We start from the raw sequence: 88,428 nt of genomic DNA, 5'->3' as shown, positions 1-88,428 counted from the left end.
CTGGGTGGTGAAACGGCTAGATGAACTTTTTCGCTGCCCGCTGTTTCCATATCATCGGGAGGAGCAGGTTCAGGACGTCATCGACGGTGATGATCCCTCGCAACTCCCCCCCCTCATCTACCACCGGCACGGCCATCAGGTTGTACTTGGTGAAGGTCTCCGTGATCTCGCGCAGGCCGGTCTCCGGTCGAACACTGATGATCTGCCGCTCTATGATCTCACCAAGTCGCTGGCTCGGGTCGGCCAAGATCAGCTCCCGAAGGCTCAACACCCCCAGGAGCCGATCCAGGTCATCGGTCACGTAGATGTAATAGATCGTCTCGGCCTCGGTCCCCTCTACGGATCGGAGCCGACCAATCGCTTGGGCCACAGTAAGGTCGAGCGGTAGAGCAAACGCCTCCGTCGTCATGAGCCCGCCGGCGGTATCTTCCTCGTGCGTGAGCAGCTCAACCACATCCTGAGCCTCCTCTTCCTCCATCGTCTCGAGAAGCTCCTGGGCCTTGGCCTCCGGTAGATCGCTCAAGATGTCCGCCGCCTCATCCGGCTCCATGCGCTCCAGGATGTCCGCAGCCTGCTCGCTCTCCATCATCTGTACCATCGAGCTCTGGACCTCCGGCTTCGTCTCGGTCAGCGTCTCAGCGGCGGTCTCCTCGTCTAAGGACGCCAGCACGCCAGCACGCTCGCTCGGGTTCAGCTCCTCGAGGATATCGGCGATGTCGGCTGGATGGAGCTTCGCCAGTTTGGCATAGGTTGCGCGTCGCTTGGCCTTGGTCAGCGCGGTTTCCACCGGCTCGACTACCTCCCAGGCAATCGTCTCTCGTTCCAGGCGGATATCGAACAGGCGCGCGATCCGTTCAGCCATGGCCTCGGAGCCGAGATGCCTGAGCAGGCCACGCAGGCCGGCCTCTACGGCCACAAGCTGCAGCCGCCCTTCCACCTCCTGAAATTCCAGGTCGTTGACCCGGATCACCTTGCGGTGCTTGGTATCCACCACCTTCCGGTCCAGGAGGCTCTGCGCCAACTCCATCTCCTCAGGCCGCAACGGGACCGGCTGAAGCGCCTCACCCGCATAACCCAGATGAATCGCCGCCGGCTCCCGCTCTATACGCGCCACGGCCTCCCACGGCAGGATCAGCTCTTCCTTCTCGGATGTCAGGATCACGAGCTTGGTCACTGGGGGCAGCACCCCCAACGGCAAGAGGATCAGGTCTCTGAGGTGACCCACGAGCCGCCCCTCGGCATCAAGGACCGGACAGCGTCGCAATGTGGAAAAGAGGAGAGGCATGGTTTTCATAGTGCGTACGGCGTTTGTTGCGTGCGGCGTTTGTTGCGTCTATTGCATGCAGCGTTCGTTGCGCGTGGCGTGACGCTGAACACTGTAGGCGGAACGCTGAACGTACTCAATGGGCGCGGCTGGTCTCCGCCTTCGTGGCCGCCACGGGCTCTTCCTCTACGATCGAGCCTCGCTTACTGAAGACCACCGACAGTCCCAGGATGGTCACGCAGGCCAGAACGATCATCGCCCGAGTACCAAACCCAATTTGACGGATGGCCAAGGGTGCGATCAGAATTGCGACCAGGTTCATGACCTTGATCATCGGGTTGATGGCCGGCCCGGCGGTATCTTTGAACGGATCGCCGACCGTATCGCCGATGACGGCAGCCTTGTGACAGTCGGTCCCCTTCCCGCCGAACAGCCCCTCCTCGATCTTCTTCTTGGCATTGTCCCAGGCGCCGCCGGTATTCGACAGGAACACCGCCATGAGCTGACCGGTCAGAATCGCTCCGGCAAGGAAGCCGCCCAGCGCCGGCGCGCCAAACGCGAAGGCGACAAGGATCGGGCTGACGATCGAAAGAACGCCTGGTCCGAGCAACTCCTTCTGTGCCGCGGCGGTCACGATCTCTACGCACCGCCCGTAGTCCGGCTTCTCCTTGAACTCCATGATCCCCGGCTTCTCTCGGAACTGTCGCCTTACCTCCTCAACTAGGAGGAAGGCAGCCCGGCTTACCGCCTGGATCGCAAAGGAGGAGAACAGGAACGGGACCGCCCCCCCGATCAGGAAGCCGATGAAGACCTCCGGTAGGTTCACCTGGATCCCCTGCTCGAAGAGATGCGCCTCGTCGATGAAGGAGCGGAAGAGGGAAACAGCCGCGATAACCGCGGTGGCGATGGCCAGCCCTTTCGTCAGGGCCTTGGTCGTATTGCCGACCGCGTCGAGCTTGGCGACAATCCGATGAGCCTCAATTCCAGACGGTGTTCTCGGATTATTTTTCAACGCGCCGGACATCTCGAAGATGCCGTTAGCGTTATCGGAGATAGGACCAAAGGTATCTTCGGCCAGCACAAAGCCGGTCGTTGCCAGCAGTCCCAGGCCGGCCAGCGCGATCCCATACGCCGACAGCGAAAAGCTTCCGCCGAAGATGCTGTAAGAGCCAAAGATGGTCGCAGCAATGGCCAAGGTGGCCCAGACGCTCGACTCGAGACCTGCAGCGAATCCGGAAAGGATCAGCGTCGCCGGACCGGTTCGACTGGAATAGGCAATCTCGGTCACCGGCTTCTTATCGGTCGCGGTGAAATACTCCGTCAGCCACTGAATCAGCAATGCCAGGGCAATTCCCATGACATTGGCCAGAAAGACGCGCCACCAGATGGCGCCGTACTTCTCGCTGACGATGTCGCCAAGATAGAGGTAGCTCACGACCCAGAAGCCGACGACGGAACTCAGGGCTGCCACCCAAAATCCGACGTTAATCGGCTTCATCGGGTTCATGTCCGGATCGTCCTTGCCCCGAACGCACCACGTCCCGAGGATCGAGCCGAAGACGCCCACGGCGCGAATTAAGAGCGGGTAGATGATCAGGGCCAGAACAACCCTGGAGGCGCTGGCGGCCCCGCCGAACGACTCGACGAAGTCTTTATCCAGCATCGCCCCAGCGCCCAGGATAATGGCCGCGACCAGCGTCACCTCGTACGACTCGAAGACGTCGGCCGCCATACCGGCGCAGTCCCCGACATTGTCGCCGACATTGTCGGCGATCGTGGCGGCATTACGCGGATCATCCTCTGGAATCCCTTTCTCAACCTTGCCGACCAGGTCGGCGCCCACGTCAGCCGCCTTGGTGAAAATGCCGCCCCCCATGCGCATGAACAGGGCGGCGAGCGACCCACCAAAGCCGAAGCCTACCAAGATCTTCATCGCATTCTCTTTGAACAGCAGGAAGATGATGGTCGCGCCCAGGAGCCCAAGGCCGACGGTGAACATCCCCGAGACGGTTCCGGCCCTGAAGGCGATCTCCAGCGAATACTTAAAGCTGTGCAGGGCTGCTGCTGCGGTCCGCACATTGCCCTTTACGGCCAGCAGCATCCCGACATACCCGGCCCCATAGGAGGCGCCGACCCCCATGAAGAAGGCGAGCGCCACGCCAAGCGGCAGGAGCATCCCCTCATAGAGCCCACGATACATGAAGAAGAGGCCGATTGTGATGGCGACGACGAACCAGATCATCGTCTTGACCTGGCGCGCAAGATAGGCCAGCGCCCCCTCTTCAATCGCCCTGGCCACATCCTGCATCGCCTGGCTGCCCGGGTCTTCCCGGATGGTCTTTTTCGCCAGGAAGGCGCCGTATCCCAGGGCGATGAAAGCCGAAACCAGGACAAACCAGAGGATCTTCCATTCCTGCGGACCAAAGGTTGGCAATACGATACTGGCTTCACTCATGCAACGTGTCTCCTATCCTGGGGATTCATGGTCAGTGATCTAGCGTATGCCGCTTGCGGGCATTCAAACGACGATCTTTCTCCTTAAGAACCTAAAGGGTTTGCTCGTGAGTTCGGCATGCCGAGTCGTCGCAATGCCTGGGGAATGGTTTACCAGATCCCAGAAGGGATGCGCCCCCTCCCCTCGAGCAGGATGTCTATCAATCCCCGCGGACACAATGCGAGGACAGTCGCACAATTGAACGAGTCGGTTTGTGGAGCACAGGCGGGATCAATGTTTTTCCTCTTGGGATGAATAGGCTGAGAGGCCTCACGGGCCTTCTCTAGTTCTCAAAGAGACGGAGTTGCTCTTGATCCTCCTCGGTAAAGGAAACCGGGTAGCAGCCGGTGAAACACGCGTTGCAGAAGCCGGTCGCCCCCTGGTTCTCCTTCCCGGCGGCCTGTTGTAATCCTGTCAGGCTCAGATAGCCGAGGGTGTCGGCGCGAAGGTACCGCCGAATCTCCTCTGCGTCGTGCGTAGAGGCGATAAGCTCCTTGCGCGTCGGCGTGTCTATTCCATAGTAGCAGGGAGCAATTGTCGGGGGAGAGCTGATCCGCACATGAACCTCCGTCGCCCCGGCTCCTCGAAGCATCGACACGATCTTTCGGCTGGTAGTCCCACGGACAATAGAGTCATCTACCACCACGACGCGCTTCCCCTCGAGCACCTCCCGAATAGCATTGAGTTTGATCTTGACCCCGAAATGTCTGATCGCCTGCTTCGGCTCAATAAAGGTCCGACCGACATAGTGATTACGGATAAGGCCATGCTCAAACGGCAAGTGAGCCTCTTCGGCAAAACCCAGCGCTGCCGGCACTCCGGAATCGGGAACCGGAATGACCACATCGGCCTCGACCGGGTACTCACGCGCCAATTGTCTGCCGAGCTCTTTACGAATGCCCGCCACAGATCGACCAAATAAGAAGCTGTCCGGCCTGGAGAAATAGACATACTCAAAGATGCACTGAGACTTCGGCGCGGGTGGAAACGGAAAAAATGAGTGAACGCCACTTTCATTGATCCGGATGAATTCGCCCGGCTCGATGTCGCGGACAAATGTTGCCTCGATCAGATCGAAGGCGCAACTCTCGGACGCCAGAATCCACGCGTCACCCAGCTTTCCCAACGACAGGGGGCGAAAGCCATGGGGATCCCGGATCCCCAGCAATTCAGTCTCGTTCATGATGACCAGCGAATAGGCGCCACGAACCTGGTTCAGCGCATCAACCGAAGCCTCCAGTAGGTTTGGCTCCCGTGAGCGGGCGACCAGGTGAACGATCACTTCGCTGTCGGTCGTGGAGCTGAAAATGGATCCTTGCGCTTCGAGATCATGACGGATCTTCTCGGCATTTGTCAGATTCCCATTGTGCGCAAGGGCAATCTGGCCCCGCAGGTAGCCGGCCAGCAGCGGCTGCGCGTTCTTGACCTGCGAGGTCCCGGTCGTCGAGTAGCGGACATGGCCAATAGCAAGCGCGCCTTTGAGGCGGCGAAGCTTGGTCTCAGAAAAGACGTCGGCAACCAGCCCCATGGCCTTCTCCAAATGCAGCGACCTGCCGTCAGAGGCTGTAATGCCGGCGCTTTCCTGTCCTCTGTGCTGGAGCGCATACAGCGCCAGATAGGCGAGGTTGGCGGCCTCCGGATGGCCATAGATCCCCACCACCCCACATTCCTCACGAAACTTATCCAACCGAACCTCACCCATTTCAGCGCCTAGCGTTCGCTTAGAGTACTCGCTTGAGCCCGTGGATGGCTTGGCGAGTCCGGTGTTCGTTTTCCACTAGGGCGAATCGCACGTACTCGTCCCCGTACTGTCCGAACCCGATCCCAGGAGACACGGCGACCCTTGCCTTGTCGAGGAGGAACTTCGAAAATTCCAGGGATCCCATAGCCCGGTATGCCTCGGGAATCTTTGCCCAGACGAACATGGTTCCTTTCGGCTTCGACAGATTCCATCCGATCCGGTTCAGCCCATCCACCAGCGCATCGCGTCGCGTCCGGTAGGTCTCAACCGTCTGTCCCACGCATCCCTGCGGGCCGTTCAGCGCGATGATCGCCGCGATCTGGATCGGCTGGAACATCCCATAATCCAGGTAGCTCTTGAGCCGCGTCAGGGCCGCAATAATCCGCGGATTGCCGACGCAGAACCCAACCCGCCAGCCCGGCATATTGTAGCTCTTGGAGAGCGTAAAGAACTCTACCCCGATCTCTTTTGCCCCAGGGACCTGCAGGAGACTCGGCGCCTGATAGCCGTCAAAGGTCAAGTCCGCGTAGGCAAGGTCGTGGACCAGAAACAGGTGGTGCTCCTGCGCGAACGCCACGACCTTTTCGAAAAAAGCAAGGTCTACAGTGGCGGTAGTAGGGTTGTGGGGAAAGCTGAGGATCAGGAGCTTAGGCGGCGGCCAACTTTCCCGGTGGGCGGCCACAAGCGCCTCGTAGAAATCGGTTCCCTCTTCAAGGCGGACGCTGCGGACGTCCCCCCCCGCGATGATTACTGAGTAGGGATGGATCGGGTAGGTCGGACTCGGCACCAAGGCGACATCCCCCGGTTCTACAATCGCCAGGGCCAGATGCGACAGTCCCTCCTTAGCGCCGATGGTCGCAATCGCCTCCCGCTCTGGGTCGATCTCAACATCATATCGTCGCCGATACCAATCAGCGATGGCCAACCGGAGTTTCGTAATTCCACGCGATGCCGAGTATCGATGATTACGAGGGTTCCTGGCTGCCTCACAGAGCTTCTCGACGATGTGCGGAGGGGTCGGCAGATCGGGATTGCCCATCCCGAAATCGATAACGTCCTCACCACGAGCCCGCGCCTGGACCTTCAGCTCATTGACGATGTTAAAAACATACGGCGGCAGCCGACTGATTCGGTGGAACTCCTCCATCCGCGCTCCTTTCGGTCACCGTGGCGACCGCTCATCTCGATGATAAACTCGCCCCTTCACGCTACCAAAAGGGGACCGCACTGTCAATATGAAACCGGGTCTTTATGAGGGGGAGAGCGATACGGCAGTCGCGGCGAAGCGCGAGGTATTTCAGAGATAGAGCACGTCGAACTCGCCTAGGCCCCCAGGGAACCGCTTGGCTACACGAGTCAAGGCGTCAGCAATGCCCTTCACATCGAAACCCCGCATGCTCGGTGGGCACAGAATGATCCCGGCATGCGCTTCTTGCCGCCGGATGGCCTCCTGGGCAAGGATGATAAAGTGCCGAACATTCCTGGTCACGAGGGATCGGCCCTCTCTGGCGGCACAGGCAAGCTGCTCTCGGTCTGAGAGCTGGAGGTTCCCAGTCTCAATGGCACTCACCGCGTCAATTCCCTTCTTTCGAAGCCGCTCGGCAATCTTGGGAGACACGTCCTCGTCCAAGTAGAATTTCACGCAGGCGACACCAAGCCGCGAAACCTGGCCTGAATCACCCTGGGCGTGAGGGTCGCATTCTCCCGGATTTCTGCGTCAATCTCCCGAGGATACCTGCGGTAATACAGCAGGCACGCCTTGACTTGGGCAGCCGAGAGCTGGGGCAGCGCTTTCCTGAGCGTGCGTTCGTCGCGTCCGGCGGCCACATAGTCTCGTAGGACCTCCCACACCCCGAGGCCGCTACCGGCGACCTTGGCTTCCCGTCCTCCAGGTTCATCGGCGAAGTAGATTCCCGGACACTCCCGCATTCGCAACGCCTCCTCGATCAGGTCCTGCGTGACCTCCGAAAAAGTACGGCGCGTACGCCGGGCAATCCGATCAATCTCAGCCCGAAGCTGCGACCGCAGCCGCAGTGTCTTCGTTGGCGTAATCATAGGCAGACCTCCATATTTGGGTTCTGCATCACAGTGTACCACACTGTATTCTCACTGTCAGCTTTCGGACCTCATCCAGAACTCGGAATTTGAAGCTTCGTGACGGAAACTACATCCGCTCCGGAGCGGAGACGCCCAGCAAGCCAAGCGCGTTGGCCATGACCACGTGAAGGGCGACCACTAGCGCTCAGGCCATCTCTTAAAACTCTAAGCCTCTCAATGCCACGACGATGCTATGACCTTTCAGCTTTTTCACCATGACCTCATCTGCCGTGATGAGCGGGTATCCCAGTTGCTCGGCAAGAGCCACATAGAGAGCGTCATAGATGGTGATCTTGTAGGCCCAGGCAATGGCGTTGGCTTTTCGCAGTAGTTGAAAATCGGTCTCTGTGACATTGAGATTTAGCCCTTCAAGCCCGACGATAGCTCTTGCGCCATGCTCTTCCTTGGCCTTTGAACCGAAGCGAATCGCGTTGAGTACCTCCAGGAGGGTGAGCTCCGTAACATAGATGGTGGAGCGCCCTGATATATGGAACTCTTTGAGCGCCAGAGCCCGGTTTCGGTCAGGTTCATCGTGCTCAACAAACCATTTGGTGAGAACCGACGCATCTACCACGTAACCCTGGTGATAGGCGGGGATCATCGATCTCCCTTTAAATTGGTATCGCGGAAGCGACGAATGATCGCTACGGGATCCCAATCCCCAAGCTCTTTAGCCAGATCGTCAATCCTGCGGGAGGCCTCTTTCATCTCTTTGCGCTTTTCCGCTTCTTCCCGCTGCTTCCGCTTTGCCTGCAAGTATTCTTCTAGCGCAGTCTGAATGAGAGCGCTGCGATTGGTTCCCTCATCTTTCGCTTCCGCGTTGATTTCGTCGAGTAATTCATCTTTCAAGAACACGTTTACGCGCGCCATAACGTACCTCCTGTAACACCACTAAAGCACATCACTGATGTGTTGTCAAGTACGTTCCGACGCGACAATTCCTGACTGAAGAAATGCTTAAGGAGTTTAAGAAGTTGAGTGGGGGGCAACCACAGATGGCGATCGTGACGGTGTCGCTACATCCGTTCGGGGGCGGAGACGCCAAGCAAGCCAAGCGTGTTGGCCATGACTACACGAAGGGCGGCGACCAGCGCCAGGCGTGCGCGTGTGAGATTCCTGTCGGCGGAGATTATCCGATGGCGGGTATAGTAGCCGTGAAACTGCGCAGCGAGGTCGTGCAGATAGGTGGTGAGTCGGTGCGGCTCCAGCGCCTGCGCCGCCCCGATCACTAATTCCGGGTAGAGCGCCAGTTGCTTGATCAAGCCGATCTCTTCCTGCAGATCGAGCGGCGTGAGGTCGTCCTCTGAAACGGGAGCTGGAAGCTGAGCCTTTGCCGCCTCCCGGAGAATGCTGCACAGACGTGTGTGAGCGTACTGCACGTAGTAGACAGGGTTTTCCTCAGACGCCGACTTGGCAAGCTCCAGGTCGAAGTCCAAATGGCTGTCGCATCGTCTAGTGAGGAAGATGTAGCGCGCCGCGTCACGGCCCACCTCCTCAACCAGCTCGTCCATCGTGACGAACTGCCCGGATCGCTTGGACATCCGGACCTGCTCGCTCCCTCGCATGAGACGGACAAGCTGCACGATGAGTATCCTGAGCGCCTCGGGAGGATGGTTAAGCGCCTGCATGGCAGCCCGCATCCGCGCAACATAGCCGTGGTGGTCGGGCCCCCAGAGGTCGATCACCTGATCAAACCCTCGATCGAACTTATCCTGGTGATAGGCGATGTCCGGAAGAAAATAGGTAATCTCGCCGTCGCCCTTCACGAGGACCCGGTCTTTATCATCGCCAAAGGCGGTCGAGCGAAACCACAGCGCCCCCTCATGCTCGTAGAGGAAGCCGCGTTCCCGCAGTGACTCCACAACTCGTTCCGGCTCGCGGCGCTCCCGCAGCGCTCGCTCGCTGAACCACCCGTCAAAGGTGACTCCATACGCCTCAAGCGAGGCCCGCTGCCACTGAAGGATCTGCTCGACCGCAAAGCGACCCAGTCGATCGCGGCGCTCCGGTTCCGGCGCCGAGAGCGTTTCCGGTCCGTGCCGCTCAAGATATTCGCAAGCCAGATCGATCAGATAGTCGCCCGGATACGCCTCCTCGGGCATGGGGCAGTCCTCGCCAAGGTGCTGACGGCACCGCACCTCCATCGCCAACGCGAGGTTGCGGAATTGGTTTCCCGCATCGTTCACATAGAACTCGCAGTGCGGCCGATGCCCGATGGCCTCTAAGAGCCGAGCGATGGCGTCACCGATCGCCGCGGCCCTGGCATTAACCACGACGAGCGGGCCGGTCGGATTCGCGCTGACAAACTCCACGAGCACCCGGCGTCCGCCGCCGACATCAGCCCTTCCGTACATCGGTCCAGCTCGGAGGATCTCCTGAACCAGATGACGCCAGAACGGCCGGGCGATAAAGAAGTTCAGATAGCCTGCGCCCGCCACCTCGACGCGATCGACCAGTTCGGAAGGGAACACCGCTGAGGCGGCAATCTGCAGCGCGATCTCGCGAGGCTTCCGCCTCAGCGTCTTCGCCAGGCCGAAGGCCAGCGTGGTTGAGAGATCGCCGAAGGCCGGGTCGCCTGGATATTCCCACGTAAGCGATGCGGGAGCATCCTGCGGGAGCCCGGCTTCTAAGCCAGCCTGTTTGATGGCGGTCAGAAGCGACTCGATCAGTTTAGCTTTAAGAGCATCAATCATGAGCTTGTCCTGCAAACCTCCGTTCACCTTTCGACACGCTCAGGGCGAACGGAATAGGTATCGAAAAGATTAGTGTTTTCCCGTTCGTGCTGAGCCCGTCGAAGCACAGTAGGTTCAACCTACTGTTCCCTCTGAATCGTGTCCGCGTAGGTCTTCGCCCAGTCGAGTAATCGAGAGACCTGACCCTGCGTCGGCGCCTCGGCGTAGAGGCGAAGCACAGGCTCTGTCCCTGACGGCCGGATGAGCAGCCAGCCTCCGTCTGTCCCGACCAGCTTTACACCATCCAGGGTCTGCACCTCTTTCACCCGCCACCCATCGATATGGGCGGGTGGGTCGCTTCCGACGCGCCTTCCGAGTTCGCGTCCATCTTCCGGTCGAGCCAGCCTCAGGTCCAGGCGCCGATAGCAATGGGGTCCCACCTTCGCCTCCAGCTCCTGGAGTAAGACTCCGAGCGGTTTCCCTTCAATCGCCAGACACTCCAGCAGCAGCAACGCACTGACGATTCCATCTCGTTCAGGGATGTGTCCGGCAACCCCGATCCCCCCACTCTCCTCTCCTCCGATCAGAAACGGCTCTCCCCGCATGACCTCGGCAATATGCTTGAACCCGATCGGGGTGATCGCAAGCCGCAAGCCATGGCTCGCAGCCAACCGGTCGATCATCGTAGTAGTGGAAACGGTCTTGATGACCGTACCGGAGAGTCCGCGCCTGGTGACCAGATGCTGCAACAGCACTGCAAAGACCTGGTGCGGCGTGACATACGTTCCGGTCTCATCGATGGCCCCCAGGCGATCGCCGTCGCCATCAAAGGCCAGCCCAATCTTTTTCGACGTGTTCAAACCCCTGACCCGTTCGGCGAGCTCTCCAAGGCTGGTGCGCATCGGCTCAGGAGACACCCCCCCAAACCAGGGGTTGATCTCCGCGTGGATCTCCTCCACCTCAAGACCGATCTGCCGGAGCAGACCCGCCACTATGCCCTGCGTCGCCCCATACATCGGGTCGAGGACGACGTGAAGGCCAGAGCGGGCGACACACTCCATATCGACCAGGGCACGCAGCCGCTCCTGATACAATGGGAGGGGATCGAACAGCTCAATCGCACCCGCGCTGGTCCGATCCATTGCAGGCAAGATGCCCGCGGTCGATCCATTATGATCATCCGAAAGGCGACGGATCTCGGCCTCGATCTGATCGGTCAAGGTCGTAGTCGCGGCACCACCATCGGCTATACGAACTTTCAATCCGTTATAGGATGGAGGGTTGTGGCTGGCGGTAACCATCAGCCCACCCCGCGCCTTGAGAGCTGGGATAGCGCAGGCCAATACAGGGGTAGGAACGTGAGAGGTCGTGAGGCAGGTTTCTATGCCGAGCGCAACCAAGAAATCGGTCGCCGTCTGCGCAAACCGGCGAGAGAGAAAGCGAGTATCGTGACCGACGGCAACGAGGAAACGTTGGTCTACAGGTTGACTCGCTCGAAAGGTCGCAGCCACAGCGCCGGCAACCAGTCGAACGCCCTCGAAGGTAAAATCTCTGGCGATGACCCCGCGCCACCCGTCTGTCCCGAACCGAATCCGTGGCGGCGTCGGCATCAGCGCCCGCAGTCAGGTGACAGGAAACGGATCGTGATCATCGCGTGAGGGGGAAGCCTTGCTTGAGCCAGGCTTTGGTTCCCCCTTCAAGGTTGTAGATCTGCGTCTTGCCGATGGCTGCCGCAACCTCGCAGGCCACTGCGCTCCTGATCCCTTCGGCGCACACGAAGATGATCCCGTCCTGCTGGAGCAGATCCCGCGGACGGCTCATCAGCGTTCCCAGCGGGATATGCACGGCCTCGGCGATATGCCCCTGACTCCACTCCGCCGACTCGCGCACATCAACCACGACCACGCCCCCTTTATCGATCAGCCCCTTGGCCGTCTCAGGATTGAGGCGCTCAAATGGATCTCGAATCTCCTCTTTCGATATCATAACTTCCCTTTCCAAGCTCGACGATCTATCGTTCAATTATCCGCAACGGGGGAACCCGCATATCCTGATCGTGACTCAATATTATTATCATAGCGCATCGTCCGCTCCCGCTTCAAGGACGATGCATGGCTTCACTCTTCCAGGAAGTTCTGAACGCCACGAAACAGCAAGAGGCGGTTCTTCTCCAGCATAGCGTAATGGGTTGAATCCCCGATGTCCAGGCGCCGCTTGGATGGCGCCGACGTGAGCTTCTGGAGGAGTTCCTCAGCCGCCTCGTTGCTTATCAGCTCTTCGGCGCTCCCCCGAACGATCATGGTCGGCGCCTTGATCCTCGCTGGATCGAACAACGACCGGCCCGCGTGGATTTCGTGCCAATCGATGTACGGGCCGTTGGGAACCTGGATCGATTCCGGGCTGCGTTGTTTGGCTGTGGGATCGGAGCTGAAGAGCGTGCTGATCCAGGTGTCGATGACCTCCCTGTCTCGCCATTCATCCTGGAACTCGGGCTTGATCCACCCATCCCACTGGTCAAGGATCTCCTTCCGGGACAGATAGCGATAGGCGCCCATTTCATAATGCGGCCGGTCCTGGTTGGTCGGGTCACCAAACGCACTGACGAAGGTGGAATTCTTCCCATAAACCGCCCCGTACATCACCAGCTTGTTCACCTTTTCCGGGTGCAGCGTCGCATACAGGGCGGACCAAGAGGCGCCAATGGAGTATCCGATGATGTTGACTTTCTCCACCTTTCGCTTGGAACGGATGTAATCGACAGCGACATCAATATCCCGCATCACCTGATCTACCCGAACCAGAGGAAGGTTCTGATTCGGGGATTCCTTCATCTCCGCCGGCTTGGTCGAGCGTCCGAATCCCCTGATATCCACAGTAAAAGCGTCAAAGCCGCGTTCGGCCATATACTCCAACCAGGAATACCCGGGAAGCGCAAGGTCAAAGATGACTGAAGCGGGGCTTGGAAGACCGTGGACAAACAGTACCACGTTCTCTTTGGTAATCTTCGGCAAGTTCGCAAGTCGCTTCTCCCGAACGAACAGCTTAACCCCCTGGTCCCTGCCCTGCACCAAATATTCCTCCTTGCCGATGGCGTTCTCCTGCTCTGCTGCGCCCACGGCAGAGGCACTTATCGCGACAATGGCGACCGTCATCCGGCACATGATGCCGATTCGCGACCAGTGTTTCATCCTGCGCTCCTTTCTCCATACATAAATGATGTCGAAGCATTAATTTCTTCTCTCACGAAAGTTCATTACTATAACGCCAGGAGAGGCGGGAGTGTCAACTCCTTTTCACGCTGCAACGCCATGACACTGAGACCAGCCATCGGCCGTTTGCCTCCGGGGCCTGATTTTCCTATAATACGATCTATGAATCAGGTGAATGACCTTCAGACCAACAGCCGCACGATCACCCGGCAGAGCGGTTCAAATTTCTATTATGCATTTCTTTTCCTCCCAAAGCCAAAACGGGAAGCGCTCTACGCCGTGTACGCCTTCTGCCGGCTGAGCGACGATCTGGTAGATGATTCACAGGCTGGAGGTGATCCAGCGGCCGCACTGACCCGATGGCGCAAAGCGCTCGATACCTACTTTCAGGACGGCGTTGGCCCCCCTGTCATTACTACTGTTGGACAAGCCGCGCGTCGGTTTCATATCCCGAAGGTCTATTTCGAAGAGTTGCTCAATGGCATGGAGATGGATCTGACGCGCGCCAGATATGCGACGTTCGAGGAACTCTACCCGTACTGCTACCGAGTGGCGTCGATTGTGGGCCTCATCTGCATCGAAATCTTCGGCTACACCAATCCGCAGACAAAGATCTACGCCGAACAACTGGGTATCGCCTTTCAACTGACCAACATTCTTCGGGATGTGGGAGTTGATGCACAACGAGGACGGATCTATCTTCCGCAGGATGAATTGAAGCGATTTGGATATTCTGAAGAAGAGCTGCTGGCTGGGCGTTACAACCGCGCCTTCATGGAGCTGATGCAGTTTCAGTGTGCGCGAGCCCGGGACTTTTTTCGAGCGGCTTCAGCCGCGTTGTCGGCAGAAGATGAGCGATCGCTGCTGGCCGCAGAGATCATGCGGGCCATTTACTACCGTCTGTTGCTCAGGATCGAAGCGCAGCAGTACGATGTCTTCCACAAAAATATCACCATCGGCAAACCCCGGAAGCTTTTGTTAGCCGGCGGCCTGTGGCTACGATCGGCGCTGCGCTCGCGGCCATAACAGGCCTCGAAGGCATTGGTAAACATCTGCATAGGGAGACAGGGTCACGTCCCGGTTAGCCACCGGCGCCGTGATGGTCGATCCCGATGTGGGCCTTGATGAACTTGACGATGCGCGCCTCGTCGAACTCGTCGAACTTATCAATGCTGCCCCATGCCGTCAGCGCAATCTTTCGATCCATGTCGGTGTATGGCGCAAGGATGATACGATCGTAGCGCTCGGCAATTGCCGTAAGACGTTTGACCAGGTCAGGGCAATCCTGACAGGAGTAGTTGATCGCCACCCCGCCGTCTTCGAGGTTGTGAACCTGCATCTCCTTAGGAACCGGCTCGGCATGAATCCCCCACTGAGCCAGTCCGGGAGCATGGGGTCCTGAGGTGGGTGGATCGCTATTGTACGGCGGATGCGGCATACCGAGTGGGACGTGGGGACTCGGCAGGATCGCGACAGAGGTCCAGGATACCTTTTCCGTCATCTTGCCGTAGCCCCAATAGCCGCCAACCAGTAGGACGGCTGCAATGGCAGCATAGAGCCCGATCCGCCCCCCAAGCCCTTGACGACGCTTCGCTTTTTCCGTCTCAGCCCGTTCCTGTTGTGCCTTTTGCTTCGCCTCTTTCTTGACCTGTGATTTCGCGCTCTGCGGCTTTGCCATCGCTCCCTCTGAGTGTTCTCGCTATGAGACTGGCCTGGAATGCCAGATTACTTTCTTCCCCCGCTTTTTCGACGAGTGCCGGTACCCTTCCGCTCGGTCGGCTGCGACGTGTCAAGTACAGCAACGAGGGTCAAGACCTCGCTCGCCGCCTCCTCAATCGATTTGTTGGTCATATCGATAACCGGCCAGCCCGCCTTACGGAAGAGCGACCGGCTGTATGAAAGCTCAGTGCGCACCTCCTCCAGCTTCGCGTAGGCTTCGGCCACAGGCGCATGTTTGCGTTCGAGCCTGGCCCGCCGCAGTTCCACCAACCGATCCACCGCAACAATGAGTCCAACAATTCGGCCCTGCTCGATCGTCATCAACCGGCCTGGCAACGGAAGATGTAAGATCACGGGGACGTTTGCAACCCGCCACCCCTTTCCGGCCAGATAGATGCTGAGCGGCGTCTTGGAGGTCCGCGAGATCCCGACCAACACGATGTCGGCGCGGTTGAGGCCAAGCGGGTCCTGACCGTCGTCGTGCTTCACAGTGTAGTCGATCGCCTCGATCCGCTGAAAGTACTCCTGCCCCAGTTGTCGGAACAGACCGGGCTGCATGAGTGGCGGACTGTGCAACAGATCGCTCAGGCGAAACAGCAGCGGTCCGATCAGGTCAATGGTCTCTACCCCCCGCTCCCGCCCCTCCAGTAACACGGCTTGGCGAAGCTCCTCTGACACCAGGGTATGCACGATAACCCCTTTACTCGCTTGGGCCGTCTCAATCGCCCGTCGCACCTCACTTACCGTCCGGATATTGGGAAGACGCACGATCTCGACCTCAGCCACCTGAAACTGGGCCAGCGCGGCTCGGACGACCAGTTCCGCGGTGGAGCCAGTGGCGTCGGAGACGGCAAAGATCCGATAACGGCCTTCGGCTGATGCTCGGTCCATAGCAGTTATCTTTTTATTCCCATTACAGTTCGAGGAGAACCGCCACCTCGTCGCAATAATCCCACTTGCTGCACCGGCGACAATCCTTCCATACCTTCTCCGGCAGTGTAAGCTTATCAACCACCCGAAATCCCAGGCGCTCAAAGAAGGCCGGCTTATAGGTCAGGGCGAAGACTCGCCTGATCAGGAGATCTCTCGCTGTAGCGATACACGTCTCGGTTACTGCTCGACCGATCCCCTTCCCCTCATACTCCGGCCAGACGGCCAGCGATCGGATCTCCGCCAGGTCTGGCCCGTAGACGAAGAGGGAGCAGACCCCGGCAATCTTCCCGTCCTGCTCAAAGACCTGAATATCGCCGATCCGCTTGTCGATCTCTTGCAGCGTCAGCGGCAACAGATCGCCCTTACCGGCGTACACATTCACCAGGCGCGCAATCGCCTGGACATCGGTCGTCGTAGCCTTCCTCACCATGCGCTGCCTCAGGCGCGAGCCACCGCGATCCTCTCCCGTGAGGAAACGTTCATCCCGGCCCCATCGATGCTGAGTCGCCCCGGCCCATCGGGCTGACCTTCAAGTGATACCTCTATCGGCAGAAACTGCTGAATTGTCCAGAGATTCGTGAGCAGATGCCGGCTCACGCGCGCCGTGGTGAGGACGGAGCGACCATTCGCCAGCGCGATGAGCACGGCGAGTTGATCGGCCAAATAAGGGTCGGTGGCGGCATCTCCGGCGAGAAAGTTCAGCAGGCCATCCGCCGCCTCATCGGCCACGCGCTCGGCGGGTTTGCCACGCTCGCCAAGCGCGCCAAATCCCGCCCGAGCCTGCTCGAATTCAGCCCATACAAATACGGTATCGCCCGGGCAGGCGGCATCGAATTCGGCAATCTCGATCTCGATCTTATGCCCGGCGTCGGCGAACCGATCTCGAACTCGATTGGCCTGTCGCTCGGCGATCCCTCTGGGGAGTCCGGCCACAGCAGATATAACGCGGATAGCCAACAGCGCCCCGCGATTCGTGAGGTCAATCGAGCTCAGTCGCCCCAGCGGTTGCACGATAGCCCGCACCTCACCACCCCCCTTTGGGTAAAAGCCGCCCCGACGTACTTGCCAGGTGGCGCCCAGCCCCATCCTCTCCACCATCGGCAGGAAGACCTCGGAGATGTATGGGGCCGGCGGACTCCAAGGGACGTGCGTTCCACCCGTGATCGTCAGCGCGGACGACGTGTTCGCATACGCGAGCGGCGCCAGGATCGCCTGAAACACGAGGGAGGTGGCCCCGGCTGTCCCGACATCGATTCGATGCGATCCTCCGGTGATCGGTCCAGGGGCAAAATGCAGGCAGGAAGAGCCAAGCTCCGCTCCATGTACCTCAGCGCCAGTGATCGTCGCGAGCGCCTTGACACAGGAGAGATGCTGCGGTTGCAGGCCGGGACTCTTTCGGCCCGCCCGAATCTTGAACAATTCTACGGGTCTGCCAAGGACGGCGGACAGGGCCAAGGCCGTCCTGAGAATCTGCCCGCCTCCCTCACCGTATGATCCGTCTATACTAAGAACGCTACTCGCCACTATGCTCATATCATCCTCGCCACCGCGAGGCCTAGTCCGCATCCGGAAGGGTATTATTTGCCCGGCGACGGAAACTGTCAAGGGAACTCTTGGGTGGCAGATCCAACAGCTTGACTCACGCGGTCGTCACCCTTCCCGCCTTTTTTCCAGCTTTTTCGTGAAAGCGCGTAAGGTCAACGACGACCCGCTCGTGCTGACACTCGGCAATCTTCTCCACCTCGTCGAAGGCCTCGATCCGGAAGATGAGACGCCGCCCGTCAATCCGCGTCAGCGTCGCCACCACCTTCACCAGAAGCCCGATCGGGGTTGGCGCCAGGTGCGTCATCTTCATGACACTGCCGACTGTGCCCTGCCCCTCCGACAGATGCGGCTGCACACCGGCTGTCGCCACCTCCTCCATCCACTCGACCACAACCGGCGTGGTGAGTACATGAATGAACGGGTTGCCATGCCGATCGGCCGCCTCGGCGCCAGTCACCCTCCAGGCTCCCTCAAACGTCATCCCTTCATATAGGCTCATCGGTTTCTCCCATGCGGAATAATGCTTGACAGGCTCAGGCAGAGTGGCTAGATTGAGCCGGTTTTGCTGAACTCCATACCCTGCGTGCTCCATGCTATCACACATACAGACCTGTAAGAGCGAAGGTCTTCATGGTATCCGCCAACTTGACGAATTACGCTGACCGGGATAGCATTCCTGCAGGCGTATTGGCGCCCAGGTGACCATCCAGCCTCGCTGATCCTACAACACTGTACCGTGAGGCCATCTGTGCCTACAATTGAGGAAGAGGGCGGAACGACCGTCGTGCGGCGAACCGCCGAATATCAGCCGCCTCGCTCGTGGCGGACCTGGCTGATCGGCCGACCGCTCCGGACCGCCGATGCGCCCCATCAGGCCATTGGCAAGACGGTCGGTCTGGCTGTTTTCGCCTCTGACGCGCTCTCCTCCACCGCATACGCCACCGACGAGATTCTGTTCGTCCTGGCTGCTGCCGGGGCGACAGCGTTCGTCTATGCCCTTCCGATCTCGCTGGCCATCGTAGCGTTGCTGACTATTGTCACGCTCTCATACGAGCAGACCATCCATGCTTACCCTGGTGGTGGTGGAGCCTATATCGTCGCCCGTGACAATCTGGGAGAATTCCCCGCTCAGATTGCCGGGGCGTCGCTGCTGACCGACTATATCCTCACCGTGGCCGTCTCGGTCGCTTCTGGCGTAGCCCAAATTACCTCGGCCTATCCGTCCCTTTTTTCCTATCGGGTACCATTGGCGATTGGGCTGGTACTGTTCATGATGCTGGTCAACCTGCGCGGCGTGAGAGAATCCGGCGCGGTGTTTGCCGTGCCCACGTACTTCTTTCTCGGAATGCTGTTTTTGACCGTAGGGAGCGGTCTCGCCCAGTACCTGATGGGGGGTCTTGGTGCTGTGGAGAACCCCCCGCATCTCGGAAAAGAACCCCTCATGCAGTCAGTCACCCTGTTTTTGCTTCTCCATGCCTTCTCCAATGGCACAACGGCCCTCACCGGTGTGGAGGCCATCTCGAACGGGGTCCCTGCGTTTAAGGAGCCACGTAGCCGCAACGCAGGGATCACGCTGATCTGGATGTCCGCCGTCCTGGGCGTGTTGTTCTTTGGTATCACCTTCCTGGCCGGCAAGATTGGCGCCATTCCCTCAGAGGCAGAAACGGTGATCTCCCAACTCGCACGCACAACCTATGAGGGACGGGGCTTGCTGTACCTGGCCACTATTGCGGCTACAACCCTCATCCTGGTCATGGCGGCCAATACGGCGTTTGCCGACTTTCCGCGGTTGAGCGCCCTGCTGGCGGCAGATGGCTTTTTGCCCCGGCCCCTCACGTATCGGGGAAGCCGACTTGTCTACTCGCGCGGCATTGTGGCGCTGGCCCTCATTGCCTCACTCCTGATCTGGCTGTTTCAGGCCAACGTGAACGCACTAATCCCGCTCTATGCTATCGGTGTGTTCCTCTCCTTCACGCTGTCACAGGCCGGTATGGCGCACCGCTGGTGGAAGGCCGGACATCTCTCGACAGGGCAGGAAGCACAAGAGCGTGGCTCAATAGTCCGTCACGACCCGCGCTGGGTGTTGAAGATGGCGATCAACAGCTTTGGAGCGCTCTGTACGGCGGTAGTAATGTTGGTCTTTGCTATGACAAAGTTTGCCGATGGGGCGTGGATCGTGATCCTACTGGTGCCAATTCTTGTCGCGATGTTCACTGCCATCCATTACCATTACCGGGATCTGGCCGCCCACCTGTCATTGGAACAGTATGGTGGGCCGCCTCGAATCTCGCGTCAGCGTGTGATCCTGGCCGTCAGTGGCGTCCATCGCGGTACGCTGGCGGCGCTCCGCTATGCCCGCACGATCTCCGACGATATCACGGCCGTGCATATCTGCACCGATCCCGTCGAAGCCGAGACGCTGAACCGGAAATGGGGATCGTGGGGCGATGGAATCCGCCTGGTCGTGCTGGATTCTCCCTACCGGTTGTTCCTGGAACCCTTATTGGGGTATATCGAGGAGATTGCCGCGCGACGTCAGCCGAACGAGATCATCACCATCATTGTGCCGCAGTTTGTTCCCCGCCACTGGTGGCACAATCTCCTGCACAACCAGACCGCGGTGCTGCTGCGACTGATGCTGTTGTTCAAGCCGGGGATCGTGATTATTGACGTACCCTATCAGATAGAGTAACGACGCCAGAGTATCGGAGGAACAGAATACGCTATGAATTTCATTATCGTGGGGTGTGGACGGGTAGGCGCGGAGTTGGCGTACCGCCTGTTCCAGAAGGGGCATCAGGTGGCCGTCATCGACCAGGTGGCCGCTGCGTTAAATAATCTGCCTACCGACTTCCGCGGACGTACAGTAGAAGGCGAGGCACTGGCCACTGATGTGCTGCGCCGAGCGGGGATTGAACAAGCCGACGGTTTGGCCGCCGTCACCAACTCCGACTCGCTCAACGCGGTCGTCGCGCACGTGGCAAAGACCGTCTACCATGTGCCCCAGGTGGTCGTCCGCAACTATCATCCGCGCTGGCGAGCTTTGCATGAGGCCTTTGGCCTCCAAGTCGTCAGCTCGACCAGTTGGGGCGCACAGCGCATCGAAGAGCTGCTCTACCCCGCCTTCGCCAGGAGCGTGTTCTCGGCCGGCAACGGCGAAGTCGAGATCTATGAGCTCTCGGTGCCTGAGGCCTGGCACGGCCGTACCCTCCAGGATCTCCTGCCCGCAGCCGAGTGTCTGGCCGTGGCGTTGACCCGCGTAGGCAAAGCTATCCTCCCCTCCCCTGAGAACCGTCTCGAGGCGGGCGATATCGTGCACCTGAGCGCCACGCTGGTAGCGATCGACGCGTTGCGTGAGCGGCTGCAGACGCCGCAAGGGAGGTAACATGTTTGTGTTGATCGCCGGCGGAGGCCGAACCGCAGCACACCTAGCCAGCCTCTTACTGACTCGCCAGCACGAGGTCCGAGTGATCGAGCACCGACGGGACATCCTCTCACGCCTTCACCACGAACTACCCACCGAGGTGATCTACGAAGGCAACCCCATCGATCCGCACGTATTGGAACAAGCCGGTATCCGTCGGGCGAAGGTGTTGGCTGCGTGTACCTCTGCCGATGAAGACAATCTCGCGCTCTGTTTCTTTGCGCGCACCCACTACGATGTCCCTCGTATCATCGCCTGGGTAAACAATCCCCGCGCCGCCTGGCTCTTCGACGAGAAGTTCCACGTAGATGTGGCCCTCAACCAGGCGCAGATTTTCAGCAGTCTGATCGAAGAAGAGATGTCGCTCGGCGATATGATGACACTACTGAAGCTGCGGAGGGGCCGCTACTCCCTGGTGGAGGAGAAGATTCCCCCGGGAGCCCGCGCCCTGGGTATCGCTATCAAGGATCTGCGCCTGCCTCCGGATTCGGTGATCGCCACCATCATCCGGCACGGACAGATCCTCATTCCGCGCGGGGACACTCAATTTGAAGTCGGGGATGAGGTGCTCGCGATTGCAGATCGTGAAGCCGCCGAAGAGCTGGCCGGCCTGTTCGGCCGACCGGATGCGCAACAGAAGACGTAACTGCTTAGGCGTTTAGACTGAAGGCTGAAGGTTCTACATGAGCTCGCACAGCACGAACCACGCCATTTAAGACCTTCGGTACCCCTAGCAGCCTTCAGTCTTCAGCCTATCTACCTGAGTAGTTACCAGAAGACCTCTTAACAGCCCAGCCGCTCGAGGAAAGTTTCAATGCTTCGGCTCACCTCGTCCGGCTGTTCCAGCATGACCATGTGGCCGGCAGCGGGAACGAGTTGGAACTGCGATCCGTTGATCTGATGATGCAGATACTCGCCGTATTTGGATGGCGCCATCAGATCGTCGGTCCCGCAGATCACCAGCGTTGGGAGGGTGATCGCTTTCACCTGCTCCATGAGATCAAAGGCATCGCACGCCAGAAGGTCTCCCTCGATGACCGGGATCGAGGTGCGCAGTATCGCGTCGATATCCTGCTTGAGCACCTCCGCTGTAGCACCGGGCGCACGCGCCAATTTGGTGATCTGCTCAACCGTTCCTGCTGGATCCTCTTGAAGGCGAGCGAATATCTGCGGATGAACGCGGAGTTTCGCTCCGGTCCCAACCAGCACAATCGCTGCAAGAAGACCGGGGTCATCCAATGCAATACTCTGGGTGATCGCTCCGCCCATCGAGTGGCCCACCATGACGGTACGGTCGAGACCCAAAGCCGCTAGAAACTCTTCGATGACGTCGCGATAGATCTCGATCCGATCGGCTCCGCTCCCACCCGAATGGCCATGCCCAGGGAGGTCTACGGCGATGGCCTTTCGCCGCCGCCCCAATGTCCTAAGCTGCTGGAGCCACACCTGATGACTTCCGCCAGCCCCGTGGATGAAGACGATCGGTGGCAGAGGACTCGCCGGACTCGGACCGTGTTCAACGAAGTGGATTCGAGCGCGCCCAACCTGCACGTATGGCACGTCCGCCCTCTATACCTCTTCAGATTTCAACACCCTACCCAGGAGACTCGCTACCGCCTCCTTCGGCGATCGATGTTCAAAGAGGACCGCATAGGTCTCCTGGCAAATCGGCATGTCAACAGAGAAGCGACGGGCAAGATCGACGGCGCCTTTCGAGGCGTTGACCCCTTCCTTCACCGTCGGGCTGCGCTCCAGCAGCTCGGACAACGCCGCGCCCCTGCCCAGCGCCAGTCCAAGTTGCCGATTTCGTGAGAGGTCCCCGGTGCATGTCAGCACGAGGTCCCCAAGCCCCGCCAGCCCAGCGAATGTCTCGGCGCGCGCGCCCATCGCGACACCCAGCCGGGTCATTTCATGTAACCCGCGGGTGATGAGGGCGGCCAGCGCATTATGCCCGAGTCCAAGGCCGTCTACTATCCCGGCGGCGATGGCAATCACGTTCTTGATCGCCCCCCCCAACTCTACGCCCAATGGATCGCTTCCGGCATACACGCGAAAGGTTGGCGTGCTCAGCAAGCCCTGAACCCGTAATGCTACGGCAGCCTCCGCTGATGCCGCGACCGCCGCCGTAGGCAGTCCCCTGCTCACCTCTTTCGCAAAGGTGGGACCTGAGAGCACAGCCAGCGTCCGCATGGACGGAGCAACCTCATGTAGTACCTGCCACATAGTCATGCAACTATTTGGTTCCAGCCCTTTAGTTGCAATGATGAAAAGTGGCGATTCTCGAATGAAAGGCAGCAGGTCCGTAAATACGGAACGAAAGACATGCGAAGGGGTGACCAGCAGAATGGCCGAGCAGCCTCGGGCGACCTCAGCAAGGGAGGTCGTGACCTCAAGTGCCTCGGGTAGTTCAATCCCCGGCAGGTAGAGACTGTTCTCGTGCTCCCTCGCCATTGTGACGGCGAGTTCACGCTCCCGCACCCAGAGAGTGACCGCGTGCCCTTTTTCGGTTAACAGTTTGGCAAGCGTGGTCCCCCAGGCCCCGGCTCCGACGACGCCGATATGTTCCATCGGCGTATCCCTATCGGTGCTGAGGCCGCTTGGACGCAGTACGCAACCAGGCGAGTCCGACAAGTGAGAGGGCGATCAAGCCGAGGCTCACAACCTGCGCCGCGCGTAAGGGCCCCAGCATCAGACTATCGATGCGGAGCCCCTCGACGAAGAACCGGCCGACAGAGTACAGCCCAACGTAGCAGAGCAACAGCGCGCCAGGGGTATGCTCCAGACGCCGGCGAAGCAGGCAGTAGAGAATCGCGAAGACCAGGAAGTTCCACAGCGATTCGTACAGGAACGTCGGATGGAAATACTCATAGGTGACCAGATGGGGCGGCCGGTGGTACGGTTCGATATAGAGTTTCCACGGCAGGTCAGTTGGAGTCCCGAAAGCCTCCTGATTAAAAAAATTCCCCCACCGACCGATCGCCTGCCCAAGCGGGGCCGAAGGGGCCATGATATCCAGGTACGTCAACACAGGCAACTTCTTCCGGACGGCATAGATGACCGTAGCCAATCCCCCAGCCAGGAGACCACCGTGGATCGCCAGCCCCCCCTCCCACACCGCCAAAATCTTCATCGGCCTCGCGCCGTAGTAGCCCCAATTGAACAGGACATAGTAGAGCCGCGCGCCTATTAAGCCAACCATCACACCGAACACGATGACGTTCAGAAGCTGATCAGAATCTTCCCCACGGCGGATCGCCTCGCGCTGCGCCAGCCAGGTCCCCAGCAAAACAGCGGTGGCGAAGAGAAGGCCATACCAACGAATCGACAGCGGGCCGATCTGCAGAACGAACGGACCAGGCGATGCGAACATACGGACCTCAGTAGGGGTTGACGTCAGATTACTTAAGTGATGAAATTACACAATGGCTCGCAAATACGCAAGTCCTTTATCAAAGCTATCTGAGCCTGCCCCGCAGATTCCTTATTGCGCTTCGACAGGCTCATCTATTATTTCTTCTTCATGCCGGGAGTTGATAGCTCAGCATCTATGGCTTCGCTTGCCCCTCGGTCGGAAGTTGAGCACTTTCTCCTTGCACACAATTCGGGTATCCGACAAGATGGGGGGTGGAAATCAAAGCGATGGTCAGGTGAACCCAGAGCCGCTGTTAGGTAAGCACCCTCTCAGCGAGACCTGTGAGTGCGCGGCCTGGACCGTCTGTACGTACCGTGCTGGCATAATGGAGGAGATCTCAATGGGACGAATCGATTGGAGGTACCACCGCCCCGGGTGAAAGAGCTGCGCCAAGTCGCAAGAGTTTCTTGCGAAACATCGTATCGAAATTGCGTTAGAGGTGGATGCAAAGAAAAAGACCCTGAAGGACAAGGAAGCGCTCGCACTGGTCCGAGAGGTAGACGAGATCTACGCAACGAAAGGGCAGAAGCTTATCTATGTTGACCTGCGGAAAGACAAGCCGGACAGGGCGCAACTCCTGGCGCTCCTGCTGGGACCGACCGGAAACCTGCGAGCCCCGACCCTCCGGAAGGGTCGCACGCTCATGGTCGGCTTTGACTCGGCGACCTACGAGCAATTGCTTCGCTAGACGCTCCCTGGAGGCTCTTTGACGTGCCACATATGGCCAAGGTCATCCCCTTCGTATTTGCCGCGTTCGTATTCCTGCTTCCGACGGCCTCTTTCGGGGCCGGTGAGTCCGCGACCAGCGGACTTACGGCCGGTGAATTAATCAGGATGGAAAAGGGCGGCGTGGTGCTGAAGGCAAAAGACCATCCCGCTGAGGACGGCACGAGCAGCGCCAGAATCAAAGCCTACTGCGTCATCAACAGGCCACCAGAGGCCGTGTGGGCGGTCATGTTGAACTATCATACGTTCAGCGAATTTATGCCGCGGCTTGAGAAGGTTGAGGTCCTTGAAAAAACCCAAGGCACCATGAAGGTTACCGAGACGGTTCACGTTCCGCTTGGCGTGATCGTTTATACGATCGATCTGATTTTCAAACCTGAGCAGCAAACAGTGAGCTGGACGCTGGATAAATCGAGGAAACACGACATCGCGGAGACGTTCGGTACCTGGGAGTTTCTCCCGTACGGCCATGGTAGGACTATGCTTCGATATACAACGAGCTTGGACAGCGGCATGTTTATCCCCAGATTCGTGGAAGATATGATGATTAAAAAAGACTTGTCGAACGCGCTGTTGAGCCTGAAGCGGCGCACCGAATCCGACGGAACGTGGAAGAAGAAGAAATAGGACTCGCGCGTCGCTTCTACTCTATTCGATGTAGACGATAAGCTGGACGCCCATCAGGATCACGAAGAGAGCCGGAACCAAGCCCCACCAACGTTGTTTCATAATCCCCAGCGATCCTATGAGATACGTCATGCCGGCAAGGATCGCGGTGACCCCCTCGGTCGTGTGAGGTGAATTGGTTCGCCCGACGTAGTTGAAGTTGCTGATCGGATGCAGATGGAATAACAGGGTCACTCCACCCATGATGGCAAGCCAGGGAAAGATCATTCCCCATATCCAGTGAGAGAGTATGCGGCGTGCCCGCAGCCATTCCACGGATCCCATGGCGAGCACGATGATCCCGGAAAGCTTGTGCTCAATCGCCTCCCGGTCACCCAGGAGCTCCGTCAGCGTCCGTGGGCCGAACGGCCAATACTCCGGGTCGCTTCGGTACAGGATAAAGAGCGCTACGCCAAGCGTCAGCATCGGCCACAAATGAGCATACCTGGACTTCTGACCTCCCCAGAGGGCGGAGCCTGTCATCGCCATCCCCATGACGAGCACCAACCATCCGGAAAAGTGATGGTTAAAGTTCGAGAACTCCGTATGCGCTTTCCACGTCTCCCAGCTTCCTGCTTCGTCCGGCGGGATCATGTGATCATCGAACGGCGCCAGAAGAGGGTTCATGCCGGCGAACAACCCGTACGGATTCGGATACCAGATCCAGAGACGGATGACCCACGTGTCCGGATACCAGACAGTGAACGCGCTCTTTGTTTCAGGGTGAACCTTCGGGCAGGCTTCTTGGGAGGGCGATCGAAATTCCTGCCAGTCCGCATAACGGCAGATCGCCAAGCTCCGCTCCCAATCGATCCCCTGAAACGGGGTCTTAGCGGGACGGACTCCCGAGGCGATATACTTCAGCCCAACCAGTTGCCAGCGCCCTTCTCTTTGCGCGTAGAGGAGCGTGGAAGGGTGATGATAATCAAATTGCGTGTTCCCTGCCTTACGAAAATTATAGCCTTCTAACGGCACATTCCCCGATATCTGCACATAGCCATCCGCTTGGGCCTGTTTCAGATCCTGATACTGCGACGTGGACGTCCGAATATCGGCGATGAGCCTGGCGAGAGCGAAGTCCTTTTCCGGCTCCTTGGCATACCAGTGGTCGTGGCTCATGAACCATTCAGAGCTCAAAGCCAGCCCGGCAGCCAGCAGCGTCACGACCGCAAACGCAATGAATTGCCTCTTCACGTGCTATTCCTCCTCATTAGAGCCTATCCTGCAAACTCTCATGGACCCTTCGACACGCTCAGGGTGAACGGAATGGGTATTGAATACATTGACCTTTTCCCGTTCGTGCTGAGCCCGTCGAAGCATGAACGGGGGTTTGCTGGACAGGCTCATTAACCTGTTGAAACCCTGTCTTGCAACCTCTTGTTCACCCCTCAGCCTGTGCCGTTCGCTGCCCGGCGGCCGCTGGAGCATGAACGAAGAGCTTGGCCTGCGTCGGCTTGACAGCCTGCTTATCCGGCGGCGGGGTCAACGCATACGTCATCTCTTTAAAGTGGTCACCGTACTGCCGCTCCGGATTGTAGACTCGCGGGAACTTCCAGAGCATCCGAACGAAGTTCGTCTGACCCTGTAGAAGCAAGCTGGAGGCGGTGGAGAAGGTCCCCCGGACCGCGGCCCAGCCCAGGTGCTTGCGATTCAAGACCGCCTGGGTCTTGACCAGCTCTTCATAGAACTGCTTCAGAGGAAGCGTCGTCGGCAGGACGGCATGTTGGACGTCGAACAGCCGGTAGTCGAGGGAGGTCAGCTTCCTCGACTCTGTGTGCCAGGTCTCCGTCCCGGGGTATGGGGTATTCACGGTCAGGTGGACGATCTCGGGGACACCGGCGGCCCACTCGCGAACGATTCGAAACCTCTCTTCGTCCCATCCCGAATCGGCGATGATGTTGAGGGCCACGGTAAATCCCAGCCTCCGCGCCACCTCCAGGGCCTGAAAGTTCTCGCTGGGCGTGGCCCGCTTCCGAATCGCCTTCAACCCTTCCTCGTCGAGGGCCTCCAGGCCGAGGAACATGTACCGAAGCCCGAGACGCTTCCAGTAGGCAAAGACCTCCTGATTGCGGAGCAACACATCACACCGGGTCTCCAGGTAATACTGCTTGCGGATCCCCCGACGCTCGATCTCCCGGCCGATCGCCATCCCGTCCTCCGGATGGATGAAGGCCACATCGTCGACTAAGAAGGCATTGGGCTCCTGCATCCTGGCCAGATCCTCCCCTATCACCTCGGGAGAGACCTTGCGGTAGCTTCGACCGTAAAAGGTCCACGCGCTGCAAAACGAGCAGTCCCAGGGGCAGCCGCGGGTAAACTCAATCGAGGCACAGGGATCCAGGACCCCGATAAAGTATTTGTGCCGTCTGCGGGCAAGGTCTCGCGCCGGCAACGTGCGGTCCAAGTCGTGGAGCATCAGCGGCGGGGGGCCAACGCCGTGGGCTGTCACCACCCCTGGAAGCGTTTCGAGTCCTCCATCCAGGATGGCATCCAGCAGGGACGGCATGATCGGCTCCCCTTCTCCGCGCACGATGCAGTCAATAGCGCCCTCCGCATGATCGAGAAGCTCCTGCGGGATAAAGGACGCGCTATGGCCTCCGACAAAGACAAAGCAGGTGGGGAGGAGGCGTTTGGTCTCCTTTGCCAGTTCCACCACCTCCGGAAGATTGGCTAAAAAGTTCAGCGAAAAGCCAACGGTCTGCGGGTGAAAGTCGCGGAGCTCTTGCAGGTAGTCCTGACGGTGAAAGACCTGAAGGTCAAAGAGCCTGACCTCGTGGCCCGCCATTCTGGCGGCCTGAGCCACCCGCTCCAGCCCCAGCGGCTCAAGCCGGAGGAAGATCTCAGCATACATCAAGGAACTTGGATGCACCAACAGGACTTTCACTGCACTCCTCCGCTAATAAGCTGTCAGCTTTCAGCCCTCAGCTATGAGCTATTCGCTGTCTCACGAAATTACCACACTCTGCGTGAAGAGGGAAAAAGAGCGTGCGCGGCCCTCGCGGATGGCCTGCTCAAGTAGGGCCTTGGCTTCATGTGTCTTCGCCTTGGGCAGCACCGCCTCGAAGAACTGAATGTAAAAGTCGTCAGGCACCACGACGACGGAGGCGCGTAGCGTGAGCCCCGTCCGGTCGATGGTTCGCGCATAGCGAACGGCGTGACTCTTACCAGGCGCAATCCTGGTGTCGAAGAGTTCTTGCGTCAGGTCAAGCGTAACCTCTCGTCCGATCCGTTCCTCTTGCATGCTCTCATTCACCCGCTTGCCGTCCGCATCGACCAACTCCCATCGGATCACGATCTTCGGCGTCACGTAGGTGGGGAAGTGATGCCCAACACCGGTATTGGCCAGTGTGATCTCAGCGCGCACTTGCTCGCCGACCTGGTAGCGCGCCTTGTCCAGCGCAAGGTGGACGGACACTCCGTGCTTGACCATCTCAGGATCATGGATCCCCCGCCATAGATGCCGCCGCTCCGGCATGTGGCAGCTCTGGCAGGTCTTGCCGTCCTGCGCATACGGCCCTTCTTTCCATTCATTATAGGTGTTTTCGAGCAGCTTGCCGTTCAGCGCATACCCGTCCCGCTCGAACTGGTGACACCCTTTGCAGAACTCAGCTCGCTCAAAGGCCGCCGTCCTGATCGCGCCACCGTGGGGAAGCTGGGCCGCCGGAGCGGCATTCTCAAGCGAGCCGTCTCGTTTCGGCGGCCCGAAGCGCTGGTGCCCCCGGACATGACACCCGGCACAGGCCAGACCCTTTTGCTGCAGCGAGGCCGAAAAGGCGTGATTCCTCTTCAACTTCAATGCGGCGTCGGCCTCGTTCGGCGGAACGCCAGGCGGCGACGCCAAAAAGGTGCGATGCCTCTTAAAAATAGAGGGGCGGCTGCCTGTATCCACGCTCTTTTCCTGTTGCTCGGTGAGAGGGGCATGGCAACCGTAGCAGCGGAGCGCCGTCTTGGGATCGTCATGGATCAACTCCATTGTCTGGCCTCTCACCCCTGGCCCCATGCTTTTGCTGTGCAGGCTGCTGCCCCAGTCCTCGTACTGAGCTCGATGGCAGACGGCGCAACCTTCCGCGTCAAGCGATGCCTCCATCGGCGAGAAATGGGCGGGCGGCCTGCCTTGAAGCGGGATGGGCGTCTGCCAATGGCGCTTGAGGAACTCGATCTGGGCTTGGTCATCGGCTGTCGGCGGCGGGTCGCTCACTGCCCATGCTCCAACCGAAAGCCCCAGGGATGCGCTCACCACTGCACTATACAGGAGAAGCCGTTTCATGAGATGGAACGATTCGGAGTCGCTGCTCGCTCTCTGCGGGCCCCGCGTCGGCTCGGTGGTCCGCCGGATGAAAGGAGGTAGCGAGCCCCCTCAGCAAGGGGCATGGGTGTAACACCATACGCCTTCTGCACGGTATCTCTGGCTGTGATGGCGCCCAGACGCCAGATGTCGAGCACGCCGGTCGTGAGCGGGGGCGCCGTCATCACCCGCTCGAGCAGAAGCGTCAGTGTTGCGGCCAGGGGAAGGGGCAGCAGAATCTTTGGTCGGCGAGCTCCAAGCTCCTCTTGCACCAGATCCACCACCCCTTCATAAGAGATCTGCGCCGGTCCCGCCAGGGCAATCGTTTCGCCTTTCCCCACCCCACTCTCTATTGTCTTCACCAGACAGGAGACCAGATCGCCTACCCACAGCGGCTGGCATCGCAGCGGTTCGTACCCTGGAATAACGGCATACGGACTCGACCTCAGCAACCTCGAGAGCGGTGTCAGGAAATGGTCCCCCGCGCCAAACAAGAGTGATGGGCGAAGAATCGTAAACGGTACTCCACTCTTCCGCACCTCTCCTTCACCCAACCACTTGCTGCGCACAAACGGATAGATCCGGTCGGGGGCCGCGCCGAGGGCACTGACATACACCACATGTCGGATCTTCGCCTCCCGCGCCGCCTCCATGAGCCGACGAGTTCCCTCCTGATGAACCGCGTCAAAACTCTCCTTCCCGCTTTCGCGGAATATCCCGGCGAGGTGGATCACCTGCTCGACTCCTTGCATCGCGCTCTTCAGCGACGCAGTATCGGCTCTCGCCGACCGACAGAGCGACCCGGCTATCCGGCGCAAACGTCCGCCATCCGTCCCGCGTCGGACCAGCGCCCGGACCGGCAAGCCGAGCGCCGTGAGTCGCTTGAGCAGATGGGCGCCAACGAACCCCCCGGCGCCCGTCACCAGGATCATATCCCACCTCAGCTCTTGCGCGAGGTCTTGGCGAAAAAGGTCGAGAAGATGGGATCAGGTTTTCCAGCGCCGCATTTCGGGCATTTCAGCCGCTTGGTCTCCCGCTCTTTGATGCCCATCGTCAGTGAGAATTTCTTATTACACTTTACACACTTGAAATCATAGCTAGGCATCAGTCTTCCCCTCCCTTCGCACGGTTATCGTTGGAAAGATCCTGCCGGAGACCAGACTGTACAACTGACGGAATGGCCGGTGATCGGAAATGTTGCGTCTTTCAGCCGAAGAACATCGATATTATAGGGCGAGTAGCGCGAAGAAATCAATGCGGAAATCCGAATCCAACACTGGCGATGAAGAGCGCCAACCGTTCGGAGGTCCTTGACGTAGTTCACTACATGGTTTACAGTATGGTCATGATCAAACTCAATATACACGAAGCGAAGACACATCTTTCGGAGTACCTGGCCAAGGTGGAGGCGGGTGAGACGGTCCTGCTGTGCAGGCGCAATACCCCCGTTGCAGAGATCCGCGCCCTTCCACAACGACTGAAAGAGCCGCGGCCCATCGGACTGGCAAAAGGGACGTTTCGGGTACCTAAGAGCTTCTTCGAACCTCTCCCCGATGAGGTTCTTACCGCCTTCGAAGGTCGCGATCTGTGAGGTTGTTGCTCGACACCTGTACGTTCCTGTGGATCATCTTAGATAGTCCTGAACTGTCCCCAGGAGCGCGTGATCTTTTCTCCGATCAAGGCAATGAGGTGTTCCTGAGTGTGGTCTCCACGTGGGAGATCATCGTCAAGCATCGGCTAGGGCGATTGCCACTACCGGAGCAACCGCGTCTGTTTCTGCCCAGGCAGAGACGGCAACATGGGGTGCACACACTGCCCATCGAGGAGGATGCGGTGTTGCAACTCGCGCGCTTACCCGATTATCATCGAGACCCCTTTGATCGGATGCTCATCTGCCAGGCGATCGCCCACGGCCTTGTCCTCCTGACACCCGATCCCGCTGTCACGCAGTACCCCGTGCGAACGGCGTGGTGATTCCTGCTTGCAGCTCACGCAGCGTCCTGATGAAATTGTTCGTAGGCGTGTTGCATCGCTTTACCTTTCGTGATAAAGTAAAGTCAATATCAACCTCTGGAGGAGCCAATGCCTTCTATCAAACTCTCTACAAAAAACCAGATCGTCCTTCCCAAAGAAGCGCGCGAGGCAATGGGGGTCAAAGGAGGCGATGAACTCGTGGTTGTCGTCAAAGGAGGGATTACCCTCTTGTGGCCCAAACCCAAAAGTTATGCAAAGGCTCTTGCGGGTAAGGGCCGCGGACTCTACGCTTCCGAGTATCTGGCAAAGGAACGCCGTGCGTGGTAAGCGCCCAACGCCTCGAGGGCTTCCTGCGAAGGCATCCCAGAGTCGGGCTGGACTCAAATCTCCTGATCTACCTCATCGAGGAACACCCGGAGTATCATCGATTAACTGAGAAGATACTCAGATCGATTGAAGCAGGACGCAATACCGGAATTTGTTCCACACTCTCTCTTCTTGAGGTTCTGGTGCAACCCTACCGACAGAACAATGACGAGCTTGTCAATCAGTTCTATGTCCTCCTCACAACCTACCCTCACCTCCAATGGATCGAGTTATCGATCGGGATCGCCGATCTGGGCGCCCAGCTTCGCGCCAAATACCAACTGAAAACACCCGATGCCATCCTGGTGGCGACCTCCATCGAAGCGGGCGCCACCGGTTTTATAGGGAACGACAGCCAGCTCACACGCATCTCTGAGCTGGATATTCTGATTGTAAGCGGTGATTAGATCCTGGCTGCTGAAAGGGTAGGTGGGTTCAGGCAATCAGGCGGGCGACTGTCTTAAGCAGTATCGGGATGTTGATTGGCTTGGTAAGGTAGGCATCACATCCGGCGGCTCTCGCCAGGGGCTCCCCTGCGTGGGCGTGGGCCGTTACGACCACGATCGGAATTGACCCCGCCACAGGATCGGCCTTGAGGCGCTGCGTAGTCTGCACGCCATCGAGACCGGGAAGTCCGAGGTCCATCAGGATGAGTCTCGGCCGTTCGGCCCGCGCCAGCGCAATGGCCGTGTAGCCATCCGCCGCCTGGCACACCTGGTAGCCCTGGCTCTCAAGCAGCCCAACCATCAGTTCCCGATTGGCCGGGTCATCTTCGACCACGAGGATCGTCGCAGCACTCATTGTCATGCCTCATGCGCCTGGATGCGCCCTTCCGTCCCGGGCGGCCGCAGGGGCAAGGTAATGGTGAAGGTGCTGCCCTGGCCTTGGCCGGGCGAGGTTACGGTGATGGTCCCGCCGTGCAGCTCGACCAGGCGTTTGGTCAGGGCAAGCCCCAGGCCGGTCCCCTGCTGCGGCTTGGCGAAGGAACTATCGAGCTGGGTAAACTCCTGGAAGAGCCGACTCAGATCCTCCGCCTTGATCCCGATGCCGGTATCCGAGACGGCAATGTCTACGAAATCGCCGGAGTCGAGGGTTTCGGGTTGTGAACTCGAAACTCCGGACTCGGAACGCGAAACCATCTTCGCGGTGACCGTAATGGCGCCACCTGCGGGGGTGAACTTGACAGCGTTGCTGATCAGGTTGTAGAGCATCTGCTTCACGCGGAGCGGGTCGGCCACCAGGCTGGTCGGAGCTTGGTCTGCATGCACCGTGAGTGTCACCCCCTTTGTGTCGACCTGCACCCGGAAGGATTCGAGCGCGGCTGTCAGGGCCTCGGCCAGCAGGAACGTCTCGGGCCGCAGCTCCAGCCGTCCCGCCTCGACCTTGGAGAGATCGAGGAGGTCGTTGATGAGGGCGAGCAGGTGTTGGCCGCTCGAGTGGATGTGGCTGAGGTAGCGGCCCTGCTTGGTCGTGATGGGTTCGAACTGCGGATCCTGCAGCAGCTCCGCGAAGCCCAGGATGCTGTTGAGCGGTGTCCGCAGTTCATGCGACATGTTGGCGAGGAACTGCGATTTGTGCTGGGACATCATTTCAACGCGGCGAAGCGCCTCGTTGAGCTCGCGCGTCCGTTCCTCCACCTTCGCCTCCAACTGGACGGCTGCCATGCACTGCACCTCATAGAGTCGCACATGCTCGATCGCAAGGGCAGCCTGGGTCGCAAAGAGCTGAAACAGCTCTTGCGTAGAGGGGTCGAGAGGGCGGAGACTGTACTTTCGGTCCCCCGCAAAGACTCCAATCGCCTGCCCTTGCACCACCAGGGGCGCGATCGCAAAAACCGGCGAACTAAAGGCCTCGATCTGGTCATACGGCGGCTGGAGACGGAGTAGCTCCGGGAGGGATGCTCGGCCATCCGAGGTAATCATCTGCTGGGTGCGGTAGGCCGCAGCCAGTGCGCCTCCTGCCGGTCCAATCGGGACACGAATCGCCGCGAGGGGCCCCTCCATTCCAAGACTGGCCACTGCCCGCAACTCACGCCCCTCTAGGTCGGCAAGCAGGATATTGACACGATCCATCTCTAACACCGTCTGAGCGGTCTGAAGGAGACGATCGAGTCGCTCCTGTAATTCCAGAGGCGCCTGGATCTCCAAGCTCGCCTGATACAAGGCCTGCAGCATCTCTCGCTGGCGCTGAAGCTGCCGGGTACGCTCCAGGACCTTTGCCTCCAGATCCTTCGAATAGTGCTCCAGGCTTTTCTTCGACTCGGCGAGTTGACCGTTCAAGGCGCAAATCTCTTCAAAGCTGGCAAAGAGGAGCTCGATAATCTGCTGTTTGTCAGGCGAGATGATGATTTCCCGACCGCCCGCACGGACAGCGACCTCCACATCAAGCTGGCCCCCTTTCCGAAATTCCAGATGCTCAAAAATCCGCCGGATCCGCTCCAACAGGTAGTCGTCTTCGAACGGCTTTGTAATAAAGTTATCGGCGCCATGCTCCAGACCTTTGAGGATATCGAGCGGCGTCTTTCGTTCCGTGAGGAGGACGAACGGGATTCGCTTGTACTGCTCGCGCGACTTCACTGCCCGACAGAAGGCGTACCCGTCCATCTCGGGCATGACGACGTCAGAGACGATGAGATCCGGGGGCGCCGACTGAACATGGCGCAGCCCCTCGCAGCCATTTGTGGCCATTTCAACCCGGTAGCCCTCCCGCTCCAGCAGGAAGCGGACGCGCTCGGCCTGCGTCGGGCTATCCTCCACGACGAGAATCCTACGTTCCATGATCGTGACCTCCTAGCCGTGGTTTACCAGAGAGCGGATCGCTCCCACGATCTGCTCCGGGGAGAGCACATGCTCGACCGCCCCCTGGCGAATCGCCTCTTGTGGCATCCCGAAAATGACGCAACTCTCCTCATCCTGGGCGATCGTCACCCCACCCGCCTCCCGAAGTCGCTTGAGACCCGCCGCGCCGTCCCGCCCCATCCCGGTCATGAGGATACCGATAGCGGATCGGCCATAGGCCTCTGCCACTGACTGAAAGAGATAGGAAGCCGATGGACAGAAACCCTCCTCGGCCGACTCCCTCGTCAACCGAATCCGGCCCTCCGTCGTGATCCCCGTCTGAAAGCCCTCCGGCGCAAGGTAGACAGTGCCGGGCCGGGTCGCTTCCCCCGACTCGGCCAGCTTTACCGCAAGGCGAGTCCCCTGGGCGAGCCAGTCGGCAAACCCCCCTGTAAACCCCGGCGCGATATGTTGCACGATGAGGATAGGCGCCCCGAGCTCGCGGGGTAGCCTTGCCAGGATGTCATTGATCACCTGAGGCGCGCCGGTGGACCCGCCGATTGCGATGAGTCTGATCTTCTGGGAACCAGGGGCCAAGGGTCTGGGACTGGGGGAGGGTAACTCGGATATGAGACCACGATCCCTGACACCAGACCCCCAATCCCTGGTCCGTGGCCATCGCCGGATTACCTTCACCTCCGCCATAAGCTTCACGGTCTGCACAAGCCGCCGGACGCTCTCGGCCTGCGTCGGATGATCCTGGCCGGTAGGCTTCTCAACCACCGTTAAGGCGCCCGCCTTGAGGGCCTCAAAGGCTGTGGCCGCTTCATAGCGGGTGGAGCTGGCGCTGACCATCACGATAGGCGTGGGAACACGCTCCATGATCTGCCGGGTCGCCTCGTAGCCGTTCATTCGCGGCATATGGACGTCCATCACGATCACGTCGGGTTTGAGCCGTTCGGCCTGCTCCAGGGCGTCCAGGCCGTCCCGGGCTTTGCCAACAACCTGAAGCGCAGGATCCTGGTCAAGCAAAAAGGCAAGGTACTCCCGCACCGTCGCTGAATCGTCCGCTACAAGTATCCGAATCATGCATCCTCCGCGCTCCCTAACCCCCAACCCCTATCCCCCAGCCCCCGACCCCTGCTTCACACCAGCCGGCGGATAAACTCTAAGAGGCTCGATTGGTCAAAACTTGACTTGAGGATATACGCGTTCGCACCAACCTCAATTCCCCGTTCCTTATTTTCTCGAGACTCCAGCGCGGTCACCAGGACTACCGGAAGTTCAGACAGCTTCCGATCGGCCCTGATCCGGGTTGTCAGATCAAAGCCGTCCATTCGCGGCATATCCACGTCGGAGACGACAAGATCAAACTCCTCGGTGTTGAGGAGTGTCCAGGCCTCCATTCCATCCACTGCCACCTTTACCTGATAGCCCGCCGCCTCCAGGAGGTTCTTCTCCATCGTCCGGGTGGTGATGGAATCGTCCACCACAAGCAGGACCGGCTGACGGTCTTTTTCCTCGTATGCGACAGCTTCCGCCGGTGGACGAGTAATCTCCTGAGTCGACCTCAGGAGATCCGCGGGACGGAGGATCAGCACCACCTGGCCGGTTCCCAGGAGGCCCGCCGCAGCGACGTTCTTGACCCGGACGAGCGGGGGCCCGATCTCCTTCACCAGTACCTCCCGGTCCCCCAGGATGTCTTCGACCAGAAGCCCCACCTGCGCCTCGCCGGATGTCACGATGACGCACAAGAGCGGAGGGTTGGGGGATGGGGGATGGGGGATGGTCCCTGACCCCTGCTCCTGAGAAAGTCCGAGCAGTCCGCTGAGACGGGCGATGAAAAGCGGTTGACCGTTCCAGCGGATCGCTTCGCGCCCCTCCACGTGCTCGATCGCATCATGTGCGATGCGGATCGCTTGCTTGACGGCCTCGGTGGGAAGCAGAAAGGGCTGCCCGCCCGCCTGGACCAAAAGGCCCCGGAACGTCGTGATCGTCGCGGGGAGGATCGTTCGCACCGTCGTCCCCGCCCCTGCCCGTGTCTCTATCCGGATCTGGCCTCCCAGACGCTCCGCCCGCTCCTTCACGATGGCCAGACCCAAGCCGTGACCTGAGAGATCGGTCACGATGGGGCTGGTACTGAGACCGGAGCGAAAGATAAGGTCCAGGGTTTGGTCGCCCGTCAATACCTCCGCCGCCTCGGCGGTCAGGAGGCGAGCCCGGACCGCCGCCGCCTTTACTCGGCCCAGGTCAATCCCTCCCCCATCGTCCTCGACGCGAATCTCGATGCGACCTCCCTCCAGCGAACTGATGGTCACCGTCACGCGCCCTCGACCTGACTTACCCGCCTCTACCCTGACTTCAGGCGTTTCGATCCCGTGGTCGATGGCATTTCGCACGAGATGGATCAACGGCTCCTTCATCGCTTCCAAGACCTTCCGGTCCACCTTCAGGTCGGCCCCATAGGCCACCCACTCAATCTCTTTACCGTGGGTTCGCGCTAAATCACGGACCATTCGCGGGAAAAGGTCCAGGACGGTTGAGCTGGGCGTGAGCCTCGTCCGCCGCAGCTCTTCATGCAGGCCATCCACCGCCCTGCTGATGGTCCGCTGATCGCCGGCAAGATGGCGAAGCAGATCCTCAGCCTGGGCCTGCAACATCCGAAGTGCGGGGGTTGGGGGATGGGGGAAGGGGGTTGGACTCTGATCCCTAACCCCTAACCCCCGACCCCCATCCCCTGTCACCCGCCTCAGCGCCTCGATCAGGGCCCGGGCTTCGCGGACTCGCTCTTCGGCGGCGAGCTTTGGGACCAGAAGGTCTTCCGCCTGGAGGAGCAAGGCGTCCAGTTTAGACGTGTCGAGCCGGACGCTATCCGTGTGGGGAATGGGGGTTGAAGCAGGGGATGAGGAGTGAAACGGGAGCGGGGAGGTGGGGGGTGGGGGGTGGCCCCTGACCCCTGCTCCATTCGCCGCTTCCTCGAGGCATCGGATCAGGTCAGGCAGCACCGTCGAATCGGCGCTGCCTGCCAAGAGGCAGGCGACGCCATCGACCGCTTCCTGGAGGCGATTCAGGATCGGCTGGCTCAGGATAAGCTGACCGCGTGTGGCTCGGCTCAGCACCGACTCACACGCCTGGCAGAGGGTCTCCACGTCCCTCAGGCTGACGGAGCGCGCGGCTCCCTTCAGCGTGTGGACCTCCCGGAACGTCGCCTCAACGACCTCGCGCATCTCGGCAGGCGGCAACCCGCGGTCCAGCGCCAGCAGGTTCGCCGTAAGGGCCTGAAGATGCTCCTCGGCCTCCGTCCGGAACGTAACCAGCAGCCGGGCCTTGAAGTCGTTCTCTTGATTCGCCATCGCTGACACTCTCTGTTACCCGGCTCTCCGCCCATTGCCCGAAGCCCCGACGAGCCCCTTGAGCCCTCCGGCCAGCTCGTTCAGGGCCCGGGCGGCCTGTTCCACCTGTCGCGTCGAAGCCATGTTCTGGGTGGAGGCCTGCTGGATATTCTGCATGGCCAGCGCTACTTGATCCATCCCCGCTACCTGTTGCTGCGCCGAGGCCACGATCTGCTGGGCCGCCTGGGCGGACTCGGTCAGGCTCTCGGCCAGGAGCCGGATAGCCTCGCCGCCTCGGCCTGCCACGCCGACCCCGGCCTCCGAGGCCTTGACGCCCTGCTCGGCCGCCATCACCGCCGCCTGCGTCGCCCGCTGGATCTCGTTCAGGATCCCCCGTACCTGTGCCGTCGCCTGCTTGGACTGCTCGGCCAGCGCCTTGACCTCGGCCGCGACCACGGCAAAGCCCTTCCCGGCTTCCCCGGCCTTGGCTGCCTCGATGGCGGCGTTCACGGCCAGAAGGTTCGACTGTTCAGCAAGGTCATTAACGCTGGCGATGATTTCGCCGATGGCCTGTCCCTGCTCGCTCAGGGCCAAAATCCGCTCGGCGATAGTCTCCATCCGTTCTTTTGCCTCCTGCATCCCCTTGATGCTCTCCTCCACGGCTCGCCGTCCGTCCTGGGAAACCATCGCGGTCTTCTGCGCGGCGTCGGCCACCCCTCGCGCCTTCTGCGCCGCCACCTGCACCGTCTGCTTCACTTCATCCACCGTCGTGGAGGTCTCCTGAACCGCCGTCGCCTCTTCCGCTGTCCCCGAAGCCTGCTGCGTCGTTGCCGCCACGATCTCTGAGGACGCGGAGGCCAGGGTACCGATCGTTTGGCGCAGGGGGCCGGTGATCGAGCGCGTCAACCCCCAGGCGATGACAACTCCGGAGGCGAGAGCGACTCCTGAGACGATGAGCATCGCCCACAATGCCCGCGATGCCCCGGCACCCGCTGATCGCGCGACCTCTCTCGTACGAGCGCTTTGCAATTCAACGAGGCGGGCGACCAGGGCATCCCGCTGCTGCCGGACGGGTAGGACCCGGTCTGCACGTATGCGAAGTGCGTCAGCGTGACGACCAGCCCCCTGGGCCGCCATCGAGGACCGAGCTGCTTCTTCCCAGACGTTCAGGAGGTTGAGCGTCTCTCCCCAGCCGGTCTTCAGTTCTGCAATGGCAGCCTGATCCCGTAACTCTGTCATGACTCGGCGGGCCTCGGCGATCGCCTCCTCAAAATCCTTGAGGATTCTTTTGTCCGCCACGAGGAGGTAACGGAGGAAACTAAGATTTGCCGTCTCGATGGCGCCGTCCGCCCTCCGCACGGCCCCCAGATCTCTCTCCTGGGCGTGGATCACCGTCTCGAACGTTTCAGCGGTATGGGAGAGGGCAATGTACCCCACTCCGGCCACCACCACAAGGAGCACCAGAATCACCGTATACCCGACCGTAATTCGCTGCCCCACTGTCCATTTCATGGCACTCTCCTATCCATGACGCTCTCCTAGCCACCGACCTCTTCGTTGACGACGATCCGCGGATCACGAGCCAGCGCCTCCAGGTCCAGGACCGCGATCATTTCTCCCGTAATACCTCGGATGCAGGCATGGCGACCGGCGCTGAGGGTCACCGGAGAGAGCGCGATCTCGTGAGCCGCCACCCGGATGGTCCCTGCCACGGCGTCGGCGGAGATCCCGAACGTCATCCCTCCAGCCTCCACCGCCACAACGCGGCCCCCCTCGGTGATGCCTTGCCCAGGCAGCTTGAACAGCCCTCGGAGGTCCAGGACCGGCAGGATGCGCCCCCGGTAGTTGACAACGCCGAGAATGACCGGCGGCGTGCACGGCACAGACGTCAGATCCCGGAGGGAAATCACTCCCCGGACGTGAGCCGTCTCAATGCCGTACCGCTCCCCCGGAAGCGAGAAGACCAGCAAATCGAGCGCCTCTGCGGGGGTTCGGACCTCCGCCAAGGGCTTGGCCAGTGCTTGAGCCCGGTCCCTCAAGATTCGCTTGACCTCTTCAGGGAGCGGATTCCTGCCGGCTTCCAGAGTTCGGCGTGCTTGCTCCAGCCGCAAGTAGGCCGTTTGCCAATTTAAGCGATCAGCCATCGGTCATCAGCTTTCAGTCCCCCATCCCCCATCACCCAACCCCCGCTTCAACCATCTCCAGATACGCCCTGGCCGTCTCAAGCAGCCGGCCGGCGGTCAGGCCGCCGCCGCCCGCCACTGTCTCATCGCGCGGGATGGAATTCAGCAGGCTCACGACGGTCTCCATCGAGCGCCGCCCCCGCTTGCGCTGTCCCTGCCGCAGGAGGAGGCTGCCCAGAAGAAAGTGGGCGGCGGCGGAGTCCGGGGCCAGGTAGATGGCCCGCCGAAGGGCTTCCAGAGCCGACGGGATGTCTCCTCGCTCATGACAGACTGCGGCCAGCAGCAGGTGCGCCTCAGGGTCCAGGCAATCCCGCGTCAGCGCGGCCTCGCACAGCTCGCGAGCCGCCTCGAGCTTACCTTGGTCAGCCAGGGCCTGGGCGCGATGGAGATCGGATGGCGTTTCTGGCGACGCCTCGGTTGGCTTTGCTGCCGAGAGCATAGGCGGATCCGCTTGCTCCATGTGCCGTGGCTCCGGTATCGGGCTGTCTGCCACCCGCCACCCGCCATCCGCTTCCGGAGCGAAGCTGAAGCTGGAAAGCGGAAGAGTAGCGGCGAAGCCTTCCCCTTTCCGGTAAAGGATGGCGGCGGGGAACGTGACAGTCACCAACGGGCGGTAGAGTTCGGCTGACGCCTCGGCAGGGCTCACCGCCAGCCATCCTTCCTTTACCAGCGCCCGTTCGAGTAAGGCCGCAGCCGCCTGTTGAGCCTCACGGGTGAAGTACATCAGCACGTTGCGGCACAGGATCAGGTCCATGGCGCTCGTGTTGGTCACCACGCCCGGATAGCCATCCTTGGCCAGGTTGAGTGGCGCAAAGGTGACCATCCGCCGAATCCTTGGATCCATCTCGAACGTCTCCGCGCTCCGGCGGTGGAAATAGCGGTCGCGAAGCCACTGAGGAGTCTCCCGGAAGGACCATTCCCGGTAGCATCCTCGCCGGGCTGCCTCAAGAGCGTCAGGATTGATGTCGGTGGCCAGGATTGTGATGGCCCAGTCGGAGAGATCGGGGAGTAGACGATCCAGCAGAATGGCGAGAGAGTAAGGCTCTTCTCCGGTCGCGCATCCGGCGCTCCAGAGCCGGAGCCGGAAGTGTCTCTCCGTCCGGCGGCCGGTAATAAGCGATGGGAGAACGTGCTGCTCCAACGCCTCGAAGAGGGCGCGATCGCGGAAGAAATAGGTCTCGCCCACGGTCAGGTGGCTCGCCAGCCGCCTCCACTCTGCGCTCTCATCCGGCAAGGTCGCGAGCCGGGCCAGATACGTCTCCGGCGCGGAGACGGATGAGGTTTGACAGGCTTGGACGAGACCCCGCTCTAAGTCGGCTTGGCGTCCTTTGGAGAAGTCCAGACCCAAACGGCCGGCAATGAGCGCCTGCGCCTGAAGGCACAACTCCTCCGACAGTCTCATACCCCTATCCCTTCCAAGGCTGTCGTGAGGCGTTGTTCTTCATCCAGCGAGAGGCACGCTTCCACATCGTGGATGAAGAGGAGGCCGTCGGCGAGCGTGACGATTCCAGCCACGTGACCGATCCCGGAGAGGAGCGCGTCCGGCCTGGTGATGGTCTCCTGCGCAATCTCCCTCACCCCCAACACCTCATCGACCGCCAAGGTCAGGATTCGGCGGGAAGTCCGGATCACCAGCAGGCGGGCAGTCAGACCGTAGTCGCGAATGGGCAGGCCAAAGTGGCGCCGGAGGTCGAGGACCGGAATCACCTGACCATGGAGGTTCATCACGCCGAGGACCACCGCCGGGGCCTGCGGCAGCGGCGATACCGCGACCATCGGCAAGACCCGCTCAACATCGTGCAGCGGCAAGGCATAGCGCTGCCCATCGATGTCGAAGACGATCAACGTGATCACTGGACTCTGAACGGCATGATCCACCGGGCCACAATTCATCGCCATGCGCCACCCTGGTGAAGGACAACCGATGAGTCTTATCGACGGATGAAGCCTCAATAAGTGAGTAATACTACCTTATTCAATCGTATTGTCAACTATTATTTCTTATGCGGTCTATAGAGTATCGCTATCTCTATGAACAGTTAGATCATCCATAAAGCAGTTATATACTACACTTCTACATCTGACTTAAGTCATGTAAACAATATAGTACGCTGGCCAAATGGCGCGTTCGTTGGCGAATAGCGAAAGGCAGGGAAGGGTGAACCCGCGACTGTTGGGCTTCTGCGCGACGGTAATGAGGGTACGAATACTGCGGCGGTTCCTACGACAGTGAGCTTGTGTTGAAGAACCTACTTGATTAAACCGAGGCGACGAAGGGTGGCATTATTCCAGTTGGCCGCTGCGAGGAGTTGCTGGAGCGTACCGGCCGGTAGCGTGTCTCCGCCGTGGTGGTAGTGGATGACTACTCGCCGACCGTCTGGATGCCGATAAATCCGCTGGCTACCTTTGAGTCGTCGATACACAAAGCCGTCGCGCTCCAGCGCCCGGATCAGCTTCCGGACAGCGACGCTCTTTAGCTCTTCGATCATACGGTAATGGCCACTGCCGGTCGTTCAATAACATCGACCTGCCCCGCTTCGAGGGGGATCGGGTCTCCCGCTTCAATCATGTCCTCCACATAGGCTTCCGCCGCGTCCTGGATATTTCGCAGAGCTTCTTCTTTTGTATGGCCCCAGCTTGCCAGACCTGCGAGGGCTGGGATCCACACGCTCCAGCGCTCATCCTGTTCCTGTTGCAACTCCACTCGAAAAAGATAAGTTTTCACCCTGACACCTCCTGATTCGGTGATTATTCCCCTATTTCCCATCCTAGAGAATCGACCGGGATCCGTCAACCTCGCACTGAAGGGGCGCTTCTCCACCCTTCACGCCCTGCGCAGAAGTCCGGCGACGGTCTCAAAAAGGACTGTTAGATTGAGGGGCTTGGCTAGGAAGGTTGCACAGCCAATTTCCAGCGCCCGCGCCTGGTCTTCAGGCTTGGCAAAGGCGCTGGCGGCTAGAACAGGAATATCCCGCGTCTCCGCATCGGTCTTCAACTGCTGAGTAAGGGTAAAACCATCGATTCGTGGAAGCTGCAGGTCCATGATGATAAGGGCCGGCCGCTCGGCCTTGACCCGCTCCACCAGTCCAAAGCCATCCTCCGCCTCAAGGACGGTATACCCGCGCGCTTGCAGAGCGATGACTACTAACTCCCGGTTCAGCGGGTGATCTTCCACCACAAGAATCTTCTCTGGTGTCATATCATCCCCCCGTCTCTGGACGCTCTTGGGAGGGTAGGGGAAGCCGGACGGTAAAGGTACTGCCTCGACCTTCCCCCTCTGATTCCGCCCGGATCGATCCTCCATGCATCTCGACGAGTTGCTTCGTCAGCGCCAGGCCAAGGCCAGTACCCTGGAACTGCTTGGTAAGGGCGGATTCAAGCTGGGTGAACACCTGGAAGAGTCTGGCGAGGTCCTCGCGCTTGATCCCGATCCCGGTATCGGCTACGGCGATCTCCACGAAATCGCCGGGGTCGAGGGTATAGGGTTTAGGGTCTAGGGTTTTGGGTTGTGAGCTCGAAACCATCTTTGCCGTAACGGTGATCCGCCCGCCCGCTGGAGTAAACTTGACGGCATTGGAAAGGAGGTTGTAGAGGATCTGCCTGAAGCGGGTGGCGTCCGCCTTGATGACCGGCATGGGGTCGTCCATCGAGAGTTCGAGGACCTGTTGCTTCTGCTCGGCCTGCGGGCGAATGGCGTAGATGGCCGCCTCGATAGCCTCCCGAAGAGGGAATGGGTGGAGTTGAAGAACCAGCTTGCCCGCCTCAACTTTGGAGAGGTCAAGGAGATCATTAATCAGGGCAAGGAGGTGCTCCCCACTCATGACAATATGCCTCGCGAACCGTATCTCTTTCTCGCTCAGGGAACTGACGGCAGGGTCCTGAAGCAGCGAGGCAAAGCCGATGATAGAGTTCAATGGTGTTCGGAGTTCGTGAGACATATTGGACAGGAATAACGACTTATGGCGAGAGGCCTCCTCGGCTCGCTGTTTCGCCTCTTGCAGCTCTCGTGTGCGCTCTTCGACCGTGACCTCGAGTCGGTCGCGCGCTTCCTGAAGGGCGATATCGCGTCGCTGAACCTGTGTCAACATCTCGTTGAACCCATCGATCAGTTGACCCAGTTCATCCTGACCGGATCCGGCGACCCGGACCGAATAGTCCTGCATCTCCGACACAATGGCTGCCGTATGCGCAAGGCTCAGAACCGGCTGAGAGATCACGCCCTCGAGTCTTGAAGCCAGGAACAGCGCCACCAGCGAGGAGGCCAACAGCACGCCAAGAATGATCATGGCGCTGACTCGCAGGCGAGCATACGCCTCTTGCGTGTCGGCCTGGATGTACAGTGTTCCGATCTTCTCCTGGTCGAGGATGATCGAATGAGACACGATCAGGCGCCCTCGCTCTATTGTACTTCCATCTGCGAGGGGCGCAACCGGAATCGCGTCCTCCTCTAACAGTTGGCGCCGGTACACAGCAAAGACCTTCCCCTCCTTCGTGTAGATGGCCGCGAACGTGATCCGAGAGTCCTTCCGCAATGCGGACAGCGTCTCTTCCGCGGCCTTTGGATCGTTGAATGTAAGGGCGGCTGCGCTGTTCGCTCCGATGACGTCAGCCAAACTCATCATCTCGCGGGTCATAACAGAGCGGTAGGCCACTAACTCATAGACGACAAGGGCCACGCCGGTCAATAAGAGCGCGACGCTGGTGGTCAGCATGGTGATGCGCCTCAGCTTTTTCTGGATGGGGACATCCCGGAACAGGCGCATCTCAGCGTCCCCCCGATACGATTCGCGCCAGCCTGAGCAGATGCGAGCTGATCTGCAGCTTCGCCCGCTCGGCGGCCTCGACGTTGATCTCGAACTGGATCTTGTTCTCGACCGTGATGAAGTTGATCATCCCGCCGCGCCTGGCAAACCCGTCGATATCACTGACCGTCAACGTGCTTGTCCCCTTCAGCCGATCCAGAATCTCCGCCATGCGGTCTTCCATCCCGGAGCTGATGAACAGAATATGGCAGAATTCCAGCTCCTCCGGTTCCTTAAACCGTTTGACGACGACTCGGCGGCCCTTGGCCTCCTTGCCCTCAACGGACTGAAGCGCGCTCGCCATGGGCCCCCCATCAACCACTCCGATGCAGATAGTCTGGTTGGTGGCATGGAACGCCTGCGGGGGCCACTCGACGAATTTAAAGAACTGATAGAGAAAGGCCGCCTTGACCTGATATTCAATGGGCGATGGCTGGGCGTGGGTAATCCTGATGGGGAGCATCCCATCCACGCTGCTTGCCATCAGCAACAGGCAGACCAGCAGAATGCGTGTAAGGAGAGGCCGCCGCCTGATCACAGGTTAGAACCGCCAGGTGGCCTGCACATAGCCGCTGCGCTGGACCTCTACAGGTCTGACAGGAACACCGAAGATGCCACCCCACTCCGGATGTCGGTTGTCCAGGAGGTTCTGGCCGACCAGACTCAGATCGAACGTCTTGGTCGGACGCCACCCAAGGCGGAGGTCGAGTCGCAGGTAGCTTGGAACAGAGGGGGCCAGCTCGGGCAGTCGATCGACAAAGAAGGCCGACGCATCAAACTGAAGATGCCAGGGGAGATCCAGGAGAGAGCGCGCCTGTACCTGATGGCGCGGCGAACGTCGTTCATCGGCTATCGGCTCGACACTGGTCGGATCCGGGTGGAGTTCGATCATGAGATAGGAGTAGTTGAGGTGCAGCCGCCAGAAGCTCAGAGGCTGCCAGGTGCTGGCGATCTCGACACCATACGTATTGCCGGACATCCGGTTATCGAGCATGAAGGGTTGCACGATGTGGGGGGGGCTTACGCCTGTCGCAAGGGTAGGAGCGCCAGGTTCGGACGTCCTCAGGTTGTCGTAGATCGTGTAGAAGCCGGCCAGATCGACCGAGAGCCACTCGACCGGCTGCACCCGGTAACCCAGCTCAAACGCGAGCAGTTCCTCAGAGGCAAAGTCGGAGTTACCCGATGTTTGGACGAGCGTCGTCAGTCCACCGGGGCCGGGAAACGCGGCGACGTTGGTCTGGACATCCCGTTCGAATCGGGCGGGTGTCCTGACCGCCCGCGAGATCGCCGCCCACACCCGATTCCAATCGTTGGGAGCGTACAGTAATCGGGCGTTCGGCTGGGCCTCGAAGCCGGAGTAGGAGTTTTGCTCGAACTTCGACCCGAGGGTGAGTGTCAGTCGCTCCGGGATCAGGGTGATCTGGTCCTGGACGAATCCGCTTACCAGATGATCAGTTCGACGCGTCGGCGTGAAAACCAGCGAGGCGCTGTTGTCGATGCTATCGATCGTCACGCGCGTCCCCACGCCCCAGATCAGATCGTGGCGCGCCCCGATGGGGAAGCGGTGCTGAAGCTCAAGATCGACCGTATCCCTCATCTCGTGGAACAGCAACTCGTTCCGATGGGTCCGGTCGTAGTAAAACTGCAGGGTGGTCTCAGTACGATCAGCCGTCTTATGTTTCCAGCGTGTGAGGAGATTGCCCCCCGCAAAGTCGTCCCGGCTGGTGGGGGTTTCCGAGAAGGGGGGGGTGAGGGAGGGGATTGCAAGCGTCTGGCCGAAATCGCCCTTATACAGGTCACCCTGAACCGTCAGCGCATCGCGGGTGGAAGGCGCCCAGTCAAGCCGGAAGCCGCCCCGATATGTCCTCCAGTCATCGGCGGCCTCCTTGCCGGTAGCGGTCACCAGGTTGTCGTGATTCGCATACTTGAAGTAGCCCCGATAGAAGAGATCGTCCCCTACCCGCCCACCGTAGCGCGTCCCCACAAACCCGCGTTCCTCGCTCCCACCGCCAACCTCGAGGTAGCTTCCCTGGGTCGCCTTCGCCTGTTTGGTAATGACGTTGATCACGCCGTTGACCGCATTCGCGCCCCAGAGAGTCCCGCCAGGTCCGCGGATGACCTCGATCCGATCGACATCTTCAAGAAGGGTGTCCTGTACGTCCCAGAAGACCCCGGCGAACAGCGGTGTGTAAACGGTCCGCCCATCTATGAGGACCAGAAGCTTATTCGAAAAAGTAGCATTGAAACCGCGAGCCGAGATGGCCCATCGGTTTGAACCGAACTGGGCCACCTGGAGGCCAGGCACCAGGCGCAACGCCTCCGGGATGCTCTTGACCCCTGCGCGGCGGATATCTTCTCCGGTAATGACAGAGACGGCCGCGGCGCTCTCCCACAGGCGCTCCTCCCGCTTGGAAACCGACGTGATCTCGACGCTCATCAACTGTTCGAGCGAGAGCTCTGTCAGGTCAGGTGGAGGTTGCTGGGCCTGAGCGGAAGCGTGATCCAACACGACGATCAGGCCCCACGTCAGCACAAGGGTCCAGACGACTCTTGCCATCAGCTCGCTCCTCAGGAACGTCCAGAGACCGGCACGCTCGCACAGCATCCGGTTGTCCCCGGTCATGCTCACTCCCCAGCTCGCCGCGTTAGCGCAATAACCTGACACTATCCTTCGATTGAAGGACCGCCGTCTATCAGGACCTGATTTAATAGATGTCCTACCTGACATGGACCGCTGAAGGCTCCGGCATTTTATTCTCGAAGCCACCAATAAATATTAGCCAGGGGGAAAGAACCATAGGATATTCAATCATGTTATGTCAAATGTTTTCTAACGCTCTTATGCGATCAATAACGCTGACGCGGGTTCTGATGTCGCTTTCGCTGTTGTTGGTGATGTAGAGCATGAAGGGCGGGAGCGAAATCCTTGGGAGAGGCAAGTCGAATGAGTTGTCGGGTTACGCTACGCTAACCCGACCTACGACTGACTGCTATTTTCGAAGGAAGGGACAGAAGTGATACGGTCTCGCAACCGATGGCCGACTGCAAAGGTCAGCGACGGTCGCTCACTTGATGCGTGACGGTAATGATGGTGTGGATGCCGCCGCGAACGTAAAAGTCAGCGACCAGCTTCATGAAGCGGGGTTGACAGGCTTTGACAAGGTCGTCCAGAATCCGGTTTGTCACCGCCTCGTGGAAGTGGCCCTCATTCCGGAAGGACCACAGATAGAGTTTGAGCGATTTCAACTCGATACACAACCGGTCCGGGACATAGGTGAGCGTGAGGGTCGCAAAGTCAGGCTGGCCGGTCTTCGGGCAGAGGCAGGTAAACTCAGGACACGTCATCTGGATCTCGTAGTCGCGCCCTGGCTCAGGATTAGGAAACGCCTCAAGTGCTTTCGACGGCTGTGTCGGCATAGCGATTATCCGCCATTATAGGAAGTTCCCCCGCAGTATCAAAGTTTTTTGCGCTACCTCGCTCCACATCCCCTCAACCCGCCTTTGACAAAAGGGGGCGAGAGGGGATTTATTCGATCCGGAATCGTTGGGAACGAAGGTGTTCGTTTTTGCACATTGGACAGCGAGACGGATCGTTGAATTTTGTCCGACCCTTGAAGCGGTAGCCGCACCCCTCGCAGGTCGGTGGATGGATCTGCAGGCGAAAGGGCTTTGGGACGGAGCGAGCGATATGCTCGAGGTCATCGATGATCACCTTCTTGGGCACTACGAAATTCCTGGCCAGCTCGTCCAGCGTCCATTCGCCATCCCGTAGCATCGCCATGATCTCCTGCCGCCGCGTCAGTTCCATCTTCGCCCCTCATCCCCAACTCTTTTACCCTAGACCCTCTCTTTGCCGTCCTGCAACCACGTCCGAAGTCGGAACTCGTACAGCCACGAGACGATCCGGAGCCCGCGGAGATCGTCGAAGTACGAGTAGATGACCGGGGTCACCAGCAGCGTGATCAGGAGGCAGAGGGTCTGCCCGCCGACGACGGCCGTGGCAAGTGAGGCTCGGGAGGCAGCACCGTCGCCCTTGCCTAAGGCAACCGGCAGCATTCCGGCAATAATGGCGAGCGTCGTCATGAGGATCGGCCGAAGCCTCGCGCGGTCGGCCTCCAATTGCGCCTCGTAGCGCGGCTTACCTCTCCCGCGCAACACATTCGTGAAGTCCACCTGGAGGATCGCATTCTTCTTGACGACTCCCATGAGAAGGAATAACCCCATGACGCTATAGATATTCAGGGTCTGACCTGCAGCCAAGAGGCTCACAAGACCGAAGGGGATCGACAGGAACATTGAGACCATGATGGTGATCGGGTGGATGAAGCTCTCGAACTGGGCCGCGAGGACAATATAGATGAACGCGATGGAGAGGACAAAGGCAATCGCGAAGTTGTAGAACGCCTCGGCCATCAACTTGCCGCGGCCAAGGTACGCGGTCGAGTAGCCGGGAGACATCGCTATCGCCTTGATGGCCGCATCGGCCTGGGCGGTCGCCTCCCCCAGCGCCATCTGGTGGAGGTTCGCCTGGACTGTAATCTGTCGCTCCTGGGCATAGCGGTCGATCTGCGCCGGCGCCCGTCCCGGGTTGAGTCTTACGATATTGTTCAGCTTCACCAGCCTGCCGGTAACGGTCGGCACCGTCAGGGCCGAGATGACGGACGCATCTTTCCGGTAGTCGTCCTTGAGTCGCAGGCGGACGTCGTACTGCTCCCCTCCCTCCCGGTAGAAACCGACCTTCTCCCCACCCACCATCGTCCGGAGCGTGAGCGCGACATCCTCCGCCCTGATCCCAAGATCGGACGCCTTCTGCCGATCGATCTGGACCTGGACCTCGGGTCGCCGCTGGGCCTGGCTGGTGTCTACGTCTACGAACCCGGGGATGGCAGTGAGGCGTTTGATGAGGGCCTGGGCGTAGCCATCGAGCTGCTGCAGGTCAGGGCCACGCAGCACGAGGTTGAACGGGGTCTGCTTGAAGCCGCCCCCCGAGATCAACCCGATCTGCTGCACGCTGATTCTCAGGTCCGGATGGGTCCTGAACATCTGTCGGACCTCCTGCATGATCGCCTGCTGCGAGCGTGTCCGCTGCCTCAGGTGCGTGAGTCCCACATAGATCGAGGCATCGGTAATGTTGGCCCGATCCTTCCCTTGCACCCCGATGCTGGTGAACAGGTGCTCCACCTCAGGGATGGTCTTCAGATCGGCCTCAAGCCGCTGAAGGATCCTGTCGCTCCGGTCGAGTGAGGAGCCGGGCGGCGTCTCGACGATGACCTCGAATTCGCTCATGTCGTCATCAACAACGAAATCCGGTTTCATCAGCCTGCCGATGAGGACGGTTGAGAGCAACAGGAACACGGCCAGCAGCAGGACAACAGCCCGGTGGTTCAGGCACCAGACGAGGAGCCGATCGTAGTGGCGCTCCAGAAAGGCATAGACGCGCGTCGCCTTGGATCCTTGATCGTGCGCTCGGTGTCCATCATGGCCTTCGCCGAACTCCTCCGATGGTTCGACCGAGCTCACCACAGGCTTCAGCATCCGGGCGGAGAGCATCGGGGTCAGGGTGAACGCTACCAGCAACGAGACGAGGATGGCGAAGGTCGCCGTCAGGCCAAAGCTGTTCCAGAACCGTCCCACGAGCCCCCCCATGAAGGCGACAGGGAGGAAGATGACCACCAGCGAGAGGGTCGTGGCCATGACTGCCAGGACAATCTCCTTGGCGCCGGTCACCGCCGCCTCCATCGGGGGACGATGTTCCTCCTCAATGTGGCGGAAGATATTCTCGAGTACGATGATGGCGTCGTCAATGACGATACCGGTGGAGAGGGAGAGACCCAGCATCGTGAGATTGTTCAGGGTAAAGCCGGCTATACGCATGATGGTGAAGGTGGCGATGATCGAAGCCGGGATCGAGATCGCGGCGATGAAGGCGGGCCGAAGGCGAGCGGTTGAAAGGAAGAGGATGACGGTAACGACAATCGACCCGACCACGACCGTGAGTAACAGCTCCGGATCGCCATAGAAGAACGCCAGGGTGAGACCCGCCAACAGTGCGCCCAGGACGACCTGTTCCCGTCGCACGAGGCGCCCGATGAAGAAGGCCACGATGAGGCTGGCCAGCAGCCCACCCAGCATCAGGTGCTCCTCCACCTCTGCGATCGAGCGCTTGATGAATCGCGACATGTCGCGCACCACCTGGAACTTGACATCCGGCGGCACGGTCTGTGCGATCTCTTGAAGCTTCGCCTTGACTCGCTCGACGACGGCCACGGTGTTGGTCCCGGACTGCTTCTGGACCAGGAGGGAGACGGCGTTCTTGCCGTCAAGGCGGGAGAGGGTGCGGGGCTCCTCTTCGCCGTCCAGCGCGGCGCCGATGTCTCGAATCCGGACTGGGGCACCCTTATAATCCGCCACGATCAGGTCGCCCCAATCCTCAGCCCGCTCGATCCGCCCCAACGTCCGAAGCCCCTGCTCCCGCGTCTGCCAGGTGATGTTGCCTCCAGGGATCTCAACGTTCTGACGCTGGACAGCCGCTTTGACCTGTTGGATCGAGAGGTTGTAGGCCTCGAGGCGGTGGGGATCCACGACAAGCTGGATCTCCCGCTTCCGGTCGCCGACAAGGGTGACTGCCCCGATGTCCTTGACGGTTTCGAGCTGCCGCTTGATCTTCTTGTCGGCGAGTTCCGTAATCTCGCGGGCCGAGCGCTTGCCCGAGACGACAATCGCCATGATCGGAGCCGCGTCGGGGTCGAACTTCTCGATCGCCGGGGCCTCGGTCCCCTGGGGAAACGCCGAGACGACCGCCGCCACCTTCTCCCGGACATCGTTGGCCGCCTCGTCGATCTTGCGCTCCAGGACAAACGTCACAAAGACCTGGGACTGCCCCTCGATGGTGGTCGACCGCAGTTCGTCGATCCCGTTGATCGTGTTGACGGCTTCCTCGATCCGCTTCGTGATGTTGCTCTCGATCTCCTCCGGGCTCGCGCCTTCCAGCCTCGTCGTGATCGTGACGGTGGGCATATCGACCTTGGGAAAGACATCGAGCCCTAGCTCCCGGAAGGACGCCAGTCCCATGACCACGAGGGAGATAATGAGCATCGTGGCGAAGACAGGCCGCTTGACGCAGATTTCAATTAAGGACATGGGTTTATTTCGCGACCACCTGAACCGTTGCGCCGCCGGACAGTTGACTCAGGCGCGAGGTAGCTACCTGCTCCCCAGGTTGAAGTCCCTCAACGATCTCAACCAGTCCGTCCTGGCGCTCGCCGACCGTGATCTGTCGCTCTTGGGCGACACCGTCCTTGACTACGAACGCCTTGGTGACCCCTACGAAATAATAGACGGCCTCCTCCGGGATAAAGGGAATGCCGCGGTCAAGCCGGATCTCAACCCGCGCCTTGGCGAAGGAGCCCGGCTTTAACAGCCCCTCGCGGTTGGGCACTCTAGCCTCGATCGGAAATGTCCGAGTGTCGGTAAAGACGGCCGGGCCGACCCGCTTTGCCGTCCCGCTGAATTCGCGGCCTGGATAGGCCTCAACCTGAACCTTCACCTCCTGGCCAGGCCGGATCTGTCCCTGGAATCGCTCCGGCACCGACGCCTTCAGCTTTAGGGGATCGTCACGGACGAGGGTCAGCAGCTTGGTATTCTGCATGCTGCCGCCGGCGATGTACTGGCCGGCGGACACGTCCCGCTCTTTGATGGAGCCATCGATGGGCGCTCGGATCACCGTGTACTGGAGGTTTCGACGGGCGAGATCCAGCGCCGCCTGTTGCTCCCTGAGTTGGTCCCGAAGCGCCCGTACCTGACCCAGCGCGTTGTCAAGCGCTGCCTTCAGGGCGTCGCGCTTCGCCATCGCCGTATCAACGTCGTTGCGTGAGACGGCCCCTTCCTTGTACAGGTTCTGCATCCGCTCGTACCACAAGGCGGCGTCATCATAGTTGGCCTTGGCCTGGCGAACGACCGGCTGCTGGTCGTCGGATAGTATATCTCTGCCATCCAGCGCGCCCAGTCGTGTCCGTGTTTGCTGGAGGATCGCCTCAGCCTTTTGAACCTGCAACTGAAAGTCAGCCTGGTTAATCTGAAGCAGCGGCTGCCCTGCCCTCACACGGTCACCCAGGTCAACCAAGATCTTGTCCACAGGCCCCGACACCTGGGCGTAGACCATCACCTCTTCGTCGGCTTCGAGGGTACCGACAACCTCTACGCGTCGCATCACATCCCTAGCCTCGACGGGGCCCACCGTGATCGCAATACTCTGCTCCTTCGCCGTAGGGGCGCTGTTCGCAGCCTGCTCCCGCGAACATCCCAAGAGGGGCAGCAGCAGAAGCAGCGAGAGCCCAATGCCTCTGGGCAGGAGGTGGTATCTCATTGCTCAATCCCCTTTAGAAAAATCGATACGAACTGCTCGACAACCTCTTCCGGTGAGGAGCGAGGCGGGCGTTTGACGCCGAACAGCTTATGGATCAGTAAATAATGGACGATCATCCCGATGAACCCGCGGGCGACAACCAGCGCATCGATCGAGCGGAACCGTCCCTCCTTGATCCGTCCTCGGATGTAGCTGCTCAGAAACTCGTGCAGCCTTTTGACCCGGGATTCAAAGAAGATCTCGGAGAGCTCATGCCCTTCGAGCGCACTGAACAGCAGGAGTCGCATGAGGCTTGGGTCGGCCTCCGTCTGCTCGATCATCTTCAGGCCTAGCGCCCGCAGGACGCCGGCGTCGTCTTTCCTTTTGGCGGCTGCCGCTGCGCTCGCCAGCAACTCCTCCGTCACCGACTTCGCCTCGATGATCGCGGAATACAGCTCGCGCTTCGTCGCAAAGTGCCTGTAGATCATCGCCTCGCTGATGCCGGCAGTCTCAGCAATCTCGCGCGTTCTGGTCCCTCTGAACCCTTTCCGAGAAAACAGCTCCACCGCCACCTCGACAATCTGCTCCCGGCGTTCTTCAGCACTCAGACGCGCTCCCATCCTGGCTCCTCTAAATCCCCCTCGCCCCCTTTACAAAATGGGGTTGGGGGGATTTCGATCGCTTCGTTTCTGACCCTCATCATGACACAAGTAAGCGCTTACATACTTATGCGATTCAATTAAAATGTCAATTCCTTTTTTGCCGCCGAAGCATAACGCTGGATAACAAGTTAAGGCAGTATTGGTGCGGCTTGGCAGTGCGGGATATTTCCGACTGGCGACCGTTCTCTACGTTGTGACCTTGAAGACCTGATCGTGCAGGCGGACGCGCTCGCGCACCTTGACCCCGATCACCTGGCCCGGTTCCGCTCGCTGGAGAGACTGGTGTTCAAGTTGGATCGAGTCCACCCGCTGGATAAAATCCGTCGTGTGGCCCTTAAAGCGGATGGTATCACCCACCACCAAATAACCTTCGGTGATCTCAATTCCGGCTACTCCCACTTTGGCGAAATACTCGTTGACGTAACCTACCTTCATCTCCGGCATGGCATTCCTCCTTACCCTTCAACAACAACTCCGCCCCTTCCGGCTGCCCCTTCCCCAGCAGATCCGTCATAACTCCTTCGAAGCATCGCGCCATGGCTTCATCATATCGTGACCCCGACACGGAGTCAAATCACCAGGGTCACCGACAATAAACTTCAGAGGCCGCACCTCCTGTTGTTGAATCCACTGGAGGTTCATTCCCCGCGACTTGTTGAGGGGTAGTTCATTTCATAAGACAGGGAGGACATCTAATTACTGCAAAAAACCGGTAGATATGATAGTATTATAATAAAGTTGAGTGACTGGCGTTGGGATGTAACGTCGATATGACACCGCACCTTTGGGCGGTGAGGAGGGGAACAACAGATCTATGAAAGTTGAGAAACTCGCGCCGCGAACTATCGCCTACTTCTCTATGGAGGTCGCACTCGAAAGCCCTCTGCCCACCTACAGCGGAGGGCTTGGCGTATTGGCGGGCGATACGCTGCGCAGCGCGGCCGACCTGGGGCTGTCCATGGTCGGTGTGACGCTGCTATATCGAAAGGGCTACTTTTCTCAACAGCTCGATGAAGAGGGGCGCCAACATGAGGAGCCTGCAGCATGGCCTATAGATCAATTCCTCCACCTCACGGACGGTACATGCCAGGTGGAGGTCGAAGGACGACAGGTTACCGTACGCGCATGGCAATATCTGATTACCGGGGTATCGGGTACCGTCGTTCCAGTGTTACTGTTGGATACTGATCTGCCCTGCAACGATCCCTATGACCGTACGCTGACCAACTACCTGTATGGCGGTGATCAGCGGTATCGCCTGTGCCAGGAGGTCATTCTCGGTGTGGGCGGTGTACGCATACTGCGGGTGATGGGGTACACCCGGGTCTTCAGGTTCCACATGAACGAAGGCCATGCCGCCCTGCTGGCTCTGGAACTATTGGCTGAGGCGCTCAAACAGACGCCCCAGCAGGCGGAAGACGCCATCGATCAGGTGAAGCGCCTCTGTGTCTTCACGACTCACACGCCGCTTCCCGCCGGCCACGATCAGTTCCCCCTCGATCTGGCCCAACGCATCTTGGATGCGGACCACTGGAAGGCGTTACAAACTCTCACACAACCCCTCAGTTGCTGTAACGGCTCGCTCAATATGACATGTGTCGGACTCCATCTGAGCAATTATGTCAACGGGGTGACCAAACGACACGGCGAGGTGTCACGTACCATGTTCCCGAACCTCCCCATCGACTCCATCACTAACGGCGTGCATTCCGCCACCTGGACCGCCCCGGCATTTCGCGCCCTGTATGATCGGTACACCCCGGATTGGCGAGAGGATAGCTTCTGCCTGCGGTATGCCCTCGGCATTCCCCTCGATGCCATTCGGCAGGCCCATGACGAGGCAAAGCAGTTGCTGATTAGAGAAGTCAACAGAACGGCCAACGCGGCCTTCGACCAGCATACCTTCACCATAGGCTTCGCACGGAGGGCGACGTCCTACAAGCGCCCGGATCTCCTTTTTTTTGATCCGGAGCGGCTCAGGCGTATTTCGGTCCAGCGCGGCCCGTTGCAGGTGATCTTTTCCGGAAAAGCGCATCCCAAGGATGAAGAGGGAAAGGCGCTCATTCAAAAAATATTCCACTGGGCGAAAGAGCTGGCGCCTGAGGTCAAGATCGCCTACCTGCCCAACTACGATATGGAGCTGGGCCTGTTGCTCACCTCAGGCGCGGACCTCTGGCTGAATACGCCACAGCCGCCATATGAAGCATCCGGCACCAGCGGGATGAAGGCGGCCCACAACGGGGTGCCGAGCCTCAGCGTGCTCGACGGCTGGTGGCTGGAAGTGCTTGTGGAAGGGGTGACGGGCTGGGCTATCGGTTCTCGAGACAACGGAACAGTAGTCGAGAGGCGAGATGACAAGGACGCAGAGGAACTCTACTGTAAGCTGGAGGACACGATCCTGCCTCTCTACTACCTCGACCCCACCCGATGGGCGGAGGTGATGCGATTTACTATTGCGCTCAACGCCTCTTTCTTCAATACAGATAGGATGATCCACGAGTACGCCACGCACGCCTACCGCGATCGATAGCCGCCAGGCGCCCTGCCGCCGGTTCCGGTTGCTCACCTGTCACGCTTCCTCTATAATGTCCGGATAATGATCTCCGCCGAGGAAACCACGGTACTGCCAACCTGTGACGATCCACGTCTGCGTCGAGATATGACTCAGTCGCTTCAGCAGGGACTGGACGATCTGAAGATCGAGGGCCAGTACCGCTGGCTCAGACAGGTCGACGGTCCACAAGGCCCACGGATTCACGTAGACGGTAGGGAGGTGATCCACCTTGCCGGAAGCGACTATCTTGGCCTGGCCTGCCACCCGCGACTGAAAGAGGCCGCCTGCCAGGCTACCCTGCGGTACGGCTGCGGCGCCGCCTCTGCCCGTCTGATCTCGGGTAACTACGATCTCTATCCCCAACTGGAGGAACGGCTTGCCCGCTTCAAACAGGCCGAGGCCGCCCTCCTGTTCAGCACCGGGTACCAGGCCAACCTGGGTGTCATCTCTGCTCTGATGGACTCACAGGACGTGGTGTTCAGCGATGCGCTGAATCATGCCAGCATCGTTGACGGCTGTCGCCTGTCGCGAGCTCAGGTTCGAATCTTCCCGCACAACGACCTCACTGCCTTGGAGCGACTGTTAAAACGAGAGGTCTCCGCCGGACGACGGCTCATCGTGGTCGACGGCCTCTACAGTATGGATGGGGATGTCGCGCCCCTTGGAGAGATCGTCGGACTGGCGGAACGCTACGACTGCATGACGATGGTGGACGACTCCCATGGCATCGGCGTGCTGGGTGAGACCGGGCGCGGGACCGCCGAGGCGACGGGCGTGCTGGGCCGGATCGACATCGAGACCGGAAGCCTCGCCAAAGCGCTCGGCGGCTTCGGGGCCTACGTGGTCGGGAGCCGCACCGTCATCGAGTACCTGATCAACCGGGCGAGACCCTTTATCTTTACCTGCGCGCTGCCGCCTGCGGTGCCGGCAACCGTAATCGAGGCACTCACCATCGTGGAACAAGAGCCGGAACTGCGGCAACGGCTGTGGGATAACACCCGGTACATTCGGGCAGGTCTGCGCGATGTTGGATTTGACGTGAGCGAGAGCGGGACCCAGATTATCCCTCTGATGGTGGGAGAGCCTGAGATCGCCATGCGCTTCTGTCAGGAACTTCTGGACCGCGGTGTCTTTGCTCAGGGGATCCGCTACCCTGCCGTGCCGCGCGGGACCGAACGGATCCGGCTCACTGTGGCGGCCTCGCACACCAAGGCAGATCTGGATACCGCGCTGACCACTCTGGCCGAGGCGGGGCGGGCACTCCAACTCATCTAGCTTTCCTTCCGAAAGGAAGCAGCAGAACAGGGGAGCAACGATGGCGCAACCCAGTGGAAGCGATTCAGATCTCAAGGGCAGACAGATCGCTCTTCTGCTGCTCTTACTGGTCGTCTTAGCGGTTGGAAGTCAGACGGTTCCCTTCTACTCTGACTGGCTCTGGTTCCAGGAGGTGAAGCTTCCCAAGGTCTTCCTGACGATCCTCACGACGCAACTGACGCTCGCCATCGCATTCGGCCTGGCCTTTGCGGTCCTGGTGTACGTGAACCTGTTCCTGGCCAGCCGATTTACGGCCACCGATGTCCTCCTTGAGGTGGAGGATCGGTTCGGCCTCCCCAGCCGCCTGGTGATCGAACCGTACTTCCGCCGACTGTTGATCCCCGGCGCCCTCGGACTTGGAGTTCTCTCGGCATTCCGTGGGGCCGCCGAGTGGGAGAGTTACATCCGCTTTGCCCACGCGTTACCCTTCGGTATTTCGGATCCGATCTTTCAGACGGACGTCGGCTTCTATGTTTTCCAACTCCCCTTCTACTCTTTTCTGTACAGTTGGCTGATCACCTCGGTCGGCCTGACCCTCTTGGTGACCACCCTGACCTATCTTCTCTTCCGGGGCATACAGATCACGGCTCGGGGACCCATCATTGCCCGGCTGCCGAGGGCGCATCTGCTCGTGCTCGGCGCATTACTGTTCCTGATTAAGGCCGTTGGTTACCGGCTCGACACCTACCAGCTCCTCTACTCCCCTCGCGGAATGGTCTTCGGCGCCGGCTATAGCGACATCAACGCCAACCTCCCGGCCCTCAACTTTCTCACGATCCTGGCCATCTTTGTCGCTATCCTCTGCATGGCCCAAATCTTCCAGCGCGGCTGGAGATTGGTCCTGGTCGGCCTCGGCATGCTGGTCGTTGCCAGCGTCATCGGCCAAGGTCTGTATCCCGGCTTCATCCAGCGCTTTCGCGTCGTCCCGAACGAGATCGTTGCCGAGAGTCCCTACATCACCCACAACATTCGCTTCACCCGCCAGGCGTACGGACTTGACCGGATCGACGAGCGAGAGTTTCCGGCGGAGGAAACCCTGACCCGGGAGGACCTGCGGCGCAACGATCTGACGATCAAGAACATCCGGCTCTGGGATCACCGTCCACTGCTGACGACGTACGGCCAGCTCCAGGAGATCCGGACCTATTATAAATTCGTGGACGTGGACAACGACCGGTACAAGATCGACGGCGAGTATCGGCAGGTCATGCTCTCGGCCAGAGAGATGTCGTATGAACATCTTCCCGGCCGGAGTTGGATCAATGAGCATCTGATCTTTACCCACGGCTACGGGGTCGTCCTCGGGCCCGTGAACCGGGTCACCCCGGAGGGGCTGCCGGAGTTCCTAATCAAGGACATCCCGCCTGTCTCAACCACGCCGATCAAGGTTACGCGCCCGGAGATCTATTTCAGCGAGCTCGCCAACGACTACGTCATCGTCAAGACGCAAGCCCAGGAACTGGATTACCCCTCGGGTGACAAGAACGTCTATAGCACCTACACCGGTGAGGGGGGCGTGCCGCTCACGTCCCTTGGACGAAAACTCCTGTTCGCCACCCGCTTCGGGACGCTCAAGATCCTCCTCTCGCAAGACCTGACGTTGGACAGCCGGATCATGTATCACCGACAGATCTCTGAGCGAGTCCAGAAGGCGGCGCCCTTTTTACACTTCGACCGGGATCCGTATCTGGTCATCGCTCGGGACGGCCGTCTGTTCTGGATCATCGACGCCTACACCATCTCGAATATGTACCCGTACTCCGAACCGATCCGCGGCGTGGGCAACTATATCCGTAACTCAGTCAAGGTGGTGGTGGACGCCTACAACGGAAGTCTCAGCTTCTACCTGGCCGATCCCACCGATCCGGTGATCAAGGTCTACGACCGGGCATTCCCTGGACTCTTTCAACCGCTCGAGGCGATGCCGGACGATCTGAAGACCCATCTTCGCTATCCGCAAGGGATGTTCAACATCCAGGCCAGGCTCTACAGCACCTACCACATGCAGGACCCCCAGGTCTTTTACAACAAAGAAGATCTCTGGAGCATCCCCGCTGAGATGGAGCCGTACTACACCATCATGCGGCTTCCAGGCGAGACGAAGGAAGAGTTTATCCTCCTCTTGCCGTTCACGCCGAATAAGAAAGACAACATGATTGCCTGGATCGCGGCCCGCAGCGACCCGCCGCACTACGGGAAGCTCACCGCCTTCAACTTCCCCAAGGCAAAGCTGGTCTACGGCCCGAGACAGATCAACGCCCGTATCGACCAGGATTCCTTTATCTCGCAGCAGCTCTCGCTTTGGAGCCAACGCGGCTCTACCGTAATCCGAGGCAGCATGTTGGCCATCCCGATCGAGCGGTCGCTGCTCTACGTCCAGCCGCTCTACCTGGCGGCTGAGAAAGGGTCGCTTCCTGAACTGAAGCGGATCATCGTCGCGCATGGGAGCCAGATCGCCATGGAAGAGAGCCTCGACGCCGCTCTGGCCAAAGTCTTTGGCGGCGCGGCAAGGGGACCCGTCACGGCCATGATTCCGCCTGGCGCAGCCGCCATCCCACAGGTTGACAGCTCACTTAAGGCGCTGGCGGCTCGCGCCTACGACCATTACACGCGGGCACAGGACCTGCTTCGGCAGGGCAACTTCGCCGGCTACGGCGAAGAGGTTAAGCGGCTCGAGTCGGCGCTGAAGGAACTCCGCACCCGCGCCGGTAAGTAACCAGTATTGCGGTATTGTAGGTCGGGTTAGCGTAGCGTAACCCGACAAGTCTGTCAGCGGGTGTACCTATCTCTCCGGCTGGTCTCCTGACCGCTCATTTCATGCGACCGCAGCATCGTAGGTCGGGTTAGCCCAGCGTAACCCGACAATCCGATTGCCTCATTCCTGCCCCACCCCCTCGAAATCCATCGCACCCTGTCCCCAATCCGCGGGATATACCCCCGCCTCAACATAATACCGGCGAAAGCTGGAATATGGCCACGCCCCATCGCCGATGGTACAAGCCCATGTTTGACCGGGTTGAAATGCACATACTCCACATGTCGAATGACATCGACTTCGTCCCGGAGCACGTGCTCCCAGTAGCGCTGCTGCCATACCGCCTGTTCCTGTTTCGCTGTCCGTACGCGATTCGTCTCGGTGCGTATTGCCGGGTCACAGTGCTTGGTGAACCACGTCTTGATAAGCCGCCAGCGCGTCGCAAAGTCGGCGTCGCCCGGCGGCAGCGTCCAGATGCAATGCAGATGATCGGGCAGCACCACGATTGCGTCCACCTCGAAAGGGCGAGATGTACGCACCGCGCGAAATGCCGCTCGTAACACCGCGACCGCATCCACAGACGCAAAGAGCGGCCGGCGTTGCGCCGTCACCACGGTGAAGAAGAACGAGCCGCCTGGAATGAATGCGCGCCGGTATCGCATTGGTTTCGTCGGGTTACGCTGCGCTAACCCGACCTACTCGACTTCGGTCTTTTTTACCGAGCCTACAGATCACGCGATACCCCTCTGAGGTCTAAGGTTTTGAGTAAGCCGCGCGAGCTTTGCGAACGCCAAACTCCACCCGGTTATTAGCTGCCACCCTCAGGTTTTTACATCCCACTGCTGATACGACCAACCCAATAACCCGGTCGACGGCTGTGGTGAGCCACCGCCAGGATGAGTAAAACGTCCTCCTCAATTGAGTAGATGAGCGAATACCGAAACTTCTGGAGTATACGCTTCCGGATGCCCGGTCGAATCTCCTCGGCCGATTCTGGAAATTGTGAGATGAGCTTCTCGGTCCTCCGAACCTCGGCAAAGAACCGTCGCCCCAACCCGTTAGCTCGGAGTTCGAGGTAGCCGATCTCGTGCAGCAACTCGTCCTCGGCTGCCTCGTGGTACCTGACAGACGTCACCGGAAAAGTCTTTCCGCTTGTTTGTGGACCTTTTCGGCCGGAACCGCCTTAGCACGGCCTGCGCGGTACTCATCCAGCCGCCTTTGCGCTTCCTCTGCCCACAGGCGCTCCGCTTCTTCCTCGCTCAACTCTTCCAGGCTGGCCAAAAGTCTTTCCGCCAAAGCGGCACGATCATGGACGTCTAGGCTCATGGCGTCCTTGAGGATCTCAGCTAAGTTAAGCATGTTACCCTCCGTGTTCACTCTCTATGGTTTGCGCCTAATGGGGAGAAACCCGCTGGCAATTTACTCGCATTACATATCCCTCCCATTTGGTGGGTTGTCAACGAGAAAAAGTAATGCTGGATAATTCGCCTTTACAACCTTTGGCCTGTTCAGTACTCTTTGCTTAGAAAATCCCCCTCACCCACGCCCTCTCCCCCAGAGGGGGGCGAGGGGCATCAAAACATTCCTCTCCCCACCTGGGGGGAGAGGATGAAGGTGAAGGGGGCTCGGAGGTCCGATGTCATCAGCTATCAGGCGTGCGGCAGTACTGGGCGCGGGGGTGATGGGGAGTGGGATTGCTGCCCATCTTGCGAATGCCGGTATCCCCACCTTCCTGCTTGACATCGTGCCGCCCGAACTGACCGAGGAAGATCGGCGTAAGGGGCTGACCAGGGAAAGTCCCGCGTTCCGCAATCGCTTTGCGGCCAAAGGTCTTGAGGCCGCCCTCAAGGCTTCTCCACCCGCTTTCTTTTCGCCCAAAGACGCCCGCCTGATCACTATCGGAAATATCGAAGACCATCTCGAGTGGCTGTCTCAAGCCGACTGGATTATCGAGGCGGTGCCTGAGCGACTTGAGGCCAAGCAGGCGCTCTTTGCCAAGGTTGACGCCCACCGTAGACCGGGAAGTCTTATCAGCAGCAACACCTCAGGGATCTCGATCCGACGCCTCGCGGAGGGGCGGTCTGTCGATTTCCGACTTCACTTTCTGGGCACGCACTTCTTTAACCCCCCGCGGTACATGAAGCTCCTGGAACTGATCCCCGGCCCAGAGACACTGCCAGAGGTGATGCAAGGGCTGGCTGCCTTCGCGGAACGGAGGCTTGGCAAGGGGATCGTCTTCGCTAAGGATACTCCGAACTTTATCGCCAACCGGATCGCCGCCTTCGGCCTCTTTACCGCCATGCGACTCATGGTGGGGGGCGACTACTCGATCGAGGAGGTTGACCGGCTTACCGGCAGTGCCATCGGTCACCCCAAGACCGCCACATTTCGAACCGCCGATCTCGTCGGCCTCGATACGGTCGTACACATTGCCACCAATATCGCCGAGGCTCTCTCAGATGATCAGGAGCGACCGGCCTATACTATTCCGCCATTCCTGTCAGAGCTGGTGAAGCGCGGCTGGTTGGGCGAGAAGGCCGGCCAAGGGTTCTACAAGCGAATCAAAGGGACCGAAGGCAGCGAGATCCTGGTCCTTGATTACAAGACGATGGAGTACCGGCAGCAGCGGCCGGTGGCCTTCCCCTCACTCGACATGGTCCAGGGGATCGAGGAGCCCGTGGAGCGACTCCGTGCGCTGGCCTATGCCGATGACCGCGCCGGTCGTTACGTGTGGCAGCTCTTACGCGAGACCCTGCTCTACGCTGCAGATCGAATCCCTGAGATCGCTGACGACATCGGCAGTGTGGACCAGGCCATGAAGCTGGGCTTCGGCTGGGAGCTTGGGCCGTTCGAGCTCTGGGATGCCCTGGGAATCAAAAAGGCGAGCGCCCGAATGGCACAAGAGGGCAAGACACTTCCCCCGCTGGTGACCGCGCTGCTTCAAAGCGGCGCCGAGAGCTTCTACCGCCGGGAGGCAGGACGGCAGTACGCCTTTGACCTCGGGACAGCCGAACAGGTTGAGATCTCGGCGCGACCTGGGATCATTCATCTCCAGACGCTGCATGAGCAGCAACAGGTGGTTACTCGCAATTCCGGCGCATCGCTGGTCGACCTGGGAGATGGGGTCGCCTGCCTGCAGTTCCACTCCAAGAACAACGCCATCGGCCCTGATATTCTTCAGATGATACGGACGAGCCTGCAGCTTTGCGCCGAGCGATTCGATGCCCTCGTCATCGGGAATCAGGGAAGACACTTCTGTGTCGGCGCGAACCTGATGGCCCTCCTCTTTGAGGCGCAGGAGGAGAACTGGGACGACATCGAGCTGATGATACGGGCCTTCCAGGATGCCGACATGGCGCTCAAGTGTTTCGAGAAGCCGGTGGTAGCGGCCCCATTTTCCATGACGCTCGGCGGGGGCTGCGAGATCTGTCTGCACACCGCGCGGATCCGCGCCGCCGCCGAAACCTACATCGGGCTCGTGGAGGTAGGCGTCGGGCTGATCCCGGCCGCAGGCGGCTGCAAGGAGATGCTGCTCCGAAGCCTGGAAGGGATCCCGGAAGGGGCCGAGGTGGATCTGCTGCCGTTTTTCCGCTATGCCTTCGAAACGATCGCCTTCGCCAAGGTCTCAACCAGCGCGAAGGATGCGCAGCGACTCGGCTACCTCAGGTCGGCCGATACGTTTTCAATAAATCAGGATCGCCTACTGCACGAGGCGAAGCAGGTAGCGCTTGGGCTGGTCGCCCAAGGGTACACCCCGCCCCAGCCAAGAGATGACATCAAGGTTCTGGGGACGCGCGCCATCGCCGTAGCCGACACGCAGTTGTATAATATGAAGTGTGGGGGCTACATCAGCGATCATGACGAGCGGATCGCCAGGAAGCTGGCCAATGTCCTGGCCGGCGGCGATGTGGTACCAGGGACCTTGGTCAGCGAGGCGCATCTCCTGGATCTGGAGCGGGAGGCGTTTCTCAGTCTGTGCGGTGAACGGAAGTCCCAGGAACGTATACAGCATATGCTGAAGACGGGCAAGCCGCTGAGGAACTGAAGAATAGGGGTTGGGGTTCGGGAGTAAGCAGATGCGAGAAGCAGTGATTGTGGCGGCGGTAAGAACGGCGGTGGGCAAGGCGCCGCGCGGGACGCTCAGCGCCACACCTCCTACCGCAATGGCGGCTACCGTAATCGCCGACCTGATGAAGCGGGTGCCTGGACTCAACCCGCAAGAGGTCGAGGATGTCATTATCGGCTGCGCCTTCCCGGAGGCCGAACAGGGCATGAACATGGCGAGGGTCGCGGCGCTGCGGGCGGGGCTGCCGTACACCGTCCCCGGGCAGACGGTCAACCGCTTCTGTTCCTCCGGGCTCCAAACCATCGCGCTGGCGGCCGAGCGGATCATGGCCGGCTTTGCCGACGTCATCATTGCCGGCGGGGCCGAGAGCATGAGCCTAGTCCCGATGAGCGGGAATACGTACGCGCCCGATCCGTACCTCGCAGAACAGTATCCGGCTGTCTATATCTCGATGGGGAACAGCGCCGAAAATCTCGCCCGCACGTATCAGGTGAGCCGAGAGGAGCAGGATGGCTTCGCGCTGCAGAGCCACCTCAAGGCGGCAGCCGCCATCCGGGAGGGACGATTCAAGGACGAGATCGTCCCCCTCACCGTTGTGAAGAAGACATTCCGTGGGGAGGGTGCGCCGCGTATCGCCACGGATGAGGTGATCTTCGATACCGACGAGGGGGTCCGGTACGATACCTCTGCCGAGGCGCTCGCCAGACTCCAGCCGGTCTTTCACAAGAGCGGTACCGTCACGGCAGGCAACTCGTCGCAGACCAGCGACGGCGCGGCCGCGGTGTTAGTGATGTCGCGGAAAAAGGCGGAACGGTTAGGGCTACAGCCGCTTGCTATCTTCCGAGCCTTCGCCGTCGCGGGCGTGCCGCCGGATCTCATGGGAATCGGACCGGTCGAGGCGATCCCCAGAACGCTCAAGCTCGCCGGCCTTACCCTTGACCAGATCGACCTGATCGAGTTGAATGAGGCGTTTGCCGCTCAGGCCCTTGCCGTCATCAGGGAGCTGAAGCTCCCTACTCCTCGGGTAAACGTCAACGGCGGCGCGATCGCCCTGGGTCATCCGCTCGGATGCACCGGAACGAAACTGACGGCCACGCTGTTGTACGAAATGCATCGACGAAACGCCCGCTATGGGATGGTCACGATGTGCATCGGCGGGGGGATGGGCGCCGCAGGCATTTTTGAGAGGGTATAGGGTTGGAGGAGGATCAGATGACGACGGCAAAGAATGAACTCGTTGCGGGCGGCAGCTTTCTCATCCGCGAGACACCTCCTCAAGAGGTCTTTACGCCTGAAGATCTGAGTGAGCAACAGCAGATGATGCGGAAGCTGACACGGGAGTTCATCGAGGCCGAGGTCAAGCCCAAGGCCGAGCAGATCGAGCACCAGGACTGGGACGTAACGCTTCAGCTCTTCAAGAAGGCAGGGGAGCTGGGGCTGCTGTCGGTGGATATCCCGACCAGGTACGGCGGCCTGGGGCTGGACCTGACCACCTCCACAGTCATCGCCGAACAGATAAGTGAGGGTGGCTCGTTTGCCATCTCGCTGTTGGACCACTCGGGAATCGGGTCGCTCCCGATCGCATGGTTCGGCAATGCCGAGCAGAAGGCCCGCTACCTGCCGCTCCTCGCCACCGGGGCCAAGATCGGCTCCTATGCGCTTACGGAGCCGGGTTCCGGCTCTGATGCGCTCAGCGCCAAAACCAAGGCAGTCCTCTCGCCTGACGGAAAGTCCTACATCCTGAACGGCACGAAACAGTTCATCACGAACGCCGCCTTTGCCGATCTGTACGTCACCTACGCCAAGGTGGACGGGGACAAGTTCACCGCCTTTATCATCGACAAGGACACGCCCGGCGTCAGCCTGGGACCGGAAGAAAAAAAGATGGGAATCAAGGGGACCTCCACCAGGAGCGTGGTCCTGGAGAATGCGAGGGTCCCCGTGGAGAACCTTCTCTATGAGATCGGCAGGGGACACAAGGTCGCCTTCGACCTGTTGAACATCGGCCGGCTCAAGCTTGGGGCCGGCTGCCTGGGTGTCTGCAAACTGGCTCTGCGCGAGGCGGTCAGGTATGCGAAGCAGCGCACACAATTCGGACAACCTATCGCCTCGTTCGGCCTCATCCAGAAAAAGCTGGCCGAGATGGCGATCCGGACCTATGTCGCCGAGTCAATGGCCTATCGGACTGCCGGCCTGATCGAGCGGATCGTATCAGCCATCGACCAGGAGGACGAGCGAGCCGGACTCGATACCGCCAAGGGAGTTGAAGAGTACGCCGTTGAGTGCTCCATCAACAAAGTCTATGCCTCTGAGGCCCTCGACTACGTCGCTGACGAAACCGTCCAGATTTTCGGCGGCTACGGCTACATCGCGGACTTTCCGGCCGAGCGGATCTATCGGGATGCCAGGATCAACCGACTCTTCGAGGGAACCAACGAAATCAACCGATTGTTGATTCCTACGACGTTCCTCCGGCGGGCGCTGCAGGGACGCCTGCTGCTCTTCATGGCGACCCAGAAGCTGCTGGCAGATCTACTCAGCTACAGTCCAAGTCAAGAGGAGGCACCCACGGGCCCACTTGGTGAACAGATCCGGCTGCTTCAGTTAGCGAAGAAGATTGCGTTGATGGTCTCTGGATCCGCCGCCCAGAAGTATCGCGAGCGACTTGCAGATGAGCAGGAGATCCTCGGGGTGCTGAGTGATCTGGTGATCGAGCTGTTTGCCATGGAGAGCGCGCTGCTCCGCGCACTGAAGTCGACAGAGCGGGATGGAGAAGGCGCGGCAGAAGCGAAATCGGATATGGTCAAGGTCTACCTCAACAACGCTTTCGCCCGGATCGACCTGCTGGCCAAGGAGGGCCTGGCCTCAATGGAGGAAGGCGATACCCTCTGGACTCAGCTTGCCGCCCTGAAGAAGTTGACCCGTTACACGCCTGTCAACACTACCCGCCTGCGAAGGGCCATCGCCAGACGCATCATCGAGGCTGAGGACTATCGAACCTGAGTGGAAAATCAGCGGTGTTCGCAGGTTCCTGGGCCGGCCCACTCCTCGCCATCCGTCCAGACCTCTTTCTTCCAGATCGGGACAACCTCTTTCAGGCGATCGATCGCGTAGGCGCAAGCGGTGAGCGCCTCGTGACGGTGAGGGGCAGATACGGCGATGGCGACGCTCGCCTCACCGATCTGCAGACGGCCGATCCGGTGCATCATGGCGATCTTGTCCACCTTCCATTTCTGGTGGATCTCATCGGTAATCTCGCGCATCTTGGAAATCGCCATCTCCCGGTAGGCTTCGTACTCCAAATAGCGGACCTGTCGGCCTCGTGACTGCTCTCGCACTATGCCGAGGAAGGTCGCGACGGCCCCAGAGCTTGACTGTTTCACGGCACTTACAAGCGGCTCAAGCGAAAGCGGCTGATCGGTGATTTCAAACATCGGTTCCTCCGCTCACAGGGGGGATTAAGGCAACCTCATCCCCCGCTGCCAACCTCGTATCAGGAGAAGCATACTCGCGGTTGACTGAAAACAGAAGCGATCCAGTTAACCCCTGTAATCGCGGGAACTGGCCTTGAAGCCGACTTATGAGCTGAATAAGCGTGCTCCCCTCAGGCAGATCAACGACCAGTTCACTGACCCCGACAATCTCACGAACGGCCGCGAAACATCGTATTTGGACATTCATAATATTATCCTTATTTCATATTAGGTTACAGATCATATCTAATGCGGTTTCTAGTAATTATTCTTTTTTAAACATCCCTTCATACATACCATGATCCCTCCGGAATTGTCAATCTAAGAGGATTCTAAGCTACTATTTACTAAGAAAACAACTTCTCGCTTGACCTTTGAGGCTCCTTATGTTAAAAAAATAATAAAAAGTTAGTCAATAGGGACTCGTCGTATGAGGAGGGTTATCGAGGGTGGCACCAAAACAGCCTAGGACTCAAGCGAAATCGCCATCTGAGGCGATCGGCATAAAGATCCTGGCTGGATCGAACAAAGAGAAGGCGCTCGCCTTAGCGCAGCTCATAGAAGACCTCCTCGACGAACTCGACTACACCGATTTTCATTCCAAGCTTTCCTCAATCCGACTTGCCGTTGACGTAAAGGCCCGCCACCGTTCTAACGCTCACCGACTGCATTGCTATGGCTGCACTATCGCTCATGAGATTCGCCCGCGTGAGCTACAGGTGGTCCATAGACGCTATATGCAGGCGCGTCACCGGGACAAGGACCTAACCGGCATCTGCTTTTCTCTTTCCGGATTTCACCCAACTGCTCGAAACTGGTTGTTGCACCTGGATGCCTCTGCGAAGGGCGACTATCACCTGTTCGGAGTTGATAAGATATGCGCCCTGCTTCGACGTGCAAAGCTGGTCGCCTCTCCCGATCACATTATCCATGCGATCGAGAGTCGAGTTATGGCAAGGCTTGGGACAGGCAACCTTATCTTTTTGAGTGGAAGGTTCTACTGGACTTTCCGAATTGAAGCCAAAAAAGGGGCTGCATACGCGGTAGTCGATGCCTACGGATCGCCGGTCTCCCCTCGTGTAGCCTCTTCCATCAAGCGGCTGGACGGCTCGCTCAAGGGTAAGCGCCCTCTAAACTTGCAAGCCAGGGAAAAGGTCCTCCTTACCCTGGCGGAATCCGGATTGAAGAACATCGAATTCCTGTCGCGGGACACTAAAGAACCTTTGAGCGATCTTCGAGAGGTCATGCAGGAGCTTCTTGATGAAGGGTTCCTCATCGCAGAGCCGGCCGGTCAGCCGCGGTGGCGATTTAATCGCTATTCCATCAAGCCGGAATTCGCTGTCTTCCTCAGTCTTGCTCGCCAGTTCCTCGATAGCTCTCAGCGGTTCAAGTTCCTCCGCTCGAACTTTGCAGTCCAGATGCTGGTTGCCGGCCTACTTTCCTATTTGGAGGGACGGTTTCACCTGAAGCTCTCCGAAGAGGAAAGAGGCTGGCTTCCGAGGTTCCTGGCGGTCTCTCCTTCAGCCCTTTCCTACGCCCTATTTGCGCCCCTCGATGAGTTTCTCTCTACCTCGTATGAGATGGAACGCCGTCCCCTGCCCAGCCCAGAGAAGGAGCGGCTCCGGAGCCAACACCTCAGCAAGCTCTTCGCCAACCTGCTTCTCCGATACGCCAACGATGTGCAGGATAGTCGCTTCGATGAGATGCTCCGCCACAAAGGTGTGCGGGGCCACCTCTACCGAATAACGGCCAAGGCGGCAAGTGCTGAGGATCTGTTTTTTTCCATGAAGGGCGAATCGTATCTTGCTCTCGCCGTACCGCCTGCCACAGGGATCGCTGCCCAAAAGGGGGTTGGACCTCATAGCTTCCTCAACGGGGACACTATTCTGGGTAACGGAAAGGCTCTGATGCACGTGCAAGAGTTCGATTGCGCAGTCGAGATGTTCGACCGAGCAATCAAAGAGCTGAAGGACCCAAGCAAGCTCCTGGAGGCCTGGTACTGCAAGGGGTCCTGCCTCTTTAGCCAGAAACGTTACTCCGCCGCGATCACCTGTCTCAATGAGGCGCTCCGCTACGACAGTAATTACAAAGAGGCATGGCTCCAGAAGGCTGCCTGCCTGAGGGAATTGGGCGATAGCAGCGGGGCCGTTCGTTGCGCCAGGCGCGCCCTGGAGATCGATCCCGCCTACGAAGAAGCGCGAGACTTCTTGAAGAGTACATAAGACCCCCTCCGCACCCGACCCATCATGCGAATATCGCGAGGTTATTAGGCTCATAGTGATCAGTATTCTTGACTGCGTGATTTCACCAACCCTTACCTTCTAAGCGAGGAGATCAGATGCAAGGACATCCGCAGATCATCGAGCTGTTGAACCGCGTGCTCCGGAAAGAGTTAACCGGGATCAATCAGTACTTTCTGCACTCTAAAATGTGTGAAGGCTGGGGTTATCAGGTCCTGGCCAAGGCGATCCTCGAGGAATCGATTGAGGAGATGAAACATGCCGACAAGATCGTCGAGCGTATTCTGTTCCTTGACGGGATCCCACATATCTCCGAGTTTGATCAGCTTGCGATCGGCCGCAACGTCCGGCAGCAGTTGGAGAACGATCTCGCACTGGAGATGGCCGCGCTCCAAATCCTGAACCCTGGTGTGCAGCTCTGCATCGAGCTTCAAGACAACGGAAGCCGAGAGTTACTCGAGCGCATCACTGTGGATGAAGAACGTCATGTAGGGTGGATCGAGACGCAACTCCACAGGATCAGCGAGTTAGGGTATGAGAACTACCTGGCAGAGCAGATGAACGAGAAGAGCTAAGAGGGATCCTCTTTCAACCCGAGTATTGCCGTTGGAAACACAGGGTCTGGTGTAGGTCGCCCTCATTGGAGACCGGGGTCTACAGCCTTTCCTTCTGCTACTTGCTCACGTGACGTTATCAGTGTGTAATCGGAACTTATTGCGTCGCAGATCAATCCTGGCAGGAAGAAACGGTGAGGAATATTAAGGTAGGATCAGGGAAAATCGTAATTCACATCTTGTATTTGCCAAAATCTTCCGGTTTAAGATTCTCAAGCCACTCTTTCCATTTGTCCGTTTCTTCTTTCTCTTCTGAGACCTCGATGTTCTTAGCTTGCGCTACGACGTTTTCGGCGACAAAGATCGGGGCGTTCGTGCGGAGAGCCAATGCAATGGCATCGCTCGGCCTGGAGTCGATACTGACGACGCTACCGTTGTAATTCAGGTCGATGGTTGCATAGAACGTATTCTCTTTCAGGTCATTGACGGTAATCTGCTGAACGGTGATGCCCAGTCCATCCAGGATATTTTTAAGTAGGTCGTGGGTCATCGGTCGAGGCGTCGATACCTTTTCGAGTTCGAGTGCAATAGCATTCGCTTCAAAGATTCCAACCCATATCGGAAGGGCGCGGCTCTCCTCCGGATCCTTCAGGATCACAATCGGCATATTCGTGATCGGATCCAGCGCAATACCGCGTACTGTCATCTTAATGAGCATCATGCTCTCCTCATTTCTGAGTCTCACGGAAGATGGGGGCGAGTTTCCGATGGGTTGCAGCCAGTTCTTCGGGGATGACCTTCGTTGCAGCCACGATAGGCATAAAATTGGTGTCCCCGTTCCAACGCGGCACAATATGTAGGTGCAGATGATCTTCAACACCGGCCCCTGCAGCCTTTCCCTGATTCATGCCGAGGTTGAACCCATCCGGATTCATGGTCTGACGCAAAAGCGATGTGCTTCTCGCGGCCTCTTGGATAAGCTCGAGCTGCTCTGCTGCAGTCAGCTTGTTGAGATCATCGACATGCCGATATGGAGCAATCATGACATGTCCAGGATTGTATGGATACAGATTCATCAGGATGAAGACGGACTGGCCACGATACAGGATAAAGTTCTTTTCGTCCTGCTGAGTTGATGCTGTTTCACAGAATATACAGCTTGATGAAAGCCAGGCATTTTCCACATAAGCCATTCTCCATGGCGCCCACAGCGATTCCATCAGGCAGCAACCTATCTTGTCTTGCTTAGAACGTTCGGCCTCTTATCGATGCCGGCAGGAATCGGCATCGGTTTCTTCAAACTAAATTTAACATCGCATCTTGACCGCCGCAAGATCTTTTTACTGCAACGGGATCATGGCAGTTAATCAAATCCGCGAAATCGAGCCGGCTGGCCGCGAAGGCACCCTTTACAGAACTCATCAATGCTGAGAGGGACGGCCCTATATGAAACCAACATTTGCTTAGAATGCTAGACGATCGATAAAGGTTGGAAGGACTCCCGCAGCGTCTACCCTTCACAGGCGTACCAGAATCGTTCACGACCACGACTAGCTGTCGATGAGCCGTCTTAATTCCTTGCCAGGCTTAAAGAAGGGGATTCGCTTCGGAGGAACGTGGACTGCATCGCCACTTTGGGGATTGCGACCTTGCCGTGCGCGCCGTTGCCTGGTGCGAAAGCTCCCGAAGCCACGGAGTTCCACCTTCCCGTCATCGTTTGAAGCCAGCGCCTTTGAGATGCTTTCGAGGATGGTATCAATGACAACTTCAGTATCCTTTTTGGTCAGACGCACTTGGGCAGCAACTAATTCAACCAAGTCGGCCTTCGTCATGACAGGTAACTCCTCCGCATTCGGCAATTGCATCGGCCCAGTAAGTTGGTACGGTTCAATCACCAGAGAAGATAGTTGACAGAGAGGGTTGAGGGTGGATGGATCGGCAGATCAATGTCAAACAGACTCAAGCTACCACGTAGTAGATCAATAAGAAAAAGTCCCCGCTTCCGCTCCTGGATGACTGTCGGTTTCCCGCGGATCCCAGCTAGAGTTCCCGCCCGATCAATTGCGTCCTGAAGATTACCAAGATGGTCTACCAGGCCAAGTGATTGTGCTTCTCGCCCGCTGAAAATCCGCCCGTCAGCTATTGCCTCGACCTTCTTACGATCTATTTGCCTGCCCTTGGCGACCACATCGATGAACTGGTTGTGCACATCGTCCAGCATCCCCTGAAGGATCTGGCGCTCGGCATCGGTCATCTCGCGGGTGGGAGAGGCGAGATCCTTGTGCTGGCCGCTCTTGACGACCACCGACTTCACCCCGATTTTTTGCAAAAGGCCGGAAAAGTTTGGAATCTGGAGCAGCACGCCTATGCTTCCAGTGATAGAGCCGGGATTGGCCACAATAAGATCCGTCGCGCTCGCAACATAATATCCACCCGACGCAGCAACGCTCCCCAAGGAGGCAACGACAGGTTTCTTGTCGGCCTGGCGGGTCTTGAGGACCTCTTCATAGATCTCTTGAGAGGGGGCAACCCCGCCACCCGGACTGTTGATCCTGAGGACAATGGCCTTCACGGACGGGTTTGCTCGATATTTTTCAAGTTGCTCGATCACCTCCTTTGAATCCAGGATGACGCCTTCGACCGTGATCAGCGCAACCTTACTTCCGCCCAACCGCTCCCATCTACCGAGCGAGAAGGCAAGGCTGAAAAGGACGAGCACGCTGACGAACACCGCCAGACTGACGACCAACCAAGTCCGTTTCATCGCCCCGCTCGGCCCCTGCTAGGCTTCCAGTCGGCTTATGCGTTACGCGCCGGCGGTTTCCTCTTCCTGCTGATCTGAGGGACGCTGATCGGAGGAGACCTGGTCGGTTGGATTGTCCTGGGCGTCCTGGCTATCCTGGTAGGCGCGAAGACTCAGCCCCAGCTTGCGTTCGTTGGCGTCCAACTTGATGATCCTGAGAGTCAGCTCTTGGTCGATAGAGACGATGTCCTCCGGCTTAGCGACCCGTTCGTGGCTCAGTTCGGAGATATGGAGGAGCCCCTCCACCCCGTCTTCCAATTCGACGAACGCCCCGAAATCGGTCAGACGAACCACCTTGGCCTTCACATCCATACCTACGCGGTACTTATCGAGGACGGTAGATTGCCAGGGATCCGGCTGGCTCTGCTTGAGGCCGAGGGAGATTCGACGATTCGTCTTATCGGTATGTAAGACAACCGCCTCAACTTTATCCCCTCGCTTCAAGATCTCAGAAGGATGGCGGACTCGCTTAGTCCAGGACATGTCGGACACGTGAATCAGTCCATCTATCCCCTCGTTCAACTCAACGAATGCGCCGAAGTCGGTAAGGTTTCTGACGGTCCCTTCGACCCGCGTCCCCACCGGGTAGCTTTCCTCGATCGACAACCATGGGTTGGGTTCGATCTGGCGAATTCCCAGAGAGATTCGTTTGTTGACCTTGTCCACATCCAAAACTACAACCTCTACAGAGTCTCCAACAGTCACGACCTTAGAGGGGTGTTTGACGCGCTGCGTCCAGGACATCTCGGAGATATGAACCAGCCCCTCGATCCCCTCGGCAAGTTCAACGAAGGCGCCATAGTCGGTCAAGCTTACCACTTTACCGCGAACGCGCGAGCCGACAGGAAACCGCTGATCCACATCCTCCCAAGGGTCCTTCAAGCGCTGCTTGTGGCCAAGGGATACCCGTTCCGCCGCCCGATCAAACTTAAGGACAACGACCTCGATCTCGTCGCCGACAGCAAAAAGTTCGGAAGGATGACCGACGCGGCCCCAGGACATATCGGTGATATGAAGCAGGCCGTCCAGCCCTCCGAGGTCGATGAACGCGCCGTACTCAGTAATATTTTTGACCTTGCCTCGTATGACCTTTCCCTCTTCCAACGATTGCAACGTCCTCTCCTTGAGGGTTCGCCGCTCTTCCTCAAGCAATTCCCGCCGGGACAATACGATATTGCCTCGACGCTGGTTTAACTTTATCACCTTCATCGGGAAGCTTTTCCCGATCAACCTGTCGAGGTCGCGGACAGGCCGCAGATCAACTTGGGAACCGGGGAGAAAGGCCCTCACGCCAATATCTACTGTCAGGCCGCCTTTCGTGCGACCCAGAATCATTCCATTGATGACTTCGCCCTTCTCATAAGCCCGGCGAATATCATCCCAGATCTTGGTCTTCTCCGCCTTCTCTCTCGAGAGGACAATGAGGCCGTCGCTATCCTCTTTCTGCTCCAAATAGACATCGACAGTATCGCCAACCTTGACCGTGATTTCTCCAGAGGGCGCCTGGAACTCCTTAATGGGTATAGCCCCTTCAGACTTGTAGCCGATGTCGATCAGGACCATATCGTTCCTGATCTCCAGCACGGTCCCCCTGACGATCTCCCCCTCTGTGATTTCCCGCATGCTCTCGGCGTACAGATCAACCAACTCCTGGGGGTGCTCCTGGGCGTGAAGCTCACGATCCAGTTCGTCCATCGATGTGTAAACAGCCTCTTCCACCTTGTCCGTCTCAGACATCATACCCTTTAGTTCCTCCCTTCGATAAGATGCTCTTCCTCTTTACGCTCACTCATTGATTCCTCGCTTCTCTGTCGGCATAGCGTCTCCCGTAACGTACGTCCGATCGTCTCCTGATCGAGAACCGCTCTCTGGCCACCTCTTAAGAGCGGCGATCTTCTCCATGATCGTCTGACTGAACATCTCGGCTTGGTTTTGTCTTTTCCCCATTTGTGCATCGGAAAACCGCAATGGCGTCCCAAACTTTATAACGATTCGATGCGGTCTGGGAAACCATGCGCCTCTGGGGAGCACCTTCTCCGTTCCCCGATGTAGCACTGGAACCACCGGCGCGCCCGTTCGCACCGCAATCAGTCCGATACCAGGCTTGGCAGGCCGCAACTCAATTCCATCTCCGCGCGTCCCTTCAGGAAACATTGCCACGACCTCTCCTGCTTCCAAAAATGAGGTCGCCTGCTTAAAGGCCTGCAGATTGATTCGGTTCCGATCGATTGGAAAAGTACCGAATTGCCGAAGCAGCCAACCAAACAAGGGAGAACGAAACAACTCCTTTTTAGCCATGAAACGGACCGGGCGCCGAACCGAGACCATAATGATGACGGGATCTATGAAGCTCACGTGATTCGCCGCCAGGATCACCGGTCCCGTACTGGGAATACACTCCTCCCCCTCGACATGGAGGCGGAACGCAACCTTCGCAATGACGAGGCACAAAAGGCGACCCAGGTTAAAGACGAAATAGGCAATCGCCTTTTTGAGAGAAAGATCCCGAAAAGGAGCAAGAGTCATAATATAGGATTATCTCCCGGAAAGGCAAGAAAAAAGTCAGGGCACTCACGTAAAGCCTTGTGCGGCGGCGAGCTTCCGTCTGATCTCCTCTTCCATTGCATCAACAACCTGAGAAAGGGATGAATCGCTTGTATCGATCGTCACAGCCTCGTCGGCCTTTCGGAGTGGCGAGGCGCGCCGCCCCATATCTCTTGCATCTCGCGCCTTGATCTCCTCGGCCAGCTCATCCACCCCTCGAGTCGCTCCCGCAGCCTGTATCTCAAGGTGACGACGTCTCGCCCGCACTTCTAAACGAGCCGTGAGATAAAACTTCACATCAGCGTCCGGAAAGACCACCGTACCGATATCACGCCCGTCCATCACGACCCCGCCCTGGGCTGCCATTCGTCGCTGGTGCGCCACCATCACAGAACGAACGCTCGGATGGATAGAGACCTTCGAAGACGCCTGTTCCACCTCGCGCTCCCTGATCTGTCGGCTGACCTCCTGTCCATCGACAAGAATCAGTTCTCGATCATCGGCAGGTTCGAGGGCAATGCTGGTTTCATCGGCCAACCGCCGCAGGCATTGCTCATCGTTCAGGTCAAGACCTGCCTGTAGCGCCTTCCATGACAGCGCGCGATACATGGCCCCGCTGTCGACATAACGGTACCCCAGCCGCTTGGCGAGCAGGCGCGCCGCCGTACTTTTGCCCGCTCCTACGGGCCCGTCGATGGCAATGATAAGGCAGTCCTTCGTTCTTCTCAATTGATCGCTATTTCTTGTGTCCCACATGTGTGACCCACTATGCTAACGGGACGGCTGCCCCAGGCAGGATGGCATCCAGCCGTGTCCAGAAATCCGGGAATGAGCTGCTGACACAGGATGAATCGGAGATGGTGGTGCTCCCTCTTGCCGCCAGACCCGCTACGGCCAAGGCCATCGCCATCCGATGATCTCCCCAACTGTCGCAGTGACATCCGGAGAGTGAAGAATTCCCCTGAAGGACCAAGCCATCGGGGCGCTCTTCAATCTGAACGCCAAATCGACGAAGCTCTTTGGTAAGGGCAGCAAGCCGGTCTACTTCCTTGACCCGGAGTTCGGTCGCATTCCGTATAGTGGTAGCGCCCTCGGCGAGCGCCGCAGCAACAGCAAATATCGGGATCTCATCAAGCATCCGGGGGATCAGGGTCCCAGCCACCTCAGTCCCGTGCAGTGTTTGACTTCTGACGAAGAGGTCGGCAACCGGCTCACCGGAGATGACCCGCCGCTCGCTCAACTCGATCTCCGCACCCATCGACTGCAGCGCATCTAACAGCCCGGTTCGAGTCGGATTGACGCCCACCCCTCGCAATGTCAGCTCTGACCCAGGAATCACCAGGGCCGCGACGATAAAGAACGCAGCGGCTGAAAAGTCGCCGGGAATAGCGACCTGAAACGCCGGGATCCTCTTGATGCCGGCGACTCGGAGGCTTAAGCCGTTGCGGTAGATCGGTAGGCCGACCGCTTCGAACATCCGCTCCGTATGATCGCGAGAGAGAGACGGCTCTGTAAGTGTCGTCTCCCCTTCCGTAAAGAGCCCGGCCAGCAGGATCGCAGACTTCACCTGGGCGCTGGCGATCGGACTAACATAGTCGATCGCCTTCAGACGCGTTCCCATGATGGCAAGGGGAGGAAATTTGCCGTCTTCACGACCCAGAATTGTTGCCCCCATCGACCTTAGGGGTACCGCCACCCTGGCCATCGGCCGTGCGCGCAGATACTGGTCGCCCGTGAGCACGGAAAAGAAGGGCTGCGCCGCCAGTACCCCCGCCAGGAGCCTCATGGTCGTCCCTGAATTCCCGAGATCCAGGACCTCCTCCGGTTCCTTCAGGCCGTGCAGCCCGCCTCCCCGAATCTGCAGCCGATCGCCGCCCAACTCTTCAACTGCGGCGCCCATCATGCTCAAGGCCTTGGCGGTATGACGGCAGTCATCGCTTTGAAGCGCGCCGGTAATCTCGCTGACCCCATCAGCCAGCGCGCCCAGGATGATCGCGCGATGGGTGATCGATTTGTCGCCTGGAAGGGTTAGCTCACCTTTCAGCGAGCCGACAGGGTTCACCCGCATTTGTCCTACATCGATTGTGACCATGCCGCCTCGATTCGCTCGACGAGCAAGTGGACCACGCGCTCGCTCAGCATCGATCCTTCAACAGGAAGCCACTCAATCCCGTCTTCGTGACGGAACCAGGTAAGCTGCCGTTTCGCATACCGCCGCGTATCGCGCTTGAGAGACGCGACGGCGTCATCAAGGCGGATCTGTCCCTTCAGGTACCCGATTATATGACGGTACCCGATGGCTCGCAGCGGTTTGAGTGCAGGGCAGTAGCCACGATCGAGCAGATCCTGGACCTCACGCAACAATCCCTGGGTCATCATCGCTTCTACCCTCGCCTCAATCCGGCGATACAGCTCCTGACGATTCCGTTCAAGCCCGAATTTCAGCACAAGTCCGGGGACCGGTTTGTGATTGCGGCGCCCCTCTACTCTGAGGGCAGAGAGGGGACGACCACTGACGGTCGCCACCTCGAGCGCGCGCACGACCCGAAAGAGGTCGTTGGGATGGATCGCGGCAGCCGCCTCGGGGTCGGTGATCTCGAGCCGCTGGTGAAGGGTCACACTACCTACCCGTGCGGCCTCCTGGTACAGTGTCTCTCTGAGTGGGGTCATCTCGCCCGGTCCGTCAACCAGGCCACGGAAGAGCGCACGAACATAGAGACCTGTTCCCCCCACTATGATTGGGAGGCGCCCACGAGCGCGAATGTCGGCAATGGCGGCAGAGGCCAGTCTCACATAATCGGCCGCCGTGAAAGGCTGGTCAGGCTCTACAAGGTCCAAGAGGTGGTGCGGCACGCGCCGTTGCTCGTCAGCGCTTGGCTTCGCTGTCCCGATGTCAAGACCGCGATAGACCTGCATCGAGTCGGCCGCGATGATCTCGCCCCCTACCCTCTCCGCTACGGCGAGAGCCATAGATGACTTCCCGACCGCAGTCGGACCCACCAGCACAATAAGCGGCACCGAACTCAAGAGATTACTGCCTCCTTTTTACCCCTAAAAGCCTTCAGCCTTCAGCCTATCTACCTGTTATCTGGATAGCTTCAATGCCTGCAGGATCTGGAACGTGGCTTCAGATTTATTGAGGAGGTAAAAGTGCAGGCCTGGGATACCTGCATCAAGCAGTTCGCGGCATTGCCGGATAGCGTATCGCACCCCCACGCTCGCCTGCCCATCAGGATCATCCCGATTTGCTTCCAGCTCGGCAAGAAACGATACCGGTATCGTGGCCCCGCACATGGATGTGATACGCTGAATCTGATCCAGGTTGACGACCGGCAGGATACCCGGAATCAGGGGCACTGTAATCCCGGCCTCTTCGTAACGCCGGCGAAACTCGAAGAAATCGCGATTGTCATAGAAGAGTTGGGTGAGCACGGCGTCGGCGCCCGCTTTCACCTTCCGCTTCAGGTTCGCCAGATCGACGGCAGGACTTGGCGCCTCCTGATGTGTTTCAGGATAGCCGGCGACGGCAATACTCAAGTGGGGAAACTCCTGCCGGATCAGCGTCACCAGTTCATTGGCATACGCAAGCCCGCCCTCGGACTTCTTGAACTCTACCTGCCCCTTTGGGGGATCGCCGCGCAAGGCGACAATGTTCTCAATGCCAAGATCGACGGCCTCCTTCAACCACTGCCGAATCTCCTCCACGGTCGATCCCACACAGGTTCGGTGGGCTGCGGTGGTCACGCCGAATATCTTGCCGATCCTGGTAGTCAGCTCCAGGGTTTTATCTTGAGTCGATCCTGCGGCGCCATAGGTGCAGGACACGAAGGAGGGGCGGTGCGCCATAAGAGCCTCGAGGGCGGCGAACAACTGAGACTCCCCGGTCTCGGTCTTGGGAGGGAATATCTCGAAGGAGAGTCCGAATTTACCTATACCGTACACGTCGACGATCTTCATCCGTCCTCGCTACTACCCTTGCACCACGAGCTGATTGTAAGGGGCCGCTAAATACAAAGGCCCTCGCCTCCGTTTGCCCATCAGCGGCGAGGGCCTGTCGTGTTGCATCTTATCTCGTGCTCGAATAGGCGTCGGCTTGAATCCACTAGGGGTTCATCCCCCGCGGCAAGCCGCGGGGCGGTTCATTGACTCGATCCGTATGCACTAACCCCTTGAGGCATCGATTAGTAAGTGTCTGGCTTTTTGATCCAGGACATCATGGACCGGAGTTCCTTGCCTACCTTCTCGATCGGATGCTCCGCCTCTTGCTTGCGCATGGCCAGAAAGCTGGGTTTACCGGCCTGGTTTTCTAGGATCCATTCCCGAGCGAAGGCGCCGGTCTGAATCTCGTCAAGGATCTTTCGCATCTCGGCCTTCACCTGCTCATTCACGACGCGGGGGCCGCGGCTGTAGTCGCCATATTCTGCCGTATCACTGATCGAATAGCGCATGTATGCCAGGCCGCCCCGATAGAAGAGGTCGACGATCAGCTTCAGCTCATGCATGCATTCGAAGTAGGCCAGCTCAGGCTGATAGCCGGCATTGACCAACGTCTCAAATCCGGCCTTCACCAGGGCGGAGGCCCCTCCGCACAAGACGGCCTGTTCGCCGAACAGGTCGGTCTCAGTCTCCTCGCGAAAGGTCGTCTCGAGTACACCCGCTCTCGTACACCCGATCCCTTTTGCATAGGCCAAGGCCGTCGCTTTTGCCTTTCCCGATACATCCTGATGGACAGCTACTAGCGCCGGAACACCGCCCCCTTCCGTAAAGACCTGGCGCACGAGATGGCCTGGCGCCTTGGGCGCGATCATCGACACATCTACGGTGGGCGGAGGCAGGATTTGATGGAAGTGAATATTGAAACCATGGGCGAACATCAGGGTCTTCCCGGGTGTGAGCGCCTTCTCGATCGACTCCTGGTAAATCTGCCGCTGGGTCTGATCGGGCACCAGCATCATAATGATGTCGCTGCTTTGCGCAGCCTCCTCGCAGGTGGCGACCTTCAGCCCATCAGCCTTGGCCTTGTCCCACGATTTGCTCCCCCGGTAGAGGCCGACGATCACATCCAGACCGCTGTCTTTAAAATTGAGCGCATGGGCGTGGCCTTGACTTCCATACCCCATGATGGCAATCGCCTTCCCCGCCAGCAGATTCAGGTCAGCATCCTTGTCATAATATAACTTGGTCATCTGCCCTCCATCCCCCTCATCCCTTCTCGACGAGCCCAACCACCTTCTTCGTGTCCGGTTCCTTCCACATCTCTTCGGTCTGTTTGCCAAGCGCTTTGCTGCCTCTGGTCATCACCGTCATGCCCGTCCTCGCGAACTCCTGAATGCCGTACGGCCTGAGAAGTTCAACAAAGGCGTTCAACTTATCCTCGGCGCCGGTCAACTCCAGCATGTACGAAAAGGGCGCCACATCCACCACCTTGGCCCGAAAGATATCGGCGATCCGGAGGATCTCAGCCTTTGCCTCCGGTTTGGCTTTCACCTTCACGAGCATAAGTTCCCGTTCGACAAACTCCTCACCGGTCAGGTCAGTGACACGGATCACGTCAATGAGCCGATTGAGCTGCTTGACCGCTTGCTCCACCACCGAGTCGTCGCCCCTCACGACGAGGCTCATCCGGGAGATGGATGGATCCATAGTCTCCCCCACGGTGAGACTATCGATGTTGTACCCTTTTGCGGCAATAAGAGCGGCGACGCGCGCGAGGACGCCCGCGTGATTCTCCACGAGCAGGGTGATGATATGACGCGCCTTCACCTCTTTCGGTGTCGTCTTGGTCTTCTCTCTCATCTCAGACCTTGAAACAGCTTCTCCGGAATCGGATCACCGTAGTCGATAATATCCTTAATCGCTCCACCGGGCGGAATCATGGGAAGACAATTTTCTTCACGTTCTGTGACGATGTCCACAATAACCGGTCCTGGCGCGGCGAAGGCCTTCTCCAGGACGGGCTTGACCTCATCCGGATGCTTGGCGCGAAGACCGGTCGCTCCATACGCCTCGGCGAGCTTCACAAAGTCCGGCTGAATCGTCAGGTCTACTTGAGAATATCGTCGGTTAAAAAAGAGTTCCTGCCACTGCCGGACCATCCCAAGATAGCCGTTGTTGATGATCACCACCTTGACGGGCAGATCATTCTCCACGCAGGTGATCAAGTCCTGATTGGTCATCTGGAAGCTGCCGTCACCATCGATGCAGATCACTAAATCGTTCGGGAACGCCGCCTGGGCGCCCATAGCCGATGGGAATCCATAGCCCATCGTCCCAAGGCCTCCTGAGGTCAGCCATCGGCGCGGCCTGTGACCTCGATAGCGCTGTGCCGCCCACATCTGGTGCTGGCCCACGCCGGTCGCGACAATCGGGTTCATGTCCTCACTGACCTCAAAGACCATATCGATGGCATACTGCGGCTTGATCACGTCCTGCATCGGGCCATACCGCAGCGGGTGTTTGGCCTTCCATTCCGCGATCTGAGCATACCACTCCTCAAAGTCGTTGGCCCAGTTTCGTTCCACCTGGCCAACGGCTTTGTTGAGCTCGCCCAGCACCTGCTTAACATCACCCACAATCGGAACATCCACATGCACCGTTTTTCTGATGGAGGTCGGATCGATGTCGATATGGATGATCTTGCACTGCTTGCCGAATTCGGACAGCCTCCCAGTCACCCGATCGCTAAATCGAGACCCGATGGCGATCATCAGGTCGCAGTGAATCATTGCCATATTTGACCAGTAGGTTCCGTGCATCCCCACCATGCCGAGCCAGCGCGGATCGGATGTGTCCAAGGCGCCTAAACCCATCAACGTCAGCACAACCGGGATCTGGGTTATGCCGACCAACTCACGGAGCTCTTCGTACGCCTCCGAGTGAATGATCCCCCCGCCCCCGTATATGAGCGGCCGCTTGGCGGTTCTCATTAATTCGACCGCTCGCTTGATCTGACCGACATGACCTTGAGTGGTTGGCTTGTAGCCGCGAATGTTCAGCTCTTGCGGATGCCCGCGATACTCTGCGCGTCCCATAATCACGTTCTTCGGAAGGTCCACCAGCACCGGCCCGGGTCGACCAGAGCGGGCGATGTAGTAGGCCTCCTTGACGATCCGTGGGATATCCTCGGTCTTGAGGGCGAGGAAGTTGTGCTTGGTACAGGTGCGCGTGGTACCGACGACATCGGCCTCCTGAAAGGCGTCGCAACCCATGGCCGATGTCGGGACCTGACCGGTAAAGACGACGATGGCCATGGAATCCAGCAACGCATCGGTCACCCCTGTGATGGTATTGCAGGCTCCGGGGCCGGAGGTCACCATGACAGTCCCCACCTTGCCGCTGGCCTTATAGTACCCTTCTGCCGCATGCGTCGCACCCTGCTCATGGCGACAGAGGATATGCCGGATCTTCGAGGCAACGGCGGTATCGGTCATCACGTCATACGTATGCAGGATCACGCCGCCCGGCATACCGAAGACAGTATCAACGCCCTCCTCGACCAGACTCCTTAGCAATATCTCCGATCCCGTCAATTTCATGACCATGTCTCCTTGCCCGCAATTCACGCTCAGGCGTTTAGGCTGAAGACTAAAGGCCTTCAGTCTTCAGCCTATCTACCTGCTTTTCTTTAGATTTTCTAGCATATCCCCCTCTTACCGTCAATGAAAATCTTCCCTGGACGGTACCCCTTAAGCCCTCTCAGACCCTTCGCCTCCGGCCAATCAACCCCCGCCACAAACCTCTCAACTCCTCAGAACCCATGCAGGCGGCGGCCGCAAGGAAGACGGCAAAACTTATCACGAGCTCGAGGGTGAGCACTACGACGCGACGAAGCAGCGGTTCAATCGTCAGCGGGTCACGGAGGTAGATAAGCAATAAGGCAATCAGGGCCATTGCGGCGGCAGCCCCGCTTATCTGCGCGACCGAGCGGAAGCCTAATCCGTGAAGCTGCCCCAGACGCCGTCGCAGGGCGACCAGCAGCAGCCCCAGGTTTACAAAGGAAGACAGAGTCGTCGCCAGGGCCAGGCCTGCAAGTCCCATGGGCCGCATCAGCACAAGAGAAAAAACAATGTTGACCATCACGGTCACCATGCCGATCTTGACCGGCGTCGCCGTATCCTGAAGCGAGTAGAAGGCCGGCACGAGGATGCGGTTCGACACATAGGCCCCAAGCCCGAAGGCGTAGAACAACACGACCTCAGCGGTTGCGAGGGTGACGGTCCGATCAAATGCGCCCCGCTCGAAGAGAAGCTGGATGATCGGGACCCTGAACACCATCAGGCCTACCATCGATGGGAGCGTGACGAAGAGGACAAGGCGGATCGCGTAGGCCACCGTGGCCCCAACCTCTCCAAGGGAACGGTTCGCCGCCTGTCTCGCCATGGCGGGGAAGGCCGCCGTGGCAATCGCCACACCGAAGACACCGATCGGAAATTGGATCAATCGGAAGGCATAATAAAGAACCGAGATCCCCCCCTCCCCCATCAGCGAAGCGAGCAAGGTCCCGACGAAAACATTGACCTGCGTAATGGCCAGCCCCGCGACCCCTGGCGCCATAAGACGTGAGATACGCCCGACGGCAGGGTCGCCAAAATCGATACTCCGGTGGGCGCCCATGCCACGTCTCCACACCTCTGGAATTTGAATCAGAAGCTGGGCAACGCCCCCGATGAGGACGCCGATGGCCAACGCCACGATAGGCGGGTCCAGATAGGGCGTCAGATACAGGGCGCACCCGATCATGGCGATGTTCAACATGCTGGGCGACAGCGCCGGGGTAGCGAAGTGACCCTGCGAATTGAGAATCGCCATGAAGAGCGCCGCCACCCCGATAAACAGGATGTATGGGAACATCAGCCGGGTAAGATAGACGGCAAGGTCAAGTTTTGACGGGATGGCGTGGAATCCCGGGGCGATGAGCCGGATCAACCACGGCGCAAGCACGATACCGGCGATAGAGACCAGTACGAGCAGCAGCGCCAGCAGGGTTAAGACAGTCCACGCCAATCGCCAGGCGCTTTCGCGTCCACGCGTGGTAAACGATTCGGTGAAGACCGGGATGAACGCCGCCGAGAGGGCCCCCTCCCCCAGCAGTTCCCGCAACATATTGGGGAGACGGAAGGCGGCAAAGAAGGCATCGGTTGCGGTTCCAGCTCCAAACGCCCTGGCAATGATCAGATCACGGACAAAGCCAAGGATACGGCTTAACAGGGTGGCTCCGCTCACCACGCCGGCCGCTCGCGCGATCTTTCCGGGACGTTCCTGCTCCATCAGAAATTCCTTGACAAATGAGCGCCGCTCCATTGTAATAAATGGCGCAATCTACCCTCCCGTGTACCGGGTGGACATAACACGCCACAAAGGAGAAGCGGAACGATGCCAATAACCAAGTCGGCGCAGAAGCACATGAGACAAAGCCTGAAGCGACGGTTGCGCAATCGCGCGGCAAAGAGTAGTCTAAAGACAGTAATCAAGAAGGTACGAGCGGGGATAGAGGGGCAGGACCGGAATGCTGCGGAGAAGGCATTCGTACAGGCCGTGCCGTTCATTGACAGAGCCGCCGGCAAAGGCTTCATCCACAAGAACGCCGCGGCCCGCTATAAGTCAAGACTCGCCCGCCAGCTCCAAGCCATCCCGCAGCCGTCGTAGGTCTCACACCCGGCAGAGGCCCCAGACCAGTCCGCTCAAGACCACAGGAGATTCAGCCTTTCCTGTCTTGATGGCAAGGTCGGCCCGTGAGAGCGACTGGATGGCGCCTGTGAGCTGCTGCCAGGAACGCGAGGCACTATGTTCCGCCAGGGCAGCGACAACGCGAGGCGGCAGGCCGAGTACGTGAGTCATCCTGCTCACCGGGGTCGCCTGCTCCTGAAGCGCTTTTGCCTGAATCAGCAGGCGGATCTGGCGAGCCAACATCCCGAGGACGGCCAGGGGCTCTTCCCCGCTCCCCAACAGACTCGTCAGGCAACGAAGGGCAAGATCCAGATCCCTGCCTGATACGGCATCGGTCAGTTGGAAGATCGATCGCACTCGGGTTTCACCAACCAAGGCTTCAATATCCTTCGCACTGATCTCCTTGCGCTCTCCAACAAAGAGCGCCGCCTTTTCTACGTTATAGATCAACTGGCGAAAATCGTCGCCCACCAGGGCCATAAGTAGGCTGATCGCTTCCGGCTGCAGCCGTATACCCTGCTCTTTGGCCGTGGCCATTAGCGACTCCTTCACGGAATCTGCCTCCAAGCGATCAAAGCGAAGGAGTATCCCTTTCTTCTGTATCGCCGCCGCCAACCGGGTTCTGAGATCAAGACGCTTGCCCGTCAGCACAAGGCAGCTTGTGGGAGAGGGATCGTTCAGATAGGCGAGCAGATCCTCTTGCTGCTCCTTCGAGAGATCCTCGACACCTCGGATCAGGACCACCCGACGCGACGCTAGAAACGGCAACGTCCGAGCGCTCCCCAGGATCGACGGCATCCCTGGCTCTCCAGGTCGAATCTGATCGAGATTCAGGTCTCTCGCGCCTTCCGTCAGCAATGCGTCAAGAAGCTGGTTGAGCGCCTGATCTCGACGGTACTCCTCCTCCCCGTAGAGACAATAGACGGGCGCAACCTCCCCTCTGCGGACCTGTTCGGCAACAGAGTGGCCCCTCGTAACCCAGCGTCCCATCACACCCCGTCCAGCACCCGACTGACCACCTGATCGGCGAGGTCCGCCACTGCCCGAAGCGTGGCCTCGTCCTCGGCCGCCCTGGTGGCTGTGACCCCTGTTCCCGTAAAGTAGTAGGCTACGCCTGCAACGCCGTCTCGGAGGAGCACCTTATCCTCCAGCCGATTTTTCACCGTAAAGGAAAACGAGATGCTCAGTCGCAGGCGCTTGGCGATGTCGTTGGAATCGAAGGCCAGCGCCTCTTCGCCAAACCCTTCAATAGCCCCTTCCAAAAGGGTATCGGCCCCCTCCTCCACAACTCGGATCCGGCCATCGGCTGCAAGCCTGCGAATCAGCGCATCTCTCAGAGCCGATAGAATGGTGGGACGAAGCGTTCGGTTTTTGAGGGTCCCGATGCTGATCGTCCTGATGGAGGGCTGAAGCGCGCTCACCTCCCCGGATCCTACTGGCCGATAGCCACATCCGGCCAGCGCCAGGAGTACCGCCACGCACACGATCGCTCTCATCGGACTCCCCCGGTTACAATATTCACCAGCTTCTTCGGCACCACTACCACCTTCCGGATCGATCTATCCTCCAGCCACCCCTTGACCCGCTCGTCCGCAAGGGCTGTCTCACGCATGGCGCTCTCGTCGGCATCCGCGGGCATGAAGAGTCGGCTCCGAAGCTTTCCATCCACCTGGATAACCACTACAATCTCCTCGGCCGTAATCACAGCCGGGTCGTAGGTCGGCCAGGCCGCGTGAAAGATGCTTCCGCTGCGACCGAGTCGTTCCCAGAGTTCCTCGCACAGATGCGGCGCAAAGGGTGACAGCAGCAGCAGAAGGGTCTCGACGGCATAGCTG

General features: G+C 59.2%; 84 protein-coding genes and 2 pseudogenes. 19 read left to right on the top strand and 67 right to left on the bottom strand.

Going from position 1 to position 88,428, the window contains the following annotated elements; translation table 11 throughout:
- Nucleotides 1–16 precede the first annotated feature (16 nt).
- The 12 genes from PHV01_RS04790 to PHV01_RS04735 form a co-directional block, all read right to left on the bottom strand.
- On the bottom strand, nucleotides 17–1,294 hold the full coding sequence (locus PHV01_RS04790) for a CBS domain-containing protein (protein ID WP_337290004.1): 1,278 nt from the start codon (nucleotides 1,292–1,294) through the stop codon (nucleotides 17–19).
- A gap of 106 nt (nucleotides 1,295–1,400) precedes the next feature.
- Nucleotides 1,401–3,719, bottom strand: coding sequence for a sodium-translocating pyrophosphatase (locus tag PHV01_RS04785; protein WP_337290003.1), 2,319 nt, complete (start codon nucleotides 3,717–3,719; stop codon nucleotides 1,401–1,403).
- Between the two features lie 322 nt (nucleotides 3,720–4,041).
- Nucleotides 4,042–5,460, bottom strand: a complete 1,419-nt coding sequence (gene purF / locus PHV01_RS04780) for an amidophosphoribosyltransferase (protein WP_337290002.1) — start codon at nucleotides 5,458–5,460, stop codon at nucleotides 4,042–4,044.
- A 19-nt stretch (nucleotides 5,461–5,479) separates the two neighbouring features.
- A complete protein-coding gene (gene alaC / locus PHV01_RS04775) occupies nucleotides 5,480–6,646 on the bottom strand; it encodes an alanine transaminase (protein ID WP_337290001.1) in 1,167 nt (388 codons plus the stop codon).
- A 150-nt stretch (nucleotides 6,647–6,796) separates the two neighbouring features.
- Nucleotides 6,797–7,141: a DUF5615 family PIN-like protein gene (locus tag PHV01_RS04770; protein WP_337290000.1), complete on the bottom strand. Its 345-nt coding sequence runs from the start codon at nucleotides 7,139–7,141 to the stop codon at nucleotides 6,797–6,799.
- Nucleotides 7,138–7,554 (bottom strand): DUF433 domain-containing protein, encoded by a 417-nt coding sequence (locus tag PHV01_RS04765; RefSeq protein WP_337289999.1) that lies wholly within the window; start codon nucleotides 7,552–7,554, stop codon nucleotides 7,138–7,140. The genes PHV01_RS04770 and PHV01_RS04765 overlap by 4 nt, the downstream gene beginning before the upstream one ends.
- Nucleotides 7,555–7,753: 199 nt before the next feature.
- A complete protein-coding gene (locus PHV01_RS04760; RefSeq protein ID WP_337289998.1) occupies nucleotides 7,754–8,197 on the bottom strand; it encodes a type II toxin-antitoxin system VapC family toxin in 444 nt (147 codons plus the stop codon).
- Nucleotides 8,194–8,466, bottom strand: a complete 273-nt coding sequence (locus PHV01_RS04755; protein ID WP_337289997.1) for a ribbon-helix-helix protein, CopG family — start codon at nucleotides 8,464–8,466, stop codon at nucleotides 8,194–8,196. The genes PHV01_RS04760 and PHV01_RS04755 overlap by 4 nt, the downstream gene beginning before the upstream one ends.
- A gap of 146 nt (nucleotides 8,467–8,612) precedes the next feature.
- The gene (gene argS / locus PHV01_RS04750; RefSeq protein ID WP_337289996.1) at nucleotides 8,613–10,286 is read right to left on the bottom strand and encodes an arginine--tRNA ligase; all 1,674 of its coding nucleotides are present in this window, start codon (nucleotides 10,284–10,286) and stop codon (nucleotides 8,613–8,615) included.
- A gap of 119 nt (nucleotides 10,287–10,405) precedes the next feature.
- Complete coding sequence (locus PHV01_RS04745; RefSeq protein ID WP_337289995.1) at nucleotides 10,406–11,875, bottom strand: phosphoglucomutase/phosphomannomutase family protein; 1,470 nt, start codon at nucleotides 11,873–11,875, stop codon at nucleotides 10,406–10,408.
- Nucleotides 11,876–11,912: 37 nt separating this feature from the next.
- Entirely contained in the window at nucleotides 11,913–12,251 is a 339-nt protein-coding gene (locus tag PHV01_RS04740) for a rhodanese-like domain-containing protein (protein WP_337289994.1), read from the bottom strand.
- A 131-nt stretch (nucleotides 12,252–12,382) separates the two neighbouring features.
- On the bottom strand, nucleotides 12,383–13,453 hold the full coding sequence (locus tag PHV01_RS04735) for an alpha/beta fold hydrolase (RefSeq protein ID WP_337289993.1): 1,071 nt from the start codon (nucleotides 13,451–13,453) through the stop codon (nucleotides 12,383–12,385).
- Between the two features lie 183 nt (nucleotides 13,454–13,636).
- Between PHV01_RS04735 and hpnD the strand changes: the two genes are divergently transcribed.
- On the top strand, nucleotides 13,637–14,500 hold the full coding sequence (hpnD, locus tag PHV01_RS04730; RefSeq protein WP_337289992.1) for a presqualene diphosphate synthase HpnD: 864 nt from the start codon (nucleotides 13,637–13,639) through the stop codon (nucleotides 14,498–14,500).
- 55 nt (nucleotides 14,501–14,555) lie between these two features.
- Here the strand turns inward: hpnD and PHV01_RS04725 are convergent, their stop codons facing one another.
- The 5 genes from PHV01_RS04725 to PHV01_RS04705 all read right to left on the bottom strand — a co-directional run bounded on the left by PHV01_RS04725 (nucleotide 14,556) and on the right by PHV01_RS04705 (nucleotide 18,170).
- Nucleotides 14,556–15,152: a DUF3105 domain-containing protein gene (locus tag PHV01_RS04725; RefSeq protein ID WP_337289991.1), complete on the bottom strand. Its 597-nt coding sequence runs from the start codon at nucleotides 15,150–15,152 to the stop codon at nucleotides 14,556–14,558.
- Nucleotides 15,153–15,199: 47 nt separating this feature from the next.
- Nucleotides 15,200–16,084, bottom strand: coding sequence for a pyruvate, water dikinase regulatory protein (locus PHV01_RS04720; RefSeq protein WP_337289990.1), 885 nt, complete (start codon nucleotides 16,082–16,084; stop codon nucleotides 15,200–15,202).
- A 22-nt stretch (nucleotides 16,085–16,106) separates the two neighbouring features.
- Nucleotides 16,107–16,556: an N-acetyltransferase gene (locus PHV01_RS04715; protein WP_337289989.1), complete on the bottom strand. Its 450-nt coding sequence runs from the start codon at nucleotides 16,554–16,556 to the stop codon at nucleotides 16,107–16,109.
- Between the two features lie 8 nt (nucleotides 16,557–16,564).
- Nucleotides 16,565–17,659, bottom strand: a complete 1,095-nt coding sequence (rtcA, locus tag PHV01_RS04710) for an RNA 3'-terminal phosphate cyclase (RefSeq protein ID WP_337289988.1) — start codon at nucleotides 17,657–17,659, stop codon at nucleotides 16,565–16,567.
- Between the two features lie 106 nt (nucleotides 17,660–17,765).
- On the bottom strand, nucleotides 17,766–18,170 hold the full coding sequence (locus tag PHV01_RS04705; RefSeq protein ID WP_337289987.1) for a thioesterase family protein: 405 nt from the start codon (nucleotides 18,168–18,170) through the stop codon (nucleotides 17,766–17,768).
- Between the two features lie 249 nt (nucleotides 18,171–18,419).
- Between PHV01_RS04705 and PHV01_RS04700 the strand changes: the two genes are divergently transcribed.
- From PHV01_RS04700 to PHV01_RS04690, 3 genes are read left to right on the top strand one after another with little or no spacing between them, the layout of a single operon-like run.
- Nucleotides 18,420–20,363, top strand: coding sequence for an APC family permease (locus tag PHV01_RS04700; RefSeq protein WP_337289986.1), 1,944 nt, complete (start codon nucleotides 18,420–18,422; stop codon nucleotides 20,361–20,363).
- A gap of 33 nt (nucleotides 20,364–20,396) precedes the next feature.
- On the top strand, nucleotides 20,397–21,056 hold the full coding sequence (locus PHV01_RS04695; RefSeq protein WP_337289985.1) for an NAD-binding protein: 660 nt from the start codon (nucleotides 20,397–20,399) through the stop codon (nucleotides 21,054–21,056).
- A gap of 1 nt (nucleotide 21,057) precedes the next feature.
- The gene (locus tag PHV01_RS04690) at nucleotides 21,058–21,741 is read left to right on the top strand and encodes a TrkA family potassium uptake protein (RefSeq protein WP_337289984.1); all 684 of its coding nucleotides are present in this window, start codon (nucleotides 21,058–21,060) and stop codon (nucleotides 21,739–21,741) included.
- Nucleotides 21,742–21,878: 137 nt separating this feature from the next.
- Here PHV01_RS04690 and PHV01_RS04685 read toward each other — a convergent pair whose 3' ends face one another.
- From PHV01_RS04685 to lgt, 3 genes are read right to left on the bottom strand one after another with little or no spacing between them, the layout of a single operon-like run.
- Complete coding sequence (locus PHV01_RS04685; RefSeq protein WP_337289983.1) at nucleotides 21,879–22,655, bottom strand: alpha/beta hydrolase; 777 nt, start codon at nucleotides 22,653–22,655, stop codon at nucleotides 21,879–21,881.
- A gap of 9 nt (nucleotides 22,656–22,664) precedes the next feature.
- Nucleotides 22,665–23,663, bottom strand: a complete 999-nt coding sequence (locus PHV01_RS04680) for an NAD(P)H-dependent glycerol-3-phosphate dehydrogenase (RefSeq protein ID WP_337289982.1) — start codon at nucleotides 23,661–23,663, stop codon at nucleotides 22,665–22,667.
- A 10-nt stretch (nucleotides 23,664–23,673) separates the two neighbouring features.
- Nucleotides 23,674–24,465: a prolipoprotein diacylglyceryl transferase gene (gene lgt / locus PHV01_RS04675; protein WP_337289981.1), complete on the bottom strand. Its 792-nt coding sequence runs from the start codon at nucleotides 24,463–24,465 to the stop codon at nucleotides 23,674–23,676.
- A 433-nt stretch (nucleotides 24,466–24,898) separates the two neighbouring features.
- On the opposite strand from lgt, the pseudogene PHV01_RS04670 reads away from it, so the two are divergent.
- Nucleotides 24,899–25,195 (top strand): annotated as a pseudogene (locus tag PHV01_RS04670) (ArsC family (seleno)protein); the annotation flags it as partial.
- Nucleotides 25,196–25,227: 32 nt separating this feature from the next.
- On the top strand, nucleotides 25,228–25,860 hold the full coding sequence (locus PHV01_RS04665; protein ID WP_337289980.1) for an SRPBCC family protein: 633 nt from the start codon (nucleotides 25,228–25,230) through the stop codon (nucleotides 25,858–25,860).
- A gap of 21 nt (nucleotides 25,861–25,881) precedes the next feature.
- Here PHV01_RS04665 and PHV01_RS04660 read toward each other — a convergent pair whose 3' ends face one another.
- The 5 genes from PHV01_RS04660 to PHV01_RS04640 form a co-directional block, all read right to left on the bottom strand.
- On the bottom strand, nucleotides 25,882–27,093 hold the full coding sequence (locus PHV01_RS04660) for a hypothetical protein (protein ID WP_337289979.1): 1,212 nt from the start codon (nucleotides 27,091–27,093) through the stop codon (nucleotides 25,882–25,884).
- A 187-nt stretch (nucleotides 27,094–27,280) separates the two neighbouring features.
- On the bottom strand, nucleotides 27,281–28,783 hold the full coding sequence (gene hpnR / locus PHV01_RS04655) for a hopanoid C-3 methylase HpnR (RefSeq protein ID WP_337289978.1): 1,503 nt from the start codon (nucleotides 28,781–28,783) through the stop codon (nucleotides 27,281–27,283).
- Nucleotides 28,784–28,843: 60 nt separating this feature from the next.
- Complete coding sequence (locus PHV01_RS04650) at nucleotides 28,844–30,166, bottom strand: multiheme c-type cytochrome (RefSeq protein ID WP_337289977.1); 1,323 nt, start codon at nucleotides 30,164–30,166, stop codon at nucleotides 28,844–28,846.
- On the bottom strand, nucleotides 30,163–31,116 hold the full coding sequence (locus PHV01_RS04645; protein ID WP_337289976.1) for an NAD(P)H-binding protein: 954 nt from the start codon (nucleotides 31,114–31,116) through the stop codon (nucleotides 30,163–30,165). Before PHV01_RS04645 ends, PHV01_RS04650 begins: the two co-directional genes overlap by 4 nt.
- An 8-nt stretch (nucleotides 31,117–31,124) precedes the next feature.
- The gene (locus tag PHV01_RS04640; RefSeq protein WP_337289975.1) at nucleotides 31,125–31,289 is read right to left on the bottom strand and encodes an FmdB family zinc ribbon protein; all 165 of its coding nucleotides are present in this window, start codon (nucleotides 31,287–31,289) and stop codon (nucleotides 31,125–31,127) included.
- A gap of 234 nt (nucleotides 31,290–31,523) precedes the next feature.
- Here PHV01_RS04640 and PHV01_RS04635 point away from each other — a divergent pair, with 234 nt between their 5' ends.
- From PHV01_RS04635 to PHV01_RS04620, 4 genes are all read left to right on the top strand, one after another.
- Complete coding sequence (locus PHV01_RS04635; protein ID WP_337289974.1) at nucleotides 31,524–31,775, top strand: type II toxin-antitoxin system prevent-host-death family antitoxin; 252 nt, start codon at nucleotides 31,524–31,526, stop codon at nucleotides 31,773–31,775.
- The gene (locus PHV01_RS04630) at nucleotides 31,772–32,158 is read left to right on the top strand and encodes a type II toxin-antitoxin system VapC family toxin (protein ID WP_337289973.1); all 387 of its coding nucleotides are present in this window, start codon (nucleotides 31,772–31,774) and stop codon (nucleotides 32,156–32,158) included. Before PHV01_RS04635 ends, PHV01_RS04630 begins: the two co-directional genes overlap by 4 nt.
- 108 nt (nucleotides 32,159–32,266) lie before the next feature.
- Entirely contained in the window at nucleotides 32,267–32,485 is a 219-nt protein-coding gene (locus PHV01_RS04625; protein ID WP_337289972.1) for an AbrB/MazE/SpoVT family DNA-binding domain-containing protein, read from the top strand.
- Nucleotides 32,479–32,931, top strand: a complete 453-nt coding sequence (locus PHV01_RS04620) for a PIN domain-containing protein (RefSeq protein ID WP_337289971.1) — start codon at nucleotides 32,479–32,481, stop codon at nucleotides 32,929–32,931. Before PHV01_RS04625 ends, PHV01_RS04620 begins: the two co-directional genes overlap by 7 nt.
- Nucleotides 32,932–32,959: 28 nt before the next feature.
- On the opposite strand, the gene PHV01_RS04615 is transcribed toward PHV01_RS04620, so the two are convergent.
- From PHV01_RS04615 to PHV01_RS04520, 20 genes are all read right to left on the bottom strand, one after another.
- Entirely contained in the window at nucleotides 32,960–33,331 is a 372-nt protein-coding gene (locus PHV01_RS04615; RefSeq protein WP_337289970.1) for a response regulator, read from the bottom strand.
- Nucleotides 33,328–35,301, bottom strand: a complete 1,974-nt coding sequence (locus tag PHV01_RS04610) for an ATP-binding protein (protein ID WP_337289969.1) — start codon at nucleotides 35,299–35,301, stop codon at nucleotides 33,328–33,330. The genes PHV01_RS04615 and PHV01_RS04610 overlap by 4 nt, the downstream gene beginning before the upstream one ends.
- A 12-nt stretch (nucleotides 35,302–35,313) precedes the next feature.
- Complete coding sequence (gene cheB, locus PHV01_RS04605; protein ID WP_337289968.1) at nucleotides 35,314–36,390, bottom strand: chemotaxis-specific protein-glutamate methyltransferase CheB; 1,077 nt, start codon at nucleotides 36,388–36,390, stop codon at nucleotides 35,314–35,316.
- 56 nt (nucleotides 36,391–36,446) lie between these two features.
- Nucleotides 36,447–38,654, bottom strand: a complete 2,208-nt coding sequence (locus tag PHV01_RS04600) for a response regulator (protein WP_337289967.1) — start codon at nucleotides 38,652–38,654, stop codon at nucleotides 36,447–36,449.
- A 15-nt stretch (nucleotides 38,655–38,669) separates the two neighbouring features.
- Entirely contained in the window at nucleotides 38,670–40,145 is a 1,476-nt protein-coding gene (locus tag PHV01_RS04595) for a methyl-accepting chemotaxis protein (RefSeq protein WP_337289966.1), read from the bottom strand.
- Nucleotides 40,146–40,171: 26 nt separating this feature from the next.
- Nucleotides 40,172–40,777 carry a chemotaxis protein CheW gene (locus tag PHV01_RS04590; RefSeq protein WP_337289965.1) on the bottom strand — a complete coding sequence of 202 codons (606 nt, stop codon included), beginning with the start codon at nucleotides 40,775–40,777 and terminating at the stop codon, nucleotides 40,172–40,174.
- A 31-nt stretch (nucleotides 40,778–40,808) separates the two neighbouring features.
- Complete coding sequence (locus tag PHV01_RS04585; RefSeq protein WP_337289964.1) at nucleotides 40,809–42,218, bottom strand: CheR family methyltransferase; 1,410 nt, start codon at nucleotides 42,216–42,218, stop codon at nucleotides 40,809–40,811.
- A complete protein-coding gene (locus PHV01_RS04580) occupies nucleotides 42,215–42,715 on the bottom strand; it encodes a chemotaxis protein CheW (RefSeq protein ID WP_337289963.1) in 501 nt (166 codons plus the stop codon). The genes PHV01_RS04585 and PHV01_RS04580 overlap by 4 nt, the downstream gene beginning before the upstream one ends.
- A 350-nt stretch (nucleotides 42,716–43,065) precedes the next feature.
- Complete coding sequence (locus tag PHV01_RS04575) at nucleotides 43,066–43,305, bottom strand: type II toxin-antitoxin system HicA family toxin (RefSeq protein ID WP_337289962.1); 240 nt, start codon at nucleotides 43,303–43,305, stop codon at nucleotides 43,066–43,068.
- Nucleotides 43,302–43,541 (bottom strand): type II toxin-antitoxin system HicB family antitoxin, encoded by a 240-nt coding sequence (locus PHV01_RS04570; RefSeq protein WP_337289961.1) that lies wholly within the window; start codon nucleotides 43,539–43,541, stop codon nucleotides 43,302–43,304. The genes PHV01_RS04575 and PHV01_RS04570 overlap by 4 nt, the downstream gene beginning before the upstream one ends.
- Before the next feature lie 99 nt (nucleotides 43,542–43,640).
- Nucleotides 43,641–44,015: a response regulator gene (locus PHV01_RS04565; RefSeq protein WP_337289960.1), complete on the bottom strand. Its 375-nt coding sequence runs from the start codon at nucleotides 44,013–44,015 to the stop codon at nucleotides 43,641–43,643.
- Nucleotide 44,016: 1 nt separating this feature from the next.
- On the bottom strand, nucleotides 44,017–45,579 hold the full coding sequence (locus PHV01_RS04560) for an ATP-binding protein (RefSeq protein ID WP_337289959.1): 1,563 nt from the start codon (nucleotides 45,577–45,579) through the stop codon (nucleotides 44,017–44,019).
- A 1-nt stretch (nucleotide 45,580) separates the two neighbouring features.
- Entirely contained in the window at nucleotides 45,581–46,156 is a 576-nt protein-coding gene (locus PHV01_RS04555) for a YfiR family protein (RefSeq protein ID WP_337289958.1), read from the bottom strand.
- 3 nt (nucleotides 46,157–46,159) lie between these two features.
- The gene (locus tag PHV01_RS04550; protein WP_337289957.1) at nucleotides 46,160–48,241 is read right to left on the bottom strand and encodes a TonB-dependent receptor; all 2,082 of its coding nucleotides are present in this window, start codon (nucleotides 48,239–48,241) and stop codon (nucleotides 46,160–46,162) included.
- 428 nt (nucleotides 48,242–48,669) lie between these two features.
- Complete coding sequence (gene queF, locus PHV01_RS04545; protein ID WP_337289956.1) at nucleotides 48,670–49,035, bottom strand: preQ(1) synthase; 366 nt, start codon at nucleotides 49,033–49,035, stop codon at nucleotides 48,670–48,672.
- 109 nt (nucleotides 49,036–49,144) lie between these two features.
- Nucleotides 49,145–49,426, bottom strand: coding sequence for a transcriptional regulator (locus PHV01_RS04540; RefSeq protein ID WP_337289955.1), 282 nt, complete (start codon nucleotides 49,424–49,426; stop codon nucleotides 49,145–49,147).
- Nucleotides 49,427–49,455: 29 nt separating this feature from the next.
- On the bottom strand, nucleotides 49,456–52,758 hold the full coding sequence (locus PHV01_RS04535; protein WP_337289954.1) for an efflux RND transporter permease subunit: 3,303 nt from the start codon (nucleotides 52,756–52,758) through the stop codon (nucleotides 49,456–49,458).
- A 4-nt stretch (nucleotides 52,759–52,762) separates the two neighbouring features.
- A complete protein-coding gene (locus PHV01_RS04530) occupies nucleotides 52,763–53,983 on the bottom strand; it encodes an efflux RND transporter periplasmic adaptor subunit (RefSeq protein ID WP_337289953.1) in 1,221 nt (406 codons plus the stop codon).
- Entirely contained in the window at nucleotides 53,980–54,582 is a 603-nt protein-coding gene (locus PHV01_RS04525; protein ID WP_337289952.1) for a TetR/AcrR family transcriptional regulator, read from the bottom strand. The genes PHV01_RS04530 and PHV01_RS04525 overlap by 4 nt, the downstream gene beginning before the upstream one ends.
- A 228-nt stretch (nucleotides 54,583–54,810) precedes the next feature.
- Nucleotides 54,811–55,068, bottom strand: coding sequence for an EF-Tu/IF-2/RF-3 family GTPase (locus tag PHV01_RS04520; RefSeq protein ID WP_337289951.1), 258 nt, complete (start codon nucleotides 55,066–55,068; stop codon nucleotides 54,811–54,813).
- 370 nt (nucleotides 55,069–55,438) lie between these two features.
- Between PHV01_RS04520 and glgP the strand changes: the two genes are divergently transcribed.
- The 3 genes from glgP (at nucleotide 55,439) to PHV01_RS04505 (ending at nucleotide 61,208) form a co-directional block, all read left to right on the top strand.
- A complete protein-coding gene (gene glgP / locus PHV01_RS04515; RefSeq protein ID WP_337289950.1) occupies nucleotides 55,439–57,154 on the top strand; it encodes an alpha-glucan family phosphorylase in 1,716 nt (571 codons plus the stop codon).
- Nucleotides 57,155–57,283: 129 nt separating this feature from the next.
- A complete protein-coding gene (gene bioF / locus PHV01_RS04510; protein WP_337290008.1) occupies nucleotides 57,284–58,453 on the top strand; it encodes an 8-amino-7-oxononanoate synthase in 1,170 nt (389 codons plus the stop codon).
- A 40-nt stretch (nucleotides 58,454–58,493) separates the two neighbouring features.
- Nucleotides 58,494–61,208 carry a UPF0182 family protein gene (locus tag PHV01_RS04505; RefSeq protein WP_337289949.1) on the top strand — a complete coding sequence of 905 codons (2,715 nt, stop codon included), beginning with the start codon at nucleotides 58,494–58,496 and terminating at the stop codon, nucleotides 61,206–61,208.
- Between the two features lie 159 nt (nucleotides 61,209–61,367).
- On the opposite strand, the pseudogene PHV01_RS04500 reads toward PHV01_RS04505, so the two are convergent.
- The 3 genes and pseudogenes from PHV01_RS04500 to PHV01_RS04490 form a co-directional block, all read right to left on the bottom strand.
- Nucleotides 61,368–61,909, bottom strand: a pseudogene (locus PHV01_RS04500) (transposase).
- A gap of 167 nt (nucleotides 61,910–62,076) precedes the next feature.
- Nucleotides 62,077–62,382, bottom strand: a complete 306-nt coding sequence (locus tag PHV01_RS04495; RefSeq protein ID WP_337289948.1) for a type II toxin-antitoxin system RelE/ParE family toxin — start codon at nucleotides 62,380–62,382, stop codon at nucleotides 62,077–62,079.
- Nucleotides 62,379–62,606, bottom strand: a complete 228-nt coding sequence (locus PHV01_RS04490) for an addiction module protein (RefSeq protein ID WP_337289947.1) — start codon at nucleotides 62,604–62,606, stop codon at nucleotides 62,379–62,381. The genes PHV01_RS04495 and PHV01_RS04490 overlap by 4 nt, the downstream gene beginning before the upstream one ends.
- 277 nt (nucleotides 62,607–62,883) lie before the next feature.
- Between PHV01_RS04490 and PHV01_RS04485 the strand changes: the two genes are divergently transcribed.
- Genes PHV01_RS04485 through PHV01_RS04475 form a run of 3 tightly spaced genes read left to right on the top strand, consistent with a single transcriptional unit; the run spans nucleotide 62,884 to nucleotide 68,316 of the window.
- On the top strand, nucleotides 62,884–65,292 hold the full coding sequence (locus tag PHV01_RS04485) for a 3-hydroxyacyl-CoA dehydrogenase NAD-binding domain-containing protein (RefSeq protein ID WP_337289946.1): 2,409 nt from the start codon (nucleotides 62,884–62,886) through the stop codon (nucleotides 65,290–65,292).
- Between the two features lie 31 nt (nucleotides 65,293–65,323).
- Nucleotides 65,324–66,508 carry an acetyl-CoA C-acyltransferase gene (locus PHV01_RS04480; protein ID WP_337289945.1) on the top strand — a complete coding sequence of 395 codons (1,185 nt, stop codon included), beginning with the start codon at nucleotides 65,324–65,326 and terminating at the stop codon, nucleotides 66,506–66,508.
- Nucleotides 66,509–66,525: 17 nt separating this feature from the next.
- The gene (locus tag PHV01_RS04475; protein WP_337289944.1) at nucleotides 66,526–68,316 is read left to right on the top strand and encodes an acyl-CoA dehydrogenase family protein; all 1,791 of its coding nucleotides are present in this window, start codon (nucleotides 66,526–66,528) and stop codon (nucleotides 68,314–68,316) included.
- Between the two features lie 8 nt (nucleotides 68,317–68,324).
- Here PHV01_RS04475 and PHV01_RS04470 read toward each other — a convergent pair whose 3' ends face one another.
- On the bottom strand, nucleotides 68,325–68,747 hold the full coding sequence (locus tag PHV01_RS04470; RefSeq protein WP_337289943.1) for a molybdenum cofactor biosynthesis protein MoaE: 423 nt from the start codon (nucleotides 68,745–68,747) through the stop codon (nucleotides 68,325–68,327).
- On the bottom strand, nucleotides 68,740–68,994 hold the full coding sequence (locus PHV01_RS04465; protein WP_337289942.1) for a MoaD/ThiS family protein: 255 nt from the start codon (nucleotides 68,992–68,994) through the stop codon (nucleotides 68,740–68,742). Before PHV01_RS04465 ends, PHV01_RS04470 begins: the two co-directional genes overlap by 8 nt.
- Nucleotides 68,995–69,235: 241 nt before the next feature.
- Here PHV01_RS04465 and PHV01_RS04460 point away from each other — a divergent pair, with 241 nt between their 5' ends.
- Both PHV01_RS04460 and bfr read left to right on the top strand, forming a co-directional pair.
- Nucleotides 69,236–71,008: a tetratricopeptide repeat protein gene (locus tag PHV01_RS04460; protein WP_337289941.1), complete on the top strand. Its 1,773-nt coding sequence runs from the start codon at nucleotides 69,236–69,238 to the stop codon at nucleotides 71,006–71,008.
- 116 nt (nucleotides 71,009–71,124) lie between these two features.
- Nucleotides 71,125–71,601 carry a bacterioferritin gene (gene bfr / locus PHV01_RS04455; protein ID WP_337289940.1) on the top strand — a complete coding sequence of 159 codons (477 nt, stop codon included), beginning with the start codon at nucleotides 71,125–71,127 and terminating at the stop codon, nucleotides 71,599–71,601.
- 211 nt (nucleotides 71,602–71,812) lie between these two features.
- Here the strand turns inward: bfr and PHV01_RS04450 are convergent, their stop codons facing one another.
- The 14 genes from PHV01_RS04450 to murJ all read right to left on the bottom strand — a co-directional run bounded on the left by PHV01_RS04450 (nucleotide 71,813) and on the right by murJ (nucleotide 86,194).
- Complete coding sequence (locus PHV01_RS04450) at nucleotides 71,813–72,298, bottom strand: bifunctional nuclease family protein (protein ID WP_337290007.1); 486 nt, start codon at nucleotides 72,296–72,298, stop codon at nucleotides 71,813–71,815.
- Between the two features lie 10 nt (nucleotides 72,299–72,308).
- The gene (locus tag PHV01_RS04445) at nucleotides 72,309–72,800 is read right to left on the bottom strand and encodes an HIT domain-containing protein (RefSeq protein WP_337289939.1); all 492 of its coding nucleotides are present in this window, start codon (nucleotides 72,798–72,800) and stop codon (nucleotides 72,309–72,311) included.
- 330 nt (nucleotides 72,801–73,130) lie between these two features.
- The gene (locus tag PHV01_RS04440) at nucleotides 73,131–73,412 is read right to left on the bottom strand and encodes an HU family DNA-binding protein (protein ID WP_337289938.1); all 282 of its coding nucleotides are present in this window, start codon (nucleotides 73,410–73,412) and stop codon (nucleotides 73,131–73,133) included.
- A 59-nt stretch (nucleotides 73,413–73,471) separates the two neighbouring features.
- Entirely contained in the window at nucleotides 73,472–74,344 is an 873-nt protein-coding gene (sppA, locus tag PHV01_RS04435) for a signal peptide peptidase SppA (RefSeq protein ID WP_337289937.1), read from the bottom strand.
- Between the two features lie 42 nt (nucleotides 74,345–74,386).
- The gene (locus PHV01_RS04430; protein ID WP_337289936.1) at nucleotides 74,387–76,123 is read right to left on the bottom strand and encodes a 30S ribosomal protein S1; all 1,737 of its coding nucleotides are present in this window, start codon (nucleotides 76,121–76,123) and stop codon (nucleotides 74,387–74,389) included.
- A gap of 45 nt (nucleotides 76,124–76,168) precedes the next feature.
- The gene (locus PHV01_RS04425) at nucleotides 76,169–76,909 is read right to left on the bottom strand and encodes a lysophospholipid acyltransferase family protein (RefSeq protein WP_337289935.1); all 741 of its coding nucleotides are present in this window, start codon (nucleotides 76,907–76,909) and stop codon (nucleotides 76,169–76,171) included.
- A 45-nt stretch (nucleotides 76,910–76,954) separates the two neighbouring features.
- On the bottom strand, nucleotides 76,955–77,656 hold the full coding sequence (gene cmk, locus PHV01_RS04420) for a (d)CMP kinase (protein ID WP_337289934.1): 702 nt from the start codon (nucleotides 77,654–77,656) through the stop codon (nucleotides 76,955–76,957).
- Nucleotides 77,657–77,693: 37 nt separating this feature from the next.
- Nucleotides 77,694–78,995 carry a 3-phosphoshikimate 1-carboxyvinyltransferase gene (aroA, locus tag PHV01_RS04415; RefSeq protein ID WP_337290006.1) on the bottom strand — a complete coding sequence of 434 codons (1,302 nt, stop codon included), beginning with the start codon at nucleotides 78,993–78,995 and terminating at the stop codon, nucleotides 77,694–77,696.
- 5 nt (nucleotides 78,996–79,000) lie between these two features.
- A complete protein-coding gene (gene miaA / locus PHV01_RS04410) occupies nucleotides 79,001–79,945 on the bottom strand; it encodes a tRNA (adenosine(37)-N6)-dimethylallyltransferase MiaA (RefSeq protein ID WP_337290005.1) in 945 nt (314 codons plus the stop codon).
- A 66-nt stretch (nucleotides 79,946–80,011) separates the two neighbouring features.
- Nucleotides 80,012–80,884, bottom strand: coding sequence for a methylenetetrahydrofolate reductase [NAD(P)H] (gene metF, locus PHV01_RS04405; protein WP_337289933.1), 873 nt, complete (start codon nucleotides 80,882–80,884; stop codon nucleotides 80,012–80,014).
- A gap of 224 nt (nucleotides 80,885–81,108) precedes the next feature.
- Nucleotides 81,109–82,113: a ketol-acid reductoisomerase gene (gene ilvC, locus PHV01_RS04400; protein WP_337289932.1), complete on the bottom strand. Its 1,005-nt coding sequence runs from the start codon at nucleotides 82,111–82,113 to the stop codon at nucleotides 81,109–81,111.
- A 16-nt stretch (nucleotides 82,114–82,129) separates the two neighbouring features.
- Entirely contained in the window at nucleotides 82,130–82,723 is a 594-nt protein-coding gene (gene ilvN / locus PHV01_RS04395) for an acetolactate synthase small subunit (RefSeq protein WP_337289931.1), read from the bottom strand.
- Nucleotides 82,720–84,462, bottom strand: coding sequence for a biosynthetic-type acetolactate synthase large subunit (gene ilvB, locus PHV01_RS04390; RefSeq protein ID WP_337289930.1), 1,743 nt, complete (start codon nucleotides 84,460–84,462; stop codon nucleotides 82,720–82,722). Before ilvB ends, ilvN begins: the two co-directional genes overlap by 4 nt.
- A 160-nt stretch (nucleotides 84,463–84,622) precedes the next feature.
- A complete protein-coding gene (gene murJ / locus PHV01_RS04385) occupies nucleotides 84,623–86,194 on the bottom strand; it encodes a murein biosynthesis integral membrane protein MurJ (RefSeq protein ID WP_337289929.1) in 1,572 nt (523 codons plus the stop codon).
- Between the two features lie 105 nt (nucleotides 86,195–86,299).
- On the opposite strand from murJ, the gene rpsT reads away from it, so the two are divergent.
- On the top strand, nucleotides 86,300–86,572 hold the full coding sequence (gene rpsT / locus PHV01_RS04380; RefSeq protein ID WP_337289928.1) for a 30S ribosomal protein S20: 273 nt from the start codon (nucleotides 86,300–86,302) through the stop codon (nucleotides 86,570–86,572).
- A gap of 3 nt (nucleotides 86,573–86,575) precedes the next feature.
- On the opposite strand, the gene holA is transcribed toward rpsT, so the two are convergent.
- The 3 genes from holA to PHV01_RS04365 all read right to left on the bottom strand — a co-directional run.
- Nucleotides 86,576–87,583 carry a DNA polymerase III subunit delta gene (gene holA / locus PHV01_RS04375; RefSeq protein WP_337289927.1) on the bottom strand — a complete coding sequence of 336 codons (1,008 nt, stop codon included), beginning with the start codon at nucleotides 87,581–87,583 and terminating at the stop codon, nucleotides 86,576–86,578.
- On the bottom strand, nucleotides 87,583–88,089 hold the full coding sequence (locus tag PHV01_RS04370) for an LptE family protein (RefSeq protein WP_337289926.1): 507 nt from the start codon (nucleotides 88,087–88,089) through the stop codon (nucleotides 87,583–87,585). The genes holA and PHV01_RS04370 overlap by 1 nt, the downstream gene beginning before the upstream one ends.
- Nucleotides 88,086–88,428, bottom strand: a 343-nt coding sequence (locus PHV01_RS04365) for a class I tRNA ligase family protein (RefSeq protein ID WP_337289925.1), incomplete at its 5' end; no start/stop codon positions are given. The genes PHV01_RS04370 and PHV01_RS04365, both read right to left, overlap by 4 nt.

The organism is Candidatus Methylomirabilis sp. (genome assembly GCF_028716865.1).
Classification (GTDB): Bacteria; Methylomirabilota; Methylomirabilia; order Methylomirabilales; family Methylomirabilaceae; genus Methylomirabilis.
This window is presented reverse-complemented; position numbering and strand designations above follow the sequence as displayed.

Excerpts from the sequence above, each read along its gene's own strand:
- PHV01_RS04790 (WP_337290004.1), bottom strand. The coding sequence starts at position 1,294 with ATGAAAACCATGCCTCTCCTCTTTTCCACATTGCGACGCTGTCCGGTC.
- PHV01_RS04785 (WP_337290003.1), bottom strand. The coding sequence starts at position 3,719 with ATGAGTGAAGCCAGTATCGTATTGCCAACCTTTGGTCCGCAGGAATGG.
- purF (WP_337290002.1), bottom strand. The coding sequence starts at position 5,460 with ATGGGTGAGGTTCGGTTGGATAAGTTTCGTGAGGAATGTGGGGTGGTG.
- alaC (WP_337290001.1), bottom strand. The coding sequence starts at position 6,646 with ATGGAGGAGTTCCACCGAATCAGTCGGCTGCCGCCGTATGTTTTTAAC.
- PHV01_RS04765 (WP_337289999.1), bottom strand. The coding sequence starts at position 7,554 with ATGATTACGCCAACGAAGACACTGCGGCTGCGGTCGCAGCTTCGGGCT.
- PHV01_RS04760 (WP_337289998.1), bottom strand. The coding sequence starts at position 8,197 with ATGATCCCCGCCTATCACCAGGGTTACGTGGTAGATGCGTCGGTTCTC.
- PHV01_RS04755 (WP_337289997.1), bottom strand. The coding sequence starts at position 8,466 with ATGGCGCGCGTAAACGTGTTCTTGAAAGATGAATTACTCGACGAAATC.
- argS (WP_337289996.1), bottom strand. The coding sequence starts at position 10,286 with ATGATTGATGCTCTTAAAGCTAAACTGATCGAGTCGCTTCTGACCGCC.
- PHV01_RS04745 (WP_337289995.1), bottom strand. The coding sequence starts at position 11,875 with ATGCCGACGCCGCCACGGATTCGGTTCGGGACAGACGGGTGGCGCGGG.
- PHV01_RS04740 (WP_337289994.1), bottom strand. The coding sequence starts at position 12,251 with ATGATATCGAAAGAGGAGATTCGAGATCCATTTGAGCGCCTCAATCCT.
- PHV01_RS04735 (WP_337289993.1), bottom strand. The coding sequence starts at position 13,453 with ATGAAACACTGGTCGCGAATCGGCATCATGTGCCGGATGACGGTCGCC.
- hpnD (WP_337289992.1), top strand. The coding sequence starts at position 13,637 with ATGAATCAGGTGAATGACCTTCAGACCAACAGCCGCACGATCACCCGG.
- PHV01_RS04725 (WP_337289991.1), bottom strand. The coding sequence starts at position 15,152 with ATGGCAAAGCCGCAGAGCGCGAAATCACAGGTCAAGAAAGAGGCGAAG.
- PHV01_RS04720 (WP_337289990.1), bottom strand. The coding sequence starts at position 16,084 with ATGGACCGAGCATCAGCCGAAGGCCGTTATCGGATCTTTGCCGTCTCC.
- PHV01_RS04715 (WP_337289989.1), bottom strand. The coding sequence starts at position 16,556 with ATGGTGAGGAAGGCTACGACGACCGATGTCCAGGCGATTGCGCGCCTG.
- rtcA (WP_337289988.1), bottom strand. The coding sequence starts at position 17,659 with ATGAGCATAGTGGCGAGTAGCGTTCTTAGTATAGACGGATCATACGGT.
- PHV01_RS04705 (WP_337289987.1), bottom strand. The coding sequence starts at position 18,170 with ATGAGCCTATATGAAGGGATGACGTTTGAGGGAGCCTGGAGGGTGACT.
- PHV01_RS04695 (WP_337289985.1), top strand. The coding sequence starts at position 20,397 with ATGAATTTCATTATCGTGGGGTGTGGACGGGTAGGCGCGGAGTTGGCG.
- PHV01_RS04690 (WP_337289984.1), top strand. The coding sequence starts at position 21,058 with ATGTTTGTGTTGATCGCCGGCGGAGGCCGAACCGCAGCACACCTAGCC.
- PHV01_RS04680 (WP_337289982.1), bottom strand. The coding sequence starts at position 23,663 with ATGGAACATATCGGCGTCGTCGGAGCCGGGGCCTGGGGGACCACGCTT.
- lgt (WP_337289981.1), bottom strand. The coding sequence starts at position 24,465 with ATGTTCGCATCGCCTGGTCCGTTCGTTCTGCAGATCGGCCCGCTGTCG.
- PHV01_RS04665 (WP_337289980.1), top strand. The coding sequence starts at position 25,228 with ATGGCCAAGGTCATCCCCTTCGTATTTGCCGCGTTCGTATTCCTGCTT.
- PHV01_RS04650 (WP_337289977.1), bottom strand. The coding sequence starts at position 30,166 with ATGAAACGGCTTCTCCTGTATAGTGCAGTGGTGAGCGCATCCCTGGGG.
- PHV01_RS04645 (WP_337289976.1), bottom strand. The coding sequence starts at position 31,116 with ATGATCCTGGTGACGGGCGCCGGGGGGTTCGTTGGCGCCCATCTGCTC.
- PHV01_RS04640 (WP_337289975.1), bottom strand. The coding sequence starts at position 31,289 with ATGCCTAGCTATGATTTCAAGTGTGTAAAGTGTAATAAGAAATTCTCA.
- PHV01_RS04635 (WP_337289974.1), top strand. The coding sequence starts at position 31,524 with ATGGTCATGATCAAACTCAATATACACGAAGCGAAGACACATCTTTCG.
- PHV01_RS04625 (WP_337289972.1), top strand. The coding sequence starts at position 32,267 with ATGCCTTCTATCAAACTCTCTACAAAAAACCAGATCGTCCTTCCCAAA.
- PHV01_RS04615 (WP_337289970.1), bottom strand. The coding sequence starts at position 33,331 with ATGACAATGAGTGCTGCGACGATCCTCGTGGTCGAAGATGACCCGGCC.
- PHV01_RS04610 (WP_337289969.1), bottom strand. The coding sequence starts at position 35,301 with ATGGAACGTAGGATTCTCGTCGTGGAGGATAGCCCGACGCAGGCCGAG.
- cheB (WP_337289968.1), bottom strand. The coding sequence starts at position 36,390 with ATGATTCGGATACTTGTAGCGGACGATTCAGCGACGGTGCGGGAGTAC.
- PHV01_RS04600 (WP_337289967.1), bottom strand. The coding sequence starts at position 38,654 with ATGGCGAATCAAGAGAACGACTTCAAGGCCCGGCTGCTGGTTACGTTC.
- PHV01_RS04595 (WP_337289966.1), bottom strand. The coding sequence starts at position 40,145 with ATGAAATGGACAGTGGGGCAGCGAATTACGGTCGGGTATACGGTGATT.
- PHV01_RS04590 (WP_337289965.1), bottom strand. The coding sequence starts at position 40,777 with ATGGCTGATCGCTTAAATTGGCAAACGGCCTACTTGCGGCTGGAGCAA.
- PHV01_RS04585 (WP_337289964.1), bottom strand. The coding sequence starts at position 42,218 with ATGAGACTGTCGGAGGAGTTGTGCCTTCAGGCGCAGGCGCTCATTGCC.
- PHV01_RS04580 (WP_337289963.1), bottom strand. The coding sequence starts at position 42,715 with ATGGCGATGAATTGTGGCCCGGTGGATCATGCCGTTCAGAGTCCAGTG.
- PHV01_RS04575 (WP_337289962.1), bottom strand. The coding sequence starts at position 43,305 with ATGATCGAAGAGCTAAAGAGCGTCGCTGTCCGGAAGCTGATCCGGGCG.
- PHV01_RS04565 (WP_337289960.1), bottom strand. The coding sequence starts at position 44,015 with ATGACACCAGAGAAGATTCTTGTGGTGGAAGATCACCCGCTGAACCGG.
- PHV01_RS04560 (WP_337289959.1), bottom strand. The coding sequence starts at position 45,579 with ATGCGCCTGTTCCGGGATGTCCCCATCCAGAAAAAGCTGAGGCGCATC.
- PHV01_RS04550 (WP_337289957.1), bottom strand. The coding sequence starts at position 48,241 with ATGACCGGGGACAACCGGATGCTGTGCGAGCGTGCCGGTCTCTGGACG.
- queF (WP_337289956.1), bottom strand. The coding sequence starts at position 49,035 with ATGCCGACACAGCCGTCGAAAGCACTTGAGGCGTTTCCTAATCCTGAG.
- PHV01_RS04540 (WP_337289955.1), bottom strand. The coding sequence starts at position 49,426 with ATGGAACTGACGCGGCGGCAGGAGATCATGGCGATGCTACGGGATGGC.
- PHV01_RS04535 (WP_337289954.1), bottom strand. The coding sequence starts at position 52,758 with ATGTCCTTAATTGAAATCTGCGTCAAGCGGCCTGTCTTCGCCACGATG.
- PHV01_RS04530 (WP_337289953.1), bottom strand. The coding sequence starts at position 53,983 with ATGAGATACCACCTCCTGCCCAGAGGCATTGGGCTCTCGCTGCTTCTG.
- PHV01_RS04525 (WP_337289952.1), bottom strand. The coding sequence starts at position 54,582 with ATGGGAGCGCGTCTGAGTGCTGAAGAACGCCGGGAGCAGATTGTCGAG.
- PHV01_RS04520 (WP_337289951.1), bottom strand. The coding sequence starts at position 55,068 with ATGCCGGAGATGAAGGTAGGTTACGTCAACGAGTATTTCGCCAAAGTG.
- glgP (WP_337289950.1), top strand. The coding sequence starts at position 55,439 with ATGAAAGTTGAGAAACTCGCGCCGCGAACTATCGCCTACTTCTCTATG.
- bioF (WP_337290008.1), top strand. The coding sequence starts at position 57,284 with ATGACTCAGTCGCTTCAGCAGGGACTGGACGATCTGAAGATCGAGGGC.
- PHV01_RS04505 (WP_337289949.1), top strand. The coding sequence starts at position 58,494 with ATGGCGCAACCCAGTGGAAGCGATTCAGATCTCAAGGGCAGACAGATC.
- PHV01_RS04490 (WP_337289947.1), bottom strand. The coding sequence starts at position 62,606 with ATGCTTAACTTAGCTGAGATCCTCAAGGACGCCATGAGCCTAGACGTC.
- PHV01_RS04485 (WP_337289946.1), top strand. The coding sequence starts at position 62,884 with ATGTCATCAGCTATCAGGCGTGCGGCAGTACTGGGCGCGGGGGTGATG.
- PHV01_RS04480 (WP_337289945.1), top strand. The coding sequence starts at position 65,324 with ATGCGAGAAGCAGTGATTGTGGCGGCGGTAAGAACGGCGGTGGGCAAG.
- PHV01_RS04475 (WP_337289944.1), top strand. The coding sequence starts at position 66,526 with ATGACGACGGCAAAGAATGAACTCGTTGCGGGCGGCAGCTTTCTCATC.
- PHV01_RS04470 (WP_337289943.1), bottom strand. The coding sequence starts at position 68,747 with ATGTTTGAAATCACCGATCAGCCGCTTTCGCTTGAGCCGCTTGTAAGT.
- PHV01_RS04465 (WP_337289942.1), bottom strand. The coding sequence starts at position 68,994 with ATGAATGTCCAAATACGATGTTTCGCGGCCGTTCGTGAGATTGTCGGG.
- bfr (WP_337289940.1), top strand. The coding sequence starts at position 71,125 with ATGCAAGGACATCCGCAGATCATCGAGCTGTTGAACCGCGTGCTCCGG.
- PHV01_RS04450 (WP_337290007.1), bottom strand. The coding sequence starts at position 72,298 with ATGCTCATTAAGATGACAGTACGCGGTATTGCGCTGGATCCGATCACG.
- PHV01_RS04445 (WP_337289939.1), bottom strand. The coding sequence starts at position 72,800 with ATGGAATCGCTGTGGGCGCCATGGAGAATGGCTTATGTGGAAAATGCC.
- PHV01_RS04440 (WP_337289938.1), bottom strand. The coding sequence starts at position 73,412 with ATGACGAAGGCCGACTTGGTTGAATTAGTTGCTGCCCAAGTGCGTCTG.
- sppA (WP_337289937.1), bottom strand. The coding sequence starts at position 74,344 with ATGAAACGGACTTGGTTGGTCGTCAGTCTGGCGGTGTTCGTCAGCGTG.
- PHV01_RS04430 (WP_337289936.1), bottom strand. The coding sequence starts at position 76,123 with ATGATGTCTGAGACGGACAAGGTGGAAGAGGCTGTTTACACATCGATG.
- PHV01_RS04425 (WP_337289935.1), bottom strand. The coding sequence starts at position 76,909 with ATGACTCTTGCTCCTTTTCGGGATCTTTCTCTCAAAAAGGCGATTGCC.
- aroA (WP_337290006.1), bottom strand. The coding sequence starts at position 78,995 with ATGCGGGTGAACCCTGTCGGCTCGCTGAAAGGTGAGCTAACCCTTCCA.
- metF (WP_337289933.1), bottom strand. The coding sequence starts at position 80,884 with ATGAAGATCGTCGACGTGTACGGTATAGGTAAATTCGGACTCTCCTTC.
- ilvC (WP_337289932.1), bottom strand. The coding sequence starts at position 82,113 with ATGACCAAGTTATATTATGACAAGGATGCTGACCTGAATCTGCTGGCG.
- ilvN (WP_337289931.1), bottom strand. The coding sequence starts at position 82,723 with ATGAGAGAGAAGACCAAGACGACACCGAAAGAGGTGAAGGCGCGTCAT.
- ilvB (WP_337289930.1), bottom strand. The coding sequence starts at position 84,462 with ATGAAATTGACGGGATCGGAGATATTGCTAAGGAGTCTGGTCGAGGAG.
- murJ (WP_337289929.1), bottom strand. The coding sequence starts at position 86,194 with ATGGAGCAGGAACGTCCCGGAAAGATCGCGCGAGCGGCCGGCGTGGTG.
- rpsT (WP_337289928.1), top strand. The coding sequence starts at position 86,300 with ATGCCAATAACCAAGTCGGCGCAGAAGCACATGAGACAAAGCCTGAAG.
- holA (WP_337289927.1), bottom strand. The coding sequence starts at position 87,583 with ATGGGACGCTGGGTTACGAGGGGCCACTCTGTTGCCGAACAGGTCCGC.
- PHV01_RS04370 (WP_337289926.1), bottom strand. The coding sequence starts at position 88,089 with ATGAGAGCGATCGTGTGCGTGGCGGTACTCCTGGCGCTGGCCGGATGT.